The 115,343-nt window shown below is 49.3% G+C and carries 79 protein-coding genes (1 of these 79 only partly in view); 50 read left to right on the top strand and 29 right to left on the bottom strand.

What is annotated here, in order from left to right; translation table 11 throughout:
- The 4 genes from ABWH99_RS15355 to ABWH99_RS15340 all read right to left on the bottom strand — a co-directional run.
- Nucleotides 1-1,132, bottom strand: partial view of an arginine decarboxylase gene (locus tag ABWH99_RS15355; protein WP_375582731.1) — the 5' portion only. It extends 260 nt beyond the left edge of the window; only the first 1,132 of its 1,392 coding nucleotides appear in the window; its start codon is at nucleotides 1,130-1,132; its stop codon lies beyond the left edge, outside the window.
- 315 nt (nucleotides 1,133-1,447) lie between these two features.
- The gene (locus tag ABWH99_RS15350; protein WP_375582730.1) at nucleotides 1,448-3,568 is read right to left on the bottom strand and encodes an ATP-binding protein; all 2,121 of its coding nucleotides are present in this window, start codon (nucleotides 3,566-3,568) and stop codon (nucleotides 1,448-1,450) included.
- 64 nt (nucleotides 3,569-3,632) lie between these two features.
- Nucleotides 3,633-3,968 carry a hypothetical protein gene (locus tag ABWH99_RS15345; RefSeq protein ID WP_375582729.1) on the bottom strand — a complete coding sequence of 112 codons (336 nt, stop codon included), beginning with the start codon at nucleotides 3,966-3,968 and terminating at the stop codon, nucleotides 3,633-3,635.
- Between the two features lie 163 nt (nucleotides 3,969-4,131).
- Nucleotides 4,132-4,752 (bottom strand): TetR family transcriptional regulator, encoded by a 621-nt coding sequence (locus ABWH99_RS15340; protein ID WP_375582728.1) that lies wholly within the window; start codon nucleotides 4,750-4,752, stop codon nucleotides 4,132-4,134.
- A gap of 195 nt (nucleotides 4,753-4,947) precedes the next feature.
- Between ABWH99_RS15340 and ABWH99_RS15335 the strand changes: the two genes are divergently transcribed.
- From ABWH99_RS15335 to ABWH99_RS15320, 4 genes are all read left to right on the top strand, one after another.
- Nucleotides 4,948-8,181: a SusC/RagA family TonB-linked outer membrane protein gene (locus ABWH99_RS15335; RefSeq protein ID WP_375582727.1), complete on the top strand. Its 3,234-nt coding sequence runs from the start codon at nucleotides 4,948-4,950 to the stop codon at nucleotides 8,179-8,181.
- 13 nt (nucleotides 8,182-8,194) lie between these two features.
- Entirely contained in the window at nucleotides 8,195-9,991 is a 1,797-nt protein-coding gene (locus ABWH99_RS15330; RefSeq protein WP_375582726.1) for a RagB/SusD family nutrient uptake outer membrane protein, read from the top strand.
- A gap of 94 nt (nucleotides 9,992-10,085) precedes the next feature.
- Nucleotides 10,086-11,318 (top strand): alkaline phosphatase family protein, encoded by a 1,233-nt coding sequence (locus ABWH99_RS15325; protein WP_375582725.1) that lies wholly within the window; start codon nucleotides 10,086-10,088, stop codon nucleotides 11,316-11,318.
- 92 nt (nucleotides 11,319-11,410) lie between these two features.
- Nucleotides 11,411-13,612, top strand: a complete 2,202-nt coding sequence (locus ABWH99_RS15320; RefSeq protein ID WP_375582724.1) for a DUF5916 domain-containing protein — start codon at nucleotides 11,411-11,413, stop codon at nucleotides 13,610-13,612.
- Between the two features lie 258 nt (nucleotides 13,613-13,870).
- On the opposite strand, the gene ABWH99_RS15315 is transcribed toward ABWH99_RS15320, so the two are convergent.
- Nucleotides 13,871-14,794, bottom strand: a complete 924-nt coding sequence (locus ABWH99_RS15315; RefSeq protein WP_375582723.1) for a hypothetical protein — start codon at nucleotides 14,792-14,794, stop codon at nucleotides 13,871-13,873.
- A gap of 226 nt (nucleotides 14,795-15,020) precedes the next feature.
- On the opposite strand from ABWH99_RS15315, the gene ABWH99_RS15310 reads away from it, so the two are divergent.
- Both ABWH99_RS15310 and ABWH99_RS15305 read left to right on the top strand, forming a co-directional pair.
- Nucleotides 15,021-16,433: a serine hydrolase gene (locus tag ABWH99_RS15310; RefSeq protein WP_375582722.1), complete on the top strand. Its 1,413-nt coding sequence runs from the start codon at nucleotides 15,021-15,023 to the stop codon at nucleotides 16,431-16,433.
- 237 nt (nucleotides 16,434-16,670) lie between these two features.
- Nucleotides 16,671-17,696, top strand: coding sequence for a hypothetical protein (locus ABWH99_RS15305; RefSeq protein ID WP_375582721.1), 1,026 nt, complete (start codon nucleotides 16,671-16,673; stop codon nucleotides 17,694-17,696).
- Between the two features lie 933 nt (nucleotides 17,697-18,629).
- Here the strand turns inward: ABWH99_RS15305 and ABWH99_RS15300 are convergent.
- The 5 genes from ABWH99_RS15300 to ABWH99_RS15280 all read right to left on the bottom strand — a co-directional run bounded on the left by ABWH99_RS15300 (nucleotide 18,630) and on the right by ABWH99_RS15280 (nucleotide 23,815).
- Nucleotides 18,630-19,667 carry a hypothetical protein gene (locus tag ABWH99_RS15300; RefSeq protein ID WP_375582720.1) on the bottom strand — a complete coding sequence of 346 codons (1,038 nt, stop codon included), beginning with the start codon at nucleotides 19,665-19,667 and terminating at the stop codon, nucleotides 18,630-18,632.
- Entirely contained in the window at nucleotides 19,664-20,941 is a 1,278-nt protein-coding gene (locus ABWH99_RS15295) for a hypothetical protein (protein ID WP_375582719.1), read from the bottom strand. The genes ABWH99_RS15300 and ABWH99_RS15295 overlap by 4 nt, the downstream gene beginning before the upstream one ends.
- Nucleotides 20,942-21,627: 686 nt before the next feature.
- Entirely contained in the window at nucleotides 21,628-21,735 is a 108-nt protein-coding gene (locus ABWH99_RS15290) for a tail fiber protein (RefSeq protein ID WP_375586584.1), read from the bottom strand.
- A gap of 351 nt (nucleotides 21,736-22,086) precedes the next feature.
- On the bottom strand, nucleotides 22,087-22,533 hold the full coding sequence (locus ABWH99_RS15285) for a hypothetical protein (protein WP_375582718.1): 447 nt from the start codon (nucleotides 22,531-22,533) through the stop codon (nucleotides 22,087-22,089).
- Nucleotides 22,534-23,503: 970 nt separating this feature from the next.
- On the bottom strand, nucleotides 23,504-23,815 hold the full coding sequence (locus ABWH99_RS15280; protein ID WP_375582717.1) for a hypothetical protein: 312 nt from the start codon (nucleotides 23,813-23,815) through the stop codon (nucleotides 23,504-23,506).
- A gap of 195 nt (nucleotides 23,816-24,010) precedes the next feature.
- Between ABWH99_RS15280 and ABWH99_RS15275 the strand changes: the two genes are divergently transcribed.
- The 4 genes from ABWH99_RS15275 to ABWH99_RS15260 all read left to right on the top strand — a co-directional run bounded on the left by ABWH99_RS15275 (nucleotide 24,011) and on the right by ABWH99_RS15260 (nucleotide 26,713).
- Nucleotides 24,011-24,610: a hypothetical protein gene (locus ABWH99_RS15275; RefSeq protein ID WP_375582716.1), complete on the top strand. Its 600-nt coding sequence runs from the start codon at nucleotides 24,011-24,013 to the stop codon at nucleotides 24,608-24,610.
- A gap of 85 nt (nucleotides 24,611-24,695) precedes the next feature.
- Nucleotides 24,696-25,439 (top strand): carboxypeptidase-like regulatory domain-containing protein, encoded by a 744-nt coding sequence (locus tag ABWH99_RS15270; protein WP_375582715.1) that lies wholly within the window; start codon nucleotides 24,696-24,698, stop codon nucleotides 25,437-25,439.
- 274 nt (nucleotides 25,440-25,713) lie between these two features.
- On the top strand, nucleotides 25,714-26,076 hold the full coding sequence (locus ABWH99_RS15265) for a DUF1569 domain-containing protein (protein WP_375582714.1): 363 nt from the start codon (nucleotides 25,714-25,716) through the stop codon (nucleotides 26,074-26,076).
- A gap of 82 nt (nucleotides 26,077-26,158) precedes the next feature.
- Entirely contained in the window at nucleotides 26,159-26,713 is a 555-nt protein-coding gene (locus ABWH99_RS15260; protein ID WP_375582713.1) for a hypothetical protein, read from the top strand.
- Nucleotides 26,714-26,811: 98 nt separating this feature from the next.
- Here ABWH99_RS15260 and ABWH99_RS15255 read toward each other — a convergent pair whose 3' ends face one another.
- From ABWH99_RS15255 to ABWH99_RS15240, 4 genes are all read right to left on the bottom strand, one after another.
- Nucleotides 26,812-27,405 (bottom strand): hypothetical protein, encoded by a 594-nt coding sequence (locus ABWH99_RS15255; RefSeq protein ID WP_375582712.1) that lies wholly within the window; start codon nucleotides 27,403-27,405, stop codon nucleotides 26,812-26,814.
- 2 nt (nucleotides 27,406-27,407) lie between these two features.
- Nucleotides 27,408-28,055, bottom strand: a complete 648-nt coding sequence (locus ABWH99_RS15250) for a DUF4136 domain-containing protein (protein WP_375582711.1) — start codon at nucleotides 28,053-28,055, stop codon at nucleotides 27,408-27,410.
- 555 nt (nucleotides 28,056-28,610) lie between these two features.
- Nucleotides 28,611-30,911, bottom strand: a complete 2,301-nt coding sequence (locus ABWH99_RS15245; protein WP_375582710.1) for a hypothetical protein — start codon at nucleotides 30,909-30,911, stop codon at nucleotides 28,611-28,613.
- Between the two features lie 137 nt (nucleotides 30,912-31,048).
- Entirely contained in the window at nucleotides 31,049-31,972 is a 924-nt protein-coding gene (locus tag ABWH99_RS15240; RefSeq protein ID WP_375582709.1) for a helix-turn-helix domain-containing protein, read from the bottom strand.
- Between the two features lie 551 nt (nucleotides 31,973-32,523).
- On the opposite strand from ABWH99_RS15240, the gene ABWH99_RS15235 reads away from it, so the two are divergent.
- Together ABWH99_RS15235 and ABWH99_RS15230 are read left to right on the top strand one after the other, a co-directional pair.
- A complete protein-coding gene (locus ABWH99_RS15235; protein WP_375582708.1) occupies nucleotides 32,524-34,050 on the top strand; it encodes an aldehyde dehydrogenase family protein in 1,527 nt (508 codons plus the stop codon).
- A gap of 72 nt (nucleotides 34,051-34,122) precedes the next feature.
- On the top strand, nucleotides 34,123-34,530 hold the full coding sequence (locus ABWH99_RS15230) for a DUF779 domain-containing protein (protein ID WP_375582707.1): 408 nt from the start codon (nucleotides 34,123-34,125) through the stop codon (nucleotides 34,528-34,530).
- Here ABWH99_RS15230 and ABWH99_RS15225 read toward each other — a convergent pair.
- From ABWH99_RS15225 to ABWH99_RS15210, 4 genes are all read right to left on the bottom strand, one after another.
- Entirely contained in the window at nucleotides 34,527-35,693 is a 1,167-nt protein-coding gene (locus ABWH99_RS15225; RefSeq protein WP_375582706.1) for an efflux RND transporter periplasmic adaptor subunit, read from the bottom strand. The two genes, ABWH99_RS15230 and ABWH99_RS15225, sit on opposite strands and share 4 nt — an antisense overlap.
- Nucleotides 35,690-40,006: a CusA/CzcA family heavy metal efflux RND transporter gene (locus ABWH99_RS15220; protein ID WP_375582705.1), complete on the bottom strand. Its 4,317-nt coding sequence runs from the start codon at nucleotides 40,004-40,006 to the stop codon at nucleotides 35,690-35,692. Before ABWH99_RS15220 ends, ABWH99_RS15225 begins: the two co-directional genes overlap by 4 nt.
- 68 nt (nucleotides 40,007-40,074) lie before the next feature.
- Nucleotides 40,075-41,808, bottom strand: a complete 1,734-nt coding sequence (locus ABWH99_RS15215) for an amidohydrolase (RefSeq protein ID WP_375582704.1) — start codon at nucleotides 41,806-41,808, stop codon at nucleotides 40,075-40,077.
- A 14-nt stretch (nucleotides 41,809-41,822) separates the two neighbouring features.
- Nucleotides 41,823-42,137 carry an antibiotic biosynthesis monooxygenase family protein gene (locus ABWH99_RS15210; RefSeq protein WP_375582703.1) on the bottom strand — a complete coding sequence of 105 codons (315 nt, stop codon included), beginning with the start codon at nucleotides 42,135-42,137 and terminating at the stop codon, nucleotides 41,823-41,825.
- Nucleotides 42,138-42,508: 371 nt separating this feature from the next.
- Here ABWH99_RS15210 and ABWH99_RS15205 point away from each other — a divergent pair, with 371 nt between their 5' ends.
- From ABWH99_RS15205 to ABWH99_RS15055, 31 genes are all read left to right on the top strand, one after another.
- Nucleotides 42,509-43,495, top strand: a complete 987-nt coding sequence (locus tag ABWH99_RS15205; RefSeq protein WP_375582702.1) for a DUF4097 family beta strand repeat-containing protein — start codon at nucleotides 42,509-42,511, stop codon at nucleotides 43,493-43,495.
- Between the two features lie 399 nt (nucleotides 43,496-43,894).
- Nucleotides 43,895-46,072 (top strand): penicillin acylase family protein, encoded by a 2,178-nt coding sequence (locus tag ABWH99_RS15200; protein ID WP_375582701.1) that lies wholly within the window; start codon nucleotides 43,895-43,897, stop codon nucleotides 46,070-46,072.
- Between the two features lie 275 nt (nucleotides 46,073-46,347).
- Nucleotides 46,348-47,733, top strand: coding sequence for a cytochrome ubiquinol oxidase subunit I (locus ABWH99_RS15195; protein ID WP_375582700.1), 1,386 nt, complete (start codon nucleotides 46,348-46,350; stop codon nucleotides 47,731-47,733).
- 4 nt (nucleotides 47,734-47,737) lie between these two features.
- Nucleotides 47,738-48,775 (top strand): cytochrome d ubiquinol oxidase subunit II, encoded by a 1,038-nt coding sequence (gene cydB, locus ABWH99_RS15190; RefSeq protein WP_375582699.1) that lies wholly within the window; start codon nucleotides 47,738-47,740, stop codon nucleotides 48,773-48,775.
- A 181-nt stretch (nucleotides 48,776-48,956) separates the two neighbouring features.
- Nucleotides 48,957-49,883 (top strand): SMP-30/gluconolactonase/LRE family protein, encoded by a 927-nt coding sequence (locus ABWH99_RS15185; RefSeq protein WP_375582698.1) that lies wholly within the window; start codon nucleotides 48,957-48,959, stop codon nucleotides 49,881-49,883.
- Between the two features lie 128 nt (nucleotides 49,884-50,011).
- A complete protein-coding gene (locus ABWH99_RS15180) occupies nucleotides 50,012-51,283 on the top strand; it encodes a mandelate racemase/muconate lactonizing enzyme family protein (RefSeq protein ID WP_375582697.1) in 1,272 nt (423 codons plus the stop codon).
- Nucleotides 51,284-51,358: 75 nt separating this feature from the next.
- Nucleotides 51,359-51,667, top strand: coding sequence for a putative quinol monooxygenase (locus tag ABWH99_RS15175; protein ID WP_375582696.1), 309 nt, complete (start codon nucleotides 51,359-51,361; stop codon nucleotides 51,665-51,667).
- A gap of 915 nt (nucleotides 51,668-52,582) precedes the next feature.
- On the top strand, nucleotides 52,583-53,029 hold the full coding sequence (locus ABWH99_RS15170; protein WP_375582695.1) for a phage tail protein: 447 nt from the start codon (nucleotides 52,583-52,585) through the stop codon (nucleotides 53,027-53,029).
- A gap of 825 nt (nucleotides 53,030-53,854) precedes the next feature.
- On the top strand, nucleotides 53,855-54,085 hold the full coding sequence (locus ABWH99_RS15165) for a hypothetical protein (RefSeq protein WP_375582694.1): 231 nt from the start codon (nucleotides 53,855-53,857) through the stop codon (nucleotides 54,083-54,085).
- A gap of 12 nt (nucleotides 54,086-54,097) precedes the next feature.
- Entirely contained in the window at nucleotides 54,098-54,742 is a 645-nt protein-coding gene (locus tag ABWH99_RS15160; protein WP_375582693.1) for a hypothetical protein, read from the top strand.
- 216 nt (nucleotides 54,743-54,958) lie between these two features.
- Nucleotides 54,959-55,660 (top strand): type II CAAX prenyl endopeptidase Rce1 family protein, encoded by a 702-nt coding sequence (locus ABWH99_RS15155; protein ID WP_375582692.1) that lies wholly within the window; start codon nucleotides 54,959-54,961, stop codon nucleotides 55,658-55,660.
- A 441-nt stretch (nucleotides 55,661-56,101) separates the two neighbouring features.
- The gene (locus tag ABWH99_RS15150) at nucleotides 56,102-56,692 is read left to right on the top strand and encodes a LemA family protein (RefSeq protein WP_375582691.1); all 591 of its coding nucleotides are present in this window, start codon (nucleotides 56,102-56,104) and stop codon (nucleotides 56,690-56,692) included.
- A gap of 11 nt (nucleotides 56,693-56,703) precedes the next feature.
- Complete coding sequence (locus tag ABWH99_RS15145; protein WP_375582690.1) at nucleotides 56,704-57,138, top strand: TPM domain-containing protein; 435 nt, start codon at nucleotides 56,704-56,706, stop codon at nucleotides 57,136-57,138.
- Nucleotides 57,139-57,144: 6 nt separating this feature from the next.
- Nucleotides 57,145-57,939, top strand: a complete 795-nt coding sequence (locus tag ABWH99_RS15140) for a TPM domain-containing protein (RefSeq protein ID WP_375582689.1) — start codon at nucleotides 57,145-57,147, stop codon at nucleotides 57,937-57,939.
- A 447-nt stretch (nucleotides 57,940-58,386) separates the two neighbouring features.
- Entirely contained in the window at nucleotides 58,387-59,424 is a 1,038-nt protein-coding gene (locus tag ABWH99_RS15135) for a linear amide C-N hydrolase (RefSeq protein ID WP_375582688.1), read from the top strand.
- Nucleotides 59,425-59,608: 184 nt separating this feature from the next.
- On the top strand, nucleotides 59,609-61,948 hold the full coding sequence (locus ABWH99_RS15130; RefSeq protein WP_375582687.1) for a hypothetical protein: 2,340 nt from the start codon (nucleotides 59,609-59,611) through the stop codon (nucleotides 61,946-61,948).
- A gap of 379 nt (nucleotides 61,949-62,327) precedes the next feature.
- Nucleotides 62,328-62,735 carry a hypothetical protein gene (locus tag ABWH99_RS15125; RefSeq protein WP_375582686.1) on the top strand — a complete coding sequence of 136 codons (408 nt, stop codon included), beginning with the start codon at nucleotides 62,328-62,330 and terminating at the stop codon, nucleotides 62,733-62,735.
- Between the two features lie 41 nt (nucleotides 62,736-62,776).
- Nucleotides 62,777-63,796: a DUF2279 domain-containing protein gene (locus tag ABWH99_RS15120; protein ID WP_375582685.1), complete on the top strand. Its 1,020-nt coding sequence runs from the start codon at nucleotides 62,777-62,779 to the stop codon at nucleotides 63,794-63,796.
- Nucleotides 63,797-63,999: 203 nt separating this feature from the next.
- Nucleotides 64,000-65,610: a phage tail sheath family protein gene (locus ABWH99_RS15115; RefSeq protein ID WP_375582684.1), complete on the top strand. Its 1,611-nt coding sequence runs from the start codon at nucleotides 64,000-64,002 to the stop codon at nucleotides 65,608-65,610.
- A gap of 17 nt (nucleotides 65,611-65,627) precedes the next feature.
- The gene (locus ABWH99_RS15110) at nucleotides 65,628-65,813 is read left to right on the top strand and encodes a hypothetical protein (RefSeq protein WP_375582683.1); all 186 of its coding nucleotides are present in this window, start codon (nucleotides 65,628-65,630) and stop codon (nucleotides 65,811-65,813) included.
- A 562-nt stretch (nucleotides 65,814-66,375) separates the two neighbouring features.
- Nucleotides 66,376-67,044, top strand: a complete 669-nt coding sequence (locus ABWH99_RS15105) for a response regulator transcription factor (RefSeq protein ID WP_375582682.1) — start codon at nucleotides 66,376-66,378, stop codon at nucleotides 67,042-67,044.
- A 38-nt stretch (nucleotides 67,045-67,082) separates the two neighbouring features.
- The gene (locus ABWH99_RS15100; RefSeq protein WP_375582681.1) at nucleotides 67,083-68,411 is read left to right on the top strand and encodes a sensor histidine kinase; all 1,329 of its coding nucleotides are present in this window, start codon (nucleotides 67,083-67,085) and stop codon (nucleotides 68,409-68,411) included.
- A gap of 322 nt (nucleotides 68,412-68,733) precedes the next feature.
- Nucleotides 68,734-73,065 (top strand): CusA/CzcA family heavy metal efflux RND transporter, encoded by a 4,332-nt coding sequence (locus tag ABWH99_RS15095; RefSeq protein WP_375582680.1) that lies wholly within the window; start codon nucleotides 68,734-68,736, stop codon nucleotides 73,063-73,065.
- A 16-nt stretch (nucleotides 73,066-73,081) separates the two neighbouring features.
- Entirely contained in the window at nucleotides 73,082-74,257 is a 1,176-nt protein-coding gene (locus tag ABWH99_RS15090; RefSeq protein ID WP_375582679.1) for an efflux RND transporter periplasmic adaptor subunit, read from the top strand.
- A gap of 147 nt (nucleotides 74,258-74,404) precedes the next feature.
- Nucleotides 74,405-74,845, top strand: coding sequence for a thioredoxin family protein (locus ABWH99_RS15085; RefSeq protein WP_375582678.1), 441 nt, complete (start codon nucleotides 74,405-74,407; stop codon nucleotides 74,843-74,845).
- A 10-nt stretch (nucleotides 74,846-74,855) separates the two neighbouring features.
- Nucleotides 74,856-75,839: an FAD:protein FMN transferase gene (locus tag ABWH99_RS15080; protein ID WP_375582677.1), complete on the top strand. Its 984-nt coding sequence runs from the start codon at nucleotides 74,856-74,858 to the stop codon at nucleotides 75,837-75,839.
- Nucleotides 75,829-76,041: a DUF4266 domain-containing protein gene (locus ABWH99_RS15075; protein WP_375582676.1), complete on the top strand. Its 213-nt coding sequence runs from the start codon at nucleotides 75,829-75,831 to the stop codon at nucleotides 76,039-76,041. Before ABWH99_RS15080 ends, ABWH99_RS15075 begins: the two co-directional genes overlap by 11 nt.
- 13 nt (nucleotides 76,042-76,054) lie before the next feature.
- Nucleotides 76,055-77,518, top strand: a complete 1,464-nt coding sequence (locus tag ABWH99_RS15070) for a DUF3570 domain-containing protein (RefSeq protein ID WP_375582675.1) — start codon at nucleotides 76,055-76,057, stop codon at nucleotides 77,516-77,518.
- Between the two features lie 436 nt (nucleotides 77,519-77,954).
- On the top strand, nucleotides 77,955-82,532 hold the full coding sequence (locus ABWH99_RS15065; protein WP_375582674.1) for a LamG-like jellyroll fold domain-containing protein: 4,578 nt from the start codon (nucleotides 77,955-77,957) through the stop codon (nucleotides 82,530-82,532).
- Nucleotides 82,533-82,750: 218 nt separating this feature from the next.
- On the top strand, nucleotides 82,751-84,214 hold the full coding sequence (locus tag ABWH99_RS15060; RefSeq protein ID WP_375582673.1) for an arylsulfatase: 1,464 nt from the start codon (nucleotides 82,751-82,753) through the stop codon (nucleotides 84,212-84,214).
- Nucleotides 84,215-84,231: 17 nt separating this feature from the next.
- Nucleotides 84,232-85,803 (top strand): sulfatase, encoded by a 1,572-nt coding sequence (locus ABWH99_RS15055; protein WP_375582672.1) that lies wholly within the window; start codon nucleotides 84,232-84,234, stop codon nucleotides 85,801-85,803.
- A gap of 272 nt (nucleotides 85,804-86,075) precedes the next feature.
- On the opposite strand, the gene ABWH99_RS15050 is transcribed toward ABWH99_RS15055, so the two are convergent.
- Both ABWH99_RS15050 and ABWH99_RS15045 read right to left on the bottom strand, forming a co-directional pair.
- On the bottom strand, nucleotides 86,076-88,373 hold the full coding sequence (locus tag ABWH99_RS15050) for an acyl-CoA dehydrogenase (RefSeq protein WP_375582671.1): 2,298 nt from the start codon (nucleotides 88,371-88,373) through the stop codon (nucleotides 86,076-86,078).
- A 131-nt stretch (nucleotides 88,374-88,504) separates the two neighbouring features.
- Nucleotides 88,505-89,935, bottom strand: coding sequence for an alanine/glycine:cation symporter family protein (locus ABWH99_RS15045; protein WP_375582670.1), 1,431 nt, complete (start codon nucleotides 89,933-89,935; stop codon nucleotides 88,505-88,507).
- 305 nt (nucleotides 89,936-90,240) lie between these two features.
- Here ABWH99_RS15045 and ABWH99_RS15040 point away from each other — a divergent pair, with 305 nt between their 5' ends.
- Together ABWH99_RS15040 and ABWH99_RS15035 are read left to right on the top strand one after the other, a co-directional pair.
- Nucleotides 90,241-91,068, top strand: coding sequence for a S1 RNA-binding domain-containing protein (locus ABWH99_RS15040; RefSeq protein ID WP_375582669.1), 828 nt, complete (start codon nucleotides 90,241-90,243; stop codon nucleotides 91,066-91,068).
- A 166-nt stretch (nucleotides 91,069-91,234) separates the two neighbouring features.
- Nucleotides 91,235-92,158: an ROK family protein gene (locus ABWH99_RS15035; RefSeq protein WP_375582668.1), complete on the top strand. Its 924-nt coding sequence runs from the start codon at nucleotides 91,235-91,237 to the stop codon at nucleotides 92,156-92,158.
- Here ABWH99_RS15035 and ABWH99_RS15030 read toward each other — a convergent pair.
- The 5 genes from ABWH99_RS15030 to ABWH99_RS15010 all read right to left on the bottom strand — a co-directional run bounded on the left by ABWH99_RS15030 (nucleotide 92,148) and on the right by ABWH99_RS15010 (nucleotide 102,260).
- Nucleotides 92,148-92,537, bottom strand: coding sequence for a hypothetical protein (locus tag ABWH99_RS15030; RefSeq protein ID WP_375582667.1), 390 nt, complete (start codon nucleotides 92,535-92,537; stop codon nucleotides 92,148-92,150). The two genes, ABWH99_RS15035 and ABWH99_RS15030, sit on opposite strands and share 11 nt — an antisense overlap.
- Nucleotides 92,538-92,630: 93 nt before the next feature.
- Entirely contained in the window at nucleotides 92,631-94,916 is a 2,286-nt protein-coding gene (locus ABWH99_RS15025) for a hypothetical protein (protein ID WP_375582666.1), read from the bottom strand.
- The gene (locus ABWH99_RS15020) at nucleotides 94,900-98,856 is read right to left on the bottom strand and encodes a heparinase II/III family protein (protein WP_375582665.1); all 3,957 of its coding nucleotides are present in this window, start codon (nucleotides 98,854-98,856) and stop codon (nucleotides 94,900-94,902) included. The genes ABWH99_RS15025 and ABWH99_RS15020 overlap by 17 nt, the downstream gene beginning before the upstream one ends.
- A 198-nt stretch (nucleotides 98,857-99,054) precedes the next feature.
- Complete coding sequence (locus tag ABWH99_RS15015) at nucleotides 99,055-101,469, bottom strand: TonB-dependent receptor plug domain-containing protein (RefSeq protein WP_375582664.1); 2,415 nt, start codon at nucleotides 101,467-101,469, stop codon at nucleotides 99,055-99,057.
- A 242-nt stretch (nucleotides 101,470-101,711) separates the two neighbouring features.
- Nucleotides 101,712-102,260: a hypothetical protein gene (locus ABWH99_RS15010; RefSeq protein WP_375582663.1), complete on the bottom strand. Its 549-nt coding sequence runs from the start codon at nucleotides 102,258-102,260 to the stop codon at nucleotides 101,712-101,714.
- A gap of 299 nt (nucleotides 102,261-102,559) precedes the next feature.
- On the opposite strand from ABWH99_RS15010, the gene ABWH99_RS15005 reads away from it, so the two are divergent.
- The 5 genes from ABWH99_RS15005 (at nucleotide 102,560) to ABWH99_RS14985 (ending at nucleotide 111,027) form a co-directional block, all read left to right on the top strand.
- The gene (locus tag ABWH99_RS15005) at nucleotides 102,560-104,467 is read left to right on the top strand and encodes a hypothetical protein (protein ID WP_375582662.1); all 1,908 of its coding nucleotides are present in this window, start codon (nucleotides 102,560-102,562) and stop codon (nucleotides 104,465-104,467) included.
- A 53-nt stretch (nucleotides 104,468-104,520) separates the two neighbouring features.
- Complete coding sequence (locus ABWH99_RS15000) at nucleotides 104,521-105,615, top strand: PKD domain-containing protein (RefSeq protein ID WP_375582661.1); 1,095 nt, start codon at nucleotides 104,521-104,523, stop codon at nucleotides 105,613-105,615.
- 90 nt (nucleotides 105,616-105,705) lie between these two features.
- Nucleotides 105,706-106,716 carry a Gfo/Idh/MocA family protein gene (locus tag ABWH99_RS14995; protein ID WP_375582660.1) on the top strand — a complete coding sequence of 337 codons (1,011 nt, stop codon included), beginning with the start codon at nucleotides 105,706-105,708 and terminating at the stop codon, nucleotides 106,714-106,716.
- Nucleotides 106,717-106,729: 13 nt separating this feature from the next.
- On the top strand, nucleotides 106,730-107,764 hold the full coding sequence (locus ABWH99_RS14990) for a Gfo/Idh/MocA family protein (protein WP_375582659.1): 1,035 nt from the start codon (nucleotides 106,730-106,732) through the stop codon (nucleotides 107,762-107,764).
- A 56-nt stretch (nucleotides 107,765-107,820) separates the two neighbouring features.
- Nucleotides 107,821-111,027, top strand: coding sequence for a PAS domain-containing protein (locus ABWH99_RS14985; protein ID WP_375582658.1), 3,207 nt, complete (start codon nucleotides 107,821-107,823; stop codon nucleotides 111,025-111,027).
- Nucleotides 111,028-111,131: 104 nt separating this feature from the next.
- On the opposite strand, the gene ABWH99_RS14980 is transcribed toward ABWH99_RS14985, so the two are convergent.
- From ABWH99_RS14980 to ABWH99_RS14965, 4 genes are all read right to left on the bottom strand, one after another.
- Entirely contained in the window at nucleotides 111,132-112,601 is a 1,470-nt protein-coding gene (locus ABWH99_RS14980; protein ID WP_375582657.1) for a Gfo/Idh/MocA family protein, read from the bottom strand.
- Nucleotides 112,602-113,005: 404 nt separating this feature from the next.
- Nucleotides 113,006-113,416: a hypothetical protein gene (locus ABWH99_RS14975; RefSeq protein ID WP_375582656.1), complete on the bottom strand. Its 411-nt coding sequence runs from the start codon at nucleotides 113,414-113,416 to the stop codon at nucleotides 113,006-113,008.
- On the bottom strand, nucleotides 113,413-114,102 hold the full coding sequence (locus tag ABWH99_RS14970; protein WP_375582655.1) for a hypothetical protein: 690 nt from the start codon (nucleotides 114,100-114,102) through the stop codon (nucleotides 113,413-113,415). The genes ABWH99_RS14975 and ABWH99_RS14970 overlap by 4 nt, the downstream gene beginning before the upstream one ends.
- Nucleotides 114,103-114,416: 314 nt before the next feature.
- Nucleotides 114,417-115,109 (bottom strand): class I SAM-dependent methyltransferase, encoded by a 693-nt coding sequence (locus ABWH99_RS14965; protein WP_375582654.1) that lies wholly within the window; start codon nucleotides 115,107-115,109, stop codon nucleotides 114,417-114,419.
- Between the last annotated feature and the right edge of the window lie 234 nt (nucleotides 115,110-115,343).

Below are 115,343 nucleotides of genomic sequence, written 5' to 3'. Positions count from 1 at the left end.
TGCTATCGCAAGTCAGTCCACCCAGCGAAATATTGTGGTACTCTTTGTCCCAATTGTTGATTGCCAGCATGATGTATTTCTGGTTGAGCCCCCAGCTATCCGGTAGCTGGGTAATGAACGAGCCGTCGATCATGTACCAGAGTTCCTTGTCGTTTTGCAGCTTTTCATCCAATATGGAATACAGGACGGCACCACTTTCTCCCACCGTATAGCTACCAAATTCGGTAAAAATATTGGGTTCTACCGTGTTGTTTTTGGCACACATCCATTTGATATTCTTGATGATTTGGTCGGCCATGTACTGGTAATCGTAATCAAAAAAGACATTGGTCTTGATCGGCCATCCGCCGCCCACGTCCATGGTATCCAATTCAGGCGCCACTTTTTTTAATTCCACGTATTTTTGGATGAATCGGGTGAGTTCGGACCAGTAATAGGCAGTGTCTCTGATTCCGGAATTGATGAAAAAATGAAGCATTTTCAAGCTAACATTTGGATTGTTCTTGATTTTTTCTTCGTACAACTGTATGATATCGTGGTAGCGAACCCCCAGACGAGAGGTGTAGAAACCAAATTTTGGCTCTTCGTCCGCTGCGATCCGAATCCCTACCTTGAAGGGCACCTTTACGTGCTCCAGGAAATAGTCGATTTCGGTCAGATTGTCCAGTACCGGTATACAATTGATGAATCCATCATTGAGTAGTTCGGTTACATATTGTTTATAAAGGTCACGTTTAAAGCCATTGCAGACCACGTAGGTATCTTTCCTGATTTTGCCCTGTGCAAAGAGACTCTTTACCAAGGGGATATCAAAGGTCGAGCTCGTTTCTATGTGGACGTCATTTTTCAGGGCTTCGTCCAGAATAAAACTAAAGTGTGAGGATTTAGTGCAATAGCAATAGGTATAGGAACCTTTGTAATCGTGCGCCTGCATGGCATTGCCAAAGTAGGTTTTGGCGTTCTGTATGTTTTCAGAAATTTTTGGCAAGTACGTGAGTTTTAACGGAGTGCCGTATTCCTGAATGATTTCCATCAGGTCTACCCCGTTGAACTCCAGCCGGTTGTTGGCGACCGTGAACTCTTTCGTCGGAAAATCAAACGTTTGTTTGATAAGGTCAATGTATTTATTCATACCTAACATCTTTCTTAGTTAAAATCGAATCAAAATTTGCATTAATTATTCAAATTTCAAACCAAATTTCACTTAATAAAGTCCTTCAGGGGATTCTCGGGTACTATCGGAGCGTGGCTTTCGTTTTTGCCGGTAACCTTTCCGCTTGGGTAGTATTTTTCTAGGGAAGACGCTGTTTTTCTGCAGCAGCAGGGGAGGAATTTACTGCAGGGGCTACTTATCCGGTGCCTGTTCGTTCCAAAGGACATTGGATCGATGGGCTTCCCCCAGTCACTCGGGAAAAGCCGGAACCCTGTTTTATATACGGAATAAATGCTAGGATTCGCTTTTTTCCGGCATGATTGGGATTTCGACGTAAAAAGTGGTCCCTTTGTTCTCTTCGCTTTCGAACCAAATCGTGCCTCCGTGGGCCGTAATGATTTGTTTGGAGATGGCCAGTCCCATGCCAAACGGTTTTTCCCCTTCGGTACCGGGTCGCTTTCCGTCGGTGTACCACTCAAAAACCTTGGTTTTAATGGATTCAGGTATACCTATTCCCTCGTCTTTGATCGAAATGATGACCTTTTCGGATTTTTTCTTCATGCTGATCCGAATGGATTTACTTTTCGGACTAAATTTTACTGCATTCGCGATCAGGTTGCTGATGACTCGCCATAGTTTTTCCCGGCTCACATAGGCGGTGACAGGAATGGTTTCTAAAATCAATTTCTGCTGCTTCTCTTGCGCCTTGTGTTGCAGCAACTCCACACAATAGTTCAACAGGCGGTCGATGTTTACGGCTTCTTTGGGAAAAGAAGCCGCATTTTTATTCGACTGCATCATTTCAGAAACCAGATTCAGGGAATTGTTGCAGGAGGTCTTGATATGGCCCAGGAGTACGCGGTTTTCCCCCGAAATCTGTTCATCAGAAAGAAGTATATCGGCCATCATCACCATGCTGCTAATGGGATTCCTCAGGTCGTGGGCCACCATGTACATGATTTTGGTGTTTTCAGCCTGGCTTTGTTCCAATGCTCCCAGTGTTTCTTGCAATTCGATATTCTGCTGGCTGATGACTTTGTTGATTTTTTTTGAACGTTTCAACCCCTGCCAGATGACCAGGAGTAAAACGACGAGCAAGATCGTAAACACGACAACTGCGCTCAGGTAGATGTTCTTGATTTGATTGTCACGGTTGATCAGGGAAAGTTGGTATTGCTGCGAAACATTTTGGAGAGAGGCCTCCATGTCTACAGACTTGAGGGCATTGTCTGCCAGATTCAGGGAATCCTGTAGGCGATGGTGCATTTTCAGAAAGGGATAGGCTTTTTCCAGCCTGTCTTGTTGCTCGTAAAATGCACTCATTGCTTTTGACCACCGGATTCGCCCCTGTACATAGGCACGATTTTTTAATTCGGCGTTGGATAGCGCGGAATCCATGGAGTCCAGCAATCGCTGCGCTTCCTCCAGCCGATCTTGATCAATGTATAATTCCGCGAGTTTTATTTTGGCCGTCAGCGCGTCCAACACGTCAAAATCCGGTTGGCTGTTGATGGCGATGCTTTCTTTCAAAAATTGCTCGGCCGCTGCTAACTCCCCCATACGACCTAACACCCCGCCCAGGTTGCCCAGGAATACTCCTTTGGCCAGGGTAATGAATTTCTCTTCTTCAGGATATCGATCCAATATGTCCTGAAGAAAATCCAACCCACTCCGGTAAAAAAAGGCCGCACTGTCCAAAGCACCCGTCTTTTCATAGGCCAGGCCAAGCGTGTTTCGATACATTTGAGGGAAATACAGGTTTTGGTCCATCATTTCTTCGTCCCAGCAGTCCTGATTTTCCTCGATCGCTTTTTTAAAAAATGGGATGCTTGCGGCATACTGTTCCTGCTCGTAGCGGAAAATCCCCAATTGGTAGGTCAAGTTACTGATCAGGCAGTCGTCCAAATTGGCCTGAGCAAATTCCAGCCCTTCGAAATAGCTGGCAAACGCCTCATCGAAATCCCGTCGGGCTTTGTGCCAGTCTCCTTCCAGAAATTTGGTTTGGGCATATTCTTGCCGGTACAGGTCGGTACGATCCTCAAGCACCCAAAACATGCTGTCCAGATAGGTCCGGGATTTTGCCAGATCAACATCGTATTTCAGATACACCCGGCTTAAAAAATTATATCTTTCCCACCAATCCAGCGGTGTTTTGTCGGCAATTTGCTGGTAGGCACTGTCCAGAAATTGCAGGGACTTTCTGTATTGACCGCTGTTGAGCAGGTTACTCGATCGGTCCAATATATCAGAGGTTTCTTCGGATAGGGATTGATAGGAATCCACCTGGGTATGGCACCCTGCCAGGCCAGCCATCCCGACAAGGTAAAGAAAACAATGAATATAGGTTGTGGGCCTCCAAAAATAAAACCAGGTCACGCTCTTCATACGCCGTAAAAATACTCTAAAAATTTCCATAAAGCCTAATTTTCAGAATCGAAAAGTAGGCGGTAGCCTATCGTTACACTGCTTTTCGCCAGGTTCAAAACGCTTGATAAATTGTTGCCAGGCCGGATGCTGTACAAAAAAAAGTGTATTTCCGGGGAAGCGTAGGTAGCAGAATGAGCTCCCGGACATCGTTGGTGGGATCGAAATCCAGGGGCATAACCGGAATTCCAATTTCCCTGGAGCTACCCTCGTCCTTCCAACTTACCCGCATGTGCGAACTGTCGTTCCAGTCCGGGATCAGGCAGGTGGCCTGTCCGAAGGATTCATCTCCCACCAACCCTCCATCAAGCAAGCAGATCGTCCTTGGAAAGCCGATAGGCGTTGCTTTCTCCCGACTGTCTGCCACAAAATTGTAAGAAAAGCAATGCAAAACGTCCCAGGAACGCCAGAAGGGTTCTGGTTTGGCATTTCGTACCTGGAAGGCACATCGGCTACCAATCGGCTCGGTTCAATACATCCTCTTTTGTAGAAAGGTCGTATGAGTCAAGGCTCCGATTGCCTTGGCCAGCTATCAGCGATCGACAGACATTTTTCTATTCCGATTGGGCTGGATATTGGAGTCGGTTGATCTCGGAATAGATGAGTTCGTACACCTGGTCTTTGAATATTTTTAGCTTTTGATCGTAGGTTTTGGGGTCATCCATCATGGACAGGTAATAATAGGCACCTTCAATGACCACAAAAATGCGTTCGGCCAACAAACCTGTATCCCCGTTTACAAGCACCTCGTCCTTATCCAACAAGGTTTTTAGGGTTGACCGTAACTTTACATGCAGGTTTTTGTATTCCCGTTTGATGGCGGCATCCCGGAAGATAAACGCATAACAACTAAAAAAGACTCCATCGTCAAAGAGGAGGTTCCATTCCCGGGAAAAAAGCCGGTCCACCAACAGTTCCGGACTGATGCGTGGATGCTTTTCCATCTTGCTGATGATGGGCCTGTAAATAAGCTGATACTGATGCAGAATGTGATCGATTAGCCCCAGAATCAACAATCGCTTGCTTGGGAAATAATGCATGACCAGGCTTGGCGGCATGCCCAGGTGCTTGCCGATTTTTGCGATGGAGACGTTTTCCAATCCCTCCAGACGGGACAGTTCGTACAAGCCCGAAATGATCTCCTTTTCGCGCTCTTTCCTAATCGTATTTTTCATATAATATGGAATAAAAAGGCCAATTTAGTCATAAAAATATTATTAATCTGAATTTTTTATTAGTTTTAAATTATTTAATATTGAATGATTATTCAATAAATAAAACGTAAATCCAGCGTAACAATAAGGTAATAAGCAAAAGCTACCTTGCAAAAGATAGATTCGAACCAATTCATCACCAACACCTAAAAGTATATGAGAAAAGAATTACACCTACTAAAAGACTTCACCAAGAAAACGGGTTTTTTGACCCTGCTTTTTTCGCTGATGTTGCTTGGGGCGACCCAGGCGCAGATTGTGGTTAAAGGCGTGGTTAAAGATGGCGTAGAAGACCTGCCTTTACCGGGAGTTTCCGTTTACCAAAAGGGCGGAAACAGCGTAAGTATTACCGATATTGATGGTGCATACAGCATCGAAGTTCCCTCTCCGGAGTCCGAGCTGATATTTTCCTTTATCGGGTTTGAGACGCGTACCATCCGGGTTGGGGACCGCACCAATCTCGATGTAACCCTTGCCGCCGAGGAAACCCTGTTGGAGCAGGTAGTGGTGGTGGGATACGGTACCCAGAAGAAAATCAACCTCACCGGTGCCGTGGACCAGATATCCGGGGAAGACATTATCAACCGCCCGGTCGCCAACGTCATGCAAGGCTTGCAAGGTGCCAGTCCCGGGCTGAACATTACCTATTCGGGTGGCCGTCCCGGCACGGTTCCGGATATCAACATCCGGGGTTTTACCTCTGTTAATGGAGGCGGTCCGCTGATCGTTATTGATGGGATCGCCGTGGCCTACGAAGACCTGCTTCGCCTGAATCCTGCGGATATCGAATCCTTTTCGGTACTCCGGGACGCTGCATCGGCCGCCATTTACGGCGCCCGCGCCGCCTTTGGCGTAGTACTGATCACGACCAAGCAAGGGGGCAGCAAGCAAACCATCTCGTACAACAGCAACTTTTCCTGGGGCAAACCCACCGTGTTGCCAGAACCCGTTACCGACCCCTACATCTATTCCCGGGTCATGGATCAAGCGACCAGCAATACGCCCTGGAATTACATCAACTTCAATGATTTTCATTACCAATGGGCCCGTGAACGTTCGGAAGATCCCAGCGTAGAAGATGTACGAATCGACCCCAACAATCCCAATCAGTGGGCGTACATGGGCAACAACGATTGGTACGGCTATTATTTCAACAATGCCAGCTTTTCTACCAATCAAAGCCTGGCCATCAGTGGAAGTTCAAACAATGAAAACATGCCCATGACCTACTACGTGTCCGGTGATTATACCCGGGAAAACGGCATGAATAAATTGCAGCCAGATAACTGGGACAGGTATTCGTTGCGCGCACGCCTCACGGCCACGCCGAAATCCTGGCTGAAGCTGGACAACAACCTGAACATCTACCAAACCAAACGGGCGGAATCAACCAACAATATCACGGATATTTATTTCTTGACGCCCATCGAAGTGGCTGAAAACCCTGACGGCACCTGGGCCAATACCGATGCCGGAAGGCTGGCCGCCCGGCTGGTAGACGGAGGGCGAAACCAGGAGGACATGTTTGGCTTTCACAATATCTTTCGAGCCATCGGTACCTTCTTTAACGGAGACCTCACCGTCACCGGAAACGGTAGCTTTAAGCGGGAGCAATGGATCTACGGCTGGGACCGACGGAAATTCGATATCGGATTCGGTCCCGATGACGTGCGCACGGAAGGTGGAGACGGCTTGGTGGCAGAAAGAAACGGCAACCTGCAAAACACCATCTTTGACCTGTACGGAAACTATACCAAAACCATTGGCGACCATTCCGTCAACATTTTGGCCGGGTATAACCAGGAAAGCTACTCCTATTCTTCGGTGGAATCGGAAAGACGGGTGTTGATTTCCTCTTCCTTGCCCTACCTGGGCCTGACTACCGGTGATTCGTTTATTCGTCCCGGATACAGTTCCTACGCCACCCAAAGCGTATTCGGTCGGGCGAATTACACCTACGACAACAAGTACATTTTGGAATTTAACGGTCGATACGACGGCTCCTCACGTTTCCCCTCGTCCAACCGCTGGGGATTTTTCCCTTCCCTTTCGGGTGCCTGGATTATCAGCGACGAAGGCTTCTTCCAGGACATGGCCATGGGCGCCGCTCCTACGCTCAAGCTACGGGGATCTTATGGAAGCCTGGGCAACCAAAACGTGTCTAATTTTGGGTACCTGCAGGCCCTTCCTACAGGGCTATCCAGTTACCTTATCGGAGGGGACCGGCAGGTGGTGGTCAATAGCGCGCCGGCGCTTGCCGTGGATCCGAATTTTTACACCTGGGAACGGGTCATTACCACCAATTTTGGCGTTGACCTTGGACTTTGGGAAGATAAATTCTTTGCAACCTTCGATTACTTTATCCGGGATACACGCGACATGTTAACCAATCCGGTAGAGTTGCCAGGGGTGTTGGGCACCTCACCGCCTCAGCAAAATGCCGCGGACCTGCAGACCAAAGGCTGGGAACTCACGTTGAATTACCGAAACCAATTCGGTAGCTACGAAAAACCGGTTCAGTTTTCTTCCAAGTTCTTTGTGTCCGATTCCCGCTCCTGGATAACCCGCTTTGAAAACGAGCAGGGATTGTTGTCCAATTATCGGGTAGGCCAGGAAATAGGCGAGATATGGGGATTGGTAAATGACGGTCTATTTAGTTCGGAGGACGAAATCAGCCAGCTGGATCAGTCTGCCATCATTCCCTGGGGAGCCCTGGACATTGTACCCGGCTGGCCCCGATACGAGGATTTGAATAACGATGGAAAAATCGAGCAAGGACTTACCGAAACGGATTCCAAAGACCTGACCATCATCGGAAACAGCCGTCCCCGATACCAGGTGGGTGCCAACCTGAATGTGTCCTGGAATGGGTTTGACGTGTCCATGTTTTTGCAAGGAGTGGGACGGCAGGATTATTACCCCCAGCACTACCTCTTCTGGGGTCCTTACCAGCAGCCCTATGCGAATATTTATCCATGGAACCTGGATTTTTACCGGGGACAGGCAGACGGAGAAGCCCTGCGGGCACAGCATAGTCAATCCTATCTGGATGCAGGATTGGCCGATGCCAATACCGATTCCAGTTATCCCGTGCTACAGGCCTGGCTCGCAGACAACAACTATGGCTCTGGACTGGATATTCCGCAGACCGGTTATTTGCTAAATGCCGCTTACCTGCGGGTTAAAAATCTGACTCTTGGCTATTCCGTTCCAAAGGAAATTGCGTCAAGGATCAATGCCAGCCGGATTCGATTCTTCGTCACCGGAGAGAACTTGTTTGAATTTTCCGCCATCAAATCTTTTGTTGACCCGGAATCCGTTAACAATGGCTACGGCTGGTCCTATCCCTTCCAGCGGCGTTACTCATTTGGTGTAAACATTGACCTTTAAAATCCGACACACGATGAAAAGATATAGCATTTATTTATTGGTTCTGAATGTCATTTGGTTTGTATCCTGCGACGATGAATTTATGGATCGGTACCCGCAGACGTCTATCTCGCCCGAAGCGTTTTTTAAGACGGAAGAAGATCTTCGCCTGTACGTAAACGGCCTCTTGTCCCTACCCGGGATGTTTGAATACCAGGCCGACCAAAGCAGTGATAACATGGCCACGACCGGTGCCATCGAAATCAAGAGCATGATGACCGGTTCTCCGAATTCTCAGAACATCACGGGTGGATGGAATTGGGGTCGGCTACGGAACATCAATTATTTTCTGGAAAACAGTCCCAATGCTGACGCAAGCCCGGACGCCATCCGGCATTACGAAGGCCTGGCCAGGTATTATCGGGCAGTATTTTACTTCGGTATGGTCAAACGCTATTCCGACGTACCCTGGTACGACCAACTTCTCAACCCGGCAGACGAGGAGCTGTTCAAGGGCCGGGATTCCAGAGAGACCGTGGTGAACGGAATCGTCGAAGACCTTGAGTTTGCCGCGGAGCATGTTCGGGAAGATGTACCCAGTGGTACGCCCGGCAATTGGGCGGTGAAAACATTCTTTGCCCGGATGGCTTTGTACGAAGGAACCTTTCGCAAATACCACGATGAGCTTGGCCTGCAAGGATCCGCAAATGACTTCCTAACCCGGGCAAAAGACCTGGCCCGCGAAATCATGGATTCCGGAAATTTCTCCCTGCACCAAACCGGAAATCCGGAAAGCGACTACCAGGCGCTGTTTACCAGCCAGGAGCTGGGAGGCAACAGCGAGGTGATCCTCTTTAACCCGTATGACTTGAACAAAGACCGAAACAGTGACATCAATTACACCGTTTTCGGCACCTACGAACAGTCTCCTTCCCGCGATCTGGTGCAAACCTACCTGATGCGCGATGGATCCCGCTTTACCGATCAGCCGGGCTTCGAGACCTTGCCCTATGTCAGCGAGTTTCAAAACAGGGACCCCCGCCTTTCGCAGACACTGGTTTACCCGGGTTGGGTAAGGCAGCCGGAGCCTGCTGAATTTATTCCCATACTTAACCGGAATTTTACCGGATACTTTCAGCAAAAAGGCTACAACAATACCACGGAAAACGTGGCCCTGGGAAGCTTGGATTTCCCCGTTTACCGCTACGCCGAAGTGTTGCTGACCTATGCCGAAGGTGCGGCAGAATTGGGTAGCCTGACGCAGGCCGATCTGGATCTGTCGGTAAATTTGCTTCGGCAGCGAGCAGGGATGCCTGATTTGCAGTTAACGGAAGCCAATGCACAGCCGGACCCCTTCCTCGCAGAAAAATACCCACAGGTAAGCGGGCCCATGGCTGGCGTGATGTTGGAAATCCGTCGGGAACGACGGGTAGAATTTGCACTGGAGGGCTACCGCCACGACGACCTGATGCGCTGGTCTGCCGGAAAACTCCTGGAGCGGATTCCAGAGGGCATGTATTTTCCAGGATTGGGAAAATACGACATGACCGGGGACGGAGTGGAAGACATTATCCTGATCGGTAAGGATGCGGATATTCCTGGTGACCCGGACAAGGAAACCAACTCCCTGGGAAGAATGCTGATTTACTACCGGGCAGGAACCGTAGACGACAACGTTACCGTGTACCTGGAAAACGGCGCACAGGGAGGCACGCTCGTGACCGAGACCACGGAGCGAACCTTTGTAGAGCCAAAGTATTACTACCGTCCCATTCCGCTGCAACAAGTCACCTTGAATCCAAACCTGGAACAACTATTTGGATGGGAATAATCGGCACGTAACCCCAATGAAAGACTAAGCTACTCGTCGTTTTCCGGTAGCTTAGTTTTTTTTCTTATTCTTAAGCAAAAAATAGAAAGCACGTATGAAGAACAAACGGAATGTCTTTTCCCTCCTTTTTTTAACCAGCTTCTTCCTGGTTTTTTCTGGCCAGGCGCAGGAAAAAAAGACCCTTTTTATTATTTTGGACGGTATTCAGCGCGAATTGCTGCTCAAAAACCCCACGCCTCATTTGGACCAGGTAATGGCCGAAGGAGGCTACTATCCGGCCCATGTAGGGGGCATGCGGGGCGGTTATTCCCAGACTCCTACGATTTCCGCAGTGGGATACAACAGCCTGCTGACTGGCGTGTGGGTTAACAAACACAACGTTAAGGGAAACAGCATCCGCCGACCCAATTACCATTATTGGACGATTTTTCGGCATTTTAAGGAGAACTACCCCCATAAGACCACTGCCGTATACTCTACCTGGCTGGATAACCGCACCAAACTCGTTGGGGAAAACCTGGAAGCCACGGGCAAGCTGCAGTTGGACTACCATTTTGACGGACTGGAAGTAGATACCCTGGGTATTCCCCACGACGAACAAAGCGATTACATACGGGAAATTGACCGAAAAGTGGCTGCCTATGCGGCAAACGATGTCCGGGAAAAGGGACCGGATCTGACCTGGGTGTACCTGCAGCATACCGATGACATGGGGCACCGGTATGGCGTCAGCCCGCAAATGGATAGTGCCATACAGGAAGCTGACCGGCAAGTCGGCCTGATTTGGTCGGCCATTCGGGAACGGGAAAAGAAATGCAACGAGGACTGGCTACTCCTGATTACCACGGATCACGGCAGGGGGGACGGTGGATTTCACCACGGAGGTCAAACCGACGAGGAGCGGGCCACTTGGATCGTTTCCAACAAGGCCTTGAATGAAATTGCCAGCCGTACACCCGGAATCGTCGATTTGTTCCCGACCATGGCCGAGCACATGCAGCTTTCCATCCCAAAAAATCAGGCAATGGAAGTGGATGGTGTGTCGCTTTTGGGAGAGGCCCACGCCTCGCACCTGTCGGGCAGTCTCTCCGGCAGTAACCTTTCCCTGGACTGGAAGGGTTACGGGAAAGGAAAAAAAGGTTTGGTTTGGGTGACACCGACCAATCAGTTCCGCTACGGCAATTCTGACCTGTACCGGCTTTTGGGAGAAGTGAGTTTGGAGGAAGAATCGGCTAATTTTGACCTGCAGATCGCTCCGGATAACCTGAAGGTCGTGTTGGAACTACCTACCGGATTCCTCAATGTCTGGGTAAATGCTGCCGATTGATCAATTCCTGTACCCATTCGTTACCACTTGTGTAAATCTACGCCTATATTTGGTGTTTGAAGTCCTAACTTGGACTTTGAACGCCAGATTTGATGAAAAGACTTGTAATCACCTATGTAGTTGTTTTTTTAACTAGTAGTATTGGTTTTGGGCAAGAGTCGGTGCCTGACATGCACGCCGTGTTGGTAAGCGAGCCGATTACCGTGGATGGAGAATTGACAGAGAAAGTATGGCAGGAGGGAGGATGGATCACCGACTTTATCCAGACCTTCCCGACGGATACCTTACCTGCGATCGGTGAAACTGAGGTGAAAATCGCCTACGACGATAAGTTTCTTTACATCGCCGCAGTGATGCGTAGCCCGGAGCCAAGGGATGCCTACGTGAGCACCTCCCTGCGTCGCGATTACCGTGGCAATCAAAATGACGGCATCAGTTTCGTGATCGACACCTTCAATGACAAGACAAACGGCTATATTTTTGGCGTCAATCCCTACGGTGTGCAGCGAGAGGCCATGGTCGGCAATGGAGGCCTGCAACCGACCGATTTTAACCTGGCATGGGACAATAAGTGGTATTCCGAGGCTGTAATCTTGGAAGACAGATGGGTGGCGGAAATTGCCATTCCGTTTTCCACGCTTCGCTACAAAGATGCCACCGACAATTGGAACCTGAACGTCTACCGCATCGATAGCAAATACTCCGAAAAAACCACCTGGACGCCCATCCCCCGAAACTTCAACGTCACCCACATGGCTTTTTCCCGGAATTTGTTTTTTCCAAAACCCCTGCCCAAATCCGGAGGAAATTATTCGGTGATCCCCTACGCCGCCATGGTGACTTCAAACAATTCCCAGGAGGGCATTAGCGAACCATTGAAACCCTCTTTTGGCGGAGATGCAAAAATTGGTCTTGGACCAGCGTTGAACCTGGATTTGACAGTCAATCCGGATTTTTCCCAGGTGGAAGTGGACGAGCAGGTAACCAATCTGGATCGGTTTGAAATATTCTTTCCCGAACGGCGACAGTTTTTTCTGGAAAATGCGGACCTTTTTGCCGACTTTGGCACGGATCGGATCCGACCCTTTTTTTCCCGCCGGATCGGGGTGGACCGGGACGAATCCACTGGTCAAAACGTGCAAAACCAGATCCTTTATGGCGCCCGGCTCAGTGGAAAGCTGACAGATGACTGGCGCATCGGGGCCATGAACATGCAGACCGGAAGCGATCCGCTCCGAGGCATCACAGGAAAGAACTTTTCTGTAGCAGCCCTGCAGCGTAAAGTGTTTAATCGCTCCAATGTAGGAGTCATGCTCATCAACCGGGAAACCCTGGATATGGAAAAAACCAACCTGGTGAATGGAGATCATAACCGGCTGGCAGGCATAGATTACAATCTGTTTTCCAAGGATAACCGCTGGAGCGGAAAGTTTTTTTACCACCGCACCTTTGAAAAAGGCGTGGATGAGGATACCGGTACCGGGCATGCCCAACTGGCTTTTAACGATGTAAATTTCAACGCCGGATTGGCCTATTCGTATGTGGGAGATAATTACAACCCGCTGGTAGGCTATACGCCCCGTACGGGCTACCAACGCATTGCCCCGGAAATTGGCTATACCTTTTTTCCCGATTCGGAGCAGGTCAATCGCCATGGTCCCGGCCTTCTGTCCGAAACGCTCTGGAGCCCCTCGCTGGGAGTAACGGACGAATTGCATACCCTAAATTACCTGGTGCAGTTTCACTCCTTTGCCGAAGTTACCCTAAGCGCAAACAATCAGTATACCTACCTCTTTTTCCCTTTTGATCCCACCCGAACCGGTGGGGAACCGTTGGCAGAAGGGACCGGATACCGGTACAGCTATATGGGGATCGATTTTCGTACCGATCCCAGAAAAGCGCTGGCGCTACGGGGAACCGGACAGATCGGTGAATATTACAGCGGGAGTCTGGCAAATTTTACGGGAATGTTGCAATGGCGAATTGGTTACCTGGCGAATATTTCCATGAACCTAAGTTATAGCCGTATCCGGCTACCCGAGCCTCAAAACGATGCGGATCTCTTCCTGATCGGTCCCAGAATCGATCTTACCTTTACCCGAAGTCTGTTTTGGACCACGTTTGTGCAGTACAACAATCAGATCGATAACATCAACATCAATACCCGCATCCAATGGCGCTATGCTCCCGTCTCTGACCTTTTCGTTGTGTACACGGATAACTATTTCCCGGATACGTTTGCTTCCAAGCAAAGGGCCTTTGTGATGAAGCTCAATTATTGGCTAAATTTGTAATTTGCCGGGTTAGGGTTTGGTTTTCGACTCCCTTACCGGCGGTGTTTCACCACTCCTCTTATTTTTTTTTAGGAAGGGTTTTTTTGCAGCTGCCTGGTTTTTGCGGTTGCATTAAGGTACTGGCAGGCATCGAAACGGCGGCTGCTCTCCTCATTGGAGGAGCATTTGCTGCGAATGGGATTTGCTGCGGAAATTGGAAAAGGCTTTCACCCAGCGAAAGGTGAACGGCTTTGGCAAAGGCGGGTTCGATGGGCAGTTCTATAACGCGATCAACTCCCAGTGCTCTGTAAACTCAATGACCTCTCCCGGCGCCATTTGATAGCTGGGGCTGCAGGGTTCCATTTCGGCGAAGCGTCCGTTGCTGTAAAAAATGCCCATCATGTGTTCACTGCCCGCATAGGATGCGTTCGGGAACACCGGATACCGCTTGATAAACAGCAGGTTTTCCCAGCGGTAACCCATCCATCCCGCAGGTGCATCGCTACCGGCTTTGATGGTAGCGCCGACGGCATGAAAGTGCAAGACCTTTCCGCGAACCCATATCCGTTCGTCCGGCGCCGGTTCGGGATTGATGCGGTTTGGTCGCCACTCAAACTGTCCGTAGCCGGAGGAAAAACGGCTGTTTTCCGGATCAACCGGAAGGGTGAGAATACCGTCGGGTTGTACCAATGTTCGACTCCAGAAATGGCGCATCAAGGTATCCCTGCTTATATTTTCTGCACGTTGTAAGATTTCAACCCGACTGCCTTTCGGGGAAAGGGTTATGATTCGTTCGCTCTGCAACCCCAGTTGCTCGTCCCGCATGCTGCGCAGCACCAACCTGAAAGGACTCTCAATTTGGGCCTTCCAAGGCCCCATCCAGGTCAGGGCGTGGAGTTTTTGAGTGGAGGTCTCGGGTCCGTAATCCAACCTTCCCCCGTCCGGATCAAAGCGTTGCGCCTGCCAGGCTTCAAAGTCCTTTCCATTTTGAGAGGAATCTGCATAGAGGATGTTTTTACCTCCCATGCGGTAAGCCAAAACACGTCCTCCCGTTTCTGCGTGGACGATCAGTTCCACCGTCTCGTTGTAGATGCGGTAGCAATTGGACCATCCCCGGAAAGAAACCGGTTCGATCGCCGAAAGCGCCGGATAAGAAAACAGGCTTATTAGCAGAAAGACAGGGACAATTCGAGCTGCATGCATAGGCTAGGGCTGGGGTTGCTTGTGTACGGGGAAAACTACCGATTTTCAGGCAATAGAACCAGAGGAACCAAAAAAAAATAACCGTTGGGTTGGCCATAACGCAGCCTGTTGCGGGAGCAAAGAGAGGATTCGCCTGTGCTTTATTGGCGCAAAGGGAGTGTTTTTTCCTTGATTACTTGACCGAAATCATTAATTTGCGAGGGCACACTAAGATCCTACCCTCTCTATGAAATACATAGCATTCACCTGTATTTTTGTATGGGCTGCCCTGTTTCAGGCGACCGGTCAACCCGGTCCTTCAAAAAAAAGCCTGCATACGCTTCCTCCCGAGGTATTGGAGACGATTGAAAAACGTATTGCTACCGGGATTACTCCGGGAATGGCGCTGGCATGGATCGATTCCTCCGGCATCAGTTACCATAGTTTTGGGAAAACCGCTGCGGACGGCATTCCGGTAACTGAACACTCCATCTTTGAAATCGGATCCATTTCCAAGGCATTTACCGGAATCCTGCTTGCTCAGCAGGTGCTGGAGGGAAAAGTTCGGCTGGAAGACGAGGTAAATCGCTTTCTACCGGAAGGGGTGGCTGCCCGTAAAAAAGGTAGCGCACCGATGACTTTGGGGCACCTGGCGGACCATACCTCCGGCTTTCCACACATGCCGGATAATTTTACTCCAGCCAATCCGAACAATCCCTTTGCCGATTACACGGAGGATCAGCTATATGCTTTTATTTCAAGCTATGTACCCAGCCGGGAAGCAGGTTCCGCTTATGAGTACTCCAATTTTGCCCAGGGGCTGCTGGGACATATCCTTGCCCAAAACCAGGATACAACCTACGAGGCGTTAATGATGCAGGTCATTGCCGATCCCCTGGGCATGGCAGACACCCGAATCCGACTCACGGAGCGAATGCAGGCAAGCCTGGCACTTGGGCATAGCGGGGGACGGGTGGTTGAAAACTGGGACATTCCAACGCTCGCGGGAGCCGGAGCAATTCGAAGCTCCGCCTTCGATATGGCCCGGTTTGTTGCGGCCAATTTGGGATTCATCGACAGTCCCTTGGCTGCTGCTATGGATTTGTCCCACAAGGTTCGACACGACAAAGCGGGAGATATGAAGGTAGGCTTGGGTTGGCACATCAAAGAGGGAAAGGAAGGAGATGTTATCTGGCACAACGGCGGTACCGGGGGATACCGGGCATTTGTCGGGTTTGTGAAAGAAACGGGGCAAGGCCTGGTCTTGCTCACCAACTCTTCAACGGGCTCGGACGATATTGGTTTTTACCTGCTCGACTCCGGGTCGACATTGGCAGATCTCAAATCCGGCAGTCAGGCCGTGGATGTACCCAAATCTACGTTGGAGGATTACGTGGGTGTATATGCGCTGGCCCCCGAATTTTCCATTACGATTACCCGGGAAGGAAAGCAGATGTATTTGCAGGCCAGCCAACAGCCCCGGCTGGAACTGTATCCCGAAAGCGATTCGCTGTTTTATCTGACAGTGGTGGAGGCAAAGGTATCGTTTCAGAAAAAAGAAGGCAAGGTAGTAGGTCTGGTTCTGTATCAGGGAGGTAGGGAACTACCGGGGAAAAAGTGGAATAGATCGCTTGATTCCTGCGAAGGAAACTATTTTTAAGCCACCGGTTCGGTATCCTATCCTATCCGCTCCGCTGAGATTATTCCGGAAGCAGGCTTGCCGGATACCTCCGTTTTTGCTATTCTCCAGCCGGGTAAAATTCAAAACAAAAGCTACCTTTACTACCGGAAATAAATTTCCAGTGCGTGTTCGGATCACGTTAAAAGCGCGAAGAGGTACGATTGAAAACGTATCGAATTATGTCCAATGCATCTACCAATGAACGTAGGAAGGAGTATGAAAATAATCGGTTTTTATCCGTGTTTGTTTGTCTTGGTTGGAATTTTCACCCATTTACCTGCCCGGGAGTCAGCCCCTGTTTCCGAAGGGCTGGTAGCCGGGGAGAGCGGTGCGGTAGGTGAAACTGCGGCAGAAAGTTTTGATACCTATTCCAAAACCGATCCTCACGCATGGACTACCAGAGAAGCGCGATTTCCGGGGAGCAACGGTTTCGGGGCAACCGGAGACACCGTGCCGGTAGTGATTTCCCCGCCGGAGGGTCGGCTGGCGATTGTTGCCGATGGGAACTCACCCGATCCGGATGACCTCGGAGGTACGGCAGTTTCTTTGGCCTTGCTGCGGGCCGCGGGACTGACAGAGCGGCTGGTGCATTATTCGCATAGCTGCGATCTGGTGCGGGGCGATAGAATAGCAGAAAGGGCGGAACATGAACGGCATTACCTGATGCAGGCCGCTTGTGACGGGACGGCCCGTCGATGGGGAGGATTTGATTCCCTGACCTTTTTTGATGCGCTGTGGGAGCAACAGGAGACGGTTGAGGACCTGGCGAGGGCCATCAACGAATCATCTGCCAATAATCCGCTTTGGATCATCGAAGCGGGGGAGCCGGATATCATCGGTTTGGCGTTGGAGGCCTCCGATTTCCGCAAACACCCCTTTGTAAACGTCCTTACCCACCATCCTGCAAACGATAACGCAGGTGATTTTTACTCCTGGCGGCAGATTTTAGATTTTGGCGTAAAAGAGGTCCGGATTCCGGATCAAAACCTTCACCTTAAGGTTGATCTTGACCAGTGGGATTGGGCCAAAAATCACCAGGACCCCAGAATCCAATGGGTGTGGTTGATGGGGAAGATAGCCGAAGTGGACGATGTGGTCAACTTTCAAAAAGGCAAATGGGATTGTTCCGACGCAGGGATGGTCCTGTATTGGATAACCGGTGCTACCGATGGAGGCCTGGAGCTGGGAACCGTTGCCGAGGTAAAAGGCCTGCTATTGGACCATGTGCGCGCCAATCCCTGAAATAAAAAGCCCACATCGCCGCATCGGCTGGTATCGTTGACGGGTCTGTGGTAAAACTGACCCGAATGCGCCCAAACAACGCTTCGCTGCTGAAGCGAACCAAATCCGCTGGCGGGTGGTCGTGCCGGTTTCTTATCCGATCGGTAATGTACAGAAAGCCCCAGGATCGAAAAAGATCGGTTTGTACCTCCGTTACCTCGTAGGGTATTACCACATACGGATTGGGTTCATCTTCCCCACACGAAAAGAGCATGAGGACTACGCGAGCAAGTAACAGATTTCTCATGATCAACGTTGTTTATTCTTAGGATGGGTAATGAACTTAAAATGTCCTGGTGGGCGGAAAGTTTTCGGCTGAAGAAGCAGTCTGTCCGATAGTTGATCGCAGCAAAAATGTTTATAAAAATTCCATGGATTCGGCCTCGATGATACAAATACATCCTTTGTTAGGCGCTACCTCTACATAATAGAAAATAAATTGCAATATGCTGCTTAAAAGAGGTTTTTAAATAACCACGGTGACGAGATTTGTCCAAATTGTAAATCGGAGTAACGAATAAAATTGCCTATCTCGTTTATTTTCTGCAAGCGGGTAAAAGACGCCTTCGGTAACCCATACGCCAAAAGCAGTTCATAAATAAACATGTCCTTTGAAACCGATCTTATGAGCTGTTGCAGGTTGGACTCTATCTGAGTGATGTTCATTTAGGCTGTATTCTTAAGGGTGAATCGTACTGATAGTGCCGATTAAGGATGTAAATTAGTAAAAGTAAAGGGGAAAACGCATGTTTCTGTATCGGGGGTAAAGCAAGTTTTCTGGAGATATCAACCTGATTTGGTGTTTAAATACTACTTGTCATAAAATATTGCCACTTACATATCTTGAACCAACGTTTATTAAATATAACCGTTAAAATGCGCCTATTTTTAAATCTATCTTCTAAAACTATACATAACGGAGATGCCAAACTTTCTTAATGGGTCGTAGTTTGCGGAGAACAATATATGCCTATTGTAAATAAAATATACCCTACCTACAAAGGAAAGGTTGGTTTGGTTAGGCCTTATTGCACCTACCTCTACTCCGACGATTTCGGCAATATATCCCCCAGCGGTAGCGGAAACACCTAATTCCTCGGAATAATTGTAAAAATAGGTCGTAGCAAAGGTAAAGGATGTTCGAAACAGTATTTTTGATCTCGATTTCCCGGTAACCAGGCTAGACGGCATTGTCTTAAACTGAAAAAAATCAATTGACTGTAACTCTTGCGCACCCGTAAAACCCAATCCAAAGAATGTTGTATGGTTTCTATCTAGGTATTCTTGTATAGAATTTACTTTTTCAGTTATGTTGGTTGTTGAGGTGTGAACTTGATGAGTCAACACTTCAATGTTCCTTATGTAGTTCAGGTTCTGAATTAAATTAGTATTTGCTAACCGCAGCGAAAAATCCATTCGCCGAGTGGATTTCTTAACAGAATCGACTTTATCGGTTAGCCTAGTGGAGATATTGTTATGAAAGATATTGTCTTTGATTAGATCGATCCTTCGTAAAAAACTATTTATTTCAGTTATTAGTTGAGCATACTTTTTATTCCTCTCTTCTGATATTTTTTTATCTTTTTCTCCTTTAAACGCGAAAAGTCCGTCACTTAGTGGTTCCAGATTCGGCACGATTCTTTCCCATCTTGATGATCTGGATCTTTCAGTTTCAGTAGATTGAATTAATATTTTTAATTGCTGAATTTTTGCAATGCACGTATCAATATTTGAATCTCCAAATATGATGCTATCAAGTTGATTCCTATCCCTAAATGTAAATTCGTATATTTTGAATACAGAAACAAGTTCTACCAATTCACTTATACTATTTTCAATATCGCTATCTCTCGAAATTTCGAAGTATTGTTGACCTTCCAGTTTGAGCGTGAAGCACGTAAAAACTACTATGACAGAATATAATTTACTCATTTTTGTTCTTTTCTTTTGGTGATCATACTGTCTTTTTCCATTATTATTACCTCGTTTTCATCGTTTTTTCTATCTGTAGGGAGTTTATTAAATATTTCTGAAATATTTTTTTTGTTTTCATTTTCAGATATCCCTCTCCATCTTACTAAATTTTCGCTTTCAAATGGATTATAAAACCGGTGTTGAAAATACTGCTGTTCCGACCAAATGGCTTCCAAGTATTTAATCGACGCATCATCGATCGGAATATTTACACTTATGTCAAATACTTCTGATTTTTCGCGGGTAAAATTTAGATAAGGGCTTTTATAAACATCCTTTTCGAAGTTTGTCGAATAATATGCGGGAATGATCAATACCGTAAATGTTATTATGAACAATCTCATTAATGAAAGAAACTCATTGGCAGGTATTTTAACATCTTTATCCTCTGAATTTGAATCTATATCCAGAATGTTGTTGGATACACAATAAAGTAACGTTTGATAGTAGGTAATTACACTGAAAAGTAACGCAGCGAAAAGAATCAATACCCCGTTAAAGACGACATATCTTAGGTAATCGGTCCATTCCTCATTAATTTTTTTTCGATACTCTCTTGCGAAGCTACTATATCGAAACACCTGGAATATTCTTGCTCCTCCTAAATCAACTTCTATTGAGTTGCCGATCTTAGCTGGTTCAATATGGATACTTGTTGGCTCTTTTTTTAAATGTTCACGGATAAAGTCCACGCGAGAGTAAAGACAGGTTGTTTTAGCAATTGGAGTTTTGTCTTTTTCAACGGTCTCCGAATTCTCTTTGTTAAGGAAGTAGTAAAATGAAAGAAACAATACTATGATACCTATCACGGAATAGAATTCAGTTTTTATTTTATATACATTTTCCTTGTTGTTCCTTTGGTCTTCGCTCGGTATTGTTGAATCCTTTATGTTTGTAGTATGGGTTTCTATAAGTAGAATGCTTGCTAATACAAAGATAAATAGGAGTACAAATAAAAATATACCGTAACTTACGTGAAGCGAGAATATTGAAAGAAGGAATAGCAAAAGAAGAAAGACACCTACATCAATCATTGTTTTTTTAAGGAATTTCTCTTTAATATTAGGTTTAAAAAATTGAAACAGTAAACCTATCAAAAGGAGAGCGGGGGGTATTGCGAAATAAAGGATCTTGAAAAACCAGAATGCACTCTTCGTGTCGATTTTAAATACTTCTTGAATATTTTCAATAATGAAACCTTCCAACAATAAAAAAGGTATGAGTGAAATCAAGAATGTTACAGTGGTTTGTATTAATTTGTTTTGAAATAGCATCGTTTAAATCCTTTTAGAGTTTAGTGGAGATTTGCAACCAAAACTGCTTCCTTGGTGAAAAAGACTGCTCGTTTCTCCTGCTTTCCAACGACAAATCCAGCGTTAGACCGAATTTCTAAAATGAGTCTTTACCGATTTCTACCCGGTCTTTTACCGTTCATTTTTTTAAATATTTCTACCAAACCATTCGAAGTATTCGAAAATAAATAGTTGGTATTCAATGCTTTAATTTGGTAATCGAACACAGCGTTTTTATTATTTTTAACTATCTTGTCACCTTATTTAGTTTTGAATTAAACGTTTAATAATTTAATATTTGGTAGGGGTAGATAGGCTGTGCCAGCATCCTTGCAGCTAGATTCTCAAATATCCCTTCCTTTATCCTAGGTTAGTTAAACCGGTAGGTATATAGTTTGATAAACAGCTGCAAGGCAATAACCAAATGATTAAGGAATCTAACCCATGCCTTGAACATTTTAATCATGCGGGGTTTTAGATGATTTCTGCCCTAAAGTCACCCGGCCATTTTTCTCCGGGTCAGCATACTGATCATTTCTAGATCCTGTAACGCCTCTTAAAAACACACGCCTTAGGTCCGGAATCTTGAATAAGTCTTGGTTGACGCCTCTGTCAGGAGTCCAGTTCTATGCTACTACCCTGTAAAGTTCTGGGTATTGATTTTTTGCCATGGTTAACCCATTGCAGACCTTCCAGGTCGGAGGCAAAAATGCCGGGTCGCCCGACCAAGCCATTATCGATCCGATTGATATATCTTCATTTTGCAGAATGCTTTTCGAATTTTCGCTATTTTTAAATCTAAGAAAGCTGAATATTCTGACTGTTAAGACGGTAGAGCAGCAGTTTGTTATAATTTTCTCTTTCATATTGGCAAGGATTGTTTGAATAATGGGAAATATTAATTTTGTAAGGTTCTCTTATTCATGGTGAAGTGTTTACCAAATTTTCGAATGCTTTTTTCGATCTGGTTTTCCGCAAAATACTTTTAATTCTTCATCGAATAAATCAGAAAATGATCAAAAACTTAATTTCTTTTAAGTTCGATTTAAGCCAGTTTTTTTGCTTAATTGACCGTTTTTAGGCTATTAAATCCTCCCCTCCGCCAAATACTTTATATTCAACACCCCAGCTTTGCCACGATACCATTTTTCTGCCTTTTGTTTGGCATCTGCTATCGATATAGTAGAGGTATGAAGCTCGGCCTTTCGGAATTGTTGTCCCGATTGGCAGTTGTTGCTAAAGGTTTGGGTTATCAGGATGACTGCGTAGTATTGACCTTTTCGTACATCGTCGACGCCGAAAAAATGCGAGGGATCGGTTCGGTTTCGAGACTCAAAGTTTTCGTAATAGGCTTTCGCTGTTGCAAAATCAGGAAACGTACGAAACTCATATGCATAATGATTCCGAAAACTGCCGGTTTCACAGGGCTTGTTTTCGGAGACATACATCAAATAGCCTACTTCCTGTCCACGGACCATCGTGAAACATGCCGATAGCGAAAAAAGAAAGACGAAGAGTATCGTTCGTTTCATTGGTTTGGGAGGTTAGTGTCTGAAAATTCCGGTAATTGGCTATTCAACTACCTTTATTTGTATATGAAGGTAAAAATAGTATTTGTAAAACACAAATATAATATCCTGGTAGTCAGGTATTTAACGTCGATTTTTGGTTTGTATTTTTAATTATTTTTATAGCTATAGTTTCAAATTCTTACTTGTGTCGTTTTTTGAAGGTTCAAATAGTTTAAAAAATAAATGCTGCTTTCGGAAAAAAATTGTTTTTTCTTTAAATTTTTATAACATAATTTTCTTTAAATAATTATATTATTTTTTTGAAAGTTGGGTTTCCGGACTGAAAATATAAAGGCTAGAGGTTCAGTGAGTTGGAAGTATTTACGATTGCTAATGCATCGCAGACCAATGGCTGGGTAGCATCCGCAGGTAGTAGGTTAGCTCGCTTCGGCTTTCCTAAAGCATGCGAGGCTTCGGCTGCTTTTCGGCCCTGGCAAAAAGGTAATCCCTACCTCAGAATTTCCTAATTAACGAACCGATAGTCCCCTGTGCATCGGATTTTTGGACGCTTTTTTGTTTATTATCCAGGAAGCTTGTACAGGAATAGTAATATTCGATACCGGCGTTTTTCAGGTGTCCTTGCGTGAGGCGGTACGTCTGTTCGGTGAAGCAGAACGCCTAGGACTGCCAGACGGGATTTCGGAGTAGGGCCACCCCTCGGTGCTATATTTCAGTCCATTTGTGTTCCGGGCGCTTGGACCGCGCCGGGCCTGCATCGAGGAAGTAATCCATTGCTTCCTTTCCCATTGGGCATATCCGGTATGGTAGGCGACCGAAACTAAATAGCCTGCGCCTGCTTTCCCCGACCTGTATCCATTCGCTACCATAAACGTATAGGAAAAAGGATTAGCCTAACCGTAGAGTCGGTGGCCGCGGAAAAAAATCGGATACTTCAGAAAGGGATACCGGGCAGATGCGTGCATCGGTTTTGCTATTTATACACCGGTTGTCCCCGGAAGCGTGTTTGGCAAAAGCCCGGAACCCGACCACCGCGGTGTGTGTCCCGCTGCCAGGCCACTAGTTGCTCAACTGCCCTTCCTTGCCAGCCCTTGGTTCGAGAGAGCGGCTCGTTTTCCGATAGACGGTGTATACGGGTGCGCTCATCCTGTTGCAGGGGCTGTGCATGCTGGTACCGCTGATAAACGCCCTGTATCCATCCGAAGCCATTGGGTTGAATTCCCGGGTTACGGGAGCCGGGCGCAGAAATGGGCCTGTTTCTCCTGGTCTCCCTGGAAAAATCCATCCAAAGAAAAGTTACGATAGGGGAGGAGGGCTGAATCCAGGGAGCGGCCGTTTACGTATTGTGTTTATTCCGCTTGGGTGAAGGGGTGCAAACGTTAAGCAATCCGTTGAAAATGACCCGCTCCCCCTTTCAAAAAAGAGAAAAAACGCGTACATTCATCCGATTTTATTTGGCCGCTTTAATCAATCGTCATCAATGAACCATCCGGTACTGTTTTATGTGCTAGTATTCCTCATGGTTTGGGCTTGTCGTAGTGCGGAGGAAGGAGAAGAAAACGAAACTAACGGTGGACATACGCTACACGAAAAACCGTTGCGGGAGCCGTATGCAGGGATGAACTGGGAGAAAATTTCCGGGGCAGGCATGGAGTTTTGGGCGCAACAAAGTCCCGATCTAGGGGTGGGAATCAGCGAAACCTTGCCCGGCGCATTTGTGGAGCGCATGGAAAACGGGAAGCCGGTTGCCTTACAGCGCGTCCTTCAGGTTTTTTCTCTTCCAAACAAAAAAATCGAGGACCTGCTGGATATTTTGGCCGCGGATGAGGGTTGGTCAAAATCAGAGGGTTGTTCCTTTGAGGCGATTGATTCCAACCGGGAGGGGGTGGATCGGGTACGTGCTAAGACCTTCCGGAGAAGCAAGACGCGCATACGAGAAGCGGGCCGCTGTGGAGCCCATTACCCATACTTGTGCCGGCTGGGGAATGGGCAACAGTGGCATTCGCTATTTCGAGTTACACCGGACGAATCCGGACAAGGCCTTGTTTGTGGAAATTGGGCAGGAAGCTCCTTTGTTTGATGAAAACAGTATCCAATTTAAATAGAGGGTTTTGACATGTTTACAGCAAGCCGCATCACCTTTCTCTTAACCAACTAAATTACAAATGAAATTATCTTTGCCAGTTCCCGTAGCAAGCCTGATCGGCTTGCTGATGCTATCCTGTGGAAGCGATACCGATTCCGACAGCCTACCCCGTACCGCTGCAGATATCGTGGGTTCCGTCAATCTATACGACGAGGGCACCAACGCTCTGGACAATTCCGGCATGCAGGTCCGTGTGGAAGGATCCTCTCCGCTAATCGCAGCTACAACCGATGCCAATGGACGCTTTGTATTGTCCGATGTGCCGTTTGGTACGTACACCCTTGTGTATGAAAAAGAAGGCTTCGGTACCTATAAAAAGCACGAGGTGTTACACGAGAACACCGGCACGACCACACCCATTACCGAGACGCCTTCTCTTGGGCAACGTTCCACCACCGAGATTACTGATTTGGGGGTTGAACGGTTGGCTGGAGAGCTGATACTACGAATCACCACTGAACCGGCGGGTAATTCGGCAAATCGCAGGTATGTCCGGTATTTGCTCGGTACTGAGTCCAGCCTGGATCTGGAAAATTACCGCGCCTTTTCTCCGGTATTTGTTGCCCAGATCAACCCGTTTGAGCTTACCTTGTCTCAAACAGATCTACAAGATGCCGGATTTACCTCCGGACAGACCGTATTTGTCAGGGCCTATGGCGATTCGTTCTGGAGCAATGCGTACCTTGATCCGGAGCTGGGCTACACGGTATTCCCAAATGTCCACCCAAATGCAGCGGAGCCGGTATCATTTGTGATGCCCTAAGGACGAGAATGGAAGGAGGGGGATAAAGCCGGGTAGGCAGCCTATTTGACCTGAATGGCAAGTGCCTTCTTCCGGCCTCTTTGCGGTTTGCTCGCTCAGAATATAAATGGGAAAGAACCCATGCCTGCTTTTGGCTGGGCTGAAAGCGGAAACACTTGAAACACAAACGACAATTGATATGGCTTTACCTGTTATTTTCGACAAAGCGGTGGCAGACGAGTTGATCGCTCGGATAAACTCCCTATCCCCCCAGACGCAATCGCTGTAGGGAAAAATGAATGTGGCGCAGATGTTGGCACATTGCAACGTTACCTACGAAATGGCTTTTGAAAACAAGCATCCCAAACCCAATTTCTTTATGAGATGGATCCTTAAAGCCTTTGTAAAGAAAATGGTGGTGAGCGAAACGCCCTACAAAAAAAATATTCAAACGGCGCCGGCTTTTATCATCGCGGATGAGCGCGATTTTGACGTGGAAAAAAGACGCCTGGTTCAGTACTTGCAAAAAACGGTGGAGTTGGGAGCAGCTCATTTCGACGGCAGGGAATCCCTGTCTTTCGGAAAGTTATCGAAAGAAGAATGGAACAATATGTTTTTCAAGCACCTGGACCACCACCTGAAGCAATTTGGGGCTTAAAAACCAGCCAAAAGAGCGGCGGAGTCCTCTGAGGAGTTCGAGGATTGTTTCGCCTTTTGGCACAGGACCGGGGCATCAAACTATGGAAAAGAAAGAGTTAAAAAAATACGCAATCGTCGGGTTTACCTGGCTTTTTGTGGTCGCGGGAATGGTAGGGATCGCTATCTGGCAGGGAATGCATACCTTCCTTTTTGCCTGGGTGTTGAATTTTCTATTGATGACTGCAGTATTGTCCTATACCGAAACCTTCCAACCCCCACTGCAATCGAGCTATTTTACGCTCAAACGTTGGGAAGCAGGGGGGGAGATTTACCGACGATTCGGGGTGGACGGGTTTCGGAAGCTGCTGGTTTGGATCGGCTGGGAGAAACTTACCAAAGCGACTAACCCGGTAAAAAAGAACCGGGCAGCCCTACAAAAACTGGAATACCAAACCCGGCAATCGGAGTTTGGTCACCTGCTCATTTTTTTTATCGTCGCGATTTTCGGCCTCCTGGTAGCCTTGCTATACGGCATCAGGGACTCCTTTTGGCTCTTTTTTCTGAATATCCTGTTGAATGGTTACCCGATCGCGGTGCAGCGGTATAACCGGCCCAGGCTACAGCGCCTGCTGTCAATCGCGACTACATCGGCCTAGGCAACCTCGAAAGGACTTCCGGTTTCCTGTCACGGCAGGTCAATAATTTTTTAAGGACACGGAGCACTCAGTAGATGGTTTTCGATTGAATCTACCGTTCATCGGATAAAGACGATACCAAAATTTAAACCAAGGGTTGATTGACCAGGTAGTCCACCGCCTGCGAATGATTGGTAGTATTTAGCACCAATTTTAAACCCAACGTATTCCGAAGGAGCGATAAGGACACCTAATTCCGGTCGTATAGCGAATTGCCAATAGGTTTCCTTGGATTCGAAGACACCCATATCGATTTGTCGATTATGAGCAACCGTTCCCAGGGCCAACGAACCGTAAGGCTTTACAATACCCTCCGTGAATGCGAAGTAGCTACCCGACAGCATGATCGGATAGTTTTGCTGGTACCGGTACTGCACGCCCGATAGCGAGGCAGTTCCTTCGGTGTACACTTTATTTATTTCCCGCTTGTAGAGGGTAACATGACCAATTTCACCTCCCAAAGCAATATTTCGGTTGATGAACTTGTGGAACTCTGCCGCAAAACCTCGTCCGGAAGTTTGATTGATAAAATCAGCCGTATTTCCTGTAGGTTGACTTACCGCGTAATTAACCGAAAACATCGATTGCTGAGCATTGGCCTTTTCAACCAGAAACAGGACCAAAAAAACAGGTAGAAAGAATAGTTTTTTCATGATTAGTTACCGAGATAAGGTGATTGATCAAAAGCCTGGTCGATGGTAGTTCTGATCCGAGATGTAGTAGTGGCTTCATTCCCCTCTAAAAGGCCATTGACAATTCCGGTCCACACAACAGGGATTTTGTCCGATGCAGACTGGTTGTTAGGGTCAGTCATTTGCATAATGACCGTCCCTGTTCTGATTCTGCTTACTTGAGGAGGATAATACCCGGGATAATACCAACCCCATCCGGGTCCCCATCCCGGGTAAAACCAGTTCCAATACCACCAATCGTAGTAGAAAAAAAGTTCATCTGTCTGGAATACCGCCGGAAGAATAATCAAATCTGGATTTTCTTCCTTTTCCACCTGCGTATATCCCAAGTTAATCATGTTGCTGCGAATTGAGAACAAAATTGCTTCGGCATATTCCGGGGAAACAAATTCAGGTTCAAAATCGGGATCATCAGGAAGGTGTTCCTGATCTATTTTAATCACCTCGGTCGGTATGGTGAAGGTGTTTTTACTTTGGAAGTCGTATGAATCATCATAATTGGTGTACACGATATCCAATTCATCGAAATATTCAGGGCCACTTGGGAAACACCCAACCGACATCGTTGCAATCACCGAAACGGTAAATGCTGCATAAATTTTACTCGTCATCTGTTTCGAAAACATGAATTTTCATTGATTGGGGTAAATAACAAATTAGTGTGAATCATGAGGGTTTTTATTAAAAATGTCACAGGAAATGCGTATCGGTATTCAAAATAGGGCTCCAGGCCAGGCGTTTGTGAAATCCGTTCGTCCAAATCCATTACACGCTTCAAACGAAAACTGTTTTTGAGGCCTTGTACCACCAGTAAAATAGGTTTTTAACATGCAGCCCATGGGACGAATACCCGGTTTCCCCAGGATCCACGTTCCTGTAAAGCGTTGCAATTCTAGTGATTTTTAATGAACGGACCAACTATTTATTTGATGAACCGGGGATTTAAAGGGTTTATCAGAATTTGGTGATACGGCTACAGGCAATGAGTAAGACAGGCTAAGCAGGGCACAGAACCAACCGCCAGTCAGCAAACGGCGGAATCAGGCATGGAAAGCCGCCCATTCGGTCCTCCCCCGGATTGGCAGTACAATGATTCTGGTAGCTATCGGCAACCGAATACAGGGCGGTCACGCAGCCTTTCTCTAAAATCCAGGTGCGACGAACTGCTATTTCAAAAAATCCGGCCGTTCCGGACCATCATAGGGCTTCGCCCCCAGGCCTTCCCCTGAACCGTTATCCACCTCCAACAAGCCAGGATCCGTTGTTTCCGGGGCCTGAATCAGCCCGTAATGTCGTCCCATCCAATAATCCCGGATAAAGCCTGTTGGCTCCATGATCAAGGTGCTGTTTCTACCTCCATCCAGGACAATGGCCCGTCGGGCACCCCGCATGACGGTGGTTTCTCTTGGAGAAATGGCCTTCAGGCCGCCCTCATAGGAAGTATAGCCCGCTTCCACAAACAAATCGTCCCGGTGGGAATTGAAAAAATTATGTTCCGTACAATCCAGCGTCCATTCCCGTAAATGCTGTACGGCGGCCTCCAAATCGGCATCGTTGCCCGTCATGGCGGCGTAGGTGAAATTAAACCAGGGGATTTTCTCCATGCGCTTGATTTCAAAGGTTCGCTCCAGGCTCCTCAGGTAAAAGGAGCGCAGCCTGGGATTCTTTTCGTAGCGCAGCAGGGTATTGTAGGCCTCAAAGGCCAGGTTATCGTCCCAAGGGGCGATTTGGGAAGGAGGGAAGGTGTTTTTCTGCTTGACCGTGTTTTCTGCGTAACCCCAATCTACCAACTGTTCGTATCCTTTTTTGAAGCGTTCCTCTCCGGTCAGCGCGTAAGTGGAGTAGGTAAATGCCAGGGCCTCCAGTCCGTTCACGCCCCGGTCGGACCAGCCGTAAGGGCGCAACAGGTACTCCGGATTCCAACGTCCCCACCGGGTGGGCTGCCCGTCCGCATCGATCAGCACCCAGCCGTTCTCCATGATATAGCCGGCAATTCGGCGCATGTGCTCGTTGGCCAATTCTTTTTCCTTCCCTTTGGCGGCAAGGTCGTGAAACAGGGCCACGCTGTAAAAATGTGCAATGATCTCGTCGCTGGAAGCGTCTCCTTTCCAATACCAAAGGCTGTCGGCGGTGGCGTTCCATTTGGCTGGTAGTCCCCCGGAGCCCCGTTGCCCCATGGCGCCCCTGTCTCCTTTGCGTGACCAGATGGAGCGGGCAATCAGTCCATCAATGGGGGTGATCCGCTCCAGCCACAACATGGCTTGAAAGGAATTCACGGCTTCCTGCCGGGCCGCTTCCTCGCCAGTCACCGCGTATTTGTAGCTCATGGCCGATAGGTAGGTGGCCGTATGGGCCCCGTCGTTATCGCTGATTTCGCGCACCCAGTCTCCTTCGTATTGGTAAAGGGTATGGATAAATCCCATGCGTTTGTGCCCGTATTTGTCCAGCCATTGTTCGTAATGATCGCTTTTTTTGCGCAGGGTAAACGGCTCGTAGCGGATGATACCCAAGCCCCCCTGGGTGCCTATCAATACTTCGTTTTCCCCTACGGCGATGTCGTTTACCTGCTCATCCGGCAGCCAGTGGTCGGCACCGAAATAATGCCAATCGTCTTCCTGCATCCGAATGGCCCCCCTGGTTGTGCCAATCCACACATCCCGGTCAAATCCTTTCGCCAGTTCCCGGGTATCTTCTACCGGTAGTCCATCTTCGCCTTTGATTTGTTGCAGGGAAGCACCGCGCAGCACTCCCAATCCCCGGTCTGTACTGACAAATAGCCGACTTCCCAGGGAAAGTAGGTCGTGGGTGTTTTTTGAGGGCAAATTGCCCCAATCGATCAGGTGTTCGTTGACTACCTTTCCGGAAAGTTGTACCAACTTTCCTGGACGAAGAATGTGCAGCGTTCCGCTGTAGCTGGCAATAGCGGTGACCGGACCCAATTTTACCGGATCGGCCAGCAGCTGCGTTCCGTCTTCCATCAGCATGGTGACATCGCTGGAAAGGTATCCACCCTCTGGCTCAATATTGGTCAATTTTCCCATCTCGTGCACGTATACGACATCCCGTGTGGCCGCATGAACCTTACCCAGATGCAGGCAAACATCGACAAAGGCATCGTCGCTGAGTTTCTCCCAGGAATTTTTCGCATAGCGATACAGTCCCGAGCTGGCAATAACCCAGAGGTCGGAAGCAAAAACCTCCACCTTGGATATTCCCGCCGGACTGTTGGGCACTGGCTGAAGAGCTCCCTCTTTCAATTCCTGAAGTTTTCCGTCCAGGACGGCAAAGGAACGTTTCCCGACAATGGCTACCTGGGTCACGGCGGTAGCGGTGGGCACCTGTTCGCTTTTTTCCTGAAGGAAAACCTTGTCGGCTACCGGCTCCCAAAGTGTTTGCCGGGCCGCCACTGGTGAGCTGAGTACAGAAAGAAGAAGTCCGAGAGCGTAGATTATTGGCGATTGCATCATTTTGTGATCGGGTCTAGGAGAGATGTTATATATCCTATACCGCCCGCGTTGAAAAAAGGCCACTACCAAGATTCGATTCCTGACGAACGGCAGGGCCGCAGGCATCCCTCCCTAAGCAGTAAAAACTCCCGTTCGGACTAAGGCTGGGTGGTTTGGAAGGCTTTTGGGGTCTTTCCATAGCGGTTTTTGAAGGCCCGTATAAAGTAAGTAACATTATTGAATCCGGACATGAAGCATACTTCCTGCACCTGTGCCGTGCCTCGCTTCAGGTAATTGGCAGCCAGGGTCAGCCGCTGGTCCAGAATGTATTCCGAGGGACTGATGCCCAGCTCCTTTTTGAAAGACCGGGAAAAATGGGCTTTACTCATGCAGGCTTTTTCGCTGAGTTGGTCCACGCTGATCTCTTCCCGGATGTTCGTTTTGATAAAGTGGACCACGTGCGCGAGGCGGTTGGAATCCGAATGGCTGCGGTAAGTTTTTTCAAGCAATTCCCGAGCCTGGGTTTGAGACAGGCGAATCAACAGTTCTTTAAGGGCAAGGGAAGCGATCAGGTCTTTTTCCCGGGATCGTTCTTTCACGCCTATGTTGATAAATCGATTGATGACGGCGGACAAATCACGGGTGTTGATCAAATGGAAACAATCGCTGGCCAGACCCCATTCTTGTTGCCAGATTTTGTCAGGAAATTTTTCGTTGAGCAGGTGAAAGGTATTTTCGATCATCTCCCGGGAAATGGACAAGGCGATGCACTGCGTAGGATTGTCCCAGCGGGCCTCCGGAAAGTCAATTTTCATGCATTCCTCGGGAGGCACGATGACAGACTCACCGGGCAGGTAGTCAAAACCCGGCTTATCAAACAGGTGCATGACCTTTTTCCCCTTTAGCATGGTGGTTAGCACCAGATCGCCAAAACTCAGGTTGACGCTTGCAGCTTTTTGGTGGGTTTCAAAGATATTCAGCTCGCAATTGTCGAGCGTGTAGGTGGTGCGGTTTTCTACCAGGGACTTCAAATCCCGTTCCTCTCTCCAGGGTACGGGGGCTATTACGGGTTTATTAGGCATTCGCTTACATACTAGGAAGAACAATGTACGTACTTTGGTTTTTTTTTCATAACAATTCTTCCATAAAAACGGCGTACCGGATTAATTTCCCCTGTATTTCGTACGGAAGGGGCCCGATTGATTCGATGTTGGCTTCCTTCCTTGCGTCTCATACAGTTCGTTGATTCTCAGTGGACTGCCAGTATTGCCTCTCCCGTCAATTCCTCGTTTCTTAAATCGAAAGGGAGGAATGTGTGTTTGCCACTGGAAGGTGTACGCTCGTAGCTCCGCCTGAATGCGGCAAACCCAGGCTTGGTCCCCACCATTCCGGACAGAGATTTCCGAAGCAGGGCTGCAACCAGAATGGAGATGGGGCGGCGTCCCGGACGGGCCCAGACCGCTGATCACCGCCCGGTCCATTTCGCCTTGCACCGGGTCTCCGGCCTTTTCCCTCGGTTATCCTGCAGCAAGAAAACCCTATAAACTCAGATTAGGTGGATCGTTTGCTGCGTCAGGTGGATTTTTTGAAAAAATAGTTACTGAAATTTGAGGAGTAATCAATTAACAAACGTATGTCAACAATAACAGTATCCCAATCAACGCCTGTAGACAGGCCTTCGATCAAAGAAAAATACGACCACTTCATCGGTGGTGCATGGGTAGCTCCCTCTTCCGGCGAATATTTTGAAAATACCTCCCCCGTGGATGGTAAGGTATTGTCCACGGCAGCCCGGGGAAACCGGGCCGATGTGGAAAAAGCATTGGATGCCGCCCATCAGGCTTTTCCTTCCTGGTCCAAAACGTCGGCGGCCGAAAGGAGCAGGGTGTTAAACAAAGTGGCGGACATTATTGAGGCTAACCTGGAGATGCTCGCCCGGGTGGAAACCCTGGACAATGGAAAAGCGCTGCGTGAGACTCGTGCGGCCGATTTACCCCTGGTAATCGATCATTTTCGGTATTTTGCCGGCGTGATCCGTGCGGACGAAAGCACCATTTCAGAGCATGACGAACACACCGTCAGCATCGCCTTGCATGAGCCCCTGGGGGTGGTTGGGCAAATCATCCCCTGGAACTTCCCTTTGTTGATGGCTACCTGGAAAATCGCTCCGGCCCTTGCCGCGGGATGCTGCACCGTGGTAAAGCCTGCCGAGCAGACCCCTACCAGCATCATGGTTTTGATGGAGCTGATTGGTGAAGTACTTCCTCCGGGCGTGTTGAACGTGGTGACCGGTTTCGGTCCAGAGGCTGGAAAACCGCTGGCTACTTCTACCCGAGTAGCCAAAGTGGCTTTTACGGGAGAAACGACCACCGGACGCCTGATCATGCAATATGCCTCCGAAAATCTCATTCCTGTAACCATGGAGTTGGGAGGAAAATCACCCAATATCTTTATGAAATCCGTAGCAGATGCGGACGACGAATACTTCGACAAAGCCGTGGAAGGAGCCGTGATGTTTGCACTGAATCAGGGGGAAGTCTGCACCTGCCCTTCCCGAATTCTGGTTCACGAAGACATTTACGATGTGTTTATGGAGCGGGTAGTGGAGCGGACCAAAGCCATCAAAATGGGCCATCCCCTGGCAGAGGACACCATGATGGGAGCCCAGGCCTCCAACGATCAGTTTGAGAAAATCCTCTCTTACCTGGACATTGGCAAGCAGGAGGGGGCAGAGGTACTCTGCGGCGGAGACAAGGCCAGCCTAAATTCCGGTTTGGAAAACGGGTTTTACATTCAGCCGACCATTTTTAAGGGGCACAACAAAATGCGGATCTTCCAGGAGGAAATATTTGGTCCGGTGACCTCCGTGACTACCTTTAAAACCACCGAAGAGGCCATTGAAATTGCCAACGACACCATGTATGGATTGGGAGCCGGACTTTGGTCACGCGATGCCCACGAGCTGTACCAGGTGCCCCGGGCAATCAAAGCGGGCCGCGTTTGGGTGAATTGTTACCACGCCTACCCGGCGCACGCGCCATTCGGTGGGTACAAAAAATCGGGCTTCGGGAGGGAAAACCACCTCATGATGCTGGACCACTACCGACAGACCAAGAACATGCTGATTTCCTACGATAAAAATAAGTTGGGTTTCTTTTAACGTACGCAAGGGCCGCTCCCTATGGGAGCGGTCATTGTTTTTTCCAGCTACTCACCCAAACTCACCAAACAAATGACAACGACAGTACCCCGTGTGTGCATCACGGAAAAGGCAAAGGAGGTAATCGATCGGCTGCGAAAGCAGTACGGTTCGGAGTTGATGTTTCATCAGAGCGGCGGCTGCTGCGATGGATCGGCACCCATGTGTTTCGAAAAAGGGGATTTTAAAATCGGGTCCCAGGATATTTGGATGGGAAAGGTGTATGGCTGTGATTTTTTTATGAATGCAGATCAATTTGATTATTGGAAACATACCCAATTGACCCTGGATACCACTCCGGGTAGGGGTAGCAGTTTTTCTCTGGAAATCCCACTTGGGATTCGGTTTTTGATTCGTTCCCGCTTGTACAGGGAAGAGGAATTGACGCGCCTTAGTTCGGTGAAAACAGGCGAGCAACTGATGGAAGAGGGCTTGATCTAGTTGTCGTGCCCACCGGCTTCATTCAGTGCATTGGACAAATAGTAGGTGCCGGCGACGACTACACTATCTCGAAACAGCGCCTGGTCCGGGTTAAGGATGGCGGTATACCCCATCGCTTCAATGCCGGTACGTACCTGCTTCCGCAGGTAGTTGTTTGCCCCTTCTCTACTTTTTTGTAAGACGAAAAGAAACGTTTCGCTCCCCTCGTGTACAATGGCGCCGGAAGGTACCGACCAGACGGAGTCTTGATTGACCACCACGTAGCTATTGATGTACATGCCCGGTAGAAACGAGGGATCTTCTGTATCCATGTGCGCGTGGACCTGCACGAAACGTCCCTCCGGGTCAATGGTATTCCCCTTTCGGTAAACCTCTCCTCGAAATAGTTGCTCCTTAAAATCCGGCAAGGTAAATACCACCGGTTGTCCTTCTTCGATTTTTGGAATATCTTGTTCGAGCACCTTCATTTCTACATGCAGGTGCTCGCTGTTAATCACTTCCATCATTGCTTCGTGTGGGGCGCTGTGCTGTCCTACCGAAGTCTGCAGGGCGGCAATTTTCCCCGATATTGGGCTTTTGATCTGCATTTTTGTTGCCAGGGCACCTTTCTCCAGGGTCTCCAGGTCTGCGCCCATCAATAGCAGATTACTTTCGAGTGCAGCTTTTTGCGCCTGTGCCGATTGAAAGGCTGCCCGGGCGTCCTCGAATTCCCTCTGGGAGGAAATATTGTCCGCCCGAAGGGATTGTTTCCGCTGGAAGTCGCTTTCCAGTGCAGCCAGTTGACTTCGGGTTTCCAGGTAGCTCTGCTGCATGGCTACAAACTCCGGGCTGGAAGCAGTGACCAACACGTCCCCCTTTTGGACTTCGTCACCAACAATCACGTGGATTCTTTCGACAAAAACGGTACTATAGGCATTTACGTTTGCTTTGTATTGGGGAGGGGAGTCGATGAATCCCGGTGCTTTTACCAAATCTGCCAGGGGTTGTTTGATGAAATTTCCCAGGCGAATGCCTGTGATGGTTTCCTGTTCCGGACTGAGCCAAACCTCGGATTTTCCGGTAGCTTCTTCCGGGTTGGCAGCTTCCCCGGAGGAAGTAGGAGCCTCTTGGCAGGCCATTGGTCCGCTCACAAGTAGAAGATAGATAAGGTTTTGGATTTTCATGGCAGGGTAAAATAGTGAATGTCAAGTAACGTTTGGTTATACGCATTTCGCAGGTCCAGGTGGTTCATCTCTATTTCGGTGGCGTATTCCAGACTTCGGATGAACTCCAGGTAGTCGATTTCACCGCTGTCGAAACTCGTTTGTGCGGTGCTGACGATTTCTTTTGCCAATGGAAGGGCTTCCTGCTTGTAATAGTCCAACTCGCTGATTTGCTTCTCCAGCAGCGATTTTTTCTGCTGTAGGGCGGATTCATAGCGAATACCGAATGCATCGATTTCGTTCTCGGATCGGTAGACGGATACACGCGCCGCCTGTACCCGTGCCCGCGAGGGGCCAAACCATAAGGGAAGTTGGATTCCGGCCTGGTAGCCAAAAAAGCCACTGATGCCATCCACTTTTTGGAACATGTACTGCAGGTACAGCCCGGGCAGCAGTTTGTTTTGCATTTGTCTGGTTTCTGCCGCAAACCGTTCCTTTTGGTGGCGCAGGTAGGTGTAGGAGGGATGGTCTTCCAGCCGGGGAAAGGTCGCCATGTCCAGTGTCAGCTCGGGAGCGTTTACTTGCAGGGTGTCGGGGGTCTGAACGATTTCCTGCAGTTGCCGGTAGGCAATTTGGATATCCTGATCCAATTGGGAATAGTTGAGTCGAATTTTTTCCGATCGCGCCTTTGCCATCACCATGGCCAGCTTGTTGGTGGTGCCGGCGGCGTATCGCTTCTCGGAGGCCCGGTACAAATTTTGGTACAGGGAATCAAAACCTGCGTATTGCCGTTTCTTTTTCAGCAAGTAATCCAATTGATAAAAGGCTTTGTACAAGCGCTTTTTCAAGGTAAGGGTCTGTAGGTCGTAGCGGTCTTCTTCCAGCAACAGGTCCTTTTCCAATACCTTCTTTCGCGCCACGTACACGCCTGGAAAATCAAGGTACTGCTGAAAACCAAAGGAGTTGACCCCATCTCCCTCCAGATTGCGCTGGTTTTCTTCGGTACCGACAAAAAATAAGGAAGGGGCAATGTCCCAGCCGGTTCGGGTCAAAACGGCACGGTTTTCCACGGAGAACCGGGCGGCGGCCAGCTCGTAGTTGTTTTCCAACGCCAGGGTCCAGGCTTCTTCCGGTCCCAGGGGCTGCTCCTGTGCCGGACTTAAAAAGGGAATACCGAGCAGCACGGCCAGCATGGCCAGTGCCTTTCCGGGGCGAAAACCCCGAATTTTCTTTGATTTCACCACGTAATACACCACCGGAAGTACGATCAGGGTAAGAAAAAATGCCGTGATCAGGCCCCCTATTACCACGGTGGCGATGGGTCGTTGCACCTCTGCCCCGGCTGAGGTAGACAAGGCCATGGGAATAAAGCCCAGGATGTCGGTGGAAGCTGTAAGAAGCACGGGGCGTAGGCGATTTTCGCAACCTTTCAGGATACGTTTTCGGATATCGGTTTCACCGCCCGATTCCAGATCATTCAGGTAGCTGATCAATACGATTCCGTTGAGCACGGCAATGCCAAAAAGGGCGATAAATCCAATTCCCGCCGATATGCTAAAGGGCATGCCCCGGATCCAAAGCGCCACAATTCCCCCGATTACCGCCAGAGGAATGGACAAAAACACCATGATGGTTTCGGAAACGGAATGAAAGGTAAAGTAAAGCATGATGGCAATGAGTAGAAGGGCCAGCGGCACCACCTTGATAAGCCGGTCCCGGGCCTGATTTAGGTTTTCAAACTGCCCGCCATAGGCGATGGAATAGCCCGTAGGCAAATCCAACTGCGCATCCAGCAGTGCTTGTATGTCGGTAACGATGGATTCTACGTCCCGTTCGCCGGCGTTTATACTTAACACAATTCGGCGTTTGGTATCGTCCCGGGATATCTGTGCCGGACCGGATTGAAAGCCGATATCTGCGACCTGCTTCAACAGGATTTTCTCTCCATTCGGCAGGGGCAGGCTCAACTCCTCCACCACCTCCGTGCTTACCGTTTTCCTATCCAGCCGCAAGGCCAGGTCAAATCGTCGCTCCTTTTCAAAAATCGTTCCCACTGTGCTGCCCGCAAAGGCCGTACGGATCACCTGATTCACATCGGCGATGGCCAGTCCGTACAAAGCCAGCTTGTCACGGTCGTACCGGATGGACACCTGCGGCAGGCCAACCAATTGCTCCACTTTGATGTTGTCGATGCCTTCCACGTCGCGAATAATGGAAGCGGCTTGCAACCCGTAGCGGTAGAGGGTTTCCAGGTCCTCTCCGAAGATTTTGATGGCCAGGTCCGATTGCACGCCGGTGAGCAATTCGTTGAAGCGCATTTCGATGGGCTGAGTAAACTGGTAGGTGATTCCCGGCAATACGGAGAGTTCGGCGGTCATTTGATTTGCCAAATCGGTCTTTCCCTCCGCCCGCGACCAAAGGTCCGGTTCCTTCAGTTTGATGATGATATCCGACATTTCCATGGACATGGGATCCGTGGGGATTTCTGCAGCCCCGATCCGGCTCACCACTTGCTCTACCTCATCCGGAAATTTTTCCAGCAGGATGGACTCGATTCTGGTTGTGATTTCAATGGTCTGCGCCAGGGATGTGCCTGGTTTCAATACGGGCTGGATCACGTAATCGCCCTCGTCCAGGGTGGGCAGAAACTCTCCACCCAGCCGGGAAAAGATAAATAGGCTGATTCCAAAGGCAAGCAGGGCCATCGTCAAAACCAGCTTGGAATGCTTCAGGGCCCGGATCAGCACCGGTTCGTACCAGCCATGTACGGTTCGGATGATTCGTGCAGATAGCGTCTTGCTTTCGTTTTTGGAGGGTCGGACGAACAGGGCAGCCATCACGGGCACGTAGGTCAGGCAAAGAAGCATGGCCCCCGCCAGGATGAACATAAACGTCAGCGCCATGGGTTGAAACATTTTGCCCTCCACACCGGTAAAGCTCAGAATGGGTATAAACACGATCAGGATGATGATTTGCCCGAAAATGGCTGCGTTCATCATCCGATGAGAGCTATCGATGACGAGGGCATCCACTTGCTCTTTCTGGGCTTTGCCTGTCAGTCCGGGGAATTTTTTGCCCATCTGATATACCACGTACTCCACCACTACCACGGCCCCATCGATCAGAATACCAAAGTCAATGGCACCCAGGCTGAGTAAGTTGGCATCTACGCGAAACAGACTCATTAAAGAAATCCCGAAAAGAAGGGAAAGGGGGATCACCGAGGCCACCAGCAATCCGCTGCGAAAGTTACCCATCAATATGACCAACACGAAGATTACGAATAGTGCGCCCAGGATGAGGTTTTCCTGAATGGTGGACGTGGTCTTGTCGATGAGCAGGGAGCGGTCCAGAAACCCGTTGATGTAGACTCCTTCCGGAAGGATTTTTTCTACCTCAGCGATGCGTTCTTTTACGTTTTTGATCACCGCATAGGAGTTTTCTCCCTTGAGCATCATCACCTGCCCCAGTACTTTCTCCCCTTGCCCATTTCCTGTAATGGCGCCAAACCGGGTCGCATAGCCAAAGCTGACCTCTGCCAGGTCATCGATTGTTAAGGGTACCCCGCCCCGATTGGTCACTACGACTTTCCGGATGTCTTCCAGGGATTGAATCATTCCTTCCCCGCGAATAAAGTAATTGGTTTGGTTTTTTTCCAGGTAGGCGCCACCTGCATTTTCGTTGTTTTCCTGCAGGGCCTGCAAAACTTCTAGCAGGGACACATCCATGCTACGCAGTTTTTCCGGTTGCATGGCTACCTCGTACTGCTTCAGGTAGCCGCCCCAGGTATTGATTTCCACGACGCCTTTGATCCCGGTCAACTGGCGTTTGATCAACCAATCCTGGATTTCTCTCAGATCCATTACCGAATAGCGGTCTTCGTAGCCCGGCCGCGTTTCCAGGGTATATTGGTAGATTTCGCCCAGTCCGGTGGAAATGGGAGCCATTTCCGGACTACCAAAATGCGCCGGAATGTCCTTGCTCGCCTGTGCCAGTTTCTCCCCGATCAATTGCCGGGGAAGGTAGGTGCCCATTCCCTCCTCAAAGACCACGGTAATCGTGGAAAGGCCATATTTGGAAACCGAACGAATTTCTTCGACTCCAGGCAAATTGGCCACAGCAAGTTCGATCGGAAACGTGATAAACTGTTCGACTTCCTCTGTGGCCAGGTTTCGGGCTACGGTGATGATTTGAACCTGATTGCTGGTAATGTCCGGCACCGAACCGATGGACAGGCGCTGAAAGGAAAAAAGCCCCCAAATGACCAGAGCGAGGACCGCCAGAAGAACAATAAATTTATTATTTACGCTAAACGAGATTATCCGATGGATCATTTACAAAGGTATTTGTTGCAAAGTAAAAATAGTTCTGCGATTTTTCCTCAATGCCGGCATGATTGATATCAGTCTTCGTAAACCACTTCCCCGTCTAGCACAGTCATCCGGACTTTGGTCTCCAACAGTTCCCGCTCTGGAATTTCCATGATGTTGCGGTCGAAAACCACAAAGTCTGCAACTTTGCCCACCTCCAGACTGCCTTTCATGGTTTCTTCAAAGGCCCCGTAGGCCGCGTCCAGCGTGTAGCTTCGAAGCGCCTGTTCCCGGGTCATTTTTTGATCCGCTTCGTAGCCTTCCTCCGGGCTGCCATCCAAGGTCTTTCGGGTAATGCTTGCATAGAAATTTGCAAGGGGGTGGATGGGTTCCACGGGTACGTCGGTACCGTTGATGATGGGTACGCCGGATTGCAACAATGCTTGCCACATGTAAGCCCCTTCCTTGATCCGCTTTGGGCCGAGACGATCAATGGCCCAGGGGCGGTCCGAAGAGAGGTGGATGGCCTGCATGGCCGGCAAGACGCCCAGGGCCGCAAAACGGGGAATGTCGTCCGGGTGCAGATGTTGGGCATGTTCGATGCGAAAGCGGTGGTCGTTGCTTTTCTCAGGAAATTCCTCCAGTGCTGCCTGGTACCGGTCCAGAACTTCCTGGTTGGCACGGTCTCCAATCGCATGGGAGCAAACTTGAAACCCTTTTTCCAGTGCTTTTTTGGAAACTTCGTACACGTAGTCCATGGGCAGGGTTTCGTGGCCAAAATGTCCCGGGCGGTCACTGTAGGCTTCCAATAGCCAGGCTCCTCTGGAGCCCAATGCTCCGTCGCAACTCAGTTTGATCGAGCGGAGGGTAAGTAGGCTATCGATTTCCGGGCCTTTTTCCAGCCATTCGTCCAGAAATTCCCGATTGCTTCCCGCCAGCATGGCGTACATACGGATTTTCATTTTTCCTTCGTTTTTCATTTGCCGGTATAGTTCCACCGTTTTTGCGCCAATCCCCGCGTCATGAAATCCGGTAATGCCGTGTCGGTGGCAAGCCTCCAGCGCCAATTCAAATGCCTGTCGGTCCCGCTCGGGGCTATTGGCAGGAATGTGCCGGCGGATTAAACTCATGGCGGTTTCGTTGAATACACCGGTGGGATTGCCGTTTTCATCCCGGAGAATTTCGCCCCCTTCCAGCTCCTCGGATAAGGATAGCTGTTCCCTTCCCAGGGGCAGCAACCCGGCCAGTTCCATGGCCCGTGCGTTGGCAAAACCGGCGTGTCCACTGGCATGGTACAAAAATACCGGGTGGTCGGGTGATACTTCGCTAAGCGCCTGATGCAGCGGAAAACCGGCCACTTCCTTTCCGGGAGATTCGGTCCACTTGCTTTGATGCCAGCCCCTGCCGGTAATCCACTCGCCGGCCGGTGTCCGCTCGGTAGCCTCCTGTACCATGGCTACGATTTCCTGAAAGCTTTTGGTGCCGGATAAATCGAGATTTAATTCGTTGTAGCCCAATCCCATGAAGTGCCCATGCCCCTCGATCCAGCCCGGAGTCAGGGTACCCCCCTGCAGGTCGATTCGTTCCGTTTCGGGTCCCAGGTATGGCTGTATACCCGCTGAATCGCCGACGTATACGATCCGATTTCCTCGAATGGCAATGGCCTCGGCCGTGGGTTGTTGTTCGTTTACGGTGTAGAGCACGCCACCGGTAAATACCCGACTGGCAGTTTCATGGGATTCCGTACAGGCGAGCAGCAAAAGGCTCGCTGCGAAGGCAAGGGATGTGGGTAGTTTGGTTGTCATGATGCGGTCAAATCTCGGCATGGATAGAAGGCTGGTTAAAAGCGGTATTCTTTTTCGACTTTACAAATACGTATGATATACTGTTGGTACCATTTTTCCCGACCTTGTTGCTGGGCCTGGCGGTGGCGGGCTTCCTTCTTCCAGGCAGCAATGGCCTCCAGGCTTTCCCAATAGCTTACCGTGATGCCCAGACTGTCTCTTGCGGACTCATGCCCCAGGTAGCCGGGTTGGTTGCGTACCAGTTCTTCCATCTCCCGGGCCATATCGATGTAGTCCTGTCCGGCCTCGGACCGTTTGATGCTGGTAAAGATGACGGCGTAGTACGGAAGGTCATGTGTCGTAGCATCCATGGGGAATCGGAATAGCGCGGAATGATTAACAATATTGGCTTAAATATAGAAAGAATTACCAAACCGTACAGGAAAGTACTACCTTATCGGTCATTTTAGGCGGGAAGGTGAACGCTTCGTTCGTTTGGAATCCCGGAGGGCGAATCGGCAGGGAATTCCCCGTAAAACGAATTCGAAAAGGGACAGGAAGCACCTGGAAGGATCGCTTTGTTTGTCCGAAATGGAAATCAATGTTGTCCGGTAGTGAACAATAGCGCGCATTGTAAGGCTCGGGTTTTGGGACTTATACGGGCGTAAATCCCACGTTTAAGCTATTTTTTTTAAGTTGGCACCAAATTGGATACGATTTTTTCAAATCGAATCCCTTTACTATGAAAACACTACCCACCAAACAGGAAAAGAAAATTTGGTATTTTCGTTTTCCCTTTAAAAAAATTGGAGCTGCCAGAAGCTCCTTGGCCCTGCTCCTGCTTATTCTCACCTCTTGTATGGACGCGCAGTTGGAAACGGTAGCCGATATCGAGGAGCATTTTGAGAACATCACCTCTATTGAGGTAGAAGCCGGTTCCTTGCCTGCGCAGTACCTGGGAGATCCGTCCCTGAGCCGTGTAACGCTGCAGGCCTTGCTCCGATCCACCGCCAACGCGCAAAAAACTATTTCCTACCGGGTAGAGGGTGAGACGCTCATCGTGCGGCTTGAAAACAACGGGCTGGGTTTCGGCCGGTCCGAGGGACACATACACCTTACGGGACCGAGGCATATGTCCTTGCAGATGCATGCAGGATCCGGTAGCGTTCAGGCCGAAAATGCAAGTGGTGACCGCATCGATTTGGAGGTGAATTCCGGCCGCGTTTTTGCCAAAAATCTGGAAGCACCGGTGTCATACCTTACAGCAAGTTCCGGCGCGGTAGTCGGAGAATCGCTCAAAGGAACAACGGTCGCCACTGTTTCATCGGGTAAATTAAGTCTGACACAGCTGGACGGAGACCTACAGGCAGAAACGTCCAGTGGTGCGATGGATTTGAAACGTATCAATGGATTGGTCCATGTTAATTTGAGTTCCGGAAAAATTGACATGGATGGGGTGCAGGCACTTGGTAGCGTACACCTGAGCTCCGGAAAGGTCTCCGGCAGCAACGTTGGATTGAGCGAGCACACATCTTTTAAGGCTTCTTCCGGAACAATTACGGTACAGACCTATAGCGACCTTGGCGCGTTCAACTACGATATCCATACCGGCAGCGGCAGGGCCAGAATTGGCGAAAGCCAATCATCGGGCAGCCTGGTCATCCGGAACGGTTCGCCTTATACCATACGGGGAGAAGTGAATTCGGGAACCCTTACGTTGGTGAACTGATTCCTTTTCCAATTTACATGACGTGTTCATGTAAATTTGTAGCCTCGGATGCATTCGGGCTTACGGCCCCGGCTACCGCAGCCAGCAGCCAAATCAACAATGGTTTAGCTGCTGGCGTTTTTAATTGGCGAAGTATTTGGTTCCAAGCATCCAACCCGTGTAAATGGTCCGGTCGCATGGAGGGTTTCTCGGGCAGCAGTTGCTTTTTTTTCGCACAGGGGTTTTGGAAGGTGATTTGTGAAATACATGCGGTAAAAGTTCTTACCCATGGGGTTTTTTATTGTCTGAAGCTGGATTTTTCCCTATTATTGACGGCAGTTGGTAGTTTGCTGGAACGGGCCACCCCGGAGCGGTGGTCGTCTCGTTTTGGCGCTCTCTGATAACCTTTAACCACTCACCATGAAAAACATTCAATTTTCCTTGCTGGCTTTATTGCTTTGGGCCTGCGGGGCCCCTGTCGGTACAGAAACCCCTACCGGAGAAGAACGTGCCGCGCGGGTGACCATCATCCGCGACGATTACGGGATTCCCCATATTTACGCCAAAACGGATGCAGACGCCGTTTTTGGTATGCTTTATGCCCAATGCGAAGACGATTTTCGTCGGGTGGAGCGAAATTACATTTGGGCGACCGGGCGACTGGCGGAGTTGGAAGGAGAGGAGGCCCTGTACAGCGATCTCAGGGCCCGGCTGTACATGACAGAAGTAGAGGCAAAGGCAGCTTACGAGGCAGCACCCGCCTGGTTGCAGGAGTTGTGTGTAGCTTTCGCCGACGGAGTCAATTATTTTCTGGAAACCCATCCGGAGGTAGTACCCCGGGTGCTGACGCGTTACGAGCCCTGGTTTCCCATGTATTTTAGCGAGGGGTCCATTGGTGGCGACATCGAACGCATATCCACCCAACGCATCCGGGCTTTTTACGAAGAGCAGCAGGGATTGGCCTACAGCGAATATGGCGACGGCTTGCTTCATCCCGATCCTTACGAAGAACCCCGCGGGTCAAACGGCATCGCCATTGCCCCGGAACGGAGTGCCAGTGGAAATGCACTGTTGCTGATCAATCCCCATACCTCGTTTTATTTTCGCCCCGAGATACACGTCGTTAGTGAGGAAGGGTTGAATGCCTATGGCGCTGTTACCTGGGGGCAGTTTTTTGTATACCAGGGCTTCAATGAAAAAACAGGCTGGATGCATACCTCTACCCGCCTGGATTTTATGGATGAGTTTATGGAGGATGTAAGGCAAGAGGGGGACGGGTATGTCTATGCTTACGGAGACGAGTGGAGCCCAGTGGAGGAAATTCCCGTCACGTTGAATTTCAGCAGTCCGGAGGGGCTGCAGGAAAAATCCTTTACGCTGTACCGAACCCATCACGGACCGGTCACCCACCAATTGGAGGATAAATGGGTGGCAACCAAGATCAATTGGGATCCGGTGAATGCGCTGATCCAAAGTTTCACCCGCACCAAATTGGACAATTTCCAGGCTTTCAAAGAAATGATGGACATCCGAACCAACTCTTCCAACAACACGGTTTTTGCCGACGCCTCTGGCAATATTGCCTATTTTCATGGAAATTTTATTCCCAAACGAGATAGCTCCTTTGATTTCTCGAAGCCGGTGGACGGAAGCAACCCCGCTACGGATTGGCAAGGGTTGCATACGGTGGACGAAAGTATCGTGATTCATAATCCGGAATCCGGCTGGATACAAAACTGCAATTCTACGCCTTTTACGGCGGCGGGCCCCTTTAGTCCCAAACAGGAAAACTATCCCTACTACATGGCTCCGGATGCCGAAAACTTCCGGGGCATCCATGCTGTAAGTTTGCTTTCCGAGGCCAGCGAGGTTTCCCTGGAGGAGTTGATAGCGCTGGGATACGATCCCTACCTTCCGGCATTTGCGTACCTGGTACCCCTTCTGGTACAAGCCTATGAAAGCCTGGGTGCCCCCCGGGGAAACGCCGCGCAGGCGCTTGCGGTACTGCAAGACTGGGATTATCGTACCGGAGAGGCCTCCGTGGCCATGAGCCTGGGGCATTTCTACGGCATGGCGTTTAACCGTCTCATTGGCAGCCCCTATGCTTTGATCCCGTTTAATCAACAGGAGGGAAATGTCCTGAATACCGAACCTGAGGCGGTGGTGGAGGCCTTTGAACAGGCACTCGCCCAATTGGAAGCGGATTTTGGTACCTGGAACATACCCTGGGGCGAAATCAATCGTTTTCAGCGGCTGAGCGGGGACATTGAGTTGACCTATAATGATACCCTGGAAAGCCTTCCCATTGGACTCGCCTCCGGCCGTTGGGGCGCCCTGGCCTCGTTTGGAGCGAGTGCGCGCGAAAACACCAAAAAACTATACGGATCCTCGGGAAATAGTTTTGTGGCAGCCGTCGAATTTGGCGAAAAAGTGCGGGCCATGAGCCTGCTGGCAGGGGGGCAAAATGCCGATCCCGATTCTCCTCATTTCGACGACCAGGCGGAAATGTATGCCGCTGGAACGTTCAAAGAGGTAGCCTACTACCGGGAGGATGTGGAATCCAGGGCGGAGGAGACCTACCAGCCAGGTAAGCGGTAGGTAGCCGGTCCTTGCTGCTACATTTCAGGAAAATTCGATTGTAATAGGATGGGATTTCTCCCGATCATTTCGGAGATTTACAGGAAATAGTGCCCGGATCGGTCCTCCCAATCGGATAAAACGCTGGAGATTACCCGTCAACCTGACCGGCCGGGACGAACGGAGGAATTGGACCTGTTTTTCCTACCAATTGGTAAAAATGTAAGGTCCTGCGTGCGGGTAGTGGATCAGGACGCTGTCTGCGGAACCCAACGAATCTACCAACCAAAAAGGAAATGGACCTAGAGATTTTATCCCGTATACAATTTGCTTTTACTGTAGCCTTCCATTACATCTACCCGCCACTTAGTATAGGGTTGGGATTGATCATGGTGATCATGGAATCGTTGTATTTGAAGACCGGGAACAAGGAATACGAGCTCCTGGCGCGATTCTGGACCCGAATATTTGCGCTTACCTTTGGTATTGGCGTAGCCACGGGTATTGTTATGGAATTTGAATTTGGGACCAATTGGGCCACCTACTCCCGGTACGTGGGAGATGTTTTTGGAAGTGCCCTGGCCGCGGAAGGAATTTTTGCCTTCGCGCTGGAAAGCGGTTTTCTGGGCGTCTTGCTTTTTGGCTGGAACCGGGTAAAACCCTGGGTACATTGGGTGGCTACCCTGGGCGTCTTTTTGGGTTCTATGTTTTCGGCGGTTTGGATCGTGATCGCCAACAGCTGGCAGCAAACGCCTGCCGGCTACCACGTGGTAGGAGAGGGGCTGCAGGCAAGAGCCGAGATTACCGATTTTTGGGAAATGGTTTTCAATCCTTCCAGTATGGATCGCCTGGTACATACCTGGCAAGGCGCCTTTCTTGCCGGAGCCTTTTTGGTATTAAGTGTGCATGCGTACTACCTGCGCAAAGGCCGGTTTGTGGATATTTCAAAAAAAGCCTTTCGCATCGCGTTGGTAGTCGCTACGATCTTTTCCCTTTCCCAATTGGTTTCCGGTCATAGTTCAGCCAATGGGGTAGCAGTGAATCAGCCCGCCAAGCTGGCAGCATTCGAAGGGCATTTTGAAGCCGAGGCGCCTGGAGACATGTATTTATTGGGCTGGGTAGACAAAGAATCGCAGCAGGTTTGGGGAATAAAGGTGCCTGGCGGTCTCTCTTTTTTGCTGGATTACCGATTCGATACGCCGGTCACCGGGCTAAATGCCTTTCCGGAGGAGGACCGTCCCTCGCAAGTCAATGCCGTTTTTCAGTTTTACCACATCATGGTCGCCATTGGTATGTTTTTGATCGCCCTGACCCTGTTTGCGTGTTACAAATGGTTTCGGGGTGAGTTGTTTGAGAGCAAAGGCTTACTTTGGGTATTTTCCTTTTCCGTTATTCTACCCCAGATTGCCAATCAGGTGGGCTGGTTTGCCGCAGAAATGGGCCGCCAACCCTGGGTGGTGTATGGGCTTTTACGCACCAGCGATGCCCTTAGCAAGTCGGTGACGGAAAATCAGGTTCTTTTTTCACTGATTTTATTTTTCCTGGTGTATACCCTACTCCTCATCCTGTTTTTGTACTTGTTGAACAAAAAAATAAAACACGGGCCTTATGAAGAAGAGGAAGACGATGACCGTCCCTTTCAGCGGGAAATAGCCGAATCTCTTTCCACTCCAAAACACTGAATTTATGGAAACACTCGCCGGTATTGATTACCCCACCCTTTGGTTTCTTGTTGTTGGCGGCTTGTTTTCAGGCTACGCCATTCTGGACGGATTTGATTTTGGTGCGGGTGCCTGGCACTTGTTTTTTAAAAAAGAGAAAAGCAGGCGGCTGGCTCTGAATGCGATTGGCCCGGTATGGGATGGCAACGAGGTATGGCTGGTGATCGGAGGGGGAGCCTTATTCGCGGGATTTCCTGTCATGTACGCCACCTTGCTATCGGGCATGTACGTCCCTTTTATGCTGTTTTTGGTTTTCATTATTTTCCGGGCGGTGTCGATCGAATTCCGTGGAAAGGAAGAGATGGCCTGGTGGAAAAAGATGTGGGACATTTCCTACGCCGTATCCAGCATTGTTTTGCCGTTTTTACTTGGGGTGGTCCTTGGAAACGTATTGCTGGGCTTGCCCATCGGCGAAAATTTTGAATACGTGGGGGGTGGCTTTTTTACCTTCCTCAATCCTTTTGCGTTGATGGTGGGGATTTCTACCCTGGCGCTGATGATGAGCCATGGGGCCATCTACCTGCTGCTGAAAACGGAGGGAAGAATGTACGCCAAACTGACATTTTTGCTTAAAAAAGGGATGATCTTTTTTATGGTGAGCTTTGGCATCACCTCCCTGTATACCTTGATTTACATTCCTCACCTTTCCGATAGCTTTCGGAATCAGCCCGTCTTATTCGTGGTACCCCTGCTGGTGTTTTTAAGCATTGCCAACGTACCCCGCCTCTCGAGCAAGAAAAAATACGGGCAGGCCTTTTTATTTTCCTCGCTAACCATTGGTTTACTTCTCGTTTTGGTCGCGATCGAGTTGTATCCCAACCTGTTGGTATCCACCCTGGATCCGCAATATACCCTTACCGTCTACAATGCCGCTGCCTCGGACAAATCGCTGGGAATCATGCTGACCTTCGCGGCCATTGGTACCCCCCTGGTCATTGGCTACACGGCCTTTGTCTACCTCACCTTTCGCGGAAAAGTGAAAATTGACGAGACGAGTTATTGATTGCTTCTCTTTGCTTTTTTCCTGTCAAATCGAAGCAAAGCGCATGGAATTTCCCGGTAATTCAACTATATTTCTACCGGAAGCGCCGTTGTATTTGCGAAGACTGCCCCGGTGAATCGGGCGGTTGGATGAACCCGGTTTGCTTCCCGTGAAATTGTTGTACCCGAAACCCCAAAAGACCATGAACATCCGATTACCTGCACTTTTGTTTGCCGTTTTTGCTTTTCCAGCTTGGGGACAGCACCTGGACATAAAGAATAAAGCGTTGCTGGACTTAATTGCGGAGGACGCGGTTATAGAAAAACTCGCCGACGGTTTCCGTTTTACGGAAGGACCCGTTTGGAACCAGGAGCAAGGCTACCTGTTGTTCAGCGATATCCCTGCCAATACCATTTATCAGTGGATTCCCGGAGAGGGGGTACGTCCCTTTCGCGAACCGAGTAATAATGCCAACGGGCTGACCTACGATGCGGACGGGAACCTGCTGATTGCGGAACATAGCGGCAGAAAGATTGCCCGGCTTGGTCCGGAGGGGGAATACGAAGCCCTGGCGCGCGAATTCAGAGGTACCCGGCTCAACAGCCCCAATGACCTGGTTGTACATAGCAATGGAGCCATCTATTTCACCGATCCCCCCTACGGCTTGCCGGCCGGTGCCACGGACACCCTGGGAATCTTCGGCGTGTACCGGTACCACAAGGGAAGAATCAAGTTGCTGGTGGAGGACTTGTACCGGCCAAACGGGATTGCCTTTTCCCCGGACGAACGTACGCTGTACGTGGCGAATTCGGATAGACCAAAAAAATACATGAAATATCCTGTCAGCAAAGGGGGGAAAGTGGGCAAAGGAAGCTTGTTTTTCAATGCTTCCAGCCTTCCCGGAACGGGAAACCCGGATGGAATCAAAGTGGATGCGCAGGGTAACCTCTTCGCCACCGGTCCGGGAGGGGTGGTGGTATTTGCCTCCAACGGACGCCTGCTGGGGACCATCCATTTTCCGGAAACGCCCTCCAACCTGACCTTTGGCGGACCCGAGGGGAAAACGCTTTTTGTAACAGCCCGCACCGGGCTGTATGCCGTGGAACTAAAAGTAGCAGGTAAGCCCTGAATCCGAATCAATGCGGCCTCCCCGGGAACGAAAGGTCGCCGGAGAAAGGCGTTTCCTCGAATGTAAACGACCATTCCTATCCTGGGTGCAGAACGGGGCAGGTTAGCCAAACAGTAGATAAAAGTAAGATGAAATCGAATAGACGGAAATTTATCAAGCGTTCTGCCATAGGGGCGTTTGCCGGTATGACGGGTCTGACTGCTGACGCTCGTGGAAGGAAAGAGCGGGATCCGGACCAACAGGAGGAAGCCCTGGACAGGATTTTGGCCGAACCGGTGTTGCGCCTGGATGAACTGAAGGATCCGGTGTGGATGGAAACGATCGAATTGCTGCGAAATGGCGACAATTTTATTTGCCGCGTTCGGTCCAAAGAGGGTGCGGAAGGATTATCGGTAAGCAATAACATGCAGATGAAGCATCTGTACCCCATTTTTGTCAACCGCATTCAGCCCTTTTTTATCGGAAAGGATGCCCGGAATTGGGAATCCCTGCTGGACGAAGTGTACGTGTACCAAAGTAATTACAAGCTGCAAAATCTGGCATTCTGGGTGCCACTGGCCACCTTGGAATTCGCGATACTGGATCTATTGGGAAAATTGACCGGAAAAAGCATGGGAGCCCTCCTGGGGGACACCATCTATCATCCGGAAATAGCAGTGTACCAGGCGAACAACTACCGGGGCAAGTCGGCCGAAGAATCCATAGACCTGATCGAGAAGCACGTGCGGGAAACCGAGGCCCGCGCCCTCAAATTTAAGGTGGGTGGCCGGATGAGTCACAATCGGGATTATCCTCCCGGCAGGACCGAGGCCCTCATCCCCCTGGTCAGGGAGCGCTTTGGGCCCGAAATGGTTATCTATGCAGATTCCAACGGTTCCTATACCCCCGAGGAAGCCATACGTATCGGGAAAATCATGGAAGCATACGCGTACGATTTTTACGAGGAACCGGTTCCGTTTGATTGGTACGAAGAAACCCTGGAAGTCACCAAAGCCGTAAGGATTCCGGTAGCCGGTGGGGAGCAGGAACCCAGCATGCATGGCTTTCGCTGGCTGATCAAGGAAGATGCGTTGGATATTGTGCAACCCGATATTTTTTATTTCGGCGGCATGGTGCGCTCTATGAAAGTAGCGAAAATGGCCGCATTTAAAGGCAAGCCTTGTACACCTCATATCTCCGGTTCCGGGCTAGGGTATCTTTACATGATGCATTTTGTATCGGCCGTTGCCAATGCCGGGCCTTACCACGAATTTAAGGGATTCAATCAGGAAATACCCCTGTATAGCCCTACCTCCAGCCTCAGCAGCGAGGGTGGGAAAGTGACCGTCCCTACAGGCCCTGGTCTGGGTGTAACCCTGGATCCTGATTTTGTAGCGAATCACCAGGTAGTAGCAGGGTGATACCGGTTGCTTTCTGGTGATACCTATTGGTAGAGGCTGGAATAATAGAATAGATAGCTAACTAACTGATCGAAAATGAGCAACTACTTATTGAATGGAAAACTGACAGCAAAGCAGGGGCAACAAGGCGAGTTGGCGAAAATTTTAATCGAAGCGTCCAGAATCGTGTCCACCGCCAAAGGCTGCCGATTGTATGTGATCGGGCGGGCTCCCGACGATCGTTGTTCCGTGTACATTACGGAGATTTGGGACAGTAAGGAAGATCACGATCAATCGTTGAAGGTGGAGGGGGTTCGCGAACTGATCGCGAAGGCTATGCCCTTATTGGACGGGCCTCCTGCGAAAGGACAAGAACTCGAAATACTGGGTGGCGCTGGCATCTAGTCGCCGTTTGCTGGGAAATCCCCATCGAAAGAAGGCGTTGGATTGCTGAAAAGGGCGTTGGGAAGTTCGGCTACACGGGAAGGCGACACCGCGAACCTCTTAGCGACAGGTGATTCACGGTTGGAAAACAGCAATAGTTAAGAAAGGCTCCCGGCTTGCTTCGCCAAAAAATCCATGTTGCAAGTCGACATAGGGCTGCCGTTGAGGGCGTTGGACGGTTCTACGCCACGGTCGTCCTTTACGCAAACAGATTAGATCGATGATAGCAGCCATTTGCGTACACTTAACAGGCCCATGAAAGCCCATTTTGGAATCGAACCCTTCGAAGCGGAAGACGGGCAAAAAATAGTAGAAGGTATCCTGGATCGACTTATTCGACGGTGGATATTTTCGATTTGCAGGCAGAAAGGTTTTATCGGAAAAATGGTTACAAACCGATGGGGCTGGTGAACGATTTCCCAAAAGACCATCGAAAATTCTATTTTTTGAAAAGACTGATCGCGTAACAGGCAGCTCCCCCCTTTTTTGGCTGGAAAGTAAAAGGTTGCATTTCTTAATGCGTGAACGCATATAAAAATCGTTTCGTAAAACTTGAGGACCTTTTCTTTGTCCATTCGTAGCAATATTCCCAGTATGTTTCTCGATTGGTTGTTTATTTTGTAATTAAATCCTCCTTTTTCCACCCTTGGTTAGAGGGATTTTTTCGGGCATTTCTGATTCCTGGCAGATAGATTTATAGAAGGTTTACCTGGTGGTGGGCTGTTTTTTTCTCATGCCGGCACTAACCGCGAATTTTCGCCCTTGGTTCACAGGGAGTGGCCATAGATCCTTCGACAGCGAATCGGTCAGTTTTGCCTCCGAAAATGCAAATAAATAAGACCTAACACGTATCTTGCCATCTAATGGTAAGCAAAAATGACGGGAAAAACCTCAGATAGTATTTGGCCGGTATCCAGCGCTTATTTCTTGGTTACATTCGGTTCATCGGGCGCAAGCGCTTCGTTTCAGGAGATAAAGGGATTGGACGCAGAAAGTTCCCCTATCGCAAACGGTGACAATCGAATACCCCGGTTCAAAATGCCGGGATTGATACCTCCTGCCTGTTTGACGCTTCGAAGAGGTACGATTCGGAACGACGAGACCAATCTCAGCTGGTTCAAAGCCGGTAGTGGTAGGGGCATGGAAAGAGAAACAGTGACCATCCGGTTGATGGATGAGCAAGGCAAACCGACGATGACCTGGACGCTACGGAATGCGTGGTTGGTGAAAATCCTGGGCACTGACAAAAACGGAGAAGCAGATGAGTTTGTCGTGGACACTTTGGAACTTTGCTACGAAGGAATGACCATGACAACTGACTGAGGTTTTATTTTCGTTGTTTTTTTTGATCAACCCCTGCGGTCATTTTTTTTTCCCGCGTTGCGTTCATCTTGTTCGGCTATTTCTCTTCACCCCAAACCACTTACCTCTCCGATGGGCAATGCCCCTAAGCGGGAAGAGAAAGGGGTAGGTACGGGTGATCCTTCGCTTCGTTCTCTCACCCGCTGGTTTTGCACGACGTACGTTGACCGAATCCTTGTATCGAAAATATTCTTGCTGGATCATTCCCGGTATTGGTCGGTGCTTGCCAATGAGCGAACCGGCTTTCCTGCTCAGCTATCAGAAAGTCGGCTACCGAACATCGGAAGGAAGGATTTTTTTTGCGCCAAAGGTATTGGCTGGTGCACCCGTAGCCGCACTGGTTTGTTTCACGGGAATTTCTCTTCCGTTACGCATGTTGGAACATGTTTTTTTGTCGATTTCCCAAAGCGTGTCGTTACTGTAATTTTTTCCTACGGAAGCATGTAGCCTGTTTTGATTACAGGCTTCGCTGAAGATCGGTGCAAACGCTGCTTACCCTGCGCATATTGATCCCGCGATACATCGGAGACGAGTCTTCCGCAGACAAGAGGGATGCTTCTACTTTAAGTACTCCGGGGTCCATCGGACAGTATTTGGGTTTCCGTGTATTTCAAAAAAGTCCGAAATCTTTCCAAAATGTCCCGGATTTCATTTCCGGACGATTGCTCTCCTCGAACTCCTCATCTTTGAAGGGTTGATTGAAAGGATCAACAGCGTTCCCTCCGATAAATGACATGCCTAGCAACGCAACGCTTCAAAAAATGGGAACACGTAAATCCTGCATTCATGAAAAATCCATGGATTAACCTCCTTCAGGCAATCGCTTGCTTCCATTGTTTCCGGCAAACAACCTGGCGAGAGGCTGTGCATGCGGCGAGTTTTCGACTGGCCATGAGGGATGCAGGGACAAAGGCCCTTGGAACTGCTTGTTTCGAGGAGCCCGAAAAAGTGGATATTGGCTCCCTGCGAGTCACAAAACGACATATTTCTTTATATACCTATCTATTTCACCATTAACTCGTTTCAAAAATGAAAAATTTACTAACGATCCTGTTCACATTTGCCGCACTTTCCGTTTTTGCTCAATCCAGCAAAACGGTCGGTCAACAATCCGAAATTAACTACAAATACAGGCTAAGTACACCGGTTATCACCTTAGGTAACATCGGAAAAGGAGGGGAAAGGACAAATACGCAGCATGTAGAACTACACGTAAAACGTCAGCTGTCCCGGAAAGATATAATTGGAATAAAGTTCGCCACCTGGCGACTGTTTCAGCCGATGGGAATTCTGTGGTGGGACGGGCTTTTGGATAAAATAGATAGTCAGAGCGAATTTTACCCAGGCTATTTGCGGGAAACAGGGTTGGGTGTATCCTACCAGCGTATGCTATGGAAAGGCTTGTTTGCAACGGTTGAAATTCTGCCGCAATTAAAAACCTATCTGACGGAGGATAACACAAAGATTGCAAACGGCTTTAAGCTTTATACTTCCTACCACATTGGCTACCATATAGCGTTTGGGAAAAAGAAGCGGTTTTTTATCGAACCGCAAATACACTCCCAAAATTGGATAGTTGACACCAATACGCCGGCAGCGTTTAAGGCGTTGGACAAAAAATGGAGGACCTATTTTTTGTTCGAACCCAATATCTACTTCGGCATAAATTTCTAGGACTTGGTTAGAAGGATTTCATGAGGGCGAGATCGAACGCCTTTCAAGTCCATGGCTGGGATCCGGTGACCTTTTACCGATGGAAAGAATCCCGAATTTCCTGGATTTTCCAAGCCGTTTTTCGGCGTAAATAGCGAATGGAGTCAATTAGTTGTAGCGATCTGAAAGTTATACGAGCCAGGTCCTCCCGGGGCATGCTCCTATCCCGAAGCAAAAATGAAAAAATACTTGCTGCTGGTACTCACGATTTCCGGTACGGTCGGCCTGCCCCTATTGGGCAAATGGACGACCGGCAGGGTGCTGTTTGGTTGCCTGCCCGAAGCGATCAACAAACAGATTATTTACCAATCCATCACCCTTATTGGGTCCATTGTCTTCTTGTTGGTAATAAGGTACCTCAGACCGTCGGTTTTCAGGACCTATTTCCGGATGGGAAACCCGGGAGCAGCCGTAGTTCCGGTACCGTTACTGGGGATCAAGCCCAAACCCGGGGAGCATTGGGGGCATGTTGGAAGCAATTTTGCCATCACCATTTCCCTGGTGACAGCCATCGTTCTTTACTTTCAAATCATCGATGGAAACGACTGGTCGCTCACCTCTTTGTGTTCCCTGCTGCCCTTTGCTTTCCTATTTGCGGTGACCAATTCGTTTGTGGAAGAGGTGATTACCCGATTAGGCATCGTGGTTGCAGGCAAGGGACTCGTAAGTGATCGGGCCCTACCGTTCCTCTCGGCAGCTACTTTCGGTACCCTGCATTACTGGGGCGTTCCGGGAGGCGTTCCCGGAGTGCTGGCAGCAGGGTTTTTAGGCTGGTTTCTTGCCAAATCGATTTTGGAAACCCGCGGAATATTCTGGGCCTGGTGCATTCATTTCCTACAAGACCTGATCATTTTCATTGCGCTGTTTGGTACTTTGTAACCGTTTGGGTATGCTGACCCCTGGGATTCCCTGTTGGCGTCGCGGGTATGCTATGGATGGGGAGCTCGGGTTTTCAAAGGGTCTCCTATCATGTTGCGCCAGCGCAAAAAAGGAAGCTACAAGGGGTTGCCATCCTCCAATGGTTTGGGGTAATGGTCCCGGAAGCAGGAATGCCTCTTTCCGGAACAAGTAGGCTGTGGCGGATCGAAGTTGGTGCACTTGCTGGTGCAGAGAGGTAAAGTGGAATTATTGGTCCGGTACCGGTAAAGATTCCCCCATGTCCCCAGACCCTTGAGGAGCAGGGAATTACTACTTGAAGCAGCTGCCGTACCTTGTAAAAATGCGGGCACGGTTAGTAAAAAAAGGAGAAACCAACAACCTCCCGGTCAAAATTTACGTCCAATAGCTGCATTGTTTTTTTAAAACTCCATACGATCAACCATGAAAAAAGTACTTATTCCCATTGGGATCCTACTGTTGATAGGCATATTTGTTTACAGCAAGGCCGTCGGCGTATACAATACCTTCGTGCAAACAGAGGAGACCGTAAACGGTCAATGGGCCGAAGTAGAAACCCAATACCAACGCAGGGCCGACCTGATTCCAAACCTGGTGAATACTGTAAAAGGCTATGCCGAATTTGAACAGGAAACCTTGACCGGTGTCATCGAAGCCAGGGCCAAGGCCACGTCCATTAACTTGCAGGCAGATGACCTGAGTCCTGAAAATATCGCCCGTTTTCAGGATGCACAAGATCAACTCAGTGGGTCACTTAGTCGATTGTTGGTGGCCGTGGAGCGGTACCCGGAACTAAAAGCCAACCAAAACTTTCTCGAACTGCAAGCCCAGCTGGAAGGCACTGAAAACCGAATTGCAGTGGCTAGAAGAAACTTTAATCAATCCGTGCAGGCGTACAATTCCAACCTTCGAACTTTTCCCAATAACATCTTTGCCGGCTGGTATGGGTTTGAGCGAAAAGGGTATTTCGAAGCGGCAGCAGGCGCCGAAAACGCACCTACGGTAGAATTTTAACTTTAGGAACAATGGCCGAGAAATTATTCAGTACAGCGGACCGGGCCATCATCACCGAGGCCATTCGGAATGCGGAAGCCAAAACATCCGGAGAAATTCAGGTGCATATTGAAAGTCACTGTATCGGTGAGGTGCTGGACCGGGCTGCGGAAGTATTTGAGAAGCTAAAGATGCACCGAACCACCTACCGCAACGCGGTGCTTTTTTACCTGGCAGCAGAAGATCATCAATTTGCCATTCTGGGCGACGCAGGTATCAACCGGGTGGTGCCGGATAACTTCTGGGAAGTTATCAAGGAGGAAATGGTGGTGCATTTTAAGAAGCGGGAATTCACAGAGGGGCTTAGAAAAGGCATCGAATTATCCGGGCAGCAGCTACAACAGCATTTTCCATTCAATCAAAAGGGAGATATCAACGAATTACCCGATGAAATTTCCTTTGACTAGGACACTATGAACGAAAAATCTCTTTTTGCTTTATTGTTTACGCTCTTCCTTACGTTTTCCGCTTGGGCGCAGGGGGATTTTCCGGATAAGCCCAACCCACCTCGTCTGGTCAATGATTTTTCCGGGACCCTATCGGACGGGGAAATCGGACAGCTGGAAAACAAACTGGTTGCTTACAATGACAGTACCTCTACCCAGGTCAGCATCGTTTTGATCAACTCGGTTGGACCGTATGCGATCAGTGATTATGCGTTTCAACTCGGTGACAAATGGGGGATTGGCAGAAAGGACAAAGATAATGGCATCCTCATCCTTGCCGCCATGAAAGACCGGAAGGTTTTTATTGCGACCGGATACGGGATGGAAGGCGTGGTTCCCGATGCCTTGGCCAAACGCATCGTGGAGCAGCTGATCGTGCCTAATTTCCGATCAGGTAACTATTTCGCCGGTCTGGATCGGGCCACGGATACCATCATTCAGCTTGCTTCGGGCGAATACGAGGCAGAGCAATTATCTTCGCCCGGGCGACCGTCCGGCATTTTCCCGTTGCTATTGGTTTTTATTGCGGGTTTGGTGATTTTGACCTTGATCAAAAATCGAAGGGATAATAACAACCACATGGGTGGAAAACGGGGAGGAGTGGACATCTTCACCACGCTGTTGCTTGCCAATATGCTAGGTGGCGGTCGGGGTAAGTTCGGGGATTTTTCCTCCGGCCGGGGAAGCTTTGGTGGTGGCGGAGGTTTTGGAGGCTTCGGAGGCGGTAGCTTCGGTGGGGGAGGCGCCGGCGGTAGTTGGTAGTGTGCTGCCAAGCCCAGCCTTTTTTTTGAGGAATCGGCTGTTCAGGTACCGGAATACGGCCAACGAGAGCCCATAGCTACTGTTTCGTTGATCGGGAGCAAACACGGAAATGTCTGCATCGGGTTTTTGTTTTTAAAAAACTTTATGCAGGCCTTCTGTTCGATTTCGGGAGCGCGGTTACGAACGTGTGTGCACGATCGATTGCAAAAAAAGAATGGTAAAGCGCTATTTTATTTTAATTTACGTGATATTTCACCTATAATTACGTAAATCAAAACATGCAAGTCCCGTTTCAGGAACCGATTTAGGGCTTTCGTTGCGAAAAAGAATGCACTCATTTACGGCGGCGAGCCCTAGGTAACGCTCTTAATACGATACCTGGGCAGAGGCAAGGCAGGTAACCTTTATAGGATGAACGTACAAAAAATTGCTTTACTACAAAAACAAATGTTCCCAGTCTATCTGGCCTTACTGGCTGTGGTTTGTTTTTCCTTTGAATCCGAAAGTTGTACCCGTGTGCTGTACAGGGGACCAAACAATACGGTGCTAACCGGTAGGACCATGGATTTCTCGATGGAAATCCCTGCCAATCAGTGGATATTTCCCCGGGGAATGAAGCGCAGCGGAGAAGTGGGAAAAAATTCCATCGAATGGGTCTCCCGGTATGGCAGTCTGGCAGTAAGTTCCTGGGATATTTCCACCACGGACGGTATGAATGAAAAAGGTCTGGTGGCCAACATGCTTTGGCTGGTGGAATCCACCTACCCCTCTTTTGATAAGGCGGGCGACGAGAAAGGCCTGGCCATATCACTTTGGGCCCAATACATGCTGGATAATTTCGCTACGGTGGCAGAGGCGGTAGCTGCCATGCGGCAGGCTTCCTTTGTCATTGTATCCGATTTTATCCCCGGGACAAATAAGTTTACCACCGTGCACCTGTCTCTTTCCGATGCCAGCGGTGATAGTGCCATTTTTGAGTACATTGGAGGGAGGCTGGTGATTCACCACGACTCGTCCTACCAGGTGATGACCAATGATCCGCCCTACGAACAACAGCTTGCCATCGGCAAATATTGGGAAAACATTCCGGGCAAAACCTTTCTGCCTGGTTCAGTGACATCCTCTGATCGCTTTGTTCGGGCCTCCTTTTTTTTGAATGCCATTCCACAGACCGACAATACCCGGGTGGCTGTAGCCAGCGTGTTTAGCGTCATTCGAAATGTATCGGTCCCTTATGGCTTTGAAATCGAAGGGTATCCCAATTTATCCACTACCCGCTGGCGCATGGTGGCCGACCAAAAAAATCTGGTCTATTACTTCGAGACGGCCCTTACGCCCAATGCGTTTTGGGTGGATTTAAAGAAAATCGATTTTAGTGAGAAAGCATCGGTTCAAAAACTGGATCTGTCCAACCACCGCACCTATTCCGGCGAATCCTCTTCATTTTTCAAGCGATCTGCCCCCTTTCGTTTCATTGGTTTGTAGGAAAATTGGGGATTTTTGATAGTGACCGGCACTATTTATGTTAAAAAGAATGGCAACGTATTGGTCGGATTTTGTTGCATTGGCGTAGTATTCGGTGGAAGGCAGTTCGTTGTGTTCGCTTCCTCGCTTTAAGATTCCATTGGGGGTCCATCGAATTTTCTACAAACAAACTGAAACCTGATCCATGAAAACATCAGCCTTTGCTTTCTTTCTCACCGCAGTCAGCCTGGGATTGCTTTCCTGTACGGGCGGGGAGCAACAACGCCTGGACCTCTCCGAGGCAGTGCTACTGGTTTCGCCGCAGATGAATGCTTCGGTGCGGGAAACGGCCCAAACCATTTTGGTAGAAGAAGTCAGCAAACGAACGGGTATCCCGCTGGAATTGGGTAGCGGTTGGGAATCCTCGACGCGAATAGCGCTGGTACTTGCCGGGGAGGATCGCTTATTTGGTAAAGCTGTTCCTACCCGGATGGATGCCGATGCGCCGGAGCTAAAAAAGGAAGGCTACCGGATCTTTCATGAATCCGACGCAAACGGGAACACGCTCTGGGTGATCGGTGCAGACACCCGAGGGCTGCTGTATGGTATTGGGAAATTCTTGCGAACGGCGCAACTTGCCGAAGGTAAAATAGCGCTTGATGCCGGTTTTGCGTTTTCAGAATCTCCGGAATATCCTTTGAGGGGGCATCAGTTTGGCTACCGCAATACGGCCAATTCCTGGGATGCCTGGACGGTGGAGCAATTTGACCAACATTTTAGGGAACAGGTCCTTTTCGGCGCCAATGCATTTGAGAACATTCCCTTTCAGCAAAAGGCTGCCAGCCCCCATTTCAAAGTGGATCCACAACTCATGGAAGTGGAATTGAGTAAAATCTGTGATAAATACGATGCAGACTATTGGGTGTGGACGCCAGCCCCCAGGGATCTGAGCGTTCCTGGTGCGCACCAGGAGGGGCTGGAGAAGCAGAGAGACTTTTACGCCCGCTGCCCACGGTTGAATGCGGTCTTTGTACCCGGGGGAGATCCGGGAGAGAATCATCCTGCCGAGTTAATTCCCTACCTGGAGGATCTGTCAAAGGCGCTTCGGGAATTCCATCCGGAAGCAGGTGTCTGGGTTTCGTTGCAGGGGTTTAATAAAGAAAAAATAAGCTACTTTTTTGATTATCTCGAGAAAAATAGCCCGGACTGGTTGCGTGGCGTGGTGTATGGTCCCAGTAGTCCGCCGATTGCTTTGGAACGGGAACTTCTGCCAGAGAAATACCTGCACCGATTTTATCCGGACATTACCCATACCGTTCGGTGCCACTATCCGGTCGAAAACTGGGATCAGGCATTTGCGCTGACCTTGGGTAGGGAACCCTGTAATCCCCAGCCCCAGATGTATACCCGTTTGTTTCAACAGGACAGTCCCCATACCGACGGGTTTATCACGTATTCGGACGGTACCCACGACGACATGAACAAAGTAGTTTGGAGTCAACTTGGGTTTGACTCAACAAAGGAGCCGCAGTCCATTGTGAAAGAGTATACGCGTTTTTTCTTTGGGGCAGAAGTGGCAGAGGATGCCGCCCGTGGAATACTTGCATTGGAAGAGAATTGGGACGGACCCATTTTAGATAACCCCAGTATTGAAAACACGCTGAACCTGTGGAAAAGACTGGAAACCGCCCATCCCGAACTGGGTGAAAATTGGAGGTGGCAACAGTTGGTGATGCGTGCCTATTACGATGCCTACATCAAGAAACGCCTGGATTTCGAGAAAGGCCTGGAGGCCGAGGCCTATGCCATTTTGGAAACAGCCCCCACCCTCGGGGCAGAACAAGCCATGTCCGATGCATTGCAGCACCTGCGAAAGGCAGAAACCGAACCGGTTGCCCGGGAATTAAAAGAAAGGGTGGAATTCTATTGTGAAAAGCTCTTTCAGAGCGTTGGGGCACAGACCAGTGTGGAAAAATACCAAGCCAGCGGTGCCGAACGAGGAGCTATTTTGGACTTTATCGACTACCCGCTCAACAATCTTTGGTGGTTGGAAGACGAGTTCGAAAAGGTACTATTGCTGGATTCAGAGGCCGAAAGACTGGCCCGGTTGGACTTCATCCGTACTTACGAGGACCCGGGAGAGGGTAGCTTTTATGACAATATTTCCAGCGCCGATGCCAAACACGTGACTTCCAAAACCGATGATGCCATCGACTTCTTGTGGGAAAACAACGGGATCAACCGTAAGCGGCTGTCCACGCAGTTGTTCCAGTTTACGCCCACCTTGGCTTATAGTGAACTGAATCCAACCTCCGATTACCTGATCCGTGTTTCCGGCTACGGCGAAGCCCTTTTGCGTGCCAATGGACAACGACTTACCGCTACCAAGTACGAAAAAGGATACGAGGAATTCAAGGAGTTTCCGCTTCCCAAGGAATTGATCCCGGATGGCAAATTGGAAATTAGTTTCGATAAGCCCGACGAAGAGCACCTGAACTGGCGTCAGCAATCGCGCGTAACGGATGTTTGGGTCATCAAACAATAACGGGTAGGGCAAAGGCTGGCTGACCTACCAGGAATCAAGCAATGTACGGAAAGGTAGGTACTCTCTAGACAAAGGCAAACCAAGTTATCGACTAGCGGCAGAAAAGGCCGAAAGTAGCGACTTGGCGTGTATTTCTTTCCGCCCGGGGCCAGATAATTGCCGATTCCAGTGGTTTTTTGATCCCGAATCCTTATTTTGAGTTTGGAATTAAAATCACCGAGAGATGTAGGATTTGTACCTACGTTATGCTAGCTCCAGGAGATCGCTTGATACGGACACACCTTCAACCAACGCCATTCCTACGATGCCCTTAAACCAAACGGAACGCCAGATTTTACGCACACACCTTATCGAATCCCTGAGTGGCAAAAAAGCACACATGACTTTCGATAGGACCGTGACCGACTTTCCGCTGAAGGCCATCAATAAAAAAGTTTCGGGGATCCCCCATTCTCCCTGGTACCTGCTGGAGCACATGCGGCGGGCGCAGCGGGATATCATCGAATTTATCAAAGACCCGAACTACCGGGAAAGGAAATGGCCGGAGGACTATTGGCCAACAGAGGAAGCGGATGCCGACACCTGGAGTCAATCCTTTGAAAGTTTTAAAGCCGACCGGAGCGAATTGGTTCGGATGGTGGAAGATGATGGAACGGATTTGTTTCAAGCGATTGCGCATGCCCCGGATTACACCATTTTTCGGGAAATCATTATCCTGGCCAATCACCATTCCTACCATACCGGGCAATTGGTATTCCTCAAACGAATTTTCGATGAATGTCGGTAACCTTTTTCCATAGGCGCCTGTACCGGAAAGCCCTACGTTTGATGAGCGTAGTTTTTCCGGTGCCCCATCCCGTCCGTTCCTTTCTGCCATTTCCCGGTATGCAGCGCATGAGGTTTGGAACCCTACGTTCGAATAAATCCCCTGCATGTATTGGCATTGCGGCTTCCGTATTGCTACTTTTCTTCGCAGGGGGATTTTCCAGTTCCGCTCAAACGGCAGATTCCGCAACCCACGAAGGCGTGCCCAAAGCAAGGCTCGCAGTAGTGGCCGGTACCGGGGTCCTGGGCTTTACTGCTGGCCTGCTTTATCTATCCGAGATTTGGTATGCAGATAGCCAACGCGTCCCTTTTCAATTTTACAGGGACCACACCGGTTGGTTGCAGATGGACAAGTTTGCCCATAGCTATGTGGCTTATCAGCAGAGTTATTGGGGATACGAAGCCTTGCGCTGGGCGGGCGTAAGCAGGTCAAAAGCATTGTGGATAGGGGGTTCATTGGGATTTGTTCTGCAACTGCCTATCGAACTGTTTGACGGCATGTACGAAGGATACGGATTTTCCTGGTCTGATGTAGCGGCCAACACGGCAGGATCGGCAATTTTTATTGGCCAGGAAATGGCCTGGGGTGAACAACGTATTCTTCCCAAATTCTCTTTTTATCCCTCACCGTACGCGTCTTTACGTCCGGGCACACTAGGTAGGACGCTTGGGGCCCAACTTGTGCAGGATTACAATGCACAAACGTATTGGTTTTCTTTCAGCCCGGGCACTTTTCTCAATTGGGGAAAATGGCCGGAATGGTTGTGTTTGTCGATGGGGTATAGTGGCGAGGGAATGTTGGCCGAATTTGAAAATCCCGATTTTATTAACGGTGCGTCGGTTCGGCACATCAACCGGTATCGGCAGTATTTTATAAGCATTGATATGGATTTGCGCAAGATCAAAACCCGACATGGATTTCTTAAAGGACTTTTTCATGCCATGAACATGATCAAGATTCCGGCGCCCGCTATGGAGTTCAATACAACAGATGGCCTGCGTTTTAGACCCGTATATTTCTGATGGTAATGTTGCCGGATGCGTAATCACTTGTGCCTTAGCAGTCGGTATTTCTGCATCGAACGCATGATTTTCGGGTACCGAACGAACGTGGAGGGAAAAAATCTGTACAGGTAGCCTCATGGAGGGTATTTTAATGCGGCGTTCCCTGCAGATTTCGCATTATAATCCTTACCTTAATCCTCAGGCAACCGAAGATCCAACCAATGGGAACCATCAAAAAACCAGGGATATATATCGAAGAAAAAAATGCTTTTCCCAATAGTGTGGTAGAAGTACCCAGCGCCATTCCGGCATTTATCGGGTATACGGCCAAAAGCCCACCAAACCAACACGGACGTATTTCCTCATTTTCGGAATACGAAAAGTTTTTTGGCGGACCACCTTCCCGCCTGTTTCGGCTTTGTGGGCACAGAGAAGAATCCAGGCAATTGGAACCGGCATCGGCGGCTAAGGAAAGCACCAACAAAAAGGAAGTAAATGAATCGATTGGCGAGATCAATGGCTATAGCCTGACCAGGGTAGGACCGGAATACTGGCTTTACGCTGCCATCCGCTTGTTTTTCAGAAATGGTGGCGGTACCTGCCATATTGTTTCTGTCGGGGACTACAAGGATACGGAAAAGATCCAGGCAGCGAGCCTGCTTGAAGGCCTGGAGGCGTTGGAAAAAGAGATGGAACCTACGCTGGTACTGATTCCCGATGCCGTATCTCTGGACTCACCCGAGGTATTTTACTCCCTGTGTCGCCGGATGATTGCCCATTGTGGGAAGATGAGAAAACGGATGGCCATTCTGGACGTCTACCAAGGCTACAGTGCCTTGCAACTTCCTCTCGGCGGGAAGTCTGTAGTGGATCGGTTCCGGGAAGAAGTTGGCAGCGAATCACTTAGCTATGCAGCTGCTTATTATCCCTGGCTCGAAACAGCGATCCTTGCCGAATCGGAATTGTCCTTTCAAAACTTGACGGACGGTAGCCTGGATCTGCTCGTTGAAATGATCTGTGAGGAACTTTCACTAACCGAACATCCCAAAAATGAATCAAAAAACGAAGCCGTAAGAAAGGAGCGGATGCTATCCCTGGTAAACCAACTTCCGGATTATACGGCAACTACCTGCAAAAGCTGGAAGGACAACCCGGACAACACGGGCAAAACCTCTCCCGAGGACATGCATCTATCGCTTTTGTCGTTGAGTTCAGGCTATAAGGCATTGATCCGGTACCTGCAAAAGTACCTGAACCAACAGCCTCCTTCTGCAGCTATGGCAGGGATATATACCATGGTGGATTCGATGCGAGGTGCCTGGATGGCTCCCTCCAATTATTCGTTGAGTTCGGTCATTGCCCCGTCCGTACCCATTTCCACAGAGCAGCAAGCGTACCTGAATACCCCTTTGGATGGAAAAGCAGTCAATGCCATCCGATCCTTTAGGGGAGAAGGTGTGCTGGTTTGGGGGGCGCGTACGCTGGACGGCAACAGTGAAGATTGGCGGTACATTTCTGCGCGTCGGATGACGATGGTTCTCGAACAGTCCATGCTGTTGGCGACCAAAGCCTATACCTTTGAACCCAATCAGGCTCGTACCTGGATTTCTATCAAATCCATGTTGGAAAATTTCCTTATCCAGCTATGGAAAAAGGGAGCTTTGGCCGGTGCCAGCCCCGCAGAAGCCTTCTCGGTAAGCGTGGGTTTAGGTGAAACCATGACGGTAGCGGATAGTGAGAACGGTATCCTGCGGGTAAGGGCTTTGGTTGCGCTAAGCCGGCCCGCAGAGTTTATCGAAATCTCCTTCGAACAGTCCATGCAAAAAGCCTGACCGAAACCGAACGATAAATGGACCAATTAGGTTTTTCGAAATGCGGGAGAAATGAAAATTGGCAGGCAAAATGGGGTTTGATGCACAGGGTGCGAGTAAGAGTGGGCCAATTACTAGTGGAGCAAGCGCGCAGCGGCTGGTTCAAGCCGGAATCGGAACAGGTGATGACCGCAAAAAAAAAAATCGTACCGCGCAATGGATGAATAGCGTTTGGAACAGATTGGAATTACTGCCGGATGCTTCCTTTTCAAGTTGGCGGGATCTCTGCCCTCCTGTGGTGGGCACCGAATCATTTTTTGGCAGATACCCGGTACACGCTTGAAGGCAGTGCGTTTCAGGTCCTGTTTTTTGGCTAGATTGGTGAAGGCATCCATGCGGTACCGGAGCCGGGGAGGGGATCCGGCCAAAAGCAACCGTTCCTTTTTCAAGGGCCTCTAGGGGCAGGGTGGAAAACTGTTTTTAACCATTAAGAATCGTTCTCAAGGCTCCTGCAGTGACGGCGCAGAAAGGCAAAGGGATATATCGCCGGTACCTGGATCGGCAGCGTGGAAAAACGGGAGTGAAGAAAGAGGGGTAGCCCGGTATCTGCGTTCGTACCAAAGAGCAGAGAGAATTCCAATGGGTTCTGCTAGAGGGCAGGGGATGGATTGGATGACAGGGTTTAGCAAAAGGATTCTGACGCGATTGGCTTTTTTGCGCTGACTTTAAGCGAATTTTAAGAAAGAATTAATCAATGGTTAAAGAAGTAAAATGGATCTTTGAGAGATGAGAGTATTGATAGTTGAGGACGAAAAGGGAATTGCCGCTTTCCTGAAGCAGGGATTGGAGGAAGAGTCCTTTGCTGTGGATACGGCTGAAGAGGGAAAATTAGGACTCCAGCTGGCCTTATCCGGTGCATACGATATTCTATTGTTAGATTGGATGCTTCCGGGATTAAGTGGCATTGAGATTTGCAAGCAGTTTAGAAAAGAGTTTCCTACCACACCGGTCATTTTTCTTACTGCCAAAGACACCTTGGATGACACACTGTTCGGATTGCAGTCCGGTGCGAACGATTATGTAAAAAAACCCTTTCATTTTGAGGAAATACTGGAGCGAATCAAGGTTCAGCTGCGACCAAAGATGGGAGAACATTCCCTGTTTACTTTAGGACCCATTTCACTCAACACGGAAACACACCAAGTGTATAAGGGAAAAGAAGAGATTTACCTTACCCAAAAGGAATTTGCCCTGCTGGAACACCTTATCCGTAACAAGGGAAAGGTATGTAGAAGAACGCGGATCATTGAAAGTGTATGGGATATCCATTTCGAATACAACACCGGTGTTATTGATGTGTACATCAACGCGTTGCGAAAAAAGCTTTCTCTCTCCGATAAGGAGAATTACATTCAGACCGTTCGTGGTGTAGGTTACATCGCAAAAGAATTATGAGCCTTAGTTTCAAAAATAGAATCGCTTTCCACTATTTGATGGCTACAGCCATCATTATGGCACTTGTATTCGGTACGATTTTTTTTATTGTGAGGGGTACCGTTATCCAGAATCTCGATAACGATCTATCGTACGAAGCAGAGAAGCATTTGAACGAGATCGAATTCGTAGAGGATCGTATTCAGTTTATCAACAAGCAAGAATGGCAAGAGCGTGAACACACCGAGACGCAGGTTAACCCGGTTTTTATTCAGCTGAATGACAAGCATGGATCGGTGATGGACCGGTCACCCAACCTGAAGCAGGATTTTCTAATCATCCAGGGGAAGGCGGATGGTGGGCATTACAATGCGGAATTGACAGATATTCCCATCAGGCAGGTTCAATTACCGATTCTGAAGGACGGTCAGGTAAAAGGATACATCATCGCGGCCATATCTTCCGAATCGGCTTTTTCGGTAATCTCCCGCCTAAATGAGGTTCTGATTATTTCTTATTTTGTAATCGTGGTAGGCCTTTATTTTGTATCCCGGTTTTTGGCAGGAAGGAGCATGCGACCCATTCAGGAAATGACCCGCACCATTACGCACATCACCCAGAACAATTTGAATGAGCGCGTTTCCTTACCAAAAAATGAAGACGAGATCCATTACCTTTCGTCCAGCTTCAATGACTTGCTGGAGCGCATTCAAAAGGCCATAGAAAAGGAAAAGCAATTTACCTCGGACGCCTCGCACGAACTAAGAACACCGCTTGCTACCTTGCGTGGAACCCTGGAGGTACTAATCCGAAAACCACGATCTCAGCAGGAGTACGAAGAAAAAATTCTTTATAGTCTGGAAGAAATCGATCGGATGACGGCCACATTGGAGCAATTACTGACCCTGGCCCGGTTGGAAACCTCGGCAGGGAGTAACGCCAAGTCTTTTGTCCCACTTTCCAGGCTTATCGAAGAATCTCTTTCGCGTTTCGAAAACCTGATTGCGGAAAAAAAGCTAAAAATTGAGTTGAACGTCGATCAATCGGAAACTGCACGACTGCCTCATTTTTATAGCAATATCATCATCGATAACATCTTGAACAATGCCATTAAGTATTCGAAGGAGGGTGGAAAGATAGTGGTGGGGGTCGATTGGGTAGATGGACGAATCGTGTGTACGGTGCGTGACGAAGGGATCGGAATAAAAGAGGATGATTTGGTTAATATTTACGACAGCTTTTACCGGTCGGATGCCCTTGGCCATAAGCAAATTCCGGGTAACGGTTTGGGACTGGCCATAGCGAAGAAGTGTGCCAATGCCATTCAGGCTGAGTTGAAAATTAACAGTATTTTTGGTAAAGGTACAAAAGTGCAGATTACTTTTTAGAGGCTTGTATTCCTTTGGAGACAGTGTGTCAGCAGCCCGATAAAAAATCCTACATGTTTGGTTGCCAGCGATTGGTAAGGTGGCCAATGGTGATTTCCTGTTGATTTTCTATAGAAAAGCTTTTTTAAATCCGGGGGGGTATTTGCCTGGCCTGGAGCATATCTGCATTTCCGTTTAGCCAAACGCGGCGGTAGGAGGAACAACGTTGGACGTCTGATCTCTGCCGAGAGATCCCAATCTTAAGCATATCTTAAGAAAGCCTTGAGAAAGGCTTTAGGACCTTTGGGCCACATTTGGTGTATCATTCAAATGAAGCTCGTCCATGTTAGAGAAGATCATTCAGTACAGCATCCACCATAAGCTGATCGTACTGCTGTTTGCAGCAGGCGTTATCGGTTTTGGCATTTATTCTCTCACAGAAATCCCTATCGGTGCCGTTCCGGATGTGACCAACAATCAGGTACAAATCATTACCACCTCCCGAAACCTGGCAACGGAGGATGTAGAGAAATTTCTTACCTATCCGGTGGAGCTGGAGATGGCCAACCTACCCAACGTAAGGGAAATCAGGTCCGTTTCCAAATTCGGACTTTCGGTGGTGACGGTGGTCTTTGACGACCAGATTGGTACCTACCTTCCCAGGCAATTAATCGCAGAAAAAATAAAGGCTGCGGAGGAAAAGATTCCGGCTGAATTTGGAAAACCCTTTATGGGACCCATTACTACCGGCCTCGGCGAAATCTATCAGTACGTTATCGAAGTAGATTCGCTGCACAGGGATCGGTATTCATTATCGGACATGCGTACGATACAGGACTGGATCGTCAAGCGTCAGCTTTCGGGCATACCGGGGGTGGTAGAGGTAAATACCTGGGGCGGATTTCTCAAACAATACGAAGTTGCACTCGATCCGGAAAAGCTCCGCAGCCTAAATATCTCCGTCTCTAAGGCATTTTCTGCACTGGAGCAAAACAATGGTCTGGCAGGCGGCGGGTACATCGAAAAATCGAATCAGACGTTCTTTATCCGGGGAGAGGGTTTGGTTGGATCGCTAGAAGATATCGAAAATATCGTTATCGAAAACCGGAATGGGACACCCATTTTTATCAAGGAGGTGGCTTCCGTAGGTTTCGGACATGCTACCCGATTCGGTGCCATCACAGGAAACGGGGAAGGAGAAAAAGTATTGGGTCAGGTAATGATGCTCAAAGGATCGAGTTCCAAAGCAACCATCGAGTTGGTGAAAGAGCGGGTCGCTGAAATCTCCACAGCCCTTCCTCCGGGCATTCGAATCAATCCTTTTCTGGAACGGAGTGAACTAATTGGAAAAACCACGTCCACCATCGCTGAAAACTTAATCCTTGGTTGTTTAATCGTGGTATTCGTCGTGGTGTTATTACTGGGTAACCTGCGCTCCGGATTGGTTGTGGCTTCCGTCATTCCCATGTGTTTGCTATTTGCCTTATCTCTGATGTACCTATTTGGAGTAGACGCCAACCTGATGAGTCTGGGTGCCATTGACTTTGGTATCATCATTGACGGGGCCGTTATCATTGTAGAATTCATTGCTTTCAAAATCACCGCAGAGCGAGCGACCTTGTTAGGGCTACCAAAAGCCGAAAGGCAGGGATTCATCGATAAAATCACCCAGCTTGGTGCCAGCAAGATGATGCACTCGGCAGTATTTGGTCAGCTCATTATTATCATCGTATTTATCCCCATTCTCTCTTTGGTGGGAGTGGAGGGAAAAATGTTCAGACCCATGGCCTTGGTATTTTCCTTTGCACTGATAGGAGCCATGATCATGTGTTTCACCTATGTTCCCGTAATGGCCTCCCTGTTTATAAAACCCGCTGATCCCAGTAAGCGGACCATTTCATTTCGAATCATTCGCTTTTTGGAAGACAAATACCGACCCACCATGGCTTGGGCGCTCCGACGGAAAAAAATTGTACTGGGTTTATCGGCGTTACTACTGGTAGCCGTTGGCTTTCTTTTTAGCAGAATGGGCGGTGAATTTGTTCCCACGCTGGATGAAGGAGATTTTGTCATCCAGCCGGTACTCAAGACCGGTACTTCGCTAACCAACACCATTGAGGCGACTACCCGGATGGAAAAGATATTGATTCGATTTCCCGAGGTGGATCAGGTCGTAAGCAGGATTGGCGCCGCGGAACTACCCACCGATCCCATGTCCATGGAAGAAAGCGATGTGATCATTAAACTGATTCCCAAAGGCGAGTGGGTTTCTGCGGAAAGTAAAGACGAGCTCGCCGATATATTCAAAGAAGCACTATCGTCGGAAATTCCGGGTGTGGATTTTGAGTTTACCCAACCCATAGAAATGCGTTTTAACGAATTGATCACGGGGGTGCGCGCGGACCTGGCAATTAAAATTTTTGGAGAAGACCTGGACATGCTGTACAGCAAAGCCCTGGAAGTGGAAAAGGCCATTCAAAATATAGAAGGGGCCGCCGATATTATCGTTGAGAAAGTGGCGGGTCTTCCCCAAATGTCGGTGAATTTTGACCGGCAAAAGATCGCCAAATATGGCTTGAACGTGGACGAGCTCAATAATCTGATTACCATGGGTTTTGCCGGTAAGACCGCAGGAACCGTTTTCGAAGGGGAAAAACAATTTGACCTGGTCGCGCGGTTTGACCCGCAGCACCATCGGGACATTGAGGACATTGAAATGGCCACGGTGCAGCTTCCGAATGGAAACCAGGTACCCTTGAGTGAATTTGCAACCATTCAGTACACCAAAGGGCCTGCAAAAATATCCAGGGACGACACGAAACGGAGGATAGTGGTGGGTGTAAACGTACGGAACCGGGATTTGGAATCGGTGGTAAATGACGTCCGAGAGGTGATCAATAAGGAAATTAGTTTTCCTGCCGGCTATACGGTCCAGTACGGTGGGCAGTTTGAAAATCTGCGAACTGCCAAAGCCCGCCTGCTGGTCGCGGTACCTATCGCCCTTATTTTAATTTTTATACTGCTTTATTTTGCCTTTAATTCCGTGAAAGAAGCACTCATCATCTACAGCGCCATTCCCATGTCGGCCGTAGGAGGGGTGATACTCCTGGCCCTCCGGGGGTTGCCTTTTAGTATTTCGGCCGGGGTTGGCTTTATCGCGCTCTTTGGAATTGCGGTGCTCAACGGAATTGTTCTCATAGAGGAATTTAAATCCTTAAAGGCGCAGGGGATTAGGGATATCAACCGGCGTATTCTGATGGGTACCCGAAACCGACTACGGCCGGTTCTACTGACTGCGTCCGCCGCCGCACTGGGATTCCTCCCCATGGCTATTTCAACTTCAGCAGGTGCAGAAGTGCAAAGGCCCCTGGCTACCGTTGTGGTCGGAGGACTGATTTCCGCGACCGCACTTACCTTGGTGGTTTTGCCCGTTCTTTATGCACTATTTGACAGAAAAGGGCATTTCGCTACGGTCAAACCCTCGGGTAAGGGGCTTTCCCTCCTGCTTTTGCTGGGCCTTCCTTTTGTAGGATACAGTCAGGAGCAGCCCATCTCTGCCAATCGGGCCGTAGAAATCGCGTTGGATAATAACCTGGGTTTAGAAGCCTCCCGTCAACGGGTGGAACAAAACAGGCAACTGCTTGGAAGCGCCCTTGATATCGGTAAAACGGATATTTTCTACGGCCGAGACGAGAACAATATTGCTCCCAATGAGCTGGCCCTGAATGTCTGGGGTATTAGTCAATCCATAAAATTTCCAACCATATACCGTGCACAGCGGAAGGTGGCAAGCGGTGAAGTTCAATTGGCTTCGGATCAATACGCGATCGACAGTTACCTGCTTACCAAAGAAGTGTTAAAAGCCTACCAGGAGATCGTGTACTGGCAGGAAATGCACGCCAATTTCAGCTATTTGGATAGTCTCTACAGTACTTTTGAGCGCGCAGCAAACAGAAAGTTTCAGCAGGGAGAGTCCAATTACCTGGAAAAATTGACCGCAGAGACCAAGCGGAAGGAAATTTCCATTCAATTGAGGCAGATTCAGGAAAGTCGGAAAAGAGCCCAAATCATCCTGAATAAATGGCTTCAATCGGAATCGATCTATACAGCGGCTGCACCAACGCTTAGCCGATTGGAACTTTTGCCCATGGATACAGCCGGTAACCCTGCCCTTCGGTACTATTCGGATGCGCTACAACTAGCGGACCGAAGAATCAATCTGGAACAGCAGCAATTGCTTCCCGACTTGAAGGCCTCTGTTTTTCGGGGTTTCAATAACGGAACAGGGATCCAAAGCTACCCTGGGTTTCAGGTGGGTATTGGGATTCCCCTATGGTTTGGCGCCCAAAAGGCGAAAATTAACGCGGCAAAAACCGGCGCCTCCATTCTGGGATCCCAATTCGAAAATTACAAGATGCAACTTTCCTCCCAATACCGATCCCTGCAGTCCGACCTAAAAAAATACGAGGAAGGCATCACCTATTACCAGTTGTCCGGAAAAAAGCTTTCTGAGGAGACCGTCGTCCATGCCACAAAAGCCTTTCAAAACGGCGAGATCGACTTTCTTCAGTACATCCAACTATTGGAAAATGCCGTAGCCATCGAAACGAATTATCTGAGTGCCCTTTTTCAGTACAATCTGACGGTATTGGAAGCCAACTACATAATGAATTAATATGAAAATCCCATACGTGAAAACTACAAAAAATCGGTTTGAAAAAAGTCCTGCCTTCGGCTGTTGGGTTTTGGCTGCTGGCCTCGCCCTAAACGCTTGCGGTTCCGAAACACCGTCGGAATCCGTAACTGAAATGGTAGAGAATCCGTCAAGCTCGGAAACCATTGAAATCACGAGGACTCAATTCGAGTCCTCCGGGATGACACTGGGTACCTTAGAGAAGGTGGACTTCCAAGAGGTAGTGAAAGCCAAAGGAACCATTGACGTGCCGCCTGAAAATCGGGCAGAGTTGAGCAGCTACTTTGGGGGTACCGTCAAAGAGATAAGCCTATTGCCCGGGGAACGCGTAAAAAAGGGGCAGGTGCTATTCGTATTGGAGAATCCGGACTACATACAGATCCAACAGGATTTCCTGGAAGCAAAGGCGCAATTGGTCTATCTGGAATCCGACTACGAGCGACAAAAAAATCTGCTGCAAGATAGTATCAGCTCGGAAAAGAAATTCCTTAAGGCAGCATCGGATTACGAGGTGACCAAAGCGAGATGGGCATCTTTGGGTAGAAAATTGGTACTTATGGGCATTGATCCCGGCACGTTTTCTTCGGAAAACATACGGACCACGTTGCCTGTCAGGTCGCCCATTAGCGGATACGTGACGGAAGTGGTCGTCTCTCAGGGTGCCTATCTCACTCCTTCGCAATTGGCCGTTTCCATCGTGAATACAGACCATATACATCTGGAAATGAATGTTTTCGAAAAGGACCTCGCCAAAATATCGGTCGGGCAGCCGATGCGATTTCGAGTACAGGACGATAGTGATTGGGAGTACGAGGCTGCGGTGTATTTGATCAATAGAACCGTGGACCCGGAAAACCGCACTGCAGGCATGCATGGACATCTGCTGGATGAGACGATGGCCCAAAAGCTACGCCCGGGAATGTATGTGGAAGCAGAGGTTTATACCAGCTCCGAAGAACGCTGGGCCCTGCCCAAAGATGCAGTGGTCGACATCGAGGGACGGTATTACGTACTGCTGCTTCAACAGAAAACAGATACGGGCTACCGGTTCGTGAAACAGGAAGTCAAAACAGGTTTGTCCAATACGGGCTATCTTGAAATTTTGAGTGGTTCCGGACTGGACGAATCGAACGAAATCCTTTTTAGTGGAGCATTTGGTTTGATTAAAGAATAAGATGGATAAATGGTTCGCCTACTTTAAACGGATTGACGAGCAGAAATCGGGCTTTGCCTGCGACAGGCCGGCCAGCTTCACACGATGGAACCTCCCGCCCTTCGGCAGGGAAACAGTTAGGGCAACTCAAAATCGATGATAAACAAAATGAAAAAAAACTGGAAATACATGGTGACGCTTTTGCTTGTGGTGCACGTCACGCTCACACAAGCACAGGATTGGCATTTGGACCTGAACCAAGCACAAATAGAGGCACAGGAAACAGGAAAGAAAATTATTTTGGTTTTTTCAGGTTCGGACTGGTGTGCACCCTGTATAAAACTGGAAAAGGAAATATGGGAATCAGCTGAATTTCAAGCCTATGCGAAAGAAAACTATGTGATGCTGCGGGCCGATTTTCCTAGAAAAAAGGCCAATCAATTACCAGAAGCGCAAGCAAGGAAGAATGGGGAATTGGCTGAAAAATACAATTCCAAGGGTTTTTTTCCTTTGGTAGTCGTATTGGACGATCACGGTCAGGTGATGGGAGAAACGGGATATAAAAAAATGAGTCCGCAGGAGTATATCGGGCATTTAAATAGTTTCTGATCGTTCCACCATGAGATGCCTGCTTTTCTTATTCCTGCTGGTGTTTGGGGCTGATGCAGCCGGTGCTCAGCAAATGCTGCATCGCAGGGTTCTATTGATGGGAAGTCGTTTCGATTTGACAGTGGTTGCGGCGAATGACATCGCTGGCAATGCCTACCTGGACATGGCCATCGGAGAAATTGCACGAATCGAACGATTGATTTCCTCCTGGGATCCCAATTCTCAAACATCAGCAATCAACGCAAATGCCGGCATAGCGCCGGTACGGGTGGACCGGGAATTGATGGAATTGATCGAAAGATCCATTGCCTTATCGGAGCTTACCGATGGAGCTTTTGATATCAGTTATGCCTCCATGGACAACATCTGGAAGTTTGATGGGAGCATGGTGCGCATGCCTGCTCCGGAAGTGGTAAAAAAATCGGTAGAAAAGGTTGGCTACAAAAAAATCATCTTGGATACCAAAAAGCAAACCGTTTTTCTCAGTCAAAAAGGAATGAAAATAGGCTTTGGTGCCATTGGTAAGGGATACGCGGCGGACAAGGCCAAAGAATTATTGATGGCCAATGGAGCGGTGGCCGGCATCATCAATGCCTCTGGAGACATGAATACCTGGGGCAAACAGCCCGATGGCAGCGATTGGATGGTGGCGATTACAAATCCCATGAACAAAAACAAAGCGTTTGCTGAACTACCGCTCAGACAGGGTGCTGTCGTCACCAGCGGGGATTACGAAAGGTTTGTTGAGTTCGACAAGGTACGGTATGCTCATATCATCAATCCTCAAACGGGATATCCTGCCACCGGAATTATCAGCGTGACAGTATTTGCTCCGAGTGCCGAACTGGCGGATGCGTTGGCCACTTCCGTGTTTGTCATGGGAAAAGAGGTAGGAATCGACCGCATTGATCAGCTGCCACAGGTCGCCTGTATCATTATCGACGACCAGGGCGCGGTTCACAAATCAAAACACATTCGAATCAATGAAAAATAAGGTCCTTTTTGCCGCATTGATCCTGTTCGGATTACAAGCATGTGTAGCTGTTAAATCGTACGAAAAAGTGACGATCAATGACCCGGATATGGAATTGGTGGATAGAAAAGCAAAAAAATTTGAAACCAGTTTTCAAGTGTATCGAGAAGGTGCATCGGGTGCAAATGGGGGGAAATCAGGGGGTGGCTGTGGTTGTAATTGAAAAACAAGTAAAGATGAAATTAGTCGGTTTCCTTTTCTTCTGGGGCCTACCCTGTTTGCTCCTGGCGCAAGGTAAGAAAGACAGTGTCACCGTCTTTAAAAAGCGCGTTCTCGAATCGGTGGAAATCGATATGCTTAGCAGTTATTACCGACAGGATGGAAAAAATGCGGCCGTAACCGGTGGCATCGGAACAGAACAACTAAGCGACTTTGCTACCGATATTTTTGTCGCCATTCCACTGAATGATGACGATGTATTGCGGATAAATGGCACCGTTTCTGCCTATACCTCTGCGTCTTCCAGTAACCTAAATCCCTTTTCTGGCGCCTCCCGAGGCGAAGAGGATGATGACGAAGACGAGGGCTATGAAGATCGGGGGAACCGGACTGGGGAAACCACAGGCACTCCCTGGGTCGCTTCCTCCGGTGCCTCAAGGCAAGACACCTGGGCAGCAATGACCGCCAGCTACAGTCACGCATCGGAGGACCGAAACTCCATCTATTCCGCCAACCTGAGTTTTGCAAATGAGTACGATTACAGCTCACTTGGAGCAGGAATGGGACTTGTTCGGTTATTTAACCAAAAAAACACCGAATTGAGTTTGAATGCCGGGGTTTATTTGGACCATTGGCGACCGCAATATCCAACGGAGATAAAGACCTATGTAAACGAACAAGGGGACTTAAATGCAGACTTTTTTGAAGGTGTAGCCATTTTGGACCAAAATGGCCATGCAATCGACAAATATGCGGCCGATGCCTGGAAACCTGCCAATACCGGGCTGGTAGGCGATACGAAACGAAATACCTTTACCGTATCCGCTGCCTTTTCCCAAATTCTTACCAAGACAACCCAGCTTTCAGTTTTTTCGGATATCACCTACCAAACTGGATGGTTGGCTAACCCCATGCAGCGTGTTTATTTTGCAGACAAGGATAACTTTTATATCGGCAATGGTGAAAGTATACCGTTTTATACAGACGCTACCAATCAGGAAGTTTTTCAATTAGCAGACGATATCGAACGACTTCCGGAGACCCGGCTCAAACTTCCCATCGGGATCAGACTCAATCAGTACCTGAATGAATTTCTGGTCGTGCGTAGTTATTACCGGTATTACCGCGACGATTGGGGAATTCAGTCACACACGATAAACATGGAATTGGCCGTTAAGCTTGGGCAATACCTGACTTTCTACCCTAGCTATCGTTTTTATAACCAGGCAGCGGCGACCTATTTTGCCCCTTTTGAGCAGCTACTGTCCACCGATAGGTACTACACGTCAGATTTTGATCTCTCCGGCTACCACTCCAATCAGATTGGATTCGGCATGAAATACGTTGATGTTTTTACATCGGCCCGTCTTTGGAGATTGGGATTGAAGGGACTAACGATCGATTACTCCAATTATTGGCGCAGTACAGGTCTAAACGCTTCAATTGTATCCGTTGGCGCAAGTTTTGTTTACGCGGATTAGGTAGGTATCCCCTGTTTCTCGTTGACCGGTACACCCTGAGAAACGCGAGCGCCAGCTGCTGCATTCGGATGGATGGTGTCAAGTCTTCGAGGGAATGGATTTCACTGCCGGGAATTCCCTGGCAGGCAAGGGTATCTTTTGGATTTCGGTGAGCATTTTTACTATCATTCCCTAGCCTACGAAAGAATTAATTTTGGATATTCTGTTAGAAATCAAAAATATAATAGGTTTTTATATATTTTATCCATATAATGTAGGTGTAAACCATTTATTTCGAACACACCCGGATCAAATTGGATCTATTTATAGATCGTGATTAACGCTCGGGGCGGCGGAATTAACTTCATTTAGCGATTTACGCTGCTTATCACACCATCGGTCTCTCCCTAGGAACCGACCCTTTACGGATATCTTTACTAATAACCAAAACAGACTCATGCCAAATAAACCGATTTCAGAGCTTGGCGGCGAGATATTTCTTGTTGCAGAATTGCAAGATTTTCCTTTGGATTCGTTCACGCTTTCTTTCTGGACCAAGGAACCCACCCGCTTGTTCTACGGTAATTACGATACCGGTAGCAGCTATGAGGATACCGAAACCTTTCTAGATATTCAAGTTAGCTCGAGAAATATTCAATTTAATTTCGTAGTAGCCAACCAACGTTTTAACATTGATACCTATCCCTTGTTCGATGGAAATCAATCCCATCACATCGCAGCTGCCTTCCATCAAACTGCGCAGGGGTATACCATCAGTTGTTACGTGAATGCGGTATTATTGGGATCGAAAACGGTTCAATTATTAAATGGCAATAACCGCCCAATGCGACTGCTCTCCATGGGACCCCTATACCTGGGGAATGCGGCACCAGACGTATCTCAGGATGGCAGGTTCGGTGACCTTCGGGAAGCCCGGGGATGCATGAGCGAACTCCACATCTACCGGAAAACGCTTTCGGCACATGCGATCAACGTTGATGCCCTGGGAGAGATACCAGATTCGTCCAATCTTTTCATGAATTTGCCACTGGATGAGTTGCATTACGATAGGCGGAGAGGGATATGGCTGAATACGGTGCAACCAGACTGTCCTGCCAAGGAGAAAATTCGTACAGATAACCATCCGGTGATAGTTTTTGAGCGCTCCTTTTCCCAGTTTCCTACGAGCGATCGTAGCGTTGCCTTCTGGATTCGTTGCCGGCAGCAGGAGAGGGGAGTACTGATCAGCTACGGCGATGTATCCACTTCGGATGCGCCCAACGACGGGGGAAGCGAATGGGTGCTCCAAGACCCCTCAAGTCTTCGTTTGGGAAGCATTAGTTTTGGACTGGATCTGGGCACGGGATCCTGGAACCACGTAGTCCTCGTAGAAGATGCCACCGCGGGAACCACCTGCTGCTATCTGAATGGCCAGCCAGGCCCCAATTCCCCGGTAAATTATGTCATCGACGGGGTGATTGCAAATCAGCCGTTTATTTTGGGTGCGCAGCAAGCTAACGATGCCGAAGGTACAGTTTTTACCGGCGATTTGGTCGAGTTGCGTTTTTGGTCCCGGCCCTTGTCGGCTGACGAAATAGCTGGATTTGCACGTGGGGTGGTGCCAGATTCCAATGATCCGTATCTGATGTATTACAATTCCCGGGAGGCGACGGGCGTGCAGGAGATATTAAGCGGTAACAAGCCAATGTATTTTCCCCTGTTGAATCAGCAGGTAACCTACTCCTTGCTTTCTGCCAGCGGGGCGATGCATGCGCTACAGATATGTCCCGGAAAAGGTGGCATGCGAACGCTTCCCTACAGTGGTATTGACGGGATAGAGCTTAGTCTGGAATGCTGGACAAGAAGTACTGCAGACGGATACCTCTGCGTTGGACGTACAGGAACAATGGCCGATAATTCGGTAATTTTTTCGCTAGCTCGCGCAAGTGGAGCAATTGACCTACTCATTTACAACACGAATACCACTCAACCGGATCGTTTTACCTTGAAGCAGGGCCTGACAGATCTCAGTGACTGGCACCACATTGCCATCACTTTTTCCGGCATGTCAATCAATGCCTACCTGGATGGTCAGGAGGTGCTGTCTGAAACGATGCCTGATCCATCCATTTTGCCTTCCCTAAACCAACTGTACCTAGAGTTCGGCGGTACAGAGGCTGAAGAATCCTCTATGGAAGGAGAACTTGCGGAGATTCGTCTGTGGAATCGAGCTCTGCCGTTAGGGGAAATTCGGCACCGAATGTACCGTTTCCTTATGGGAAGTGAATTTGGCCTTATTGGCCGCTGGGCTTTTGAAAACTCGCTCGGCAGGGATACCTCGAGTGAAAAGCGGCATGCATTTCCCGTCGACCAACCCGAGTTTAATCGACTGTCGGGCATAGACCTCGAGCCCCTGGACTCTCCCTATCTGGTTGCTCAGGTCAGTCTTATTGAAGATTATCACTTCGACGAGGGGCAAATCACCGAGCGGAATGCCTACCGGGTCATGGTGACCGCTTATAATGAATCTGACCGTCCAATGACGGGAATTGATTTATCGGTTAGCGTACAGGCAGAACCGAACAATCCTTTTCAGGCGGTAGATTTACTCATCGACGAGTCCAAAAAGACAGAGGCGAAGGCCATCGCAATCGGGGAGTCCCAGGCATTGACCACTAATTCGCGGGGCAGCATCAGCTTTGCGCTCGCGGCTGAGGATTTGATTGCACCTGTTTTAAGGATTACAGCTCCTTTTATGTCTGCTGATCATGCACTACTGATTTTCCCTGACCGACAGGCCCACCATCAATTGGCTCAGGTAACGGAGACAGATCTGCTTCATAAGAAGGTAGTCATGGAAGCCGGCGGAGAACCGGTGCCGATGGTATCTGAGGAACAAAGGGAGTCTGCACCTCACGTGGCACAGGCCATTCGTCACTTAATGGGAGTAGCCACCGAAAAAAACCCACAGAGCAATACGCCCGTTGAGCGTCCGGTGCAAGATCGGTTACGGGAAGTCGTCACGCCTCCTGACAAGCGGATGTACGAAAATGCTAAGGTTTCTCCGTGGTCCTATGATTCACAGTCCGACGTGATTGCCGGGTACGCCGTAGGGGCAGGGCAAAACAGCATCAGCCGTTCTCTTTCGGTCAATCAAATGCCCAGTTGGCGCTTCGAAAAAACAGGTTCCAATAATTTCACCGTGAGGGCAACGTCTCCGGGACACCGTACCCGGTATTTTGCCCTGACTGATAATCTTCGGTACGCCGATAAGTTTACCCGCTTATTGCTTACTTCCGTGGATGGTAGGAAAAGAGGCGTTGTACCCACACCGTATGCGGATTTGCTTGCCGCAATTGATCAGGAAAGTCGAGAACGAAGTCAATTCGATCTTTTTACTTTAATCAAAGAGGCTGCTGGTTTTGTCGTACACACCGTAGAACAAGTGTATGAATCGGTCAAGGAAACCATCCGGGTGGCCGTGATTTACATCACGGATGCCGCCAATAAAGTAACCGCTTTTGCCATACATACTGTACAGCATGCCGTAGAGGCGGTCAAAGGTGTGCTTGCCCAAGTGGGCGCCACCTTAGAAGGAGCCATTAATTTTGTCAAGGTACTTTTTGATTGGGAGGATATCCTGGAGACCCAGGAGTTTACTGAAAATCTGTTGAAGTCGGTGATGACATCGGCCCGTGCTAATCTAACGGATACCAAAACCAAAACGCTTGCCTGGGTAGAAAGGGCTAAAGGAGAAACTCATGACTGGCTGGAAAACCTGAAGTCCAATACCAACCAACACAAGTCGTCTATTAGGGAAGACTCGGTCCCCGTACAGCGATCCAGTATAAAGGGTTCCTATATCCAACACATGATAGCGTCTCATGGGCAGCATGCTTCTTTGGACGGAGATGAGGGTCGGGCTCTGGATCCTGGTCAGTCCGACCAACAACTAGATAGAATACACAGGGACAATCCGAGCCAAGTAGACCATATCAACGGCTCTCTCAGTAACCTGCACCTGTTCTCGGGAACCGATTTCAGCAGGGAGGTAATCCTGGACCGATTGATCGATTTATTTGAAACCATTGCATCTAGTCTTTTTGATTTGATGGCGGCAGGAATCGAATGGTTTTTTGATCAGCTCGCCCGGTTGCTCGAAGAGCTGGATAAAATGCTGGCTTACCGAGTGGATATACCCTTACTGACCCGGCTTTATGAGCAAGTCATCACAAAAAAGAAAGATGGCGTTTACTCCCAGCTTACTCTCTACAGCCTTTCCGCGCTATTAGGAGCAATCCCTACTACCCTAACTTACAAGCTGGCCACGGGATCTGAGCGGGGCCCCTTTCACGGCGAGAAGCTTTCCAGCTATCGGAACGTCCTTGTGTCTCATCAGCAGCCAATTTCCCCCGAACAGGCAGAGAGGGAGCGGCAATTAGCCATCCAACAAAAGGCTTCCTTAGGACTGGGAGGCTGCTTTCTCAGTTTTATTGCGATCAGTGGCATTTTCAACACCATCCTAAGCGGAAATAAAAGACCTTCGCTGGTATTAAAACGGGTTGCATTCGCTTTTAATGGCGTCTTTCAGCTTACTCAATTCCCTCTGGGCAGTACGTTTGCCCTGAAAGCCAATCCAGACCCACGGGCTGCCGAAACGGAGGTAGTCATATGGGTAGCTCAGTTTTTTCCGGTAGTGCTGGAAGGAATCGCTGCTTCCGACAAGCTAGATGGAAATTCGACCGCGTTGGATACGTTTTCAGGAGTGGCCATGACCGTTTTTGGAGGGTTACATGCAGCACTTTTTATTACCGTATTTGCGCTGGAAATGGCAGACCCCCATTCGGACAAGTTAGATAGTAAAAGGAAGTTTGTGGCAAACCTGGCTTCTTGTGTCCCTGAATTGACCGCACTAATGAATGATCCCCCTGCCGAAGCATTGATCAGTATACTTTCCTTTACCGCCTGGGAATCGCTCAGCTTGATCCGCTATGCGAACGAAGTAAAGAACCATCAAAACTTCCTGGCACGCTGATGCGAGTCGGTGATTCCTGCTTTATTCGTCTAAATTCGTAAGGTTTCACCGACAAGTAACCGGGTTTGATGTGAAATGATGTACCTCCAATGGGTAGATAATGCGTTGGAGGTCGGCCAAATTCTACCCAGGTACCACCTGGCTTCTCGGGGACCGCTTTTTCTTTTGTGGAATTTATCGGTAATTTGTCGCGGTTTACGTTTCTAATCTAACCAGTCATGCGTACTACTACTACTAGTTTTTGCAGTCTACTCTTGCTTGTATCTTTTGCCTGTTCAACCAAGCCCAACGAGCAAATAGTAAAAAACGACGTCTCTGCCGCGGCGACGCCCAACATCGTATACATCCTGGCCGATGACCTGGGCTATGGGGATTTGGGATTTACCGGACAGGCCTACATTAAGACGCCTAATCTCGATAAATTGGCCGAAACAGGAATGTTTTTCACCGACCATTATTCCGGATCTACGGTTTGCGCGCCTTCCCGAAGTACCCTCGTTTCGGGACTTCATACCGGCCACGCGCCGGTCCGGGGCAATTATGAAATTCAACCCGAAGGGCAATATCCTTTGCCTGATTCGGTTTTTACGCTATTCGAATCCCTTAAAGCTGCCGGGTACACTACCGGTGCTTTTGGCAAATGGGGCTTGGGCTACCCCGGTTCGGAAGGAGACCCCAACAAGCAAGGGGTGGATGTTTTTTACGGGTACAATTGCCAGCGCATGGGGCACAATTATTACCCCTACCACCTTTGGCACAACCAGGACTCGGTGGTGCTGGAAGAAAACGCCGGAACCAATCTCGGTGTTTACGCACCGGATTTGATTCACGAGCAGACCTTGAAGTTTATCGAGGATTACCAGGACCGACCCTTCTTTCTCTATGTTCCCAGTATCATTCCCCATGCGGAGTTGATTGCGCCGGAGGAAGAGATGGCAAAGCACCTGGGGCGGTTTGAGGAAACACCGTATAAAGGGGTGGATGAAGGGCCGACCTACAAAATCGGAGGCTACATGTCCCAGGAAAATCCCCGGGCAGCTTTTGTGGCCATGGTGGAACTGTTGGACCAGCAGGTAGGAGAAATACTGGATAAACTGGAAGACTTGGGTTTGCGCGAAAATACCCTGGTGGTGTTCACTTCCGACAATGGCCCGCACCTCGAAGGGGGAGCGGATCCGGAATTCTTTGACAGTAACGGACCGTACAGGGGACACAAGCGGGACTTGTACGAAGGAGGCATCCGGGTTCCCATGATTGCCAATTGGCCAGGAAAAATAGCGCCCGGCCTAAGTGATCATCCCTCTGCGTTTTGGGACATGTTTGCTACGATCGGGGACCTGACCGGAGCGAAAGTACCTGACAATACCGATGGTATTTCGTTCGCACCCACACTGTTGGGAAAAAAGAAAGCGCAAGCCCAACACCCGTACCTCTATTGGGAGTTCATAGAGCAGGGTGGTAAACAGGCGATTCGAAAGGGAGATTGGAAAGCCATCCGTGTCAATTTGAATGCCGATCCGAATCCACCCATCGAATTGTACAACCTTGCCGAAGATCCGGGGGAGCAAATGAATCTGGCGACTCGCTATCCAGAGCGGGTAGCAGCGTTTAAGGCGCTGATGGAGTCCAGCCACCGTCCCAATCCGGTATTTAAACTCTACGCACAAGAACTCGAAAACTAATCCATAGCATCTATTCCATGAAAAAAACGAACGGTATTCTTTCACTTGCCTTGTTTCTATCCGTGTTTTTTGCCTGCAAGCCGGAAGCGCAAAAACCACCCAACGTACTCTTTATTTTGGTGGACGATCTGGGTTACGCGGATTTGGGTTTTTCTGGTTCTCCCTTTCACGAGACCCCTCATCTGGACCGATTGGCTAGTCAAAGCTTTCAGTTTATCCATGGCTATTCGGGAAGCAGGGTGTGTAGTCCCGCCAGAGCTAGCATCATGACGGGCCAGTTTACCGCAAGTCACGGCATTACCGACTGGATTGGTGCAAAAACAGGTACAGACTGGCGGACCCATCAGCGACACGATCCCATGCTGCCGGCGGAGTACCGGCACCAGCTTCCGGCCGATGCAACGACAATTGCCGAGGCATTTGGGCAAAACGGTTACCGCACGTTCTTTGCCGGCAAATGGCACCTGGGAGGAGAGGGCAGCTATCCGGAGGACCACGGATTCGATGCGAATGTGGCAGGTTGGGACAAGGGGTCACCTGCCGGTGGTTTTTTTTCGCCCTATAAAAATCCGAAAATTGTGGACGGTCCGGATGGGGAAAACCTCACCCTCCGGTTGGGAAGGGAAGTAGCCGATTTCATTACGAACAGCAAGGAGCAGCCCTTTTTCGCATTTATGTCCTTTTACGCCGTCCATGCGCCGGTGCAAACCAGTAAAGAGCGGTGGGCGAAGTACCGGCAGAAAGCCGAATCCATGGGAATTCGTGAGAAGGGATTTGAAATGGGTGAAAAATTACCTTTCCGGACCGTTCAGGATAATCCCAATTATGCCGGATTGGTGGCCTCTGTAGACGACGCCGTGGGAATTGTTCTAGAGCGCCTTCAAAGCCTGGGGCTGGATGAACGCACCATCGTGGTATTTACTTCGGACAATGGGGGAGTGGTGGCAGGTGACGCGTTCGCAACGACTAACCTTCTGGTAAAGGGCGGCAAGGGCCAGCACTGGGAGGGAGGAATTCGCGTGCCCTATCTGATCAAAGTTCCCGGAAAACCTGCCGGTAAGACGATAGATTATCCGGTGGTAGGTGCAGATTTTTTCCCCACATTGGTTGAATTGGCCGGTTTGGAAACGGACCCTGTCCAGGAAATAGAAGGGATGAGTTTGGCTCCGCTGCTGAACGGAGAAACTCCCCCGGAACGGGCCATTTTCTGGCATTACCCTCATTATGGCAACCAGGGAGGGGTTCCGTCCGCTATGGTCCGCAGAGGAGACTGGAAGCTGATTCGCTACTTTGAAGACGGGCACGAGGAGCTGTATCACATTCCAAATGATCCTTTCGAAACGGAGGAACTGTCCCAGGAGAATCCAGCCGTTCACGCCCGACTTACCGCCTTGCTTAGCAGGTACCTGGAAAAAAGGCAAGCTGCTTTACCCGTACCCGACCCCGAATTCGATCGAACTTTGTACAACAAGCGGTTAGAAGAAATGGAACAGGTGCTACTGCCTCGGCTGGAAAAGCAACGGCTGGATTTTCTACGGGAGGATTGGGAACCCAATCCGGATTGGTGGGGCAGTATCACAACGGATTAAAGCGGCAATAATCACCTTATACCAAATACTTCTACTGGAAAGGCCCGGAGGTTCAATAGCCCCGGGCCTGGCTTTTCGGTCGTCTTCGAATCGAACATGAACCGCCACAGGAAAAGGAGTTTTGCTGCCTATCTCCCTCGCGACTGTTTCTGAATCTTTCGGTAGTGTGTCCGCGATAGCCGGATGTTTGGACAGGTAGGTAAGGACTTTTCTTTGGATAGACCGCAGCAGGGAAATAGCCGGTACTGCGATACCTTCTTCGATTCGATTCCTTACAACGCGATCGGCGCTGCCAGACAGGCATCAGGTATGGCAAATGCGTTAACCAGTGGTACCGCATCCTTACGGATCTCCCAGCACAGTTGGTTGACCATCTTTCGGATTGCCTTGGTTTTTACCCCCTCCATGTAGCCCTGCTCCAGGTACCATCCCTTATGGCTTTCCAGTTGGTACAGGGCAAACAAGCTGCATAACTTCTTGAGCACCGATTGGATGGCAGGATCTGGGGTTTGGTTGACTTTTGCCATAAACTTTTCCAGGATCACGCGCTCAATGTACGCTTGCCCCACATTTATAAGGTGATGCTGAGAAACGTTTACCGCATCGAAGGGGTCCATTCCTTCGTCCATTAGGCGTTTTAAACGCCTGGCAGCGGCATCCAAAATGCTGTTTTCCCGATAATCAAAGGCGCTCAGGTGGAAATCGGGGTCCATCAGATGGCTTTCATCCGTATTACGGATGATCAGTGGGTTTTTTTCCGTGAGGGAGGTTTTGGTTTTGGAGGCGACGTAGTTAATGATCGTGAACAGATTCATGTTTTCAAACTGCTCCTTGTAGGCACTTAATCGACTTTTTGCGACCAGTTGCATGAGAACGGTATTATCTCCTTCGAAGGTGGTGTAGATGTCCGTGTCGTTTTTAAGGGCGTCGATTCGGTTTTCGGACAAATATCCTTTTCCACCGCATGCTTCCCGGCATTCCTGCAGGGTAGCAGTAGTGTGCCAGGTCACGTAGGCTTTCATTCCGGCTGCCAGGGCCTCAATTTCCTGCATTTCCTCCTCCTGTCGCTTTAGAAATCGATCGGTGACGTATTCCATTGCAAAGTGGCAGGCGTAGGTTTTTGCAAGCAGGGGAATCAGCCGACGCTGATGCATGCGGTAGTTCAGAATCGGGATTTCATCGCCCCCTTCAGGGCCAAACTGTTTTCTCCGGTCCCCGTACCGAATGGCGATTGTCAATCCGGACTTGGCAGCTGCCAGTGCCGATCGGGGAATGCCAATTCTACCCCCAACGAGGGTGCCCAACATGGTAAAAAAACGCTTGTTATCGCTGGCGATGGGGCTCTGGAAATTCCCGTCTGCATCGACCGAAGAAAAACGATCCAACATGTTCTCTTTGGGAATGACGACCTTGTCGAATGAGATCAATCCGTTGTCCACTCCATTAAGTCCCATTTTTCGACCACAGTCGGTAATGGTAATGCCGGGTAGGGTGGCGCCTGTTTCATCCCGGAGCGGCACCAGAAAGGTACTGACGCCATAGTCCTTTCCGTCAATCAGGAGTTTGGCAAACACCGTGGCCATTCGGCCATGAAGGGCGGCATTGCCGATGTACTCTTTTCTGGCGTTCGGATGGGGTGTATGGATGGTAAAGGTTTTGCTTTCGTGATCGTAGCTTGCGCGGGTTTCAATTCCTTTCACGTTCAAACCATGGTTGGTTTCCGTCATGGCAAAGCAACCCGGAACCTCCAGTGTACCGATGGATTTGAGGTACTTGTCGTGGTGTTTCCTGGTACCCAGAGAAAGGACACTCATGCCCCAAAGGCCAAATTGCACGCCAAACTTAATGACCATGCTCAAGTCCCGGTAGCTTAGCGTCTCCATTACGGTAAAATACGCTTCCATGTCGCCTTCCCCTCCGTATTCCTTGGGATAACCTATAGACCCGTATCCTTTGTTCGCCAGCAGGCGGCACCAGGTAAGTACCTGATTGCGGTATTTTTTCAAGTCATCCGGTTCGATATAGGCAAAATCCTTCGTCGCCAGGTAGTCCTTCAAGGAGTCGATCAAGGGTTTCCTCGAGCCGTCCAGCAGTTCGGTGAGTGCGCGAACGGCAAAGTCCTCCCGGGTTTCGTATTGGGTCGAAACGTTGCTATGTGCAGACTTAAAACTAAGGGCGGCGGCTTGTCCCAGGATGCCCAGATCTTTTTCAAGTTGGGCCAACTCACGCTCGGCCTGTTCTAGGGGAAAAGAATACAAAGACTCGGGACGGGCTTTCTTCAGAAGTTCGATGCCGAGTGATACCAGGTTGGGATAGTTCTTGGAATCTTCCGCGGCTGCGTGAATGGTCTCCCACCAGAACTCCATTTCCTGGCGGTCGGGTGGGGATCCCGGGTCGAGTTTTTCTTTCAAAAAGGCTTTATCTTCATCGCTAAGCCAGTCCGCCCGAGAGAGAAAGTTTAAAAAGGGTTGGTTTTCCTGACCGTCAATCAGGGTTTCGGACCAGACCATGTACACCACCGGTAAGAGTACAAGAGCTCCGGGAGTCGGTAAGTTTTGGGTTTGTTGCATGCTAAATCGTTTATTGTCTGATAACGATTAAAAAGATAAGAAAATTATGCGATCCTTTACGAGCTTACCTGTAAAACTTGCTGCATATTCCCGGGCAGCTTTTGGACTCCCTGAGAGAAAAGCTTTTCCGGTCAGTCAATTTTATCCCAGGCCTCGGTATTTTTCAGGTTAAGGCTATCGGAATTAAAGGTAGGGTCCAGCCCTTTCTTCCGTTGTGCTACGTAGTCTTTCAGGGCATCCATGGCCGGTTTTCGCAGTAGGAAAATGGCAATGATATTTAACCAGGCCATCATGCCCACGCCGATATCACCCAGTGTCCAGGCCAGTGCCGCGGTACGGATCGTCCCGTAGAAAGTAGCGATTAAAATCAAGGCCCGTAGCAGAAACAAAGGCCACTGTCGGTTTTGGTCCCGCTGAAGAAAACTCAAATTGGTTTCCGCAATGTAGTAATAGGCCATGATGGTAGTGAAGGCAAAAAAGGCGAGGGAAACGGCGATAAATCCCGGCCCCAGGTTCGGAAAATGCTCGCTAATGGCAAATTGCGTAAATTCGGGTCCGATGGGCACGCCGGGTAGGTTTTCCACAATAAACCCTCCCTCGGGATCCATCACGTTGTACTGTCCGGTAAAAAGAATCATGAAAGCGGTAGCGGTACAAATGAACAAGGTATCCACATAGACCGAAAAGGCCTGCACGAGACCTTGTTTTACCGGGTGACTAACTTCTGCCGCCGCCGCCGCGTGTGGGGCCGTTCCCTGCCCGGCTTCGTTGCTATAGATGCCTCGCTTGATCCCCCAGGAAATGGCCATTCCGAAAATCCCTCCGAAAGTGGCTTCCATGTTGAAAGCCGAACGGATGATTAATTTGATGACTCCGGGAATTTCGGTAATGTTCAAGGCCATGATGATTACGGCCATCAGGATGTAAGCCGCTGCCATAAAAGGAACCACAATCTGCGCCACCTTGCCAATACGCTTGACACCCCCAAAAATGATCAGAGCCAGGAAAAAACAAATCACCAGCCCAGTAATCCAGGGCGGAACCTGAAACGCATTTTCCACGCTCAAAGCAATGCTATTGCTTTGTACTCCGGGAAGGAAAAAGGCCGTGCTAAGGATGGTCGCAAACGCAAACAACATGGCGTACCAACGGATACCCAATCCTTTTTCTATGTAAAATGCCGGCCCACCCCGGTATTGTCCCCCCTTGATTTCTTTGAACAACTGCCCCAAGGTGGCCTCGATAAAGGCAGATGCACTTCCCAGAAAGGCAATGATCCACATCCAAAAAATGGCTCCCGGTCCACCCATGGCAATCGCCGTAGCCACCCCTGCAATGTTTCCCGTTCCCACCCTTCCGGAGATGGCAATGGCAAAGGCCTGGAAAGAACTCACCCCCCTATCGGAGGACTCGCCTCCAAAAAGTAACTGTATCATTTCCCGAAAATACCGGACCTGTAGAAATTTGGTGACGATGGAGAAATAGATCCCGGCTCCCAGGCAAAGGACGATCAAGGCATTGCTCCAGATAATATCGTTGATGGCGTAAATAATGGATTCCATGGAAAAGGTTGGCTTTGGTCAATTGGTGTACGGAACACAAAGAAAACCAAAATAAGTTTACATTTGGTTTTGAGGGTAAAAATTATCGGACTTTTAAAGAATTTGAATTGATTTTTCAGAAAACGGTGTGCAATACCTGCCGGTTTTTCGTTTCTGTCCGTTTGCCTGAGTTATTGAGCTCCTTTTGGGAATAGGCTGCCGGCATGGGCTCGTTCGACCATAGGGCAGGTGGCGTTGGAATTCGCTAAAATGACTACATTTGTGCGGTGATCCACGGCATCCGCCGGTGGTGTAAAACAGAAAGTATGAAAGAATTAGGACTAATCAGCACCCTTCCCATTAACCGTTTTACCGAGAACGGTGCCTATTTGCAGCTGAGTGATTCTGCCGAAGTATTGCTGCCAAAACGCTACCTCAAGGGGGACGAAAAGGAGGGAGATGAAGTAGAGGTCTTTGTATATACCGATAGCGAAGACCGCCCCGTGGCGGTAACCGACCGCCCCCTGGCACTGCTTGATCAGTTTGCGGTGATGGAAGTCAAGGATTTGACACCGATCGGTGCTTTTTTGGATTGGGGATTGGAGAAGGACCTTTTCCTTCCAAATTCGGAAATGCGTGAGAAAGTCAGGAAGGGTGATCGGGTATTGGCCATGGTTTGCCTGGATCACCGGACCAATCGCCTTGTAGGGGTATCCAAATACGAGGATTTTTTACTGTCGGATACCAGTAAGTTTGCCGTAGGACAGGAAGTAGAGGCACTGGTTTTTGATCGGACAGCGCTCGGCTACAAGGTGTTGATACAGGATTTTTACGAGGGACTGATTTACGAAAACGAGGTTTTTCAGCCAGTTGAAATCGGGGAATTGGTTCGGGCTTTTGTTAAAAAGCTGCGGGCCGATGGAAAGATTGACCTTCAACTCAGTCCAGTGGGAAGACAAAAATACGAAGAAGGGGCGGACTACATTCTTCGAAGGGTACAGGAGAGCGGTTTTCTTCCACTATCGGACAAATCCGACCCGGAACAGATCCGGGAAGAATTAGGCATGAGTAAGAAGCAGTTCAAGCAGTGTATCGGTCAATTGTACAAGAAGAAAAAAATCCTCATCAAAGAAGATGGGATTTATTCGGTTTGAAACCAACAAAGGCTTTATTTTTCCCATTCCTGCTTCTGTTTCGAGAAATTCACGGAAAAACCATTATTTTTACCCGATGGCTTTAGGCCGGTTTTGCCCGGAGTTCGCAGACGAGCGGTCGTTTTTCGGGCCCTAACAATAAACAACTACTTGATTCGCAGATACTATGGATAAAACAACGGAAAACTTTTTAGGCATAGACGTAGGGGGCACGCATGTAAAAATTGGACTGGTGGATACCAAGGGCCAAATCCTTCAGTTTGCAAAAGAGGCCACCGCTTCCCTTCGCGATCACCCCTCGGGGTTTAACCTGGCATTTGTAGAGGTGGTGGGAAAATACCTGGCAAAGTTTCCCGAAGTGCGCCACGTAGGAATTGGCCTGCCCGGATTGGTCAGCAAGGACCGGACCACGACCCTGGAAATTCCTGCCATCTCTGAGTTAAATGGATTCAATTTGAAAAATGCGTTGATTGAAAAATACCCGGAGATCATCTTCCACCTGGAAAACGATGCCAGCGCGGCAGCAGTAGGGGAGTTGCATTTTGGAAAAGGACAGACCTCTGAGGATTACCTGTTCATCACTCTGGGAACCGGTATTGGCAGTGCATTGATATTGGATGGGGAAGTGTTTAAAGGAGTTCGGGGCAATGCCATGGAAATGGGGCACATGCTATCGAGAGGAAACAGCCGTTTGGAACCCCTGATTGGACGAAATGGTATCCTAAAAATCGCAGCCCGAATGCTGGACGCATTTCCTGATGAGGCGGGAAAATTGGCTGAAGAGGAGTTGGGCATGCATGTATTGGTCGGAGCTGCTGGAGAAGGCAACCCGGTCGCACTTAAAACATTCGCCGAAGTGGGAGAAATCCTCGGAGAAGCCATCGTTTCTACCGTTCGTATTCTGGATGTCAACGAGATCTATTTTGGCGGGGGAATATCTGCAGCGCTGCCCTACATCATGCCTTCAATGGACAAAACGGTTCACCAATATTTGAGTCCCTACTACTTATCCGATATAAAGATGCAACGGGCTACGCTCGAAAACGACGCGGGAACCTTGGGTGCAGCCGCACTCTGTTTCATGGATTGAGATAGGTGATCGTGACTTCACTTACTTTACTCACGGCATTAAGGCGAAAAAGGACCTTCAGGGGTTCTTTTTCTGGTTTTAATCCACATTCATCCGAAGGCTCCAAAAAGTAAATGAAGAAGCTCTGGCTCTTGTCTACCAACACCACCCGGTCTGGCCGGCCAAAGGTCTTGATGAGTTCCTGGTTGTAACTGGCCAGAAAACTGTTCTTTATTTCACGTAGTTCCTCCAGGTCCTGGATGCGCAAGCCCAGACAACCGTTGCGGTCTTTTTTCCAATTTGAAATATCGATGGACCCTGTATCGAGCTTGCTGGTGCAAGCAATTACGAGTGACAACAGGCAAAAGAAAAAAAAGATGCGCAAGGTTGCGTTTTTCATGCGTATGATTTGACGGTGGTCTTGATCAGGAACTCAAATTTACCCGGAATGTTTGACTTAGCCCCAGGATCTGAGGAATTATTCGTCCTCTTTTCAATTTATCTGTAGCGGGCGGTATCCGGAGAGCTGGAAGGATTTCCCGCCGTATTGCAGGACTACTTCCCGATCGGTTTCCACCGCCTGTACAATGCCTTGTTCAAGTTGCAGGATAAACAGGCAGGGTTTGTCGAAAACTACCTCCGCTGTTCCGTCCCCATCCAGGTCCATGGATTTCCCTTTGCCTCCGGCTAGTTTATCTCCGATATAATGGAATGCTCCAACCCGTCCCAGGGGCGTTTCAAATCCGTTTTCCGTCCACCGGAATCCCTGCCTCAGCGCAGTGGCATCCAGTTCCCCGGGCTTTTTAGGATATACCAGCAGGTCGGTTGACGTTTCGTTCGTTTCAAACCGAAGAGGTTTCAGCCAGCCATAGGTACTTTGTATGGATCGGGCGGTAGTATCGATCCGAAGGTCCTCATTTAAGCCAATAAAGTACTGCCGGTCTCCCCGATCGGAATACCCGGTAAAGGCCATGTCGTCGGTAATTTGGGTGAGGAGTGGGCGCCCGTCGTTTTCAAGTAGTGGGACGGTGAGACCAAAGGGAATGTTCTGGGCACTTTTCAGCCGGGTTACCAGCAGCGTTGGCGTCAGTATAAACTCCTGACTAAAAAAAGGTCCCCCTCTTCCGGTCACGTAGCTGTAATGAATGGTAAATCGCACCAATAAGGGATGGACGAAGTGTACTTCTGCCTCTCCCTGGTAATTGGCGGGCAGGTCTGCGAGCCGCACCCAATGCCCGCGTTCCATCCATTCCGGTCCGAAGGAAACTCCAGACTGGGGACGGTACCGATCCACCCGGTCACCGCTACTGGTAATCAGGTCAAAAGTATTGCCCCTTTTCAGGTCGTGCTCTCCATCGGCAGGCCCCAGTCGTCCGTCCCAGCCCTCCCGGATCAGGCGAACGGCACCCAGGGGTGTCCAGCTCAGGCCGTATTTTGGGACGCTCGCCCCACGAAGATTCACCATCACCTGAAAGCCGGCAGCATTGGCAAAAAAGGCACCAAAGCGATCATCTGTTTCAAAGGCGTATCCTCCGATTTCTGCCGGGCTGGGAACTTCCGGTATGTCAGATTGCCGGGTTAGGTAGGCCTCGGCCAGGTGCTGTACGATGGCACCGGTGTAATTTCCCCATTGGCTGGCCGGCTGGTACCCAATTCGATCACCGGGTTCAAAATGATTTTTCGTAATGAAAAACGAACCCTTCCAGGGTGTATCGCTGCGCTGCCATCTCAAAATACTTTTAAAGGCCAGGTTAGCCGCCCGTCGGTATTGGCCGGCCAACCGTGCGTTTCCTTGCTTCCAGGCTTCCTCTGCCATTGTCTCAAAAGCCAACTGGTACAGCACATCGTTGAATATGTGGTTATCTGTCCGCCCATTGGGGGGAGCCTGTCCATCCGGTGCCTGCATAAAAAGACTGGTATGCGTACCGTTCTTCACTGCTGTCAGAATTTCGGCGGAGGAGGGACCGTCGTATCCCTCCATGGCAAGGCCTATCAAATTCCCCCTTCCCACCGCTTCTACTGCCAGCGATTGCGGATCGCTACTCCAATCCTGGTATAAGTTCCATCGGTCGTTTACGATACGTATCCGTTGGCTGTACTGATTCCAGGCTTTTTCTATAAATTCGGTAGCGTAGCTTTTCTCAGCCAAGCCCTTTTTGGCCCGGCTCCATTCGCCTTTCATGGCATAGGTCCGCCAATTATTGATACGGCCATCAAAATTTTGCAATACGGCACGCAAAGGTGTTTCCATTCTCCTTTTCCATTCCTCGTATTGTTGTTCAGGGATGTGATTCTTATAGCTATCCAATGCATGGGTCAGGGGGCTAATAAAAAATTCCCCGTGCTCATCCGGAATGGATTTTGTCCCTTTCGAGAAATTCAGTGTGCTGTGCTCCATTGCCATTATTCCTGCTTCTTTTAGGTCGCTTCCTACCCCGGCATCCAACAAGACCCCAACGGCAAACGCGAAATAAGGCGTGCTGTATTGGTGTTCCCGCTGCAGGTAGGGGTCAATGATGGCTCCGGAGCTGTCTTGCTGCGCCGACATGACAGCACAGGCAGCCTCAATGACCTCCAACAGGTTTTCCCTTGCCACATCGGTTTCCTCCCAGGTGGATTGGCGGAGGTGAAAAGCATGATGTACAGGTATCTGGGCCAAACCTGGATATGCAGCACCTATACTACCTGCCAGCAGCAGCAAAAAGCATAAGAAACGTATCCGGCGGGGTGGAAATCTATCTACGGAAGTCATGGGATGCATGTTATTTTGGTAATTCATACGTGATGGTTTCTTCGGTGCCCTCATAGATGACGGTAAGGCGTATTTTCCGGGAACCCACCCGGGGATTTCCCTGGAGATGTGCGGTTATCTTTGGAAGATTGCCTTGAAAGGGAACAAGTAGCGAAAGAAAGCGTGCTCCGCTGGACCGGTTTTCCAGTTTCTTTCGGAAGGAAAAAGCTGCTCGTGGTTCTTTTTTGGTATAGACAAAGGATACCTGCCCTTCTGCCTCTTCCAGGCGTAGCCCCTGCTGGCCCAAAGACCGGATTTGTAGGTTGTATCCGTTGTCAAATTGAGTGGTTGCTGTCAGATTTTTCTTATCTAAACGTACCGGGCCGGGAGCCAATTGAAAATTAAGGTCAAGCGTTCCGACAGCCTTGCCAATGGCCTCATCGATAAGGATAAAAAAGGAATGATCAAAAAAGATGACAGCGCGTCGGTGTGCGAGTCCCTCGTAATTTTGATTTTCTACGACCAATAGATCGTGTTTATCACCAGGCTGCCATAGGAGCAAGCGCGGGGCATAGGCAATGTTTTCCCCGTCAAGGGTAAGCGTTTGATGCACCCGGCTTTGTCGAAACCAGGCACGCCCTTCCGGATCTCCGCTATAGATAAAACTTCCCGAGTCGGGAGTGAGGTTTCTTCCACCAGCGTACAGTTCGAAGGTCCCGTTATCCGGCTGGCTGTGACCGCCCCCGTTGGGTCCGCATTTCAGCACCAGGCAAATGGCTTCCGGGTCCCAACTGCTCCGCATGGAATAGAGCCCGCTCTGCGGAAAGGCAAAAGCAGTCGCCGCAGGTTTCTCTCCTTCTTGACCTTCTGTCGCTATGTATTGAAAATCAGGTCGGTCAAACATTGCTGCCCATTCTTCCAGCCGATCGTAATACTGCCCCGGGTTTCCGGTCCAGGCATCGCCAAACTGCGGCGTGGTACCGTCTGGAAAGGCTAGTTTCATGGGGACTTCGGCCATTTTTTCGATCATGGACAGGTAGGCATCTGTAAACAAATGGCTTTTTCCGTTCATTTCGGCAAGCTTATAGGTCCGTAAAAACCAGCCAATGCTGCCCATGTGGTAGCCGAAGGCCAGTTCCCGTTGGTGCCCGTCCGCATATACTTGGCGATGAATTTCTGTGTTGAGCCGGCGAATTGCCTCATTCAACCATTTGTCTGCTTCTTTAAATTCGGGGAAGGTGATCGCAATAAATGCCAATCCCTCTGCTTCCATTAAGGCCCAGTTGCTCCCCTTGCTGTATTGGGTCATGAGAAAATCGGCATGTTCGTGCAGTGCAGCCAAAAAGCTGAGCAGAACTTCTGGCGTAAAATAGGGGGAGTCGATAAAATAGTGGAAACTATTGGTCCAACGGTGTCCCCTGATCCCTGTTTCGATGGATCTCCAGGCATAGCGATGGTCTTCGTCTCTCGGGTTTTTTTCCACCCAGTCCATCAGTTGACTGGCCCATTCCCGAGCGTATTTCTCGTCTCCCGTTTGCCGATAGGCCTTACCCATGGCATCCCAAAATGTCATACGATTCAACTGCCAGACCCATTCGTTATCGGCAACCGGTCGGCTGGCCCAGTCAATGTCTTCACCTACGAAAAAAGGAGGGTAGGCGGGTTGCCCTACCATGCGATGGGCCAGGGCATTTTGAGCGATTTCCAGTTCTTTTTCGGTGGCCCGGATGGCTGGATCGGTGCGAATCTGGTGGCCAAGGGGGTGGTTTACCTCGCGTCTTCCCCGGAAATGGTGCAGCATGCGTCGGGCAGCAAGGATTGGGTTTTCCGTCGGCTGTATACCCTGTACCCAGGGGCTGGATTCGAATTCTAGAAGAGCGTAGATTTTTTCGAAATTTTGGTAAAACGCATTCGTGGATTTTCCATGCGGCAGGTCGGCCTTATTGTCTTCCGCCAGGTTGTATCCCAGCCTGCCATGATTTCCCTCGAGAATGCGGCTCCCATTTTCGCCATTGGTTCGATAGACGTTTTCTCTAGCTTCGTACTCCTGCACTCCGTCTAGCCAATTGTCTAAAAACAATCCGTGCCGGTCGTTTCCTTCCAGCAGGTTGTTTTCGATCTGAACGGCGCTGCTTTCTGTCAGGTGGATGCCATGAAGTTTGTTTCTCGCGGATTCATTTCCGGTGAGCATTACTTCTTTGCTAAATGAAAGATGGATGCCACTGCCCCAGGGCGAGTTGCTGAAGCGGCCTTCACTGATTGTCGCCTTCCTGATTCTCGAAAGGTGGAGGTTGTGATGGAGCCCCCTTCCCGGTACCACATTGGATCCGTTATCACTGAAGTCACACCGGATTATTTCTACATCTTCGGCACCCTGGATGGAAACACCGTGTTTGGTGAAGTTCCGAACGGAAAGGTGCTCTAGCCGAATGTTTCGGAGTTGGCCTTCGCTATTGGCAGAAAAAACCAACCCCTCCCTCCGCAAAGCGGATTGCCGGGCACGGTGTCTCCGTCCCTGGTTGGGGTCCGTTCCGGGGTCGACTGATTCGGCCCCTTCGATCAGCAGGTGCCGGATGACCACATCCCGTATGTCCGGAGTGCTGTTGGCAACCGTCAACCCTGATTTTCCAGCTTGCAGAATCAACACGGTTGCTGCTCCCATACCTTCCAAATGCACCCCGCCGGGCACCAGAAGGGTTTCTTCCAACTGGTAAACTCCTTCTTGCAACCAAACTTTTCTGCCGGTACCGGACGTTTCATCAAGTGCCATTTGAATGGACTCGCCGGGCCGTACGATCAGGTCTCCCGCTTTCGGATTCCAGTCGAGGTTTTCCGTCGCTCCGGTTTGGAGGCGGGCATTGGCCAGTGGGGGAGGAGCGGAGTCGGAAGCAATCTGTGGAACAGGCGCTCTGTTCGCAACTAAAAAGTACCAAGAAGAAGTTGGCCGGGTATGCTGAACGGCCAGCTCCGTATAGGGCATGTGAGTATTTTTTAAGTGCGTGTAATGGTGGTAGACCGATTCGTACACATCCCGGAATGCTCCTCTTCCTCTTGGGGAAATGGTTCCGTATGCGGGAACTTCTTCTCCCAGCATGTATTTAGCGGTGTATTCAAAGCCCAATGCAAGTCGCTGGTCTGCCACGCGATAAAAATCCATGCCCTGCGTCCAGGCTACCTGTGCTGCCTTGGCCAATTCTCCAAGGCCCAGTTGCACATGCGGCCAATCCCTGGTGGACTCCTGTATCTGACCGTTGGGGTAGATGTACTTGGTAATGCCCCCATTGTTCGGCCCCCAAAAGAAACGTTCGGCGGCTCGTTGAAACAGCTCCGGACGATCGGTGAAAATACCCAAACAGAGCATGGTATTGATCATGGCAGCGTCCCAGTTTCCGTTTGCTTCCGTAAAGAAGTCTTGGATGTAGGGGTAGTAAACGGTGAGCATCATCCGCTCAAATTCCTTGCTATCCTCTTCCTTCCATCCATCGTAGGTATGCTTTATCAATTCGGCAGCGTTAAGGAAATGTTGTCCCGTAAGGGCAACGAGCAACTTGGCATCGTTTTCATCAAAATCCCATAACCTTTCGGACCAGGCATCCAGTATTGAAATGGTTTTTTCCGCGTGCTCCCGGTTTTCGGTGATGTACCATAACAAGGCATGCCGGTAGGCTTCCATGGCGCTAGCGGACAGCTCGCGATGCCCCTGCCCCTGTCGTCCATAGGATCCCCTCACCACGTGGGTAAAGGGTTCTGGCTGAAATTCCAGGGAAGCTTCCTCCTGCAAGCGCTCGAAAGCGGCTCGCCATTTTGGGTCGCCAGAGGCTATTTTTGCCTTCATGTAATCCAGATCCTCCTGATTTTGTAATAAGCCCGGATGGGTAAAATGCCGGGGAAAAACCAGGGGAGGAGGTGCAGTAGCTTCCGTCTGGGAGACCGATGAAAATGCAGGTAAAAGCAATACCAATAGAAACGCAGAAAGGTTCATGCTCATCCGTAGGTTGGGTTTAGGGTCAATTCACCTGCCTAAAAGTAAGCAGTTCGCTTTAGAAATGCTAAAGATAGGTCTGCCTGGGGAATCGATCCATCACCTATGCCGACGCGCAATCCGATAGTTGGACGGGGCTGCAGGGATTCGGAAATGAGGTTTATGGAAATTCACGTTCTACTATCCAGCGTTTCGCGTGGCCGCTTAATAGACCTCCAGTAATAACTCTGCATGACCGACTTTTCCATTTTCGGAAATGCCTTCGGCAATTACCCGGTACAAACTGCTCCGGTCGGCGGTAAAAAACCGGAGGGTAGCGGTGCCATTTTCGTTGGTTTCGACCGTTGGATTCCAGTAGATGGTGCTTCGCAAATCGGTAATTTCTGGCCGTGAATTCCCTTCATACCTGGGTGAATAAAACTGTCGGGTTTTACTAAAACCGCCCACCCGTTGAACGATGATGTGGTCGCCGGTGTCTGGTTCTCCCATCTCGGTCGGTCCTCTATGGCTGAAAAAGGCGATTACTCCGCCGCCTCCTCTTCCACCGTAGATGGCAGTGTTGCCGGGGCTTTTTAGAATCTCTACCCTGCTGATATCAAATTGATTGATGCTTTGCAGCATGCTTTCATCCACGGGTATCCCGTCCCATAGGTAGAGGGGGGAGCCTTGTCCCCGGATGACGGCCCGGAATTGATTCGGTCCGGAACGGTACACTTGCAGACCAGCTACCCTTCCCTGCAAGGCTTCAAGGATATTGCCCGATGGGGCTACAGGCAACTGGTTGGACTCGAGTACGACATCTGCATCTCGGTGTAGGGCAAAAGGACGAGAGATTTCGGCCCGACCTTCCACGACCACTTCTTCCAGAAGTACGTCGCCCAATTCAAGAGCACCGATTTCGGTTTCCATACCCTGAAAAAGAGCGGTGCCCGGTGTTCGATTTTCCCGATTTATACGATCAGCGGAAGGGCCCATGTACCCAGGTTGGATGTGGGGGAGGTAGGGTTTCTGATCGATGGATACGTTTACATTTCGGGTTCTCCCACGTGCGTCGTTTCCCTGTACCAATACGTCGATGGAATCATTGAAATGGAACCCCTCGAATGCGAAATTCCCCTTTTCATCGGTTTCGGTGGTTAAAAATGTCTGGTATTTATCCTTAAGGAAAAGTACGACATCGCCATTTTCAATGGGATTCCCGTTGTCGGCTGCCAGATTTCCGCTGATACGAATATCCAGTTCGGGGGCGTGGGAGATGGTAGGAAAATCGTTTTCGAGGATTTTTTTCCAGGTGAACTTTCTCCATCCCTGCGTCATCATGAGCAGGTCCAGGGCCACCTTCCGGTTTTGGTTGTGGGGGTTGAAATAGTAGCCCGGAGATTCGATGCTGCCCCTAAGGTCCGAAGATAGTAACAGGTAAGATTGGATATTGCTGTCATTTGCGTCTTTCTCGGCCAGTTGATCGTCAGTTACTGACAGGGAAAACCCGGCCGCAAGGGGATTGCCCTGCGGGTCTCGCGCATCAATTTCAATAACTACCTCCTGCCGACGCTCAAACTGTTCCTGGTTTGACCGAATACGTACGTCTATCTGGTCCTCATGGTTCACAAATACCAATCGTTCGGCAAGCGGTTCCCCGGTAGATTTGGCCAGAGTAAGGCGCACGATACCGGTTGGAAAAGTCGACTTGGGGATTTCCAGAATGCTTTTTTCGTTCGCCGGCAAATAGAATTCCTGGACGTAGTGCAATTGGTCCCGAGCGATTCCGGTTAGCAAAAGGCTTTCACCCCCAGGCACATTGCTGGACGTGGTAACGATTATCAGTTCCTCCTTGTAGTCAATCCCCAAACCATGTCCCAGAGCAGCAATATCCGGAAGGGGATACTCCCCGGAAAACCCATTGTCAAACGCAACCCGTGCCACATAGGTTTTTGAACGGTCGGGCGTAAGCCTGAAATACCCCATACCGCCGTGGCTGGTTCGAATTTCGGCCAATTTTGATCCGGAATCATCGTATATTGCACCCGATACAGGGACTCCTAGCCCATTGGCGTTGGTGGCCTTGAAGGCCACTTTTCCGGAAATACCGTGCACCAGATCTCCTCCCTCCGGAAAAAACTGAAAATCCGGAGTGCCGAGTGCTCCTACTTCAGCCTTCGCTGGCGGTGCGTCCGGCGACCAGATGTACAGATCTTTTTTGAAGAAATATTCCTCGCCGAAGTTTTTCATCCAATTGGTATACGCAACCATGGTGTATCTGCCCTCTGGCAAGTCGGCGGGAATCGACAAATCTCCTCTGGCCCCTCCTTTTGCTACGTCTAACCGGAGCTTTTTCACCAATGTATTGTTCTCATCAAGCAAGTCGACATACAGTACTTTACTTTTCGCGTCGGGCGTTAAATTCGAGGACTGCACCAGGTAGCCTTTAAGCCAGATAACCTCCCCCGCCATGTAATACGGTTTGTCCAGGTGGAGGTAAACCTTTTCGGGAGCATAATTGATTCTCCAAACCGATAGGTTGGTTTTCATTTTTTCCACTATCGGGTTGTTCCGAAGGAGCCAGGCCGATAGACCCAAAAAAACGAAGGTGCATACGATTGCAGTCTTAAGATGATTCATTGGTCTCGAAATTTTGGTAAAGAAAGCTGCGGTTAGGTGGAGGCCGAGTCTGTCAAGCAAGCATTTTGCCTGGAAAGGCAACGATTTTTCTTTTCTACATCAATTATTGGGCCATAGGTGCTCATTTTTTTGTACCGTCAACGGGGCCTTCGTTTCGGACCCTCCTCCCTTGCGAATTAGTCAGATAGGATAGGGGTCTCTTTCCTTAAATTCGGCTTTTATGCTGGATCTTTTTGAGCAGATCACTCCGAGTTTCTGGCACGCTGGATCAGGTCGTTGGCAGCAGGGTTTTCACGGGGTTTATTCAGGTTTGTCAGGAAGCTTTCCGAACCTTGATACACAAAACCATCTTGTTCTCGATTTAATTTGTTCAACAGCCGCCCGATTTCTTCCGGACTTTTTTCCATACCATCCTTCGGACTTTCCGAGCGCTTGTTCAGCAAGGGCGCAGCGTAGATGGCGTGTACATCCAATTGATCCGGAGATAGCAAAGCATACACCATTGCAAATTGATCGTCAATTTCATTATACGTATCGGTATCAATCACCGCCTGTACCTTTCCGGTCGGGGTTGCAATCGGTCGAGACGAAACTGCTCGCTCAGAGAAGGATACGTTTGGGCATTTCCTGGCGAAATCGACCGCATGAATATCAACGCCATAAAGACAGTCTTTTTTCTTGGCAGGGTTTGCAAAACGGAAGGTTTCATAGCGGTGTTGGGAAAATGGCGACGGTAGCAACAGGTTTTTTGTTACCAGAGAAAAAGTAAAACTATTCGGATTATACGCCAACTTTTTACACGCTTGCCGCTCGGCATGTGATTAATAAAGATGATCCACCCGGAATGGCCGATCGACGCACGGGAGTTGGCTTTCGTGTTCCGGGAAATTTTGCATACTTCGTTTTTGGCCGAATTGCCAATCGGTAGCGTATAAGCAGTTACGTCGGTTTTTGCCAGCCCGCTTTTTCCCTAAGAAAAGACCAAAACGAATTCAATGCCGATGCCTGACTTACTTGCAGGATCGCTTTCCAATTGATTTTAATTTACTGGTATATTTTAGTATCTTCCGTTTCCCAAAATTTTACAACGATGAATTCTTTGCTAAGAGATGGTTTGTTTTTTTCGTTACTAATGATTTCTACCGAAGTTTTTTCGCAGACCGATTCGATGGCGCTCAAATCCATCCCTTACGGTACTGCGGCTCCTCCTCCGGAATGGGCCTTGTTGCAGCGACAGTTGATGGACGCCTTGTATCCGGCGGCGATGGAATTTGTGGAGAAGTACACCCATACGGACGGAACGATAAAGTGGCGGACGGAATGGCCCGGGATGGATGGATCGGACGATGGCTACGAAAGTTTCTACAATTTTCCGCTGTATTATGCACTGGGCGGTCCGGAGGAGATGGATGCCCTTTCCCGAAAACTATGGGAGGGAGTAACCCGGCAATTCACCGCATACGGGCAAATCGTTAATGAATTCGACGCGGGATACGACTGGATGCATCATGGCGAAGCATACACAAATTTTTATTTTTTTGGCCTGGCAGATCCTACGGACAAAAAGATGAGGGATCGGGCGCTTGCATTTGCGGAGCTGTATTTTGATGACGGCACCGATCGCTCAAATTTTGACAGTTCGCTGAAGATTATTCGCTCCCCGCTCAATGGTAGCCTGGGGCCCAGAATGGTGAATACGGCGGAAGATTGGGTCACTCATCGGCCGATTTTGTCCAACTATCCGCTGCCTTACGACGACATTCCCACGGTGAATTCCGGGAAGGACTGGAATAATGACGACAAATTTGCCTTGATCCTGGAAGCACTAAACGAACGGATGATGAAAGGGGATGTTCCACTTAATTTGGCAGCCACCAGTTTGATGCTAAATGCCTTTATGTACACGGGAGATGAACGGTACAAAGCCTGGGTGCTGGATTACGTCAGCGCCTGGATGGAACGGGTGGAGGAAAATGGGGGCATCATTCCGGATAACGTGGGACTATCCGGAAAGATTGGCGAGCACATGAATGGCAATTGGTGGGGAGGATACTACGGATGGAAATGGCCGCATGGCGTGCGAAATAAACTGGAAGCGACCACCATAGGTGCATCCAATGCCTATCTGGTATCGGGAGATGACCGCTACCTCGCCCTGCCCAATTCGGTGATTGAGGCCATAGGGAAAGAGGCAAGGGTAGAGAATGGCAAGAAACTGTTGCCTCACCGGTACGATCAGCGGGGCTGGTACGACTTTAGGCCCTTGCAAGCCATGTACCCTACCCATATTTGGTACATGTCTCGAAAAAAGGAGGATTGGGAACGGGTGCTGGAACTGGTAGACCCAAAGGAAATGCGGCATCTCAATTACCTGAAAGGCAAAGGAGAGGAACGAAATACGGCTACCTGGATCGGCTACATTGCAGGAGAAGTCCCATCCTATCCGGTAGATATCTTGCGCGCAACCTACCGGGAAATGCAAAACCGCTTGGAACGTATTCGGAAAGATACCACTACTCCGGATCAGCAAGACGTGCACCACTGGCTGAACCTCAATCCAGTAATCCTGGAAGGGCTGGTGCAAACGATGCTTGGAGCTCCCAACCATATTTACCATGGAGGACTGTTACACACCTCTGTTCGTTATTTTGACCCGGTGAAAAAGCGATCCGGTATTCCTTCGGATATGGCAGCATTGGTAGAACAAATTACCGAGGCCGGCATTTCCCTGACGCTGGTCAACCTGCATCCTACCGAGCGTAGAAAAATAATCGTTCAGGGAGGCATGTTTGGAGAGCATCACATCAACCGGGTAAACCAAATTGAGGTGTATCCCTATCAATTTGATACAGTTGATCGCCACTATTTTCAGGCCGTTTTGGGTCCCGGGGCCGTGGTAAAATTGGAGCTGGAAATGACCCGATTTAAACATGCTCCCAGCTATGCCTTCCCCTGGCACGGGGACAAAATCCCCGTCACCGAAAAAACCTACGATTAATGGTGGCTTTGCAAAAATTTCTTCCGTGGGTCCGGATCGTAACGTTGTGGCTTTTGACCGCACCGCTGGTTTGCGCGCAGGCAATCGACGCACCCGGTCCAGCGACTGCGCGTGACGGGCGCGTGTTCCAGATTTACCAGTTCACCCCGGAGACCATGCCTCACATCGATGGAAAAAACTCGGATTGGGACCGGGTACCTGCCGCGTACAGGTGTGGAACCGCCGAACTCAACGATACCGAAGACGGCCATGGAACGGACATCGACACCAACGATATTGATGTGCAGGTTACCCTGGGCTGGGTAAAGGGCCTGAACCGGCTGTATGTCTTGTACGAGGCTTACGATGATTTTTGGGATTTCGAGCGGTTTAACCCCGAAGGATACCTGAACGATATTTTTGAGTTGGTGGTGGATGGTGACCTGTCGGGAGGGCCGTTTATTTACAACCCTCTGGTACCCGAGGCCAGAAAATGGGGAGCAAGTGCTGCCCATGTTCGAAACCATTTGGCGTTTAGTGGATACCATGCGCAGAATTATCATATTTTTACACCGCCTGTACGTGGAAGCTGGACATTGATTTGGGGTTCTCAACCCTGGATTGCCACGTTTCCCTATGCCCATCGGGCGTATTCGTTCGACGGCCGGCAAGGAGAAGCGGGGAAACTGACCCTGGAGTTTTGGGTCACGCCCTATGATTATGCACCCGTGGATGGACCGGAGTTGGCTAAAGAGTCGCGCCTGGTAGAAAACAAACTGATTGGCTTGTCCTGGTCGGTGTTGGATTTTGACGGGGGCAAACGGGACGGGCATTACAATTTGTCCCATGATACCCGAATGGTGGCCAATGCCTCGTATCTCTGTGCATTCCGATTGATGCCACTGGAAAGGGATCAGGTACCGGATTTTAGGGCAGATTGGTCTTTTTCCCTGATCGAGAACCGAGAGCAGACGGTAGCCTTTCGGGACGAATCCGTAGGCGATATTGAGTCCTGGTACTGGGATTTTGGCAATGGAGATTTTTCTACCGAGCAACACCCGCTGTATCAGTATCCGGAATCCGGCGTGCACTACAATGTAACCCTGGAAATAACCGGCGCTGGAAAATCAGACAAGAAGACCCGTTTTTGGGAAGTAATGATTCCCTAGGGATTTTGAATTGGATTGATTTGCCGGTGAAAAAAAATCAACATGTTCGAACGGTACGTGTATTTAAAAAATTTTCCTAAGTTTAACCCCATGAAGTTTATTCAGGATAATGAAGTAAGGTGGGGCGTCCTTGGTGTGGGAGCTGTATGTGAGAAAAAAAGTGCACCCGCCATGCAGAAAGTGCCGGGATCTCGCTTGGTAGCCGTTATGCGTAGAAACGAAGAAAAAGCGAAAGACTATGCCGAACGCCACGGCGTTCCTCGCTGGTACGGGGATGCAGATGCCCTGATTGGAGATCCCGAGGTGAATGCGATTTACATTGCCACGCCACCCGATGCCCATCTGGAGTTAACAAAGAAAGCGGCGGCAGCGGGTAAGCCGGTTTATGTGGAAAAACCCATGGCCAGAAACTACGCAGAGTGTCAGGAGATGATCCAGGTCTGCAAAGAAGCAGGCGTGCCATTATATGTAGCCTATTACCGGCGAACCCTGCCGAATTTTCTGGCAGTAAAACAATTGGTAACCGACGGTCAGATAGGAGATCCCCGGTATGTGAGCATTACGATCAATCAGCCCCGGCATCCCGACCTGAAGGAGGATACGGCTGCCAATTGGCGTATCAATCCGGAGATAGCGGGAGGAGGATATTTTTTCGATCTGGGTTCCCATCAATTGGACTACCTGGATTACCTGTTTGGTCCGATTGCCGAGGTATATGGAATCGCCGCAAATCAGGCAGGCTACTATCCGGCAGAAGACATCGTTTTCGCTTCTTTTCGATTTGAAAGTGGTGTTTTAGGTTCGGGCAACTGGTGTTTTACCACTGGTGAATCGTCAAAAGAAGACGAAATCAAAATCATTGGCAGTTCGGGCGAAATACGTTTTCCATGTTTTTGGGGCACTTCGGTGCACTTACGAAAGGATGGAGAGGAGGCGCAGGAGCTTTCCTTTGATATGCCTGAAAATATCCAGTACTTTCTCATAGAATCCATCGTAGCCGAACTCCTGGGGAGAGAAAACGCCTGTCCGAGTACGGGGGAATCGGCAGCCCGCACCAACTGGGTAATGGAGGAAATGACCAAGCAATTTTATAAACACTAACCGATAGATTAGCATGACTCAAAAAAGACCCTTGGGGTTCGGAATTATCGGGACCGGTGCCATTGCCGGCATGCACGCGGCCGCTATCAATGCCTGTGAGGACAGTCAACTGGTAGCCGTGTGTAGTTCGAGTTCGGCACGGGCGAAAGAAGCCGCTAAAAAATTCGAGGTACCTGCAGATGCTGACTGGCAGGCATTTTTGTCCCGGGAGGGCCTGGACGTGGTGTGCATCTGTACCCATAGCGGAAACCACCTGGAGCCGGCCATTGCAGCAGCAAAAGCGGGAAAGCATATTTTACTTGAAAAGCCCATTGAAGTTAATTTGGACCGGGCCGATGCCCTGATTAGGGCCTGTACCGATTCTGGGGTAAAATTGGGCGTTATTTTTCAGAACCGATTGAAGCCCGGCTACTTGCAGCTAAAAGAAGCCGTACGATCCGGAAAAATTGGAAAGCTTTTGATGGGTACCGCAGCCATCAACTGGTATCGCGATCCATCCTATTACAGCAGCAGTAGCTGGAAAGGTACAAAAGAGGGAGACGGAGGGGCTGCCTTAATCAATCAGGGAGTACATACCATCGACTTGCTCTTGGACATCATGGGTGATGCGGCGGATGTTTTCGGGCAGGTGCGTACCATGGTGCATGCGATTGAGGGTGAAGATACCGCCGCAGCGATCGTTAATTTTAAAAATGGAGCCTTGGGCACAATTACCGGCGGTACCTCCCTGTATCCCGGAAATCCGGAGCGATTGGAGATCTATGGAGAAAAAGGTACGATTATCCTGGAAGGTGGCAAGGTAGTGGTTTATGCTATCAAAGGAGAGGAGTCTGTTCCGCCACCCGAATCTGAAATCGGAGGTAGCGGGGCATCGGATCCCATGGCGATCGATTACAAACTCCATCAGGGGCAGGTGAAGGATATGGTGGAAGCGATCCGCAATGATCGTTCTCCGATGGTAACAGGGGAGGATGCCAGGAGGTCATTGGCCTTAATTTTAGGTATTTATCGTTCTTCCGAAGAAAACAGAAAGGTACATCTAGACTAATCTCAGCTTCGCTTCTGTGACTGGTCCGCTTGGATTACTTATCGTTTGAATTTTTTATGGAATCAGAAAAAAAGCAGCAGGTTGAAAAGTTTCTGGACAGCTATGGTATTTTAAACAGCAATCCGGAGAGAGAATTCGACACGATCTCACAGGTAGCTGCCGTGTTGTTCGAAGCACCAATGGCATCGATTACTGTTTGGTCAGGTAACTGGCAGTTTATAAAGTCTCAAATAGGATTGGAATCGGCGGCAATTACCGATGGTGAATGTTTGTCCCCATTCGTAATGAACGCTTCGGAAGGAGGTTTGTTGGTAGCAGACGCGCGGGAGGACTTGCGTTTCCGGGAAAATCCGCTGGTTACCGGAAAGCCATCCATCGTCTTTTTTGCAGGAGTGCCGATTTACACACCGGAAGGACATCCCCTGGGCGCTCTGTGTGTATTCGATCACAAGCCGCGGAGCATGGAGCGGGATAAGCTTCACGCGCTTAATGTCCTCGGCACCCAGGTTACCCGGATTTTGGAATTAAGAAAAAGCCATCAAAATCTAAGTACCGTAAAAGATAGCCTGGAAATTGAAACCCGACGCCTTAACAATATTCTGGATGCCACGCAGGTAGGAACCTGGGAATGGGACATGGCCGCGGACAAGGTAATCGTGAATGCCCGATACGCCGAAATGGTCGGTTATGACCTGGAGGAACTGGGTCCTTTTACCATGGACACCTGGTACAGCTTGGTTCATCCGGAGGACCGATCGATCTCGGATAAGATTTTGGAGGAGTGTTTTGCCAGGAAGAGGGACTATTACAGCGTAGAGTGCAGACTAGTTCATAAAAAGGGGCATTATGTTTGGATAAATGACCGGGGTAGGGTTACCAAATGGTCGGAAGATGGCAAACCCTTGATGATGTCAGGTACCCATACCGACATCACGGAACGTAAAATGAGGGAAATTCAGTTTCAATCCATTTCGGATAATATTCCCGGGGTCGTGTACCGCTACAGTCGTTATGCAGATGGCAGGGATGCCCTCGAAATGGTGAGCAACGGTGCTGCTCGATTGTGGGGGTTTTCGGCAGAGATGGCCATGAAAAACAATCGGTTGATTTGGGACCGATACCATCCGGAAGACATAGAGAAGCATTTGGAAACGATCCGCTTTTCACAAGAAAACCTCAGCTTCTGGATGCACGAGTGGCGATACCTACACCCCGACGGGAGTCTGCGCTGGCACAAAGGCACCGGGAATCCCAGCAAGCGGGAGGATGGTAGTGTCGTTTGGGATTCGGTAATATTGGACATCACCGAGCGAAAAATTGTAGAGAAAGCACTGAAGCATAGTGAAAAACGATTCAGGGCGCTGGTGCAGGGGGGAGCGGACCTCACCGCAATCTTGTCGGCGGACTCGCGGTACCTATACGTCAGTCCCAATTATCCAAGGTGTCTGGGCTATCGGGAAGAAGAGTTGCTGGGAAAGGAAGCCGCTGCCTATTTTCATCCAGAGGATAAAGACCGAATATTCGCCGATTTTGCTGATTTACCGAGAAAGAAACGCGTCAAATCCAACCCTTATCGCTACAAGCGAAAAGACGGTTCCTGGTGTTGGCTACAAAGCGTAGCGACAGACCTGTTAGCCGATGAGGCTGTACAGGGAATCGTGATCAACAGTGTGGAAATAACGGATTTGATCCAGGTGCAGGAACGATTGGAACAAAGCGAAGCCCGTTACCGCGGGTTTTATGAATCCCAAACCAACTACGTCATCCGAACGGACCTAAAAGGAAACCTTACCTATGCCAATCCTAAATTTATTGAAGATTATGGCTGGTTGTACCCGGAGAGCATGCCGCTGGAAAACAGCTACCGTTCGTTCGTTCTGGATCAGGACCGGCAGAAGGTGGCGCAGTCGATTAGTGAAAGCGTGGCCTTGCCTGATAGGGTAAAGATTGTAGAGATGGCCAATCCCAAGAAGGAAGGGGGGATGTTACATACCCTCTGGGAATTGATATGTCTTCCAGATGCCAAGGGCCGGCCGGGAGAAATGCAGTGGATCGGGATCAATATCACGGGCCGCATTTCCATGGAAAATGCGTTAAAGAAAAGCAATGAACGCTTTGAGAAAATCGCTGAGGCAACCAACGATGCCATTTGGGATTACGATGTGGAAAAAGATAACCTATTTTGGGGGAAAGGTTTTCATACCTTATTTGGGTACGACCTGGAAACGACCACTCCCAGTATGAAACTACTGGTGGAGTTGATCCATCCGGAAGATCGGGAACGAATAGCGAATAAAATCCAAGCGTTTAAGCAAAGCAAATCCTTAACCAATTGGTTTGAAGAATACCGATTTTTGCGGAGTGACGGTTTTTTCGCTTTTGTAATGGATCGCGCGATTTTTATTCGAAATAAGCAAGGTCGGGTGACGCGCGTAGTAGGTGCGATGACCGATATCACGTACAGAAAGGAATACGAAGAATCTCTGGAAGCAATGAATCAGCAAATGGTACAGCATGCCCGCGAGCTGGAGCGCTCCAACCTGGAGCTGGAGCAGTTTGCCTACGTGGCCTCTCACGACCTTCAGGAGCCCTTGCGGATGATTAGTAACTTCATGGGACTACTGGAGCGAAAATACGGATCCCAGTTGGATCAAAAGGCCCACCAGTACATTCAGTTTGCCGTGGATGGGGCAAAGCGAATGAAACAAATCATATTAGATCTGCTGGAATATTCAAGAATAGGAAAAAGTGAGGACAAATTGAAGTTGATTGCTACCCGGGAGATCGTGGATGAAGTGTGTTTGTTGCAGAAAAGAGTTATCAAGGAAAGTGGTGCAACCATCCACTGCGAATCACTGCCTGCAATTGTTTCGTTCCGGATACCCCTCCTGCAGGTATTTCAAAATCTTATTGGGAATGCGTTGAAATATCGTTCTCCCGGCCAATCGCCCGAAATTCACATTCACGCAGAAGTGGAAGGGGATTTTTGGAAGTTCTTTGTCCGTGACAATGGAATAGGCATTGACCCGGCCTATCACGAGAAAATCTTTATCATCTTTAACCGACTGCACACTAAGAAAGAATACCCTGGTACCGGGATGGGACTGGCGATTGTGAAGAAAATCATTGATAGTCTGGGGGGTGAAATAGGCTTGGAATCGGCACCCGGTAAAGGGAGTATGTTCTACTTTACCCTGCCACGCGTTTCGGGAAACATACCCGGTTTGGGATATCAGGGTAAAGGAAGTAATGGTTCCCGGTAAAATCGGGGCTATTCTCTCTGAACAAGGTAGGCCAGGCAGCCGGAATTAAAAAAAACCCTGAAGTACGATATCCTTCAGGGTTTTCCGTCTGTGCCTGTCCGATACTAAACTTGAGGTAGTTCGAAACCGGAACGATAGGACTTACTTACAAACTGGTTGGCGGGTTCGAAATTGGTCACCTTCATATTTTTGCCATCCCAGAGTAGTTTGATATCCCTGGCTGGGTAATTGTAGCCGTTTCCTTCCGACTTAGGCTCCCGGTAATCGTAGCTACGAATGGCCAGATTGCCCATCAGAACAGATTCGGTGAGCGGTCCGGCAATGGAAAACGGAGAGCTGAGCTCCTTGTATTCTTTGCTTCCATGGCCCGCAATACATGCATTTACCCACTGTGCGTAATGCCCGCCGATGGCACCTTCCACGCGGGGTAGGGTGGGAGCCACGTTCACGCTTTCGTTGATCGAAGTTGGCAATAGTTTGGGGTCGATTCCGTAAGTAGAGCACATCATTTTCCCGCGGGTTCCTTCGATGATAACACCGTTTCCACCGTCTCCCATTTGTTCATTGGGACCGAGTTCCTCGGGTCTGCTAGGTTTGATGCCTCCATCCATCCAATGAAATTCCAGGTCTTTGCCCGCCGGTCTTTTGAAGCGAAGCGTGATATGCGAAGAGGGGGGACAGCTTTTTGGAAAGTATCCCTGGGTAAATTCTCCGGTATACACGGACCCTACACTGCACTCAGCTTCTGTTGGGTATCCCAAATCAAGGGTTCGGAACGCCGGCTCCATGATGTGGCAGGCCATATCGCCCAGTGCTCCCGTTCCAAATTCCCACCAGCCTCTCCAGTTAAACGGATGAAGGTTTTCTACATATCCTTTTTCCTCTGCTGTACCGAGCCACAAATCCCAATCCAGGTTTTTGGGCGCTTTTTTTCCGGATTCCCCAGGCCAGGGCACCCCTTGCGGCCAAACGGGACGGTTGGTCCAGCAGTAAACCTTGGTAGCTTCCCCGATTAACCCTGCGGCATACCATTCCCGCATCTGCCGAACGCCATCACCGGAAGCGCCCTGATTTCCCATTTGGGTGACCAGTTTGTATTTTTCTGCGGCCTCTGTCAGCATTCGAGCTTCCTGTATGGTATGGGTGAGGGGTTTTTGTACGTACACATGTTTCCCCATTTTCATCGCCGTAAGCGCCTGAACGGCATGATTGTGATCCGGCGTGGATACCGAAACGGCATCGATGGAATCCCCTTCTTTTTCCAGCATCAGCCGGAAATCCTTGTAAAATTTGGCTTTTGGGTAGGCCTCTATGCTACGCGACGCTCTTTCCGTGTCCACGTCACACAAGGCGACGATGTCGGCATTGCCGCTTTCATAAAAACTTCGGATATCGCTGTATCCTTTCCCTCCTGCACCAATACCGGCTATCCGGAGTTTGTCACTCGGAGCCTTAAAACCCGGCCCTCCCAGTACATGGCGGGGGACAATGTAAAATCCGGCGACCGCCGTAGCGGATGTTTTAAGGAAATTCCTTCTGGAATTACCCTCCTCGGGTGTATTGTTTTTTTTCATTGCATGTTTTTTGGTTATACGAATGGTCTAAAATAAAAATTATTGCTGAAACATTTGAAGAATTCTTCTTTTTATACAGGTCACACGGGGAATTGTGGATGAGCGGGAACATCGATGCGCAAACACTGCCCCCGTTCCCGGATCGACCAAATAGGATAGGCCTTGGGTCCCTGCTATTTCTGAGGGTAGCGAAGCCAGAACAGTCGTTTTTCAAGGAGGCGATTTTGTGAAGACCTATACGCTAGTTTATTGCCCTTTGCTCGTTTTTGAAACAGGAGGGGGAGGGGGTAAACGGTATGCCTCCTGAATATCCCGCTCATTTTGAAAACACACCGGAGAGGAAAGGATTTCGGTAGCAGCAGGTACAGGCCGTTTATTTTTTTTTAAAAGTTTTCTGAAAGCCATTAATCTGTTTTTTCGGAGAGTACGTCCATTAGCGACCGTATTTTTTCAGCAATTTCCGAAGGCTTTTTTTCTACCATGGCCAATGCCAGTTCACCAAGGATGCCGATAAGATCGAACGCTGTCTGTATGTTTTTCAGCGTGGCGATCGTTTGCTTGATTTCCAGATTGATGGATTGGAGCTGACTGAGCGCCTCCGCTGCTTCTTCTTCGACAATCAGGGTTGACAGCAATTTCATTTCTCTGGCGGTTTCCATCAGCCGGTTTGCCTCTTTACCCATCGCTACAAAGGTGGGCTGACTGATTACCTGCTGGCTTATTTTTTCAAACCGGTAATCGTTGAATTTTTTGGCTATTTCCAGAAAATCGTCTGCCAGGTAGCTTAAAAAAGCGCTATCCACTCTTTCTTTCATTCGTTCACTTGCTCAAATACAACATATAAGTTTCTAATCTCTTCCGATAGCGCCGAGACTTCGCTCCGAAAACGTACGTCTCCAACTTTTTCCGCAATTTGAGACAAGGAATGGTGTTTGTCTGCAATCAAATTCATCATGGCGACTGTTGATTCGATTCTCAAACGTATTTTTTCCGAGTCTTCCAGTAAAGCGTAGTACTTTTCCACAGCCCATTCTTTCTCTACCGCGCTTAGCTCTGCGTTCACCGCATGGTTTTTATAATGCATGTACCAGTATTCTCGTTGTATTTCGAGCAAACCAAGCAGGTTTTGCTCCATAACAAGGCTTAATTTATCGGAAAGTATACGCAGGTAAGGATCCGCCTCTTTCATGTAATGCAGCATGCGATTGCGTCGAAAATTCCCAGTACTCGAGTTTACGGTGAATTCTGCCAGTTTTTGAATCGCAGACACCTCTCCTTCCGACAGATTGACGAATCCGGACGATTGGACGGACCCTACGGAAACGCTCAGGTCATAGGTCGTCAGGCCGGGCGATGCAAGTGTAGATAACCCCAGCCAGTACTGGTCCATGGTCTGAACAAGCCCAGTTACCAGGTCGTCTGCCTGCTGGTAGGAATTACAATCGCAATCTAAATCCCGGTAAATTTCGAAAGCACGCACCTTTTGGAATTTACAATCCATTGTGCAGGATTCGGTGTACGTGTACCCCAATTTTTGGAAATGCCCCAAACCTTTTCTGGCTTCTTCGGATAATTGCTGCAGGGGTTTTAAGTTAGTGCAGGCCAGGAAGATACCTGGCACCATCAGAAAAACCGCTGGCAGTTTACAGTACATCTGCTAAAGGTACCCAAAATATCTGATAATACAGCCCTATCAGGTTTGGGAGGCTGAGGTAAGTAGGGCTTTCAATCGCAGGTGTTCTTTTTTTTAGTAAAAAATCCGCCCTTCTAGCGACTGGAGAGCGACCTGGCCAGTAGGCAAACGGTGGCCACCCGCTATACCGGCTTCTCGCAAAAGTAGGTCGCTAAAACCTTGTCGCGGCAAGACTTGTTGCGGACCAGGAAACCGGCATTTTGCAAGAGGTTCTGCATTATCCAGTCGAATGTGGAGTACTCTTCCTTGAAATGAATCTGAGTGTCTTCCCGAAGGAAGTCCCCACCTCTTTCGCCTTGCAAGTCGATAAACTCTTGAATCGCCTGCTCGGATTCCGTATCCGGGATGACCACGTCGTGTAAATACAGCCTGCCACCGGGAGCCAATACGGTGAACATGCGCTTCAAGGCTACTGATTTCCAAAAATCCGGCAAATGGTGTAGGGAAAGGGAACTAATCAGGCCGTGGATCGAACAGGCCGGAAAATCAAATGTAAGATAACCGGCGTTTATGCAGGAAATATTATCGCGGTTTTTTTCTGCTGCTTTCTTTCGGGTCAGTGCCAACATAGGCGTCGAAATGTCCAAAGCGTATAGTCGTTCGCACCTTTCGGAAAAATGGATGGAAAAGTTTCCCGTCCCGCATCCGATATCCAGAATTCGACTTTGCTGAGTAGGCAGGATCCAGTTTTCAGCCTCTGTTATTTCCTGCTGTATGTTTCTGAAGTCATCGTGTGAAGGATCGTAGATGTCTACTTCCTCTTGCGAGGCATAATCCTTACCGGTTTGCTGGAATTCGTTGTATTGCCAATCCATGCCTTTGTTTTAAATATCCTTCTAAAATAAACGGAAAAGTATTTCTTTCCAAGGGTATAAGCGTGGGAAATCCGATGTGCGTAAGAGGAATAGGCCAGAGAGTAATTGGTGCCGCCTATTGAAGACTGTTAAGGTGGGCTGCTGTCCAAACACCCTATCAAAGGAAAGTCAGGTGCACCGCCAACGAAAAAGCTGGCCCGGGAAAAATCGCACCTCGCGTCAATCGATTCGATG

The sequence above is a fragment of the Cyclobacterium xiamenense genome (genome assembly GCF_042140265.1).
Classification (GTDB): domain Bacteria; phylum Bacteroidota; class Bacteroidia; order Cytophagales; family Cyclobacteriaceae; genus Cyclobacterium; species Cyclobacterium xiamenense_A.
The sequence above is the reverse complement of the archived record's forward strand: the minus strand, read 5'-3'. Positions and strand labels throughout refer to the sequence as shown.

Excerpts from the sequence above, each read along its gene's own strand:
- ABWH99_RS15330 (WP_375582726.1), top strand. The coding sequence starts at position 8,195 with ATGAAAAGATATAGCATTTATTTATTGGTTCTGAATGTCATTTGGTTT.
- ABWH99_RS15115 (WP_375582684.1), top strand. The coding sequence starts at position 64,000 with ATGGGAACCATCAAAAAACCAGGGATATATATCGAAGAAAAAAATGCT.
- ABWH99_RS15150 (WP_375582691.1), top strand. The coding sequence starts at position 56,102 with ATGAAAAAAGTACTTATTCCCATTGGGATCCTACTGTTGATAGGCATA.
- ABWH99_RS15060 (WP_375582673.1), top strand. The coding sequence starts at position 82,751 with ATGCGTACTACTACTACTAGTTTTTGCAGTCTACTCTTGCTTGTATCT.
- ABWH99_RS15215 (WP_375582704.1), bottom strand. The coding sequence starts at position 41,808 with ATGCCGAGATTTGACCGCATCATGACAACCAAACTACCCACATCCCTT.
- ABWH99_RS14985 (WP_375582658.1), top strand. The coding sequence starts at position 107,821 with ATGGAATCAGAAAAAAAGCAGCAGGTTGAAAAGTTTCTGGACAGCTAT.
- ABWH99_RS15270 (WP_375582715.1), top strand. The coding sequence starts at position 24,696 with ATGAAATTATCTTTGCCAGTTCCCGTAGCAAGCCTGATCGGCTTGCTG.
- ABWH99_RS15300 (WP_375582720.1), bottom strand. The coding sequence starts at position 19,667 with ATGAGTAAATTATATTCTGTCATAGTAGTTTTTACGTGCTTCACGCTC.
- ABWH99_RS15250 (WP_375582711.1), bottom strand. The coding sequence starts at position 28,055 with ATGACGAGTAAAATTTATGCAGCATTTACCGTTTCGGTGATTGCAACG.
- ABWH99_RS15140 (WP_375582689.1), top strand. The coding sequence starts at position 57,145 with ATGAACGAAAAATCTCTTTTTGCTTTATTGTTTACGCTCTTCCTTACG.
- ABWH99_RS15080 (WP_375582677.1), top strand. The coding sequence starts at position 74,856 with ATGAGATGCCTGCTTTTCTTATTCCTGCTGGTGTTTGGGGCTGATGCA.
- ABWH99_RS15130 (WP_375582687.1), top strand. The coding sequence starts at position 59,609 with ATGAAAACATCAGCCTTTGCTTTCTTTCTCACCGCAGTCAGCCTGGGA.
- ABWH99_RS14980 (WP_375582657.1), bottom strand. The coding sequence starts at position 112,601 with ATGAAAAAAAACAATACACCCGAGGAGGGTAATTCCAGAAGGAATTTC.
- ABWH99_RS15195 (WP_375582700.1), top strand. The coding sequence starts at position 46,348 with ATGGACCTAGAGATTTTATCCCGTATACAATTTGCTTTTACTGTAGCC.
- ABWH99_RS15135 (WP_375582688.1), top strand. The coding sequence starts at position 58,387 with ATGTTCCCAGTCTATCTGGCCTTACTGGCTGTGGTTTGTTTTTCCTTT.
- ABWH99_RS15015 (WP_375582664.1), bottom strand. The coding sequence starts at position 101,469 with ATGAATCATCTTAAGACTGCAATCGTATGCACCTTCGTTTTTTTGGGT.
- ABWH99_RS15120 (WP_375582685.1), top strand. The coding sequence starts at position 62,777 with ATGAGCGTAGTTTTTCCGGTGCCCCATCCCGTCCGTTCCTTTCTGCCA.
- ABWH99_RS15125 (WP_375582686.1), top strand. The coding sequence starts at position 62,328 with ATGACTTTCGATAGGACCGTGACCGACTTTCCGCTGAAGGCCATCAAT.
- ABWH99_RS15255 (WP_375582712.1), bottom strand. The coding sequence starts at position 27,405 with ATGAAAAAACTATTCTTTCTACCTGTTTTTTTGGTCCTGTTTCTGGTT.
- cydB (WP_375582699.1), top strand. The coding sequence starts at position 47,738 with ATGGAAACACTCGCCGGTATTGATTACCCCACCCTTTGGTTTCTTGTT.
- ABWH99_RS15290 (WP_375586584.1), bottom strand. The coding sequence starts at position 21,735 with ATGGCTTGGTCGGGCGACCCGGCATTTTTGCCTCCGACCTGGAAGGTC.
- ABWH99_RS15180 (WP_375582697.1), top strand. The coding sequence starts at position 50,012 with ATGAAATCGAATAGACGGAAATTTATCAAGCGTTCTGCCATAGGGGCG.
- ABWH99_RS15285 (WP_375582718.1), bottom strand. The coding sequence starts at position 22,533 with ATGAAACGAACGATACTCTTCGTCTTTCTTTTTTCGCTATCGGCATGT.
- ABWH99_RS15065 (WP_375582674.1), top strand. The coding sequence starts at position 77,955 with ATGCCAAATAAACCGATTTCAGAGCTTGGCGGCGAGATATTTCTTGTT.
- ABWH99_RS15155 (WP_375582692.1), top strand. The coding sequence starts at position 54,959 with ATGAAAAAATACTTGCTGCTGGTACTCACGATTTCCGGTACGGTCGGC.
- ABWH99_RS15185 (WP_375582698.1), top strand. The coding sequence starts at position 48,957 with ATGAACATCCGATTACCTGCACTTTTGTTTGCCGTTTTTGCTTTTCCA.
- ABWH99_RS15110 (WP_375582683.1), top strand. The coding sequence starts at position 65,628 with ATGGACCAATTAGGTTTTTCGAAATGCGGGAGAAATGAAAATTGGCAG.
- ABWH99_RS15165 (WP_375582694.1), top strand. The coding sequence starts at position 53,855 with ATGAAAAATCCATGGATTAACCTCCTTCAGGCAATCGCTTGCTTCCAT.
- ABWH99_RS15320 (WP_375582724.1), top strand. The coding sequence starts at position 11,411 with ATGAAAAGACTTGTAATCACCTATGTAGTTGTTTTTTTAACTAGTAGT.
- ABWH99_RS15055 (WP_375582672.1), top strand. The coding sequence starts at position 84,232 with ATGAAAAAAACGAACGGTATTCTTTCACTTGCCTTGTTTCTATCCGTG.
- ABWH99_RS15075 (WP_375582676.1), top strand. The coding sequence starts at position 75,829 with ATGAAAAATAAGGTCCTTTTTGCCGCATTGATCCTGTTCGGATTACAA.
- ABWH99_RS15145 (WP_375582690.1), top strand. The coding sequence starts at position 56,704 with ATGGCCGAGAAATTATTCAGTACAGCGGACCGGGCCATCATCACCGAG.
- ABWH99_RS15315 (WP_375582723.1), bottom strand. The coding sequence starts at position 14,794 with ATGCATGCAGCTCGAATTGTCCCTGTCTTTCTGCTAATAAGCCTGTTT.
- ABWH99_RS15070 (WP_375582675.1), top strand. The coding sequence starts at position 76,055 with ATGAAATTAGTCGGTTTCCTTTTCTTCTGGGGCCTACCCTGTTTGCTC.
- ABWH99_RS15200 (WP_375582701.1), top strand. The coding sequence starts at position 43,895 with ATGAAAAACATTCAATTTTCCTTGCTGGCTTTATTGCTTTGGGCCTGC.
- ABWH99_RS15100 (WP_375582681.1), top strand. The coding sequence starts at position 67,083 with ATGGCTACAGCCATCATTATGGCACTTGTATTCGGTACGATTTTTTTT.
- ABWH99_RS14970 (WP_375582655.1), bottom strand. The coding sequence starts at position 114,102 with ATGGATTGTAAATTCCAAAAGGTGCGTGCTTTCGAAATTTACCGGGAT.
- ABWH99_RS15245 (WP_375582710.1), bottom strand. The coding sequence starts at position 30,911 with ATGATGCAATCGCCAATAATCTACGCTCTCGGACTTCTTCTTTCTGTA.
- ABWH99_RS15085 (WP_375582678.1), top strand. The coding sequence starts at position 74,405 with ATGAAAAAAAACTGGAAATACATGGTGACGCTTTTGCTTGTGGTGCAC.
- ABWH99_RS15005 (WP_375582662.1), top strand. The coding sequence starts at position 102,560 with ATGAATTCTTTGCTAAGAGATGGTTTGTTTTTTTCGTTACTAATGATT.
- ABWH99_RS15335 (WP_375582727.1), top strand. The coding sequence starts at position 4,948 with ATGAGAAAAGAATTACACCTACTAAAAGACTTCACCAAGAAAACGGGT.
- ABWH99_RS14965 (WP_375582654.1), bottom strand. The coding sequence starts at position 115,109 with ATGGATTGGCAATACAACGAATTCCAGCAAACCGGTAAGGATTATGCC.
- ABWH99_RS15340 (WP_375582728.1), bottom strand. The coding sequence starts at position 4,752 with ATGAAAAATACGATTAGGAAAGAGCGCGAAAAGGAGATCATTTCGGGC.
- ABWH99_RS14995 (WP_375582660.1), top strand. The coding sequence starts at position 105,706 with ATGAAGTTTATTCAGGATAATGAAGTAAGGTGGGGCGTCCTTGGTGTG.
- ABWH99_RS15040 (WP_375582669.1), top strand. The coding sequence starts at position 90,241 with ATGAAAGAATTAGGACTAATCAGCACCCTTCCCATTAACCGTTTTACC.
- ABWH99_RS15045 (WP_375582670.1), bottom strand. The coding sequence starts at position 89,935 with ATGGAATCCATTATTTACGCCATCAACGATATTATCTGGAGCAATGCC.
- ABWH99_RS15030 (WP_375582667.1), bottom strand. The coding sequence starts at position 92,537 with ATGAAAAACGCAACCTTGCGCATCTTTTTTTTCTTTTGCCTGTTGTCA.
- ABWH99_RS15240 (WP_375582709.1), bottom strand. The coding sequence starts at position 31,972 with ATGCCTAATAAACCCGTAATAGCCCCCGTACCCTGGAGAGAGGAACGG.
- ABWH99_RS15205 (WP_375582702.1), top strand. The coding sequence starts at position 42,509 with ATGAAAACACTACCCACCAAACAGGAAAAGAAAATTTGGTATTTTCGT.
- ABWH99_RS15310 (WP_375582722.1), top strand. The coding sequence starts at position 15,021 with ATGAAATACATAGCATTCACCTGTATTTTTGTATGGGCTGCCCTGTTT.
- ABWH99_RS15175 (WP_375582696.1), top strand. The coding sequence starts at position 51,359 with ATGAGCAACTACTTATTGAATGGAAAACTGACAGCAAAGCAGGGGCAA.
- ABWH99_RS15325 (WP_375582725.1), top strand. The coding sequence starts at position 10,086 with ATGAAGAACAAACGGAATGTCTTTTCCCTCCTTTTTTTAACCAGCTTC.
- ABWH99_RS15160 (WP_375582693.1), top strand. The coding sequence starts at position 54,098 with ATGAAAAATTTACTAACGATCCTGTTCACATTTGCCGCACTTTCCGTT.
- ABWH99_RS15235 (WP_375582708.1), top strand. The coding sequence starts at position 32,524 with ATGTCAACAATAACAGTATCCCAATCAACGCCTGTAGACAGGCCTTCG.
- ABWH99_RS14990 (WP_375582659.1), top strand. The coding sequence starts at position 106,730 with ATGACTCAAAAAAGACCCTTGGGGTTCGGAATTATCGGGACCGGTGCC.
- ABWH99_RS15210 (WP_375582703.1), bottom strand. The coding sequence starts at position 42,137 with ATGGATGCTACGACACATGACCTTCCGTACTACGCCGTCATCTTTACC.
- ABWH99_RS15220 (WP_375582705.1), bottom strand. The coding sequence starts at position 40,006 with ATGATCCATCGGATAATCTCGTTTAGCGTAAATAATAAATTTATTGTT.
- ABWH99_RS15035 (WP_375582668.1), top strand. The coding sequence starts at position 91,235 with ATGGATAAAACAACGGAAAACTTTTTAGGCATAGACGTAGGGGGCACG.
- ABWH99_RS15105 (WP_375582682.1), top strand. The coding sequence starts at position 66,376 with ATGAGAGTATTGATAGTTGAGGACGAAAAGGGAATTGCCGCTTTCCTG.
- ABWH99_RS15095 (WP_375582680.1), top strand. The coding sequence starts at position 68,734 with ATGTTAGAGAAGATCATTCAGTACAGCATCCACCATAAGCTGATCGTA.
- ABWH99_RS15170 (WP_375582695.1), top strand. The coding sequence starts at position 52,583 with ATGACGGGAAAAACCTCAGATAGTATTTGGCCGGTATCCAGCGCTTAT.
- ABWH99_RS15350 (WP_375582730.1), bottom strand. The coding sequence starts at position 3,568 with ATGGAAATTTTTAGAGTATTTTTACGGCGTATGAAGAGCGTGACCTGG.
- ABWH99_RS15275 (WP_375582716.1), top strand. The coding sequence starts at position 24,011 with ATGAACCATCCGGTACTGTTTTATGTGCTAGTATTCCTCATGGTTTGG.
- ABWH99_RS15050 (WP_375582671.1), bottom strand. The coding sequence starts at position 88,373 with ATGCAACAAACCCAAAACTTACCGACTCCCGGAGCTCTTGTACTCTTA.
- ABWH99_RS15225 (WP_375582706.1), bottom strand. The coding sequence starts at position 35,693 with ATGAAAATCCAAAACCTTATCTATCTTCTACTTGTGAGCGGACCAATG.
- ABWH99_RS15260 (WP_375582713.1), top strand. The coding sequence starts at position 26,159 with ATGGAAAAGAAAGAGTTAAAAAAATACGCAATCGTCGGGTTTACCTGG.
- ABWH99_RS15305 (WP_375582721.1), top strand. The coding sequence starts at position 16,671 with ATGAAAATAATCGGTTTTTATCCGTGTTTGTTTGTCTTGGTTGGAATT.
- ABWH99_RS15020 (WP_375582665.1), bottom strand. The coding sequence starts at position 98,856 with ATGAGCATGAACCTTTCTGCGTTTCTATTGGTATTGCTTTTACCTGCA.
- ABWH99_RS14975 (WP_375582656.1), bottom strand. The coding sequence starts at position 113,416 with ATGAAAGAAAGAGTGGATAGCGCTTTTTTAAGCTACCTGGCAGACGAT.
- ABWH99_RS15265 (WP_375582714.1), top strand. The coding sequence starts at position 25,714 with ATGAATGTGGCGCAGATGTTGGCACATTGCAACGTTACCTACGAAATG.
- ABWH99_RS15280 (WP_375582717.1), bottom strand. The coding sequence starts at position 23,815 with ATGGATTTTTCCAGGGAGACCAGGAGAAACAGGCCCATTTCTGCGCCC.
- ABWH99_RS15230 (WP_375582707.1), top strand. The coding sequence starts at position 34,123 with ATGACAACGACAGTACCCCGTGTGTGCATCACGGAAAAGGCAAAGGAG.
- ABWH99_RS15025 (WP_375582666.1), bottom strand. The coding sequence starts at position 94,916 with ATGAATTACCAAAATAACATGCATCCCATGACTTCCGTAGATAGATTT.